This is a genomic window from Nocardia sp. NPDC057227, assembly GCF_042669725.1.
In the GTDB taxonomy this organism is placed as follows: Bacteria; Actinomycetota; Actinomycetes; order Mycobacteriales; family Mycobacteriaceae; genus Nocardia; species Nocardia asteroides_A.
The window spans coordinates 168,560-263,390 of the sequence record NZ_JBHUXA010000009.1 but is presented as its reverse complement, the minus strand read 5'-3'; the positions used below and the strand labels follow the sequence as shown (position 1 = coordinate 263,390).

The following is a 94,831-nucleotide window of genomic DNA, read 5'->3' as shown; positions in this document are numbered from 1 at the left end:
CGGGGGTGCAAGAATCGAGAACCAAAAAATTTGGCACTGACATTCATCGACACACTATTGAGTTCTCAAAGAACACACGCACACACATCCGAACCGGATATTCTCCGGAATTTCCGTGCGGCTGTTGGACCAGCTTAGCTCATCAAGAGCAGGTATCCAAATCCGTCAGGCGCTCAACCGTCCAACCTCGTGTCCCGGTCTCCCGGGTCGGTGTCCGTGTCGCTCTGACATGGAATAAGTTACGCGGCGGAAAACGCAACGTCAAATCGCCTGGTCAGTGGCGCGAAACCGCAGGTCAGCGCGGCCGCATCCCGGCAGCGGCCCGGAATCACACCGTTGTGATCCGGGCCACTTTCAAGATCATTCTCGGGCGGCCCGGCGCACGCCGGCGAAGTTGCGCTTGCCCCGGCGCAGCACCAGCCACTGTCCGTGCAGGTAGTCGCCGTCGCCGGGGGTCCAGTCGAGATCGGTGACGCGCTCGTTGTTCACCGCGGCGCCCCCCTCGTTGACGGCGCGGCGGGCCGCTCCCCTGCTCTCCGACAGCCCGGACGCCACCAGCAGGTCGACGATGGTGTTCGCGCCGCTCGGGTCGATCTCGGCGACCGTCCCGTCCACCGCGGCCTCCCGGAGCGCCGCGGCGAGCGTCGGCTCGCCGAGCTCGCGCAGGTCGGCGCGGCCGAAGAGGGCCTGGCTCGCCAGCTGCACCCCGCGGGTCTCGGCCTCGCCGTGCACCAGGGTGGTCATCTCGGCGGCGAGCCTGCGCTGCGCCTCCCTGGCGTGCGGGCGCTCGGCGGTGGCGGTCTCCAGCTCGTCCAGCTCCTCGCGGCTCAGGAAGGTGAACCAGCGCAGGTATCGGACGACGTCGGCGTCGGCGGTGTTCACGAAGTACTGGTACCAGGCGTAGGGGCTGGTCAGCTCGGGGTCGAGCCAGAGGCTGCCGCCGCCGGTCGACTTGCCGAACTTCTTGCCGTCCGCCGAGGTGACCAGCGGGACGGTGAGCGCGTGCACCGGCTCGCCGTCCACCCGGCGGTTCAGCTCGACGCCCGCGATGATGTTGCCCCACTGGTCCGAGCCGCCGACCTGCAGCCGGCAGCCGTGGCTGCGGCGCAGCTGCAGGTAGTCGTTGGCCTGCAGCAGCATGTAGCTGAACTCGGCGTAGGAGATGCCGTCGGTGTCCAGCCGCCGCTTGACGGTGTCCCTGGCCAGCATGACGTTCACCGAGAAGTGCTTGCCGATGTCGCGCAGGAAGTCGACGACCGACAGCGAGCCGGTCCAGTCCAGGTTGTTCACGACGGTGGCGCCGGTGGGCGAATCGTCGAGGTCGACGAAGCGCTCCAGCTGGGCGCGGATGCGCCCGGACCACTCGGCGACGGTGTCGGCCGCGTTCATGGTGCGCTCGCCGACGTCGCGCGGGTCGCCGATCAGCCCGGTCGCACCGCCCGCGAGGACGACGGGCCGGTGCCCGGCGCGCTGGAAGCGGCGCAGGGTGAGCAGCGGGACGAGGTGGCCCGCGTGCAGGCTGGCGGCGGTCGGGTCGAAGCCGGCATAGAGCGAGAGCGGCGCGTCGGCCAGGGCCGCGCGCATGGCATCCGGATCGGTGGACTGCGCGATCAGGCCGCGCCAGGTCAGTTCGTCGATGATGTCGCTGCTCACGTGGACCGATTGTGCCGCACCGGACGGGGGCGGGTTCCCCGAGGCCGTGCTGAGCTACGCGCGCGGACTGCGGCGATAGGCGGAGACGGCGGCGGAATCGGGGAGCCAGAAGCGCCACGGGACGTCGGCGGCCAGGCTCACCCCGACCCGCGGCCCCGCCGCGACGGCCGCGTCCGGGAGCGGGGGGCCGAGTTCCAGGGTGATCGCGGCGCCCGGGTCGGTGAGGTCGGTGCCGTAGTCGGCCAGGCTCAGCCCGAGCGCGCTGCCCAGATTGCCCGGCCCGCGGGCCAGCGCGGCGTCGGTGCGGGCGGCAGGGCGGCGGGAGCGGGCGATGTCGAGCCCGGCGATCACCTCGCCGGAGCGGAGCAGGGCGGCGCTTGCGGTGCCGTCGGGGCCGGTGGTGACGTTCGCACAGAAGTGCATTCCGTAGCTGAGGTAGACGTACAGCGCGCCGGCCGGGCCGAACATGACGGCGTTGCGCGCGGTCCGGCCGCGCGCGGAGTGCGAGGCCGGGTCCGGCCACGGGCCCGCCGGATCGCCGCCGTACGCCTCCACCTCCACGATCCGCAGCCCCACCGGGCCGGACCGAAGCGTCGCGCCGAGCAGGCGGCGGGCGGCGGTGGGCGGGTCGGTGACGAGTTCCTGCACCGGGTCGATTGTGCCGAACGGTTGTGCCGCACCCTGATCCGGGCATAAATTCATCACGCAGTGAATTCAACACTCGATGAATAGAGGCGAGATGCCCAATTCCTCCGAACCCGCCGTCCGGATCGACGGCCTGGATGTGCGGCGCGGCGGCAAACCGGTGCTGCACGACATCGCGCTGACGATTCCGCGCGGCTCGATCACCGGGCTGCTCGGGCCGTCCGGCTGCGGGAAGACCACGCTCATGCGCGCGATCGTCGGCACCCAGCTGGTGCAGGGCGGCAGCGTCACCGTGCTCGGGCGGCCCGCGGGGTCGGCGGCGCTGCGGGCCGCGGTGGGGTACGTGACCCAGGCGCCGAGCATCTACAGCGACATCAGCGTCCGGGAGAACGTCGCCTACTACGCCGCGGTCTACGGGCGCGATGCCGCCGCGGTGGACGAGGCGATCGCGGCGGTCGGGCTGGCGGAGCGCGCGGGCAACCGCGGCGACGCGCTCTCCGGCGGGCAGAAGACCAGGGTCTCGCTGGCCTGCGCGCTGGTCGCGCAGCCGGAGCTGCTGGTGCTGGACGAGCCGACCGTCGGGCTTGATCCGGTGCTGCGGGTCGAGCTGTGGCGGCAGTTCGCGGCGCTGGCCGCGGCGGGGACGACGCTGCTGGTCTCCAGCCACGTCATGGACGAGGCCGAGCACTGCGACCGGCTGCTGCTGATGCGCGAGGGCAGGTTGCTGGCCGAGCTCTCCCCCGCCGAGCTGCGCGCCCGCACCGGCGAGCAGAACCTGGAATCCGCCTTCCTGGCGCTGATCACAACCGGGGTGACCGCATGAGCACACTGCGTCCCTACACGGCCACCACCGGCCGCATCCTGCGCCAGTTGCGCAACGACCGCAGGACCGTCGCCATGATCCTGGTGGTGCCCGCGGTGCTGATGGCGCTGCTGTACTTCGTCTACCAGGACGTTCCCACCCCGCCGCAGGCGCAGTCGTCGCTCTTCGACCGGGTCGGGATCAGCATGCTCGGCATCCTGCCGTTCATCGTCATGTTCCTGATCACCGCCATCGCCATGCAGCGCGAACGCAGCTCGGGCACGCTGGAGCGGCTGCTCACCACGCCGCTGCGCAAACTCGACCTGCTCGGCGGCTACGGCACCGCCTTCTCGCTCGCCGCGGCGGCGCAGGCGGGGGTGGCCTGCCTGGTGGCGTTCGTGCTGCTCGGGCTGAACGCGGCGGGCAACCCGGGCTGGGTGATGCTGATCGCGGTGCTGGACGCGGTGCTCGGGGTCGCGCTCGGGCTGCTGGCGAGCGCCTTCGCGCGCACCGAGTTCCAGGCGGTGCAGTTCATGCCGGTGGTGGTGGCGCCGCAGATCTTCCTGTGCGGGCTGCTGGTTCCGCGCGGGCAGCTGCCCGGCTGGCTGGAGGCGGTGAGCAATGTCATGCCGCTCAGCTACGCGGTGGACGCGCTGCAGGAGGTGGCGATCCATCCGGAGCCGACCGGGAAGATGTGGCGGGATCTGGCGGTCGTCGCCGCCTTCGCGGTGGTCGCGCTCGGGCTGGGTGCGGCGACGCTCCGCCGCCGCACGGCGTGAGCGGCGAGGCGCAGGGCCGCTCCGGGCGGCGTCCGGGCAACTCGGGGGCGCGCGCGGCGATCCTGGACGCGGCCGGGAAGCGATTCAGTGCGAACGGGTTCGACGGGACCTCGATCCGGGCCGTCGCCGGGGACGCCGGGGTGGACCCGGCGCTGGTGCACCACTACTTCGGCAGCAAGCGGCAGCTCTTCGCCGCGGTGGTGGAGCTGCCGATCGACCCCGAGGTGGTCATGCGGGTGTTCGGCGCGGCGCCGCTGGACGAACTCGGGGCGACCATGGTGCGCACGCTGGTGACGCTGTGGGATTCCGAGCTGGGCAGCGCGGCGGTCGCGGTGCTGCGCACGATGGTGGCCGGTACCGATCCGGGGCTGGCGCGCAGCTTCTTCATCGAGGTGGCGCTGGAGCGGGTGCGGGCCAGGATCGCCACCGACACCGACGACGGCAGCGGGCGGGTCGCGCTGGTCGCCTCGCAGATGCTCGGCATGCTGATCGCCAGGAAGGTGATCGAGCTGGAGCCGCTGGCCTCCATGCCGGTGGACGCGGTGGTGGCGGCGATCGGGCCGACCGTGCAGCGCTACCTCACCGGTGAGCTGGGCTGAGCTCAGGCATCGGTGAAGGCGGCCGCCTCGGCGGCGCTCACCGGCAGCGCCTCGTCGACGAGCAGCACCGGGATGCCGCCGTCGATCGGGTAGGCGCGGGCCAGCCGCTCGTTGTAGAGCACGGTGCCGCCGTCGGCGGTGCGCACCAGCCGGAGCGGGCCCTTGTCCTCCGGGCAGGCCAGCAGGCTCAGCAGGGTCGGGTCGAGGGTGTACTGCTCCGGCATGGGGTCAACCTACCTCGGTCCGGCGGAACGAGATGTGCCGGTGCCCGAAGAAGCTCGCCACGGCCACCAGCGCCATGACCACGACGGTGGACGGGATCTCCGGCAGCGCAAGCACGTCGACGGCGAGCGAGAGCAGGACGACGTTCAGCAGCAGGCCGCCGGAGTTCACCGCGACGAAGCCGAGGAAGTCGCGCAGCATGCGGCCGCGCACCCGGAAGACCAGGGTGCGGTGCAGCGCGAACGCCGTGGTGGTGCCGACGGCGTAGGCGAAGACCACCGAGATCGCGGCGGGCCAGGAGTCCGGCAGGAACCAGAGCCAGAACAGGGTGAGCGCCATGCCGAAGACGGTGTTGAAGCCGCCGATCAGCGCGAAGCCGACCTCCTGGCGGCGCACCAGGCGCAGCAGGAGTCCGGGCTCGGGGTGCTCCGCGGCGGCGACCTCGACGGCGGCCGGACCGCCGAGCGGGGCGACCGGGTGCTGCGGGCCGGGCGGGGTCGTGTCGCCCGCCGCACCCCGCGAGTCCCCGGCCGCCGCACCGCCGGGCTCCGCTCCGGTGCCGGGTGCTGCGCCGCTCGGGCCGGCGAGCGCGGCACGGTCGGGCGGCGGGGGCGTGCTCACGGCGCGACGTCCGCCAGCGGGCGGTCGGCGTTGGTGTCGGCCGGGGCGTCCGGCTCGTCGCGGCGACGGGAGCGGAGGTAGCCCCACTGCAGGACGCCGAGCCCGGCCAGGCCGACGACGGCGGTGCCGATGCCGATCTTCCAGCCCGGCGGGCGCCAGGTCAGCTCCAGCTCGGCGTTCTCGGTGCCAGCGGGGACGTCGATCGCGATGAACGACTTCGCGACCGTCGTGATCGGGATGTCCCTGCCGTTCAAGGTCGCGCGATACCCGGGCCAGCCGAGCCGGGCGAAGGTCACCTTGCCGCCGTAGGCCGAGCTGACCCGGACCCGGCTGGTGGTGTCGGTCTCGCCGAGCGAGGTCGCGGTGACCCCCGCGCTGTTCGAGATCCGGCCGTTCACGGTGGAGATCAGGCCGTTCTCCCGCTCCAGCACCCAGATGTAGCGGGCATTGCCCGGGTAGTCGACCCACTTCCAGCCCTCGGGCGCCGGGTTCAGCCCGGCGTCGGGGAAGAGCGCCTTCTGCAGGGTGACCCGGTCGACGTTCATCAGGTCGACCAGGGGGCGGCCGGTGCTCGGCTCGGGCGCGAACATGCGGCTGTAGGCGTCCGGGCAGACGCTGCCGTCCCAGCGCATGCAGAGCAGCTCGCCGAAGTAGAAGTGGCCGCTCGGGGTGTAGCCGTTGACGTAGTCGAGCTCGACGGCGCGGGCGTAATTGCCGAACACCAGCGAGCCGTAGGCGCCGTCGACGCTCTTGTCCTGCGGTTGCAGCAGGCCGCGGTCACCGAGCTGCAGGGTGGTGCCGGGGAAGTCGGGGAAGGATTTCTGCGCGTCCGAGCGGTGCGCCGGCAGGTTCCACGCCATCGGCGTCGGCTGCGCCGCGTCCACCTGGAAGTAGGCGATGGGGAACATGGCGAGCAGGGTCAGCGCACCGGCGAAGGCGGTACCGCGGGTGCGGCCCAGGTACACCACGCCCGCGCCGAGCGCGAGCAGCGCGGCGGCGGCGAGCAGGTGCCAGACCACCCGCGCCGGGTCGGCGGAGAACGAGCGCACCAGCAGCGCGAGGACCAGCACGGCGGCGGCGATCGCGCGCGGCCGCCACTCGCGGACCGTGCCGAAGCGGCCGATCAGCACGCAGACCAGCACGAGCAGCCCGATGGCGAGCATCGGCAGCACCCGGACCGGCCAGCGCAGCGGCCCCACCGAGCCGGGGCCGGCGGTCCACATGAGCATCATGATCGCGAAGAGCGCCACCGCGGTGAGCTCGCGCCAGGCGCCGCGCGCCCTGGTCCAGTCGATGAAGGCCAGTGCGGGGATCAGGAACCAGGCGATGTAGGTGACCGGCATCGGGTGCACGTAGCTCCACCAGGAGGTGAAGGCGGGCAGCGCGCTCGGCAGGCTGGCGTTCAGCGACTCCGACCAGGGCACGGTGAGGAACTGGTCGTTGATGATCTGCGCGGTGCCGCGCCAGGTGACCTTGGCCGAGAGCATGCTCGGCAGGAAGGCGATCAGCCCGGCCAGCCCGGCGCAGGCGGCGACCGCGGTGAGCCGGGCGATCGGCTGCCAGCGCCGCTGGTAGACCAGCTCGCCGACGGCGACCGCGGCCAGCATGAGCACCGCCTCGACCGCGGGGAAGATGTACTGCGTGGTGATCGTCAGGTAGAGGAAGACGAAGACCGGGATCGGGCCGCCGAGGCCGCGGGTGTAGCGCACCGACGAGGCCCAGGCGTGCACCAGCCAGGCGGTGCCGGTGAGCGCCGTCATCCAGCTGGCCTGGTCGAAGAAGAGGAAGAAGCCGGAGAGCGGGAAGGCGACGCCCGCCACCGCGGACCACACCGGCCGCGCGCCGTAGACCAGCGCGATCCGGTAGACGCCGAGCGCGGCGATGATGGCGAAGACCAGCTTCACCACGGTGGCGTACACCGCGACGTTGTCGATCGAGGGCGCGACCAGGTCGATCAGCAGCTGCGGCGGGTTGAAGAGCCCCGCGTCGTCCATGGTGTTGTTCCCGGCCATCCACTGCTCGGGCACCATCACCGGGAAGACGCCGTCCCGCAGCGAACGGCCGAGCCCGACCCAGAGCGCGGTGTACTGCGATTCGGTGTCGTCGGTGTAGTAATGCCTGGCATTGGCCAGCAGGACGGCGGCATAGCCCGCGATCACACCGAGGATGGTGACGAGGCCCCACCGGTACACATTCCGGCGCGACTCCGGTACTGCACTGTCGGTCACGAGTTCCAGACCCTACCGTGCGCCGGTGGCGCGGCAACCGCCCGAAGGGGGCCCGCACGGGCGCGGGGACCGTTACCGCACCGTGTTAGAGTTCCGGACGTCTCGGGTCCGCCTCCCCCACCGGGGAGTTGCCGGCACGCACCGTTGTCGAAAGTCGATCCAGCTGATGCCGATTCCCTCCGCTCGTTCCCCCCGTCCGGTCGACGCCGTGCCGCACGGCGAGCTCGCCCGGCCCGGCGTCGACCGGCCGCACTCGATCTCCGTGGTCGTCCCGGTCTACCGGGGTGAGGACACCATCGAGGCGCTGGTCGCGGAGCTGGACCGGCTCGCCGCGGCGGACACCACCCCCGGCGGCGCGCTCTTCGTCGTCGACGAGATCCTGCTGGTGCACGACCACGGCCCGGACCGCTCCGACGTGGTGCTGCAGGAGCTGGAGCGGCGCTACCCGCAGGTCCGCCCGATCTGGCTGAGCCGCAACTACGGGCAGGACGCCGCCACCATCGCAGGCATGGCCGCGGCGCGCGGCGACTGGATCGTCACCATGGACGAGGACGGCCAGCACGATCCGGCCTTCGTCCCCGCCTTCCTGGACGCGGCGCTCGGCGAGCGCGCCGACCTGGTCTATTCCAAGCCGAGCAACACCCGTCCGCACGGCTTCCTGCGCAACCTGACCTCGCGCGGCGCCAAGCTGGTGCTCGCCACGCTCTTCGCCTTCCCCGACTCCACCCGGTTCGAGAGCTTCCGGCTGATCCGCGGCGACATCGGCCGCAGCCTCGCCGACGTCGCCTCCAACGGCGCCTACCTGGACGTCGCGCTCTCCTGGGTGGTCGGCGCGGTGGCGCAGGTGCCGGTGACGCTGCGCGCCGAGGGCCGCGAGGACTCCGGCTACAACTACCGCAGGCTCTTCTCGCTGTTCTGGAAGATGGTGCTGTGCAGCGGAACCCGCGGGCTGCGGCTGGTCAGCCTGCTCGGGGTGACGCTGGCGCTGGCCGGTGTGGTCGTCGCGGGCGTCGTGGTCTGGGAGGCGATGACCACCGAGGACTGGGCGCCGGAGGGCTGGGCGTCGATGATCGTTGTGGTGCTGCTGTGCTCAGGGGCGACGCTCTTCTCGCTCGGGCTGATCGCCGAGTACCTCGGGGTCGCGCTGCACATCCTGGTCGGCAAACCGCTGTACCTGACCGTGCGCTCGCCCATCCCCCGGCTCGACCGTGCCGGGGAGACCATCACGACCAGGGAGGTCGAGCAGGTTGAGCACTGAGCGCATCCTTTTCAGCCGCCCGCACCGCGCGCAGCGCGAACTCGCCAACCTGGAGGCGGTGCTCGGCTCCGACCACAGCCACGGCGACGGGCCCTTCACCGCGGCGGCCACCGCCAAGCTGAAGGCGATCACCGAGGCGCCGCACGCGCTGCTCACCACCTCCTGCACCTCGGCGCTGGAGATGGCCGGGCTCCTGCTCGAGCTGGGCCCGGACGACGAGGTGATCGTCCCCAGCTTCGCCTTCACCTCCACCGCGACCTCGATGGCGCTGCGCGGGGCCACCTGCGTCTTCGCCGACATCGATCCGGCGACCGGCAACCTCGACCCGGCCGCGGTCGCGCGGGTGGTCACCCCGCGTACCAAGGCCGTCGTCGTCATCCACTACGGCGGCGTCGCGGCGGACATGGCGGGGCTGCTCGAGCTCGCGGCCGCGCACGGCTTCGCGGTGGTCGAGGACAACGCGCACGGACTCGGCGGGCGCTGGCGCGGCAGGCCGCTCGGCACCCTCGGCACGCTCGGCACGCTGAGCTTCCACGACACCAAGAACGTGCACTGCGGCGAGGGCGGCGCGCTGCTGCTCCGGGACGAGATCCTGATGGCGCGCGCCGAGATCATCCGGGAGAAGGGCACCGACCGGGCCCGGTTCCTGCGCGGCGCGGTGGACAAGTACTCCTGGCAGGACATCGGCTCCAGCTACCTGCCGAGCGAGCTGAACGCCGCCGTGCTCGACGCCCAGCTCGACGAGTTCGACCTGATCCAGACCGGCAGGCACCGGGTGTGGCACGCCTACGCCACCGCGCTGCCGGAGTGGGCGCGGCGCAACGACATCCGGCTCATGACGGTGCCGGAGGACCGGGCGCACACCGCGCACCTCTACTACCTGCGGGCCCCCTCCGAGCAGCTGCGCGACGACCTGATCCGGCACCTCGCCGGGCTCGGCGTCTCCGCGCCGTTCCACTACGTGCCGCTGGACTCCAGCCCGGCCGGGCTCAAGCTCGGCCGCACGCCGGTGCCGTGCGCGCACAGCGCCGAGTTCTCCGCGACGGTGCTGCGGCTGCCGCTCTGGCCGGATCTCACCGACGAGCAGGTCGAGCGGGTGATCGACGCGGTCACCGCGTTCACCGTCTGACGGGGTTGCGCCCGCCCGGCCGGACGAGCCGGGCTCCGGTGCGGCTCGCCGCCGCGGCTTCGGCCGCCGCGCGCTACGGCTCGAGGACGTACAGCTTCTCGCGGCCGCCCGCGATCAGCGTCGCCTTGGTGACGCGGTCGGCGTACCGGCCGAGGAGCGCGTCGAAGGTCTCCTCGGTGTAGCGGTTCGCCTGGGCGCCGTCACCCGCATCGGTATAGCGCTTGCCGAGCGCGGCCAGCAGCCTGTTGTCGCTGCTCGCCATGTTGCGCACCGGCTCGGCGAGCACCACCCGGTCGCGGGCGGCGGCGAGCATGCGGTCGACCACCGGCGACGCGTCGGGCAGGAAGTGGTAGAGGCTGGCGTGCATGAGCACCACGTCGGCGGCGGGCAGCGGTGCGCCGTCGCCCAGATTCCAGACGTCGGCCCGGCCGCCTGCCTTCCGGACGTCGGCGACGAAGCGCTCGTTCAGGTCGAGCCCGTGGTAATCCACCTCCCGGTCGCGCAGGTACCGGGTGTAGAGCGTGGACGGGCCACAGCACAGGTCGAGCACCGAGGCGCCGTGCGGGATCTCCGCCGCGACGGCACGGAACCGGTCCGGGTAGTGCCGCCCGTACAGGGCGCGCATCAGAACGCCGTAGACCATGCCGTTGCGGTAGATGAGGCTGGTGCTCACGGGCCCCGACTATGCCATCCCCGGATCCGCTCGCGCACGCCGGGTTTCGCCATCAGCCGGGCAGCCGCCCCGCCTCCGCCTCGGTGAGCACCTCGTAGGTCTCCGACTCCCGGTCGTAGTACCAGGTGTCCGGCCCCGGCCCGGGCGGCATGGTCTCCCGGACCGCCCGCGTGGACGGCCGGAAGGTGGCGCTGCGCGGGATCTCCGGAACCACGTGCACGATGTCGGGGCGCTGGTCCGGGTCGAGCGCGCGCAGCGCCTCGCTGACGTCCTTCGGCTCCAGCCGGTGCCCGTCGCGCACGCTCACCGCCGCCACCGCCAGGCAGTGCCCGCCGTCCGGCAGGCCGTAGGCGACCTCCATGTCCACCGCGCCGATGTCGTTCAGCACGTCGACGATGGGCTGCGAGTAGACCGGGCCGCGCTTGCCGTTGATCACCGTGTCGCGGCGGTCCATGAGCCAGTAGTCGCCGTCGGAATCGCGGCGGAACAGGTTCTCGGTCGGCATCCAGGAGTCGCCGCGCGCGAAGACCCCGCGCAGCCCGCCGGTGGAGAGGTCGACGCTGTCCGCTGCCTTGCCGATGAGCAGCCCGACCTCGTTGTCCGCGCAGCGCCGTGCGTAGCCGGAGTCGTCGACCAGCACCTCCTCGGCGATCGGGTCGTAGGCGACCAGCTCGACCCTGGCCGTGCCCGGCACCGGCCTGCCCTTGCAGCCGTGCTTGACGCCGCTGACGTTGGCGAGCACCACCTCGCCCTCGATCGAGGCGTAGAACTCCAGCACCCGGGCCGGCTCGAACTGCTCGACCGTGCGCCGCCACAGCCCGGCGGGCATGCCGGAGCCGATGAAGAGCCGGATCGGGTGCCGATGCCCCTTCGGGAACACCTCGGCGTCCAGGATGTCGCGCATCATGGTCCAGGTGTAGGTGACCACCGTGACGCCGTAGCGGTGCACCTCCTCGCCGAACCGGTGCGGGTCCAGCGAGCGGGCCAGCGCGATCCGGCTGCCGCCCGCGATGGCGCCGCCGAGGCTGACCAGCAGCCCGGACGAGTGGTGCAGCGGCGCCAGGCAGTACACCGTGTCCCCGCGGTCCAGGTCGGCCGAGGTCGCGGTGCCGAAGGCGGAGAGCGCCCAGCGGTGGTTGGTGATGTACTTCGTCTCCAGCCGGTCGCCGGTGCCGATCACCAGCACGAAGGCCACCTCGCGGGCCAACCCCGGGTCCGGCGTGTACCAGCCGGGCAGCGGGACGGCGGCCGGGTCGATCTGCTCCAGGTCGGTGACGTCGCCGCCGGCCGGGATGTCCAGCTCGCGGTCGGCGCCGCCGCCGAGGACGAGCACGCGGGCCCCGGTGGCGGCGGCCTGGCGCAGGTTCTCCGGATCGCTCACCAGGGTGCGCACGCCGGTGACCTCGAGCGCCCGCTTCAGCTCGCTGCCCGGCGCGAGCAGCACCGCCACCGCGCCGAGCCGGGAGATCGCGGCGACGGTGGCCAGCGCGCTCGGCCTGGTCTCCATGATCACGCCGACCCGGTTCGCCGGGCGCACGCCCGCCGAGATCAGCCCGCGGACCACATTGTCGATCCTGGCGTTCACCGCCTCGTTGGTGTGCACCCGGTCGTCGAAGAGGAAGAGGTCGCGGTTCGGCGCCCGGTTCGCCTGCTCGGCGAGCAGCCTGCCCAGCGAGATCCTGGTGTGCGGCTGGATGGTGCCGAGCCGGGTGAGCCGGGGCAGCGCCCGCGCGGCCTCGCCGACCAGCTCCACCGAGCCCTTCATCGCCCCCGACGCCAGGTTCTCCAGCGCCTTGCCGAGCCCGGTGCCCGCCTCCACCAGCGAACCGGCGGTGTGGATGGCGCGGGCCGCGGCCGAGCGCGGGGTGTTCGGCGCGACGTACTCCGACATCGGCGTGATCTCCGGCGGCAGCGTGCGGTCGCGGTCGAGCCAGTCGATCCACTGCCGCACCAGCGGCCAGGTGCGGTTGCTCGCCGTCGAGCCTGCGACCAGGCCGAAGTGCCCGGCCAGCAGCGTCGCCTCGTAGACGTCGGCGTGCGGGGCCGCGCGCACGATGCCGCGCACCGCGCCGGGCTGGCCGATGTCGTCCACCTCGCCGACGAAGGCGAGGATCGGGCAGCGGAGCTCGGCCAGCGAGACCGGGTGGTCGCGGATCACGAAGCCGCCGGACATCATCCGGTTATGCGCCACGAACTGCTTGAGCAGGTCGGCCGCGGCGGGCCCGGCGTAGCCGACCCAGCCCTCGCTGTTCAGGAAGCGGCGCTGCCGCTCCTTCGGCAGCAGCGCCTCGCGGTCGTGCAGCTGGCGCAGGAAGTCGATCCGCGACTTGGCGGTCTTCACCGGGTCGAGCAGCTGGAAGCCGATCCGCACCATGGAGTCGGTGATCGGCAGCCGGTTCAGCACGTGGTCGGCGACGAAGTCGGCGGCCTCGGAGACCATGCCGTAGGGCAGCCCGAACGGCATGCCGTTGACGATGTCGACCGGGCTGCCGAAGGTCACGATGCTCTCGACGCCCTTGCCGTAGCGGTAGGCGGTGGTCTGATAGGCGAACATGCCGCCCTGCGAGTACCCCATCAGGTGCACGTCGCTGCCGGTGGCCTCGGTGACGGTGTCGATGGCGCTGCTGATCGCCAGGATGTGGTCGGCCAGGTCGCGCTGCCAGCCGCCCTCCTCGGTGGCCGGCGAGCCGAAGTCGACCACCCAGCAGTCGACGCCGCCGCGGTTCAGGATGCCGACCGCGCCGTCCTCGGCGCCCACGTCCCAGATGTCGGCGTTGACCATGAGCGGCGGCACCAGCAGCGCCACCGGGCGGCCGTCCGCGACCTCGTCCGGGAAGTAGTGCCTGAGCCGGTACATGCGTCTGCGCTCGACCACCTCGAAGGGCGACGACTCCACATCGTGCGTCAGCCCGCCGAAGCGGATCACCTCGAGCCCGTTCTGTGCCGTCGCCATCAGACGCTGCACCGAACCGGCGATTCCCTGCACACCGAAATTCACGATCGCTCCTGGCCGTACCTCACCGTGACCGCTCTCACACGCATCCGACGTGCCTCGTCGAGCTTCGCACATCGCGTACCCATTATGTCCCGGCACTACGACGGCATCGCCCAGGTGCGGCCGGGCTGTGATCCGCGTTCGCCGATAGGCTGGAGAAATGACCGACATCGCACAGCAGCCGGCCACCGACCGCGAGGCCCTGCCCGTCGAGCTCGTGGACGAGACCGGCCACGCGGTCGGCGCCTGCCCCGTGCTGGAGGCGCACAGGCAGCCGGGGCGGCTGCACCGCGCCTTCTCGGTGGTGCTCTTCGACTCCGACGGCCGGGTGCTGCTGCAGCGCCGGGCCGCGGTCAAGACCAGGTTCCCGCTGCTCTGGGCCAATGCCTGCTGCGGCCACCCGGCGCCGGGCGAGCCGGTGGTCGCCGCCGCGACGGTCCGGCTGATCGAGGAGCTCGGGCTGACCACCGGGCTCACCGAGCGCGGCGTCTACAGCTACCGCGCCGACGACGAGCGCACCGGCCGGGTCGAGCACGAGTGGGACCACGTGCTCACCGGAACGCTGGCACACGAGGTGCCGCGCCCCGACCCCGCCGAGGTCGCCGAGGTGCGCTGGGTCGCCCCCGGCGAGCTCCGCGCCGAGCTGCGCACCCGTCCCGGCGACTTCACCCCCTGGCTCACCGGCGTCCTCGACGTCGCCCTCGGCTGACCTCCCTGCGGCCTTCCCCGGCGCGGGTTCGGCTCGATCGACATCGTCGGATGCGCATATCACGGTATCGACGATCGAAAGACTTGGGGATTTCACAGGCTGACCTCAGCCCGAGGCCAGCAGCCCCGGCCAGAGTGGTACTCGACCGGCGATCACCCCTGATCGCGCGGGACGCAACCGGGAGGTCTACCGATGGTCGAGCTGGAGCTGGACGATTCGACGGTGACGCTGAACGTGCTCGGCGGACACCGCATCCTGGCGCTGCGCGGGCAGCTCACCCTCGACGTCGCGGATATCGAGGCCATCACCCCCGCCGAGGTGGATCTGCGCCCGCCGTGGGTGCGCGCGCCGGGCACCTTCTTCCCCGGCGTGATCGCCGCGGGCACCTACCGGGGCAGGGGCCGCAAGGAGTTCTGGGACACCACCTTCACCGGCCGCGCCATCCGGATCGACCTGGCCGGTGGCGAGTACACGCGGCTCGTGGTCGACGTGGCCGACCCCGAGGCCGAGCTGGACAAGCTGACCGCCGCCGTGGCGGCCTGATAACTCGCCCGTCGGGCAGACGGGCCCGCGGGATACCGGCCGGGTAGCGCTGAGCGCACCCGGCCGGCGTCGTCTCCGGCTACCGGCTGTAGCGCAGCATGGTGCGCACCATCCGGCAGGTGGCGTCCGACGGCGGCCGGATGCCGACCTGCTCGGCGGTGCGCCGGATCTTCTCGTTGCCCGCCTGGGTCGGCAGGTAGGTTCCGGAGTCGAGCAGCGCGATGGCCAGGCGCATCGCCTTGAGCCTGCGGTTGTGCGTGATGTACCAGTGCCGCGGCTTACCCGCGGGCAGCGGGCGCCTGGACAGCGGCGTGTACGGCGTGAGCGGCTCCGACGCGGGCCGCCGGTAGCGGTGGCCCGCGCTGCGGAGTTCGGTGACGCTTCCGATGCGGGCGGTGGCGGATTCGGTCACGGGGCCCTCCCATCCCTGATGGTGTCGAACGCACGGACTCGCGCTCGAACACACTGTCGATTCTACCGGGAGGGTCCGACAAGAAACAGGTCCTGACAGCGGCTTTCGCGGGCGCGCCGCGACCTATCCGCGCAGCCGCGCGACCTCCGCCTTCACCTCGGCGAGCTGGTCCGCCACCCGCACACCCGCGGTACCGCCCCGCGCGTCTCGGGACGCGATGGACCCCGCCACCGTGAGCACCTCGCGCACCGCGGGGGTGAGCGCCGGATCCACCGCGGCGAACTCCGCGTCGGTGAGCTCGTCCAGCCCGACCCCGCGCGCCTCGGCCACCCGCACGCACGCACCGGCCGCCTCGTGCGCGACCCGGAACGGAACACCCTGCCGCACCAGCCATTCCGCGATATCGGTGGCCAGCGTGAACCCGGCCGGGGCCAGCGCCGCCAGCCGCTCCGGGTGGAAGGTGAGCGTGCCGACCAGCCCCGCGATGGCGGGAAGCAGCAGCTCCAGCTGGGCCACCGAGTCGAAGAGCGGCTCCTTGTCCTCCTGCAGGTCCCGGTTGTAGGCGAGCGGCTGCGCCTTGAGCGTGGCGAGCAGCCCGGTGAGGTTGCCGATCAGCCGTCCCGCCTTGCCGCGGGTGAGCTCGGAGACGTCCGGGTTCTTCTTCTGCGGCATGATCGACGACCCGGTGGACCAGGCGTCGGCCAGCGTGATGTAGCCGAACTCCGGCGTGCTCCAGACGACGATCTCCTCCGCCATCCGGCTCAGGTCGACGCCGATCATGGCGAGCACGAAGGCCGCCTCCGCCGCGAAGTCGCGGGCCGAGGTGGCGTCGATCGAGTTCGCCGCCGCCGCGTGGAAGTCCAGGTCGGCCGCGATGGCCTCCGGGTCGAGCCCGAGCGAGGAGCCCGCCAGCGCGCCCGACCCGTACGGCGAGATCGCCGCCCGCCGGTCGAAGTCGCGCAGCCGGCCGATGTCGCGGAGCAGCGGGTGCGCGTGCGCGAGCAGGTGGTGCGCGAGCAGCACCGGCTGCGCCGCCTGCAGGTGCGTCTTGCCCGGCATCACCACGTCCGGGTGCGCCTCGGCCTGCGCGACCAGCGCGTCGACCACGTCGAGCAGCCCGGCCTCGACCCGGCGGGCGGCGTCCCGCAGCCACATCCGGAAGAGCGTCGCGACCTGGTCGTTCCGTGAGCGCCCCGCGCGGAGCCTGCCGCCCAGCTCCGCCCCGACCCGCTCGATCAGCCCGCGCTCCAGCGCGCCGTGCACGTCCTCGTCCGACTCCGCCCAGCCGAAGGCACCGGACGCCACGTCGGCGTCCAGCCCGTCCAGCCCCGCGAGCATGGCCGCCAGATCGGGCGCGGAGAGCAGCCCGGCCTTGTGCAGCACCCTGGCGTGCGCCTTCGACGCCCGGACGTCGTACGGGGCCAGCACCCAGTCGAAGTGCGTGGACTTGCTCAGCGCGGCCATGGCCGCGGCCGGGCCGTCGGCGAACCGGCCGCCCCAGAGCGCGCCGGTATTGGTGCCGCCGCTCACTTCTGGTTCAGGTCGCGCCGCGCGGCGACCTTCGAGGAGAGGCCGTGGATCTGCACGAAGCCCTTGGCCAGCGACTGGTCGAAGGTGTCGCCCTCGTCGTAGGTGGCCAGGTTGAAGTCGTACAGCGACTGCTCGCTGCGCCTGCCGTTGACCACGACGTTGCCGCCGTGCAGCACCATCCGGATGTCACCGGAGACGTGCTCCTGGGTCTCCGCGACGAAGGCGTCCAGCGCGCGCTTGAGCGGCGAGTACCACAGGCCGTCGTAGACCAGCTCGCTCCAGCGCTGCTCCACCTGCCGCTTGTACCGCCCCAGCTCCCGCTCGACCGTCACGGCCTCGAGTTCCTGGTGCGCCGTGATCAGCGCGATGGCGCCCGGCGCTTCGTAGATCTCCCGGCTCTTGATGCCGACCAGCCGGTCCTCGACCATGTCCAGCCGGCCCACGCCCTGCCGCCCCGCCCGCTTGTTCAGCTCGACGATGGCTTCGAGCACCGAGACCGGGCGCCCGTCGATCGCCACCGGAACACCCTTGTCGAAGCTGACGATGAGCTCGTCCGGCGCCTCGAAGTTCACCGTCGGGTCGGCGGTGTAGTCGTAGACGTCCTTGGTCGGCGCGTTCCACAGGTCCTCCAGGAACCCGGTCTCGACCGCGCGGCCCCACACATTCTGGTCGATCGAGAACGGCGACTTCTTGGTGACGCTGATCGGCAGCTTGTTCTCCTCGGCGAAGGCGATCGCCTTCTCCCTGGTCCAGGCGTAGTCGCGGACCGGCGCGATGACGTTCAGATCCGGCGCCAGCGCCCCGATCCCCACCTCGAACCGCACCTGGTCGTTCCCCTTGCCGGTGCACCCGTGCGCCACCGTCGACGCCCCGTGGAACTTGGCCGCCTCCACCAGGTGCTTCACGATCAGCGGCCGGCTGATCGCCGACACCAGCGGGTACTTACCCTGGTACAGCGCGTTCGCCTGCACCGTCGGCAGGCAGTAGTCGTTCGCGAACTCGTCCCGCGCGTCCACCACGATCGCCTCGACCGCGCCGCAATCCAGCGCACGCTGGCGCACCACGTTCATGTCCTCGCCGCCCTGGCCCAGGTCGATGGCGACGGCAACGACCTCGGCGCCGGTCTCCTTGCCGATCCAGCTGATGGCGACGGAGGTGTCCAAGCCACCGGAGTAGGCGAGTACGACGCGATCGGACATGGTGTGTGTGCTCCTAGGTTTCTGTGTGGTGGGGTGGCCTCTACAAATGATTATGCATGAGTCTGCAATCTCATTCATCGGCGGGGGTGGGGTGTTCGGGGAAGAGTACTGCGCCAGCCGTGCGCCGACCGCGATCGGAGACCGGGGTGCCACGATCCGGTACCGGCGTACCATCGCAAGACCATTCCCGCGCAGAGCAATTGGCGAGCAAGTATGGTCTCCGCTGTGACGTCTCCGATCCTGCAGCGTGGACAGAACCTCGTCATCCCCGCGGGCGCGCAGCGCGTCGTCGCGGTCATCGGGTGGGGTGCCGCCGGTGTCGAGGTGGATGCCTCCGCGCTCCTGCTCGGAGGTGATCAGAAAGTCAGGTCCGATGCCGACTTCGTCTTCTACAACCAGCCGCACTCGGCCGACGGCTCGGTGCGGTTCCGGGCGGGTGCGGGCGGGCCGGCGGATCAGGCGCTGATCGACATCGGGCTCGCGGACGTTCCCGCCGACGTCCGGACCATCGCGCTGGTCGGCAGCGTCGACACCGGCACCTTCGGCGCGCTCGGCCAGCTCTCGCTGACGATTCTCGGCGAGCGCGGCGAGCCGCTGGCCACCTTCGCCACCGCCGACGCGACCACGGAGTCCGCATTCCTGTTCGGGGAGATCTACCGCAGGGACGACACCTGGAAGGTGCGGGCGGTGGGGCAGGGCTGGGATTCCGGGCTGGCCGGGCTGGCCACCGATTTCGGCGTCTCGGTGGCCGACGACGACATCGCGCCGGAGGTCTCCTCCCCCGATGTGGCACTTCCGGACACCGCGCGCACAGTCGACCCGGTCTACTGGCTCTGGGGGCAGAACCGGAGCTGGCAGAGCTACCACCTGGCGATCGAGAAGGAATTCCTGCCCGCGATCCGCAGCCTGTACCCGTCGGAGCGCTCCGGGCGGTACGGCGACCTCTCCCCCGTGGTCCGGCTGGTCCCCGAACCCGACGGCCCGCGCGGCCCGTTCGGTGTGTCGGTGCGCGCCGAAGGGCGGACGATCGGATATCTGAAGCCGGGCGACGCGCAGACCTGGGCGTCGCCGCTCCGGCGCATCGTGGCGTCGGGGCTGTTCCCCACCACATCGAGCACCATCCGGCTGCACGAGTACGACGACTGGGAGGGCGGGACCCAGGTCGACGCGGATGTGCGTATCGGCTTGGAGGAGCCGGTGCTCGCGATTCCCGTCAACGAACCGCCGGACGCCCCCTACACCCTACTGCCGCGCTCGCGGATCGTGCAGGTGACCAAGGAGCACGAGCACTTCGGCGCGCTGGCCCGGTTCGTCCCGGTCGGTGGCATCGGGCTGCTGTTCGTCACCCTGCACGAGAACGCGGCGCCCGGCAGCCGGGCGAAGCCGCATGTCGAGGTGCGCGTCGACGGCCTGCGGGTCGGTCAGCTGACTCCGCAGACGAGCCAGCGGTTCCTCCCGATGATCCAGCACCTGGAGGCGCGCGGGCTGCTCACCGCCTGCTGGGGCGAGATCACCGGCTCCTCGGTCGCGGCCAAGGTACGGATCGATGCGGTGAAGGCGAACGAGGCGAGCCCCGCAGTATTGGACGGGCCACCCATCACGGTGCCGCCGCTGCGGCCGCCACTGCGCGATCCCCTCGACTACGACCTGACCGCCATGCGTCCCCACCTCGCACCACTGCCTCCGGCACGGCAGGCACCCTAGGATGCTCTGAACGAACAGCGACCGCATGCCGAGAACGGCCGGGACGCGGGGGTGACCGAGCGAGGGAGTGGCGCGCATGGCGCTGGTGGTGCTGGCGACCAATAACAAGTCGATGCCGAAGCTCGACGGCTCGATCAAGAACAAGGTCTACGACTTCTTCGAGAAGGTGCGTGCCGACGACACATTGCCCGGGCTGCACATCGAGCCGATCAGGGGCGCGGTGGACGCGCGGGTCCGCACCGGGCGAGTCGATCTGAACTATCGGGCGATCATGTTCCGGATCGACGGCAAGTCGGTCGAGACCACGTACATCTACCTCGGCACCTGGAAGCACGATGAGGCGAATCAGCTCGCGGAGAAATCGATCCTGCGGGTGAACCCGGTGAACGGGGTGCTCGAGGGCATCGTCGGTGAGCTGGACGGCCGCGGTGATCGCAAGAAGCGCACGGTGGTTCCCGATCCGACCGGGGCGCTGGCCCGGCTGGCGACGCGGCCCACGGTCGGCTACCTGAGCCACATCGGCTTCACCGCAGCCGATCTGACGGATCGACTCGGTCTCGACCCGGAACTCGCCGAGCGTGCGCTGGCAGCGCCGGACCAGGATGCCGTCCTGTCGGCGGCCCAGACAACCGAGGTCGCCTGGCAGCAGAACGCGCTGCTCGAACTGGCGGTGGGCCGCGCGATCGAGGACATCCGCGACGCGCTCGGCTTCACCGAGCAGCCGGTCGACCCGGGCCTCGACGAGAACGAGCAGATCATAGCCGCGCTCGAACATCCGGCGACCAAGATGCAGTTCACCCTCGTCGACGACAATGCCGAACTGCGCCGGGTGATCGAGGACGGCGACTTCAAGGCGTGGCGCACCTTCCTGCATCCGAATCAGCGGCGGTACGTGGAGAAGAGCAATCGCGGTGCGTTCCGCCTCTCCGGCGGCGCCGGCACCGGGAAGACGGTCGTGGCGCTGCACCGGGCCCGCTACCTGGCCGATCGTGACCCCGGCGCGCGAATCGTCCTGACCACGTTCAATCGGACACTCGCCATGACCATGGAAGCCGACCTGCGCGCGCTCGACCCGACACTCCCGATCGCCGACCGGCCGGGTGCGCCCGGCGTGCACGTGGCCGGGCTGGACAGCCTCGCCCACGCCGTTCTGACCAGGGCAGCCGACCATCATTACCAGAGCGCGGCGGAGCAGGTACTCGGCGCCGGAGCGGGTGCCAGGCGCCGCAACCGCACCGGTGACGACCGAGGCTGGGCCGCAGCCGTCCGGGCAGCGGGCGTCGATCTCGATCCGCGGCTGCGGAACAGCTCGTTCCTCGCGCCGGAGTACCTCGCAGTGGTGCTCGGCAACGAGATCACCACGCTGGAGGGGTACGCACGGGTGCCGAGGGCGGGCCGCGGCATCCGGTTGTCGCGCGCCCAGCGCACCGCTGTCTGGCGGGTCTTCGAGGAGTACCGGAAGCTGAATCGCGTCGGTGGCAGCCTGAGCTACCCCGAGGCGCTGGCCGTCGCGGCCGCCGTGCTGCGGGTGCAGGCCGAGGCCGAGAACCGGTACCAGGCCGATCACGTGATCGTGGACGAAGCGCAGGATCTGCACGCCACACACTGGCGGCTGCTGCGCGCGCTCGCCCCCGAGGGGCCGGACGACCTGTTCATCGCCGAGGACTCCCACCAGCGGATCTACGGTCAGCCGGTGGTACTCAACCGCCTCGGCATCAATATCCGCGGCCGGTCCAGCCGGCTGACCCTGAACTACCGGACCACCGCGCAGAACCTGCAGTTCGCGGTGAACATCCTGGCGGGCGCGAACTACACGGACCTGGAGGAAGCCGCCGAGACGACGGCGGGGTACACCTCGGCTCGGCTCGGCCCCGAGCCCCGGATGATCGAATGTGCCTCTCCGGGTGAGCAGTACGACGCGGTGACCGCGAGCGTGCAGCGATGGCTCGGCGAGCGCGAGGTGCGGCCCGGCGATGTCGCGATCCTCACCCGCGGTGCGAACGACCGCGACGAGTTCGTCGCCGAGCTCCGGCGGCGCGGCATCCCCGCGATGGCGCTGGACAAGGAGCCCGCCACGGACGACGCGATTCAGGTGCTGACGATGCACCGGGGCAAGGGCATGGAGTTTCGCTGTGTCGTCCTTGCCGGGATCGACAGCGAGCACGTGCCCGCCAAGGTCGCCGGGCAGGTGCCCGAGGAGGAGCAGGCCGACGCCAGGCAGCGGGAACGTTCGCTGCTCTATGTGGCGGCGAGCCGCGCCAGGGACGAGCTGGTCGTCACCTGGTACGGCGTGCGCTCGGAGCTGCTGCGCTGACTCACTTCGCGGCCAGCAGCTCCCCCAGCTCCGCGGCGGTGGCGGCGGTCATCGGCACGACGTGGAAGCCGTCGGCGGCCAGCCCGGTGTCCCGGTCGTCGTCCGCGTCGCCGACGACGACCACCTTCGCATCCGGCCAAGCGATGTCGACGGGCCAGTAGTACCGGCCGATCTCGGTGTCCACCTCCGGTTCCGGCACCCCGCGGCGCTGGAGCTCGGCCAGCAGCTCGCGCACTGCGTCCGAGGCGTGCACGGCGTGCTCCGACCAGGTCGGCTCCGGCGGCTCGGCGGCGACGAGCTCCAGCTGCGCGAAGACCTTCAGCGCGCCGTCCCTGGTGAGCTGGGCATGGAAGCGCTCGTTGCGGTAGGAGCGCAGGCAGCCGTAGCAGGATGTCTCGCTGCCGCATTCGCAGCGGGCCACTCGGTCGGCGGCGTAGCGCAGTACCGTGTCGAGCTTGGCAGCGATCTGCTTGGCGGCGCCCGCACCGGCGGGCACGGTGTCGAACAGCACGATGCTGCGGGCGCCGTCGCCGGTCCAGGCCAGTGTGCCATCGATGTCGTCACGGCTGATCTCCAGCGCCTCGGATGCCCCTTCGAGCAGCGCGTAGAGCACCGAAAGCCACTCGGCCTCGAATTCTCGGTCATAGGTGAAGTCGGAGAAGGTGAATTCGGCGACGTCGGTCTCGTACTGGTGGGCCAGGGACACCACGCCGAGCTGGCCGCCGCACGACGCCCCGGTGACCGGGTGCTCGTGCTTGACAGCGACTTTCGCGCCGCCCTGCGGAGCGGCCCATCCGCACCGCTGGCACAGCAGGAAACCGGCCCCCGTTCCTTCGCTGACCACCATCATCCGCGCCCGGGTGCCCGCTCGGGCCCACACCTCCCTCCCCTCGGCGGTGCGCCACGACAGTGGGTCCGAACTGTCCCCGATCGACTGGACGTAAGTCGCGCCGTACCAGTTGCGCTGCGGCACTTCGGAGCGCACGTCCTGGGGAAGCCGGTCGGCTACGAACCCGAACTCCGGCAGCACGCACCGCCGGGACGGCCCGAACTGTTCGTGACAGTTCGGGCAGGGTGTCGTGGGATCGAGATCGTGCCCGCATTCGAGATGCTTGCATTCCCGGCAGACCCGGTAGCGCATCTCCACGAGTTCCCGTTTCGGCAGTTTGTGCAGACCGCGCGAGGTCCAGATCTTGCCGCCGGCGACCACCTGGTTGCCGGGAGCGTAGTCGAAGATCGCTTGGCCGAGGTCACGGGAGAGTTCGAGTTTCGCCCCGAGGTCGGTCTGGCAGTGGGCGGTGCGCAGTTCGACGGTATCGACCGGGAAGCCGTACTTGGGCAGCACGTTCTTGTTGGCGAGGTAGCCGAGCAGCTGGCGATCCCGGATCGTCCGCAGCGTCTTCTGCAGCCGTCCGCAGAGTTCGTATCGGCGCTCTTTCTCGGCGGCCGCGATCAGGGCCTCGAAGACCGCGATGTCGTTGACGATGTCCTGCTCCGCCAACGCCAGCGCCTTGCACAGCGCGTCTACCCAGCGATCGTCGTCGACGCCGATCTCGGCGGCGGTGGCCGGTGGCAGCACCGCCTGCAGGGAGTGCCGGACTCGATCGGGTACCGGCGTGAGGAAGTGCCTGACCGCCGCCGCGGCGGACTCGCCGTTGTCGCCGGATTCGAAGAACGCGCCCGCGTGCCGCCACTCCACCCCGTCGCTGTCGTAGCGATCACGGAAGTAGGCGGCCAGCGCGATCGAGTAGGCGTGCCTGCGGCCGATGCGCGGGTTGTCGATCGGAATCCACGGTATGCGCATGATTCCGGCGATCATCCCCGCCGGGTGCTGGAACTTGGACAGATCGTGCGAGCTGCGCTTGGCGTAGGTGACGACGAGCGCCGCCGAGGCGGCCCGGCGTCCGGCCCGGCCTGCCCGCTGCACGTAGTTCGCCGTCTTCGGCGGCATGTTGCGCAGCATCACCGCCTGCAGCTCGCCGACATCGACCCCGAGCTCGAAGGTGGTCGAACAGGAGAGCACGTTGACCTCGCCGGTGACGAACCGCCGCTGGATGGCGGCGGCCTCCAGCGCCGCCCACTGCGCGGTGTGCTCCTGCGCGGTCAGCGGCACCTTGGTCAGGGTGCGGTACAGCATGCGGTAGTGGTTGGCGTCCGCAGCGGCGGCGGGCACCGGGTAGGGCGCCAGGCTACCGGGGCACGCACCGAGCGGGCAGACACCGCGAATGTTGTGCGCGGTGAGCCGGCGGCATACCCCACAGCGGAACCAGGTGCACTCGCTACCCGCGCGCAGCCGCAGCTTCTCGTGCGAGACCTGGTAGAGCACGCCGGCGGTCTTGTCCTGCTCGGCGGTGAAGTACCCGGCCTTCTCCAAGAAGTCCCAGCACGCGTCGAGCACCTTGCCGGCCGGGACGTCCGACCCGACAGCGGCGAGCGCCTTACGTACGAGCACGATCCGGTTGTTGGTAGTTCCGGGCTTGCCGCCCGGCCGCCAGCAGATGATCCGCTTGCGGCGGTCGGAATCAGCCGATCGCATGCGGATTCGCATATTGCGCGGTTCGAAGAGCGGGTCGGCGATATCGACGTCGGGCAGCAGGGTCAGCGCGCCCTGCAGGCGAACGGTCCGGACCAGTTCGGCGAGGAGGCCCCATACCTCGTCGTCGGTGAACCCGAGCCGGGCGAAACCGGACGGCAGCGGCGTCCGGCGCGACCGCGCCAGCGAGACCGCGAGCAGACCGAGCCCCTCGAGCGACTGCCGTTGGTCCATCGTCATCAGCTCGGCCATCACCCACGGATGCACCGTGCGCAGCTTGCTGGACCGCGTCGCGTCCTCGTCGAAGTGCTGGGCCCGGTCGGCGACCGCGCGGACCTTGTCGGCCACGTCCTCGACCGAGAGCAGTTCCCCCGCGTTCCGCGGGTCGTGCAGCGCCTCGGTGATGTATCGCCGGGTCAGCACACTGCCGTAGGTGCTGGAGAGGTATGGCGCCGCGAAGGCGGCCGCCTGTCGGGAGTCGGAGAACATCAACAGCTTCCGGCCGCCGCCCACCTGGTCGCCCGCCTCGCCATCGGCAGCGGGCAGGTGCTGGTAGAGCGCGGTCGCGATAACAGCGGGGGCGGCGTTGACATCGGTGCGCAGCCGTCGCACCACCTGCCTGGCTAGCGCGCCGCACTCGGTGCAGGAGCTCATCACCCGGCGCGCCGACCGGTGCTCCCGCACCGTCAATACCGGCCCGCCCGGGCAGCGCAGGGTGCAGGCGGCGCCGAGGACTCCGCAACCGGTGCAGAGCGTCCGCTGCCCAGTCTCGCCGGGATCGCCGCCGTCCTCGGCGAGGGTCGCCTCGTCCTCGTCCACGACGGAGTCGGCGGCGGTGTCGGTCAGCACCAGCCAGCGCACCGCGGTGTCCTTCTTGGCCGGCCGGAAGTACGCTACCCCCTCCTCGATGACCCGCTCCCCCGCCAGGTGCACCGCCCCGCAGCGCTGGCAGGTGCCGAACTCGAAAACGGCTCGGCCGCTGGCCGGATCGATCTCGTGCCTGCTCAGGAATACGGTAGGGCCGGCGTCGCCGAAGCTGACGAACGCGCCCTCGGTCGCGCGCACGAACATGTGGTAGCGCGCCGAGAGCACCGGATTACCGCCGCTGTCGATGACTTTCGAGCCGAGCGCGACGAGCGCCTCCAGCTTGGCCTGTCCCTCCTGGTCGTCCGGCCACAGCTTGTCCGCCAGGGCCCGCACGTCCACCGGGCCAGCGTGCGCGAAAGCCTTCAGGTTCGCGATCCTGCGCTCGGCGTGCAGCGATTCGGCGATATCGCCGGAGGCCACGTGCTCCCCGATGTCGGACAGGTCGGCGTCGGGCTCGGCGAGGCGGAGCAGGTCGGCGTCGGCGATCGTCCAGGTCGGCTCGCTCCGGCGCCGCATCCGGGTGGCGGTCACCAGGTCCTGCCTGGCCTCGTCATCGGCGGCGAACTCGAAGTCGGCGTCGAAGAGCTTGCGGGCGAAGGCGGTCGCCTCGGTGCCCTGGCTCGCCTCGGTGCTGCCGGACAGCGACGCCGAGGTGGCGATGCAGCGCAGCGGGCGGTGGCCGGCGACCCGGTCCCGGAGCCGGCGCAGCAGTAGCGCGACCTCGCCACCCTGGGCGCCGTCGTAGACGTGCGCCTCGTCGAGGACCAGGAACTTCCAGGTGTCGGGGTACTTGCCGTCGAAGAGTTCGAGGTCGCGGGGGCGCAGCAGCAGGTACTCGAGCATCGCGTAGTTGGTCAGCAGGAGGTGTGGCGGGTTCGCCCACATCTCCTCCCGGCTGAGCAACTCGTTGGGCAGCCGATCGACGCCGGGATGCATCTGCGCGAACGTCGATTCGGCGTCGGCGCGCTTCTCCTTGGTCTCCCCGGTGTAGCGGCCGAAGGTGATCTCCGGGGTGTCGGCCAGCAGCTCGCGCAGCCGCTTCAGCTGGTCGTTGGCCAGAGCGTTCATCGGGTACAGCAGCAGGGCCCGCACCCCGGGGCCGAGCGTGCCCGCCGCCTGCTCGGCCACCAGCTCGTTGAGGATCGGGTACAGGAAGCTCTCGGTCTTGCCGGACCCGGTTCCGGTGCTCACCACCAGGTTACGACCGGCCGTGACCTTGCGGATCGCGGTCTCCTGGTGCGCATACAGCGTCCGGTCCAGATCCATCGCCGAGTCGAACGCGGCGAAACCGGGGTTCAGCACCCCCTCGGCCATGAGGTCGCGGAGCGACCGGCCCGGCTCGTACGGCGGGGTGAGTTCCAGCAGCGGCCCCCTGGTGAGCAGCGGGGTGTCGTGCACCTCGCGGGCGAAGGCCTCGGCGAGCGCGGGATCGCGCGGCGCGATCAGGGTCTCGAGGTAGCGCTTGTAGCTCGCCTCGATGGCGGCTCCCGCCGCGAGCGGGTCCAGCCGGTCGGTCACGTCGGTTCTCCGATCGAATCGGGGTGGCGTTCGTGGGCGATCAATGCGTCGGCGATCAGCAGGTCGGTGCTCACCAGCGCGGGACACCGGCGAGCCAATCGTGCCCAGTCACCGCGCATCGCGGGCGTGATCGGCGCGACCCGCACACCGCGGGCGGTAAGCCGGGCGACGACCGCCAGCAGCAGCGACTGCATCGACATCAGCATCCAGGGCAGCTCACCGGTGTCGACACCGGCCAGGACCTCGTTGCGGGCGGCGATCTGATCGTAGGCGCCGCGTGAGGCCCGGCGCACCGCGGCGAGCAGCGGCGGCGAGCCCGCTCCGAGCCGCCCGGAGCCCGGGTCGTCCAGCCAGGTCAGCCGTTGCTCGAAGGCCTCGAACATGGCCGAGGTGCGGGTGTCGGTGTCGAGCAGGGCGGCGGGGACGATCTCGCACGCCGATTTCAGCTCCCGGACCCGGACCGGGTCCATCCGGTGCATAGCGACCGCCGAGGAGTCGAAGACACCCTCGCGCGGATCGCCCACCTTGCCCGCCAGCAGCTGGGGCAGCCGTTCACCACCCGCTTCGGCCAGCCTGCCGATCAGGTCGCGGTAGGCGACCGAGCCGCGGTCGCGGGCGAGCGCGGGCAGGTCCGCGATGTCGAGCAGGCAGGCGATCCACGGATCGGCGGGTACCACCGCGCGCACCACCGAGGCGAAATCGCACTCCGCGAGCCCGGCGGCGATGAGCAGTGCCGGATGCCCGGACGGCGGGATCGCGGTGTAGGTGAGGGCTTCGAGCGCGGAGCGCGGGTCGCGGCGCAGCAGGTCGTGCATGGCCGCGCGCATCGGGCGGGTGGCCCCGCCACCGGCGAGCGCGGCCCACACCTCGGGCAGGACCGAGCCGCCGGCCGGGGCGTCCCCGTGCCCGGCGAGGAAGCGGGAGAGCGCGGACCGGGTGGGATCCGGATCCGCGAACCACCCGGGCTGCTCGATCCGCAGGGCGTCGTCGCCCGGTCGTTCCGGCACAACGGGCACCGACCACGGGTCGTCGACGTACACCTGCACGGTGAGCGGGCCGGCGCCGATCAGCTCGGGCGGCAGTGTCGCGCGGACGCCGTCGAGCGCGAGTTGCGCCGGCTCCAGCCAGGGCGCGGTGTTCGCCCAGACAAACGCCGCGAGGTCGCTGCCGGAGACGCCGGCAAATAGCAGCGCGTCCCCGGCTACCTCGGCGCCCGTGCACAGCGCAGGTGGCCTGATCCGGGCCAGCCGCACCGTGCGGGTGCGGCCATCCCCGGTGTCGATCCTGGCCAGCAGCGCCGACACGCCGAGGCTTCGCGCGGTGTCCAGAAACGCCCGGGTCGGCACCCGGAAGACATTGTCGGCGGCGACCTTCGGGATCTCGACCTGCCGGATCGCGCCCGCGCGATCGGTGAGGGCGATGTCCACCTCCACCTCGCCGGGTACCCGAACGGCGAGCGTCGCGTGCTCGGCGAGCTGGTCGGTGGTCAGCGCGGCGGCCGCGGTGCGCCACTGCGCGACCCCGCCCACCCCGTCGACCCGGAGTTCGACGTGCGGCGGGCGGACGAGCAGCCGCTCGGTGTGGCCGCCGGACCCGGTGCGGATCTCGAGATCGCGAACCGCACGGCCGAATTCGAGCCGTTTCTCGTCGACGGCGAGCGGCGGGCGGGCGGCGAGCGCGCAGGAGGCGGGGGCGAGACCGTCGCCGTCGGGCACCCGGAACTCGGCGCTGTACCGCACGTCCAGCCCTTCGGCGAGGAAGACCGAATGCCGCAGGTCGGAGCCGAGCGGACCGCTGACCACCACGTCGAACAAGCCGAGCAGCCCCGGCGCGACCCCGTCGAACGGGTCGAGCTCGGTCTCTTCGGAGCCGGCCTCCCACTCCTGGTCGGTCAGCCAGTCGACGGTTCCCGCCCGCCGCGTGCGCACCCGCCATGTAGTGGGCACGCCAGTCGGCGGCAACTCGACGCCCGGCCGCGCGGCGTACACGGAGAGGCCGTTCCGGGTGGTCACCCCCGGCAGCGGCGCGCCGAACCCGAGCCGGGCGGCGGCACTGGCCCGCACCTGCCGCAGCGGCCCCGTGTGCGGCCCGCGCCGCCACCGGATCGCGGCGGGCCCGGAGAGGTCGTAACTCCGCGCGCGCCAGTCCTGCCAGCCGATCGGGATCAGCTCGTCGAGCGGCTCCAGCGGCACTCCCGCATCGGCGTCGATCACCGCCGCGTCGTGCGGGCACACCGCGATCACCGTGCCGCGCGGGAGTGCGGCGTGCCGCGACAGCGCCCGACCGGACTCGTCGAAGAGCAGCAGCGGATCGTTCTTGTCGACCAGTGGGATGCGGATCATGCCAGGCACCGACTCGTGGCCGAGCACGATCTGACGAACCGGCCGCGGTACCGGCACCGGGGTGGCGGGTTGCGCGGTATCGTCGGCACTCCCCCAGGCCCGTTCGGCGTAGACCGTCTGCGGCGCCCCGTCGAACAGGACCCGCCACGGCGACTCCGGCGTGGACTCCGGATACGGCACCTCGACGACGATCCTGTGGTCGAGCGGCGAGTACGCGACGGCCGGCTGCCTGGTCCGCGCGACCGCGCTGGGCTCCCGCGGACCGGAGCCGAGCGGGCGCTCCGCCAGCCGGTCGATCAGCGCGTCCAGCAGGAGGTTCGGCAGCCCGGTGGTGGCGGTGTCGAGATCGAGATCGTTGGCCGCTTCCGGATGCTCACCGAAGTACTCGGCGAACTCGATGATCCGGTCCACGATGTCGACGGCGACCTCGCCGCCGAGCCGCAGGAAATTCCGGACCGGCACGTCGAGCCGGTCCAGCCGGTAGGCCATGCCCGGCGCGGTGAGCCACTCGAAGACCGCAGCGCCGGTGGCCGTCCGCCCGGCACTGACGTGCTGATCGATGACGTCGACCAGATCGTCGAGGCAGTGCACGGGGATACCGGCGTGCACCGCCATGACCTGGACGTATTGATGTTCCAGCTCGGGAAATTCGCGCATCCGGAAGGTGCGGAGCAGATCACGGAGCGTTTCGCGCAGGAGCGATTCGAACTCGAGGTCACGCGGGAGACCGACTTCGTCCCAGAAGCTGTCCCAGTACCGGTTGCGGTCGTAGTGCATGCCCGCGTGCCCGATGAGCGTCGTCAGGGTCAGAGCGGGGAATCGCGCGATGATCCACTCCGCCCCCATGGCGCGGTGGTACCGGCGAATCATCTGGGCGAACAGCTCCGTGCTGCGGGCGATGTCGTCGGCATCCAGGTTCAGCTCGGCGAACAGCGCGATCCGGCGCAGCTCACCGGCGCGCGCGCGTTCCAGCTCACCCGCCTGCTGTACCGAGAACGACTCCGTCATCGCACGCCCCCTGATCGTGTCGCGCCTGCCGCCCCTCTTGTCGTCCGGAGCAGCCCACACGCTACGTCCCGGCTACGAATCGGACATAATTTCCCTCGGGCCGCCGATCGCAATCGGCGGTGGGTGGGTGGCGCGGTGATCGGGAGGTACGGAGTGCGGGCATCTTTGGAGTCACGGATCCGCGCCCTGCTGCGGACCGAGGGGTCCATGTCGGCGCGCGCGCTGACCGAGGCGATCGATGACCCGGCTTGCACAAGGACCATGATCAACAGCCTGCTCCACGCTCGCCAGGACATCTTCAGCAAATCCGACGACACCCCGCCGATCTGGTCGATCCGCCGGGTTGCCAACGCCGTCGATGCGACAGCCGAGCCGGACGCAGGTACCTCGGCGGGCGGGCGAACCGGGAACGGGAAATCGGCCGACGCCAGCCGGACGACGCAGTCCCGGCTCCGGCTGCACACCTGGCAGAAGCAGACGCTGGCAGGTTGGCGGAACCGCGGCCACCGGGGCATCGTCGAGGCGGTCGACGGCGCGGGCAAGACCGTGCTCGGCATCGCCGCCGCAGCGGAGGCTGTCGAGGCGGGACATCAGGTGGCGATCCTCGTCCCGGACGCCGACCAGCAGCGCCGGTGGCTAGATGCGCTCCGGAATATGCTGCACAACAACAGCATCGACGGCTCCGGCGGCGCCGCGGGCCGGCTGCCCGCGCACGGCGACATCACCGTCGTCACCGCCTACGCCGCGATCCGGGACCGGCTGATCGACAGGTACACCCAACACCGGCCGACGGCTTTGATCGTCGACGACGTGCACGGCTACAGCGCGGGTGCGTACGCCAAAGCGCTGCTCCCGCTCTTCCAGTGGCGCCTCGCGCTCACCTGCGGCGCCGAACGCGGCGACGACCTGATCCGGACCGTCGTCCGGCCGTATTTCGGCGAGATCATCCCCGGCTGCGACTACCCGCACGCCGTGCACAACGGCCTGCTCCCCCGGATCGCCCTCGTCCAGGTGCCGGTGCGGTTCACCGCGAGCGAGGATCGGGCCTTCCGAGCCGCCGACGACCGCGCCGAGCGCGCACTCGACACTCTCGTCGGCACTTACGGCGCGCCGGATGTCCCCGCCGCTGCCGAGGAATTCGCGAGAGCGCAGGTCGACGGCAGAGGACCGGCCGCGGTACCCGCGAAGCGCTACCTGGAGGCGATCGGCAAGCGTGCCGAGGTGCTCGGCGGCTCTCAAGAGAAGCTGGCCGCGCTACGCGCCCTACCCGTCCCGGTGCTGGCCGGCACGCAGACGATCTTCTTCACCGACCGGACGGCCACCGCGACCCGGCTGGTGCAGGCCCTCGGCCGTGCCGACTTCCAGATCGCCAGGGTCGGAGCGGATGTCAGCGCTGTGGCCCGCGACGAGATCGCGCGGCGCCTGCGGGAGCGCGGGCTGCACGCGGTCGTCGAACACCGCGGTCTCGACCCGGTGCTGACCGTCCCGCACGTCGGCATGGGCGTATTCGTCACACCGGATCTCACCGAGCGGCAACTGGCGCACCGGTTGGGCCGAGTGATCCGCCCAGGTGCGGCGCGGGCGCCGGTGATCCTGCTGGTCTATGTCGAGAACTCCGCAGAGGATCCGCGCCGTGCCGGTGCGCACATCCGTAAACTCCGGCAGATCGCCGCGGAGGAGGTCACCGTCGGCGCGGGCGAGCTTCCCGGCCTGCTGACCCGCCTGTTCCCCGCCCCGGACCCCGCCGAGCCGCACCCCGTTACACCATCCCCGGCACCGCCACCCGCTGCACCATCGCCCGCACCGCGACCCGTTGCACCATCCCCGAGAACGGAACCCGGGCGTCCCACGCCGCGCAGCATGCCCGGGATACGCCGCACCGACCGCCCGAAACCGGAGCCGACGGCCCCGGCGCCGGAACCCGTACCCGCACCCACCGAACCGGAGGCCGCCCCCGTGACGACCGAACTCACCGATCAGCTGCACGCCCAGGGCGGGATCGCGACCGCAGACGAGATCGGCGACCTCATCGGCCTCACCGACCCGCGAGCGATGACGACGGCGGTCACCGCGGCCGCGGCCGCGGGAATCCTCGACTTCCGTCCGATCTCCGACGATGCCGAGGAGCTGGTACTGCTGGCGGCCGCGGCCGGCGGCACCGCCGCGCAGCGCGGGGCCGCGCTCGACCTCGTCACGGAATGGGCGGTCCGCGCAGCCGATCCGATCGAGGATTTCCCGCGGGTGGTCCGCGCCCTGGCACCGCTGCGGGTGCCGCACCATCGGCTCATCGGCGTCGCGGCCTTCCTGCGCGGCACCACGCCCGCCGGGCTGCTCTGACGGGATCGCGTCAAGACACCGTCGTGACCTCGGCGCGCGCCAGCGGCCACGCCAGGGCCAGCGCGGCGACGGCCCGGTCGGTGAACTCGGACTGCCCCATGCTCCGCAGCGCGCGGCGCATCACCTCCCTGCGGTCGGCCGAGCCCGGTTCGCCGATGGCAACGGCGATGGCCCCCGCCAGTTCCCGCAGCGGTACCTGGTCGACCGAGCGGGGGCCGAGCGTACGCAGGTCGGTCAGCGGCTGCTCCGGCGTGCGGTAGGCGCGCAGCGCGGGATCGTCGGCGGCGGCGAGTGGGTCGTCGGCGAGCAGATCGCCACCCGCGACCGCCGCGCTCAGCAGCCGCTCGATCGTGGCAGGGGTGTCGTCGCTTCCGGTCGAGCCGGTGGACCGCCGGTAGGCGGCAAGCAGCCGGGCGCCGGTGACCGGGCCCTCGACCTCGACGATCCGCACCAGGTCCTGGGTCACCGCGTTCGGCGCCGCGACGCCCGGCGCGGCGAGCGGCTCGGTGAAGGCGCGGTAGTCGCGCACCACGGGCTCGGGCGCGACGGGCGGCTCCGCAGTCTGCGGCGGTTCCGAAATCCGCGGCGACTCCGATCTCTGCGGCGGCGTCGGCGTCCACTCCGACACCGGTGGCTGCTCCGCCGCCGGAGTCCAGCTGGAAGCCAGCGAAGCCGAGGGCGCGACCTCCCGCACCCCGGCCTCGGCAGCGCTGGCTCCGTCGGGCGGGTCGGCAGACACAGCAACGACCTCCTCCGGCGCGAGCGGAAGCAACCCGAGTTCCTCGAAGGTCGCCCACAGCGGCGCCATCGCCGCCTCCGGGTCGCGCAGGAACTGCGACTGCCGGATCCGCACGAACGGCCACCCGCACCGCTGCAGCTCGCGCTGGTTCGACAAATCGTTGTCGAACTCCACGGGCCCATCCCAGCGATCCCCGTCGCACTGCACGGCGACCCGTGCATGGGAGCCGGTGACCACCATGTCGATGTCGTACCCCGTGGCGTCGTAGTGTGCCCCGACGCGGTACTCCCGTTCCGCGATCCGATTGAAAACCTGCTGCTCGAACAGCGAGTCGAAGGGCGCGACCACCCGATCCTCCGGGACCGGCAGCATCCGCCCCGCAGCCTGCTCGACGTCGTGCTGCCATGCCTCCAGGCAGTAGTCGAGCAGCCGGTACCGCATGTCGGAGGGGTTGCGCAGGTCGTCGAGGGTGACCGAGTGGAACAGCCAGAGCTGGTCGCGCGCACGGGAAACCGCGACGTTGTAGCGCTGGATAGCCTCGTCCCGGCTCTGCGCCACCAGCCGCGCCTCCGGCCCGCGCGCCTTCACCATGGACAGGAAGACGACGTCGCGCTCGGCGCCCTGAAAATCCGCCGCGTCGCCGCACCGCAACTGCCTGCGGGTCAGCTCCTCGGGCTGGAACCGCGCGAGCAGCTTGTCCCAGATCAGCTTGGCCTGCTGCGTGCCGAGCAGCGAGATCACCCCGAAGGTCTTGCCGTCGTAGGCGGGGTCGGCGGCGCAGCGCTCGATCTGCTCGACGATGCGGTCCGCCTCGGCGATATTGACGTTGGTCTTGCCCGGGTTGACGCCGTCGGAGACGTGCACGGTGCGGATCGGCGGCAGCCGGTCGGCGCCGAACATCCGAACCGGGATCAGCCGCACGTTGTACGGCTCGTAGGCGATCTTGTTGGAGAAGCCGATGATCTCGGGTACGCAGCGCCGATGCTCGACGAGCGTCAGCCGCGCCGGGAACCGCATCGTCGCCTCGTCGAACAGGCTCCGCTTCGGCTCCTGCCAGGTCGCCCGATACTTGTCGTCGAACAGGTACTGCCCCGCGAGCTTCTCGAGTTCCTTCTGGTCCACCCCGACCGCCGACGGCGAGACCTGCTTGTCGTCGCCGATCACCACGATGCGCGGGGCGAGGTACTGCAGGAACACCGATTCCAGCCCGGCCTGGGACGCCTCGTCCACCACCACCACGTCGAACATGTCCTGCTCGATGTCGAGTTGCTCGACCACCCGGTAGATCGGCATGATCCAGACCGGCACCGCGGAGCGGCAGCGCGCCAGGGTCTGCTTGATCTCTGCCCGGCGTCGGCCGGCATACATGCCGGTGCCCTTGCCGAGCTTGCGGACCAGCTGCACGTACTGCCGCAGGTCGGCGCGCGAGCTGTTGCTCAGCCGGCCCGGTCCGACCGCCCTGGCCCAGGCCCTGGTCACCGCGAGCACGGTGGCCTCGGCGCGCAGCTGTTCCTCGATCGAATCGAGTGCGCGCAGCAGGTCGTTCACCTGCTCGTCGGCCAGCTGATCCAGCCAGGTACCCGCAGCGGCCCAGGCCCAGGCCGCGGGCAGTTCGCGCAACCGGGTGTCCCAGCCGGGATCACCGAGGGTCGCCACGATGTTCGCGTGCAGTGCGGGGGCCGCCGCGAGCCGTGCCTCCAGTTCCTGCCGCTGCGCGCGCAGCTCCCGCAGCCTCCGCAGCTCTGTGAGGCGAGCCAGCGCACGGTGGTAGGCGGGGCCGTCGCTGTGCTCGATCGCGGCGCGCAGGTCGTGCAGGTTGGCGGTGGCGCGCGGGTCGTTGCCGAGCGAGACCAGCCGCTGCAGCAGCTCGTTGATCGGAGCCTGCGCTGCGCGCAGCGCATCGAGTGCGGTCACGGCGTGGAAGGCCTCGACCATACGCTGCACCGAGCCGGGGTCGGCCCAATCCGGTTCCGGCAGGCCGTACATGCGCAGCTTCGCTCCGGCGCCCTGCAACTGCGTGCCGAACCGGAGCACACCCTCGAGCCGCGCGAGCCGTTCCCGGTGCCAGGCCAGCCGCCAGCTCGGCGCGCCCGCCTGTGGCTGGGCGACGCCCTGCCACGCGGCGTCGAGCTGGTTGAGCAACCGGCTCGCGTGCTCGTACTGGCGAAACTTCTCCAGTTGCTCGGCGGTGGTGGGGATCCGTCCGTCCACCCGGACGTTGTCGAAGAGCGGCTTGGCGTCCTTGATCACCTTGGCCGTGGTGAGCCCGGCCTTCGGCGACCCGTCGCTCTGGATTTTGAGCTCGCCCTTCCGTTCGATGTGCGCCAGCACGGCCTCGGTGAGCGCCACCAGCGGGGCGAGATCGGTGCTGTGCACGGTGATCTCGCTGATGCCGACCGCCGCCACCGCGGCCTCGACCGGGACGAGCAGCTCGCCGATGCGGTGTGCCCTGGTCTGCCACTCGACCGGCCGCCCCGCCCGCACGTCGAGCAACGCGTCCCGGATCCAGGTCTCGCGCTGGTCGGACAGCTCAGCGGCGGCCCGGTCCTGCCCCTGCACGAGTTCCTGTAGCTCGGCCCTGGTGTGCGGCGCCAGGGTCGACGCCCGGCGGACCCATTCGGTCTGCCCCACCTCCCGGTAGTCGCGGCAGCGCTGCTCCGCCTCGGCGCGCCGGGCGAACCACTGGTCCACCTGCGCGGCCGGCGGCAGCTCCGAGTTGGTGACGAGTTCGGGCGCCTGCGCCTCCGGGTCGCGCAGTGTCTCGTCCAGCACGAGTTCCCGCCAGCGGCCGTACTCCTGCGCCGAAACGGGCGGGGCCTCGATGGTTCCCGGCGCGACGAGCCCGTCGATCCAGCCGAACCGATCCCGGTCCGCGCGGTGTGCCGCCACGAGCTCGGTCAGCGTGCCGCGGTATCCGGCGATGTCGTAGGTACGCACCTCGGCTTCCCTGGCCGCACGCAGCCGTCCCATGAACCCTGCTCTGCGCTCGCGCAGCTCGCCGATCCGGCGCTGCGCACCGGCGATCTGCCGGTCGGAGCGGGCTTGGTCGTGTTCGGCGGCGGCTTCGGAGATCCGCTCGACAGCTACCTCCAGGTCGGCGAACGAGTCCCTGGATGCCCCCACCACGGCGACCGAGAGCGGCTTGATCGCGTCCGGGAGCTTGCCGCGCACCTCCTCGAGCGCGCGGTCGGTGTGCGCGGTGACCAGCACCCGCTTGCCTTGGGCGAGCAGGTGCGCGATCAGCGCGGCTGCGGTGTGCGTCTTCCCGGTGCCCGGCGGCCCCTGCACGATGGTGTGCGCGCTGGAGTCGACGTGGTCGAGGATGCGCAGCTGTACGTCGTTGAGCGGCATCGGCAGGAAGCTGTCGGCGCCGTCGCGGACGATGGCGCCCTCATCGCTCGGCTGATCGCGGCGCGGCACGTAGTCGGGGTCGACCAGATTGCGTATGCCCTCGGGGACTGCCCGCTGCTCGCGGATGCGCTGGGCGATGGAGTCGAGCACCCGCACCAGCCCGCGCTTGCCGCGGGAGCGCAGGATCACCGCGGGGGCGTAGGCACCGGTCGCTTCCCGCCCCGGCACGGCGGGGGTCATCTGCTCGAGGTAGTCGGCGCCGTAGTTGATGCAGTTGATGACCCTGCGGACCAGCCCGCCGACCGCGGGTTCGTCGAACGGGTCGATCGCCTCGCTGCGCGCGAACTCCTCGGCTTGGTGCAGGTGGGTGGCGCTGCTGAGGTGACCGTGCTCCAGGAAGTCCATGAGCTCGACCAACATCCCGCCGCCGGTCTCCACCGTGACCGCGAGCGCGCCCGAGTTCGTGTCGAACTCGATCTTCACCGGAACCGTGAGGACGTGCCTACGCACGGTCGCGCCGGTCGGCGGCTTCCAACTCAGGCAGCCGAGGCCGAGCACTGCCTCGGTCGTCTCCGACGCCGCGCTCAACCGGGTGTAGATGTCGTAGAGCTCGCGGTATAGCCGGTGCACGAGCTGATCGCGGCGCGCCTTGTACGCCCACGGGCGCCACCGGGTCATCCACTTCTCGAAGCCGCGCCGAATCTCCGGGTAATCGCTCAGCAGTTCCTCACCGTCGGCACCCCTCCTTCTGCTGCGCAGCTCCGGCTCGGCATCGGGATCGTCGATCCGCCCGGGCGCCAGCCAGGCGAGCACGTCGGCGTCGTGCAGCTCGACCACCGGCTCGACCCGCACCTTGGCAACCCGGAGAAACGGCTCACCGGGTGACTCGGCCTGGTACTGCACGGCCGAATGCACCGGGAGATCCGCCAGCCAGAGCACCGTTCCGAGGTCGGCGACCTCGGAGATCTTGGTCATCCCGATGTCCTGCACCCGGGCCAGATACTGGAACAGCCGTGCGCCGCGATCCGCCGGCGTGGCGCCCCCGCCCGCCATTACCGTCACCGCGTCCTCCTCGTTTCTCGATCCCGCCGGACGATCCCCGTTGGTCTCGAACGCTATCGCCAACCTCGGCGGGGTTGCTACACGATCGCCGCTATGGCTCCCGCCCGGCCTCGCGGGCGAGCGCCCTGATCTCCGACACCCGCCGATCAGCCGCTCCGTACTTGGCTTCGAGCTGGGTATGCAGTCGCCGGAATCGCTCGTGTGCCTCCCCGTTGTCGCCCAGGTGCAGCAGGCACTCGGCGAGTCTGCGCTGGCAGTACACGACCTGGTCGTCGTAGGGCCCGCGCTCGGCGGTGAGATCGTCGATGAGCGCGCGGTAGAGCGGGGCCGCCTCGGCATACTCGCCGGATTCGAAGCGGAGCCCGGCGAGCTGGACCCTGGCGTCGACCACGTCGGCATCGCGGGCGCCGAGCAGCGGGACGGCCGCGCGCACGGCGGTCTGCAGGTGCCGGACGGCGGGGTGGTACCGAGATTCGTCGGCCAGGTGCCTGGCCTTTTCGACGGCGCGGTGCAGGTCGCCGCGGCTCAACTCGCCGGTCGGCACCCGCTTCCCGGTGTCGGCGGGTACAGGACTGTCGACTACCCGCGCTGCGGGGTCGAGAGCCGCGGCCAGCCGGGCCGGGGCGTTCACCGCGGCGGCGTACAGCCGGGCGGGGCTGTCGGCATCGTCGACGAGTTCGGCGAGCCCCGCGGCGTGACGCAGGAGTACGGCGTGCACGACGGCGGCGCCGGCCGGCCTGGCCTCCGGCTTCTTCTCCAGCATGCACATGAGCACACCCGCGAGATCGGCGGGGATGCCGGGGCACGCGATGCGGATGTCGGGTGGCGCGGCGGAGACCTGCTCGGTCCACACGCTGAATGCGTTGGCGCCCGCGAACACCCGCTCCCCGGTGAGCAGTTCGTGCAGGATGAGGCCGAGCGCGTACAGGTCGGTCTGCGGCGTGATCTCCCGCGATTCGATCTGCTCCGGGGCCATGAAGGCGGGCGTCCCGATGGTCTGCCCGGTCGAGGTGTAGCGGCTGCGGTCGGCGTCCGGGACGACCGCGAGCCCGAAATCGAGGACCTTGACGGTGCCGTTGTCGCAGAGCATGAGGTTCGACGGTTTGAGGTCGCGGTGGTAGATCCGGTGCCGGTGGGTGGCCGCTAGCACTGCCGCCACCTGCGCGCCGAGCGCCGCGACGACACCGAGGGGCAGCCGCCGATGCCGGGCGAGCACGTCCTCCAGCGTCACCCCGTCGACGAACTCCATCACCAGGAACGGCCGGTGCGGTTCGGTGTCGGTGATGCCGGCGTCGTGGATGGCGGGCGCGCCGGGGTGGCTGACGGTGGCCATCAGCTCGGCCTCGCGCAGGAAGCGCCTGGTCCACTCGCTGTCGGATTCGAGGTCGAGATGGGTCAGTTTGACGGCGACCCGCCGCTTGAGGTTCCGGTCGAAACCTTCGAAGACCTGCCCCATGCCGCCGGCCCCGACCTGGCGGATGAGGTCGTAGCGTCCCCCGACGACCGTCATGGTCACCTCAGTGCCTCGGCCGGGCGCAGCCGACCGGCCGCGAGCCCGCGAAAACCGGCCCGGACCAGCTGCTCCAGTTCGTCCCGGTGCCGCAGCCACTCCTCCTCGAGCGCGCGCAGCCGGACGAAGGCCGCGGCGTACCGGCGCTGCTCGGCCGGGGCGAGCCGCGGCACCGGCACGGCGTAGAGGTTCACGCCACCGGTGCCGTCGACCGCCGCCCGCAGCACGCCCGCGAGGAATTCGGGGTCGAGCACGGCCGGGTCGGCCCTGAGGAGTTCGATCCCGGGGCCGAGCAGCACGTCCTCCCCGCACACCCGGGCGATCCCCTCGGGCACCAGCACGGCGACGTCACCGGCCCGCGCGGTGACCGCTCCCCGCGCCGCCGCGTCGCCCTGCCGCGACGGCGCCCGGCCGAGCCGCACGTCCTTGGCCGTCCACATCGACGCGCCGGTGCCCGTCGCGACGGCCGGCGGCGATTGGCGCACGGAGACCATCTCGGCTTCGACCAGTTCACCCAGCGTGACCGCGCCGAGCGGCTCGGCGGGTGCCAGCTCCGGCGGGGTCGGGTCCGGCCGGTCCAGCAGGCGTGCCCGGAGCGCGGGGTAGTGGTCGGGATCGACAGGGTCCGGCGGGGTCAGATCGATCCGATCGTCGAGCCGGTCGATGCTGTCGACCACGTGCGGCGCCAGTCGCGGATCCGCCGGGTCGGCGCAGAATGCCCGCCAGACCTCCCCGACCCGGGCGACGCCGCCCGCGGCGTCGAGGAGCAGCACGCGGCCCGCACGCTCGCCCGCGGCCTCGGAGAGCACCCAGAGGTCGCGGTCGGCGTCGAGCCCGGTCACAAGCGCGCGCAGCGCGCCGCCGCGCAGCAGCTCCCCGCGCAGCGCCCGCGCCTGTTCCCCCGCCGCGGCGGAGACCGGCAGCGGAACCGCCACCAGCCCGGCGGCCGACACCTGGGTCAGGCACTGGCGAATCCAGGCGGCCGCCCCCTCCGCCGACCGCCAGCGGCTGTCCACGTCGTGCCCGTACAGGCCGGGGTCGTAGCAACCGGCGTCGAAGATCTGCCCGGCGACGTCATCCCACATGCCGAAACCCTCCCACCCGATTCACCGCCACCCCTCGGCTCCGAACGGATCGCCGTCGACCTGCTCCGGCGCACCGGCCGGTGCGAGCACACCGGCGGTCAGCCCGGAAACCATTGTGTCATTGAGTTCTTCGATCGCGGCGGCGGCGCGGCTGGCAGCCGTACGCAACCGGAACATGGTCCGCAGCAGCGTGCCATATCGCCGCTGCTCCGGCAGCGCGAGAACCGGAACGCGCAGCTTGCCCGGGTCGAAGCGGACGGTCGCCGTTCTGGCGGCGGAGCCGTTGCCCGCGAGCAGGAAGCCCGCCAGGAACCAGGGGTCGAGGCGGTCGGGATCGACGCGGAGCGTGTGCAGGTTCGGTCCGCGCACGGCCGCGGTGTCCTCCGGCTCCGCGACCCGCACCGCGTGCCCGTTCAGCCGCTCGGCGCGGCCGAGCGGGACCAGGACGTCGCCCGTCTCGATGCCAGGGTCGTCGGTCGCGGAGTCCTCGCGCTGGGAACGGATCCACCGCAGCCAGCCGTGGTCCGCGAGCTCGCCGATACTCACCTGCCGCCAGCTGCGGCCCGGCCCCTCCAGCCAGTCGCCGAGCGCCGCCTGTAGCGCTCCGAGTTCCGCGGCGGCGGCGGTGGACCGGCGAGTCGCGCTCTCCAGCCGGCTCGTGAGCGCACCGGTGTCGAGCGCGGGGTGGACGTGGCGCGCGGGCGTGAGATCGACGGCCTCGTCCAGCAGATCGATCGCGGCGACCATCGCGGCCGCAGATTCGCCGCCGTCCGTCCGCCACACACCGATCACCCGTTCGGTAATGGCTGCCCAGTCGATGTCCTGACCGGCGGACATCTGCGTCGTGTCCACGAAGAGCACGGATTCGGCGGGACGCGGCTCGGGCAGCGGCCGACGCAATACCCAGATCTGCAGCCCGACCTGCCACGGTGCCGACGCGCCCTGCGGCAGCCCGATCACCGCCCGCAGCACCCCCGCCCGCACCAGCCCGGCCCGGATCTTGCGCCCGGACGTCCGCACCGCGACGGCAGGCGGCAGCAGCACGGCGGCGCTTCCCCCTGGCCGCAGGTGCGCGACCGCGTGCTGCACCCAGGCGAGCTCGGACTCCATCTTGGACGGCAACCCGTACTGCCACCTGGTGTCGAAGGCGAGTTCGGCGGCGCCCCAATCCCGCTGTCCGTAGGGCGGATCGGTGAGCACCGCGTCGGCGAGCAGCTCGGGGAAGGCGTTGGCCCGCAGGCTGTCACCCAACCGGATGTCGATGTCCAGACCGGTCTCTGCGGTCACCGTGAGCCGCGCGCGCTCCACCTGCACGGGCACGCTGTCCTGCCCGCGGAGCTCGGTGGCGCCCTTGTTCGCGGCCGCGAGCAGGAGCGCGCCGCTCCCGCAGGCGGGATCGAATACGGTGCGCGGCGGATCGCCCGGGTCGGTGACCAGCTCCGCCATCAGCGCCGCGAGCGGGTCGGCGGTGCGGTGCAGGCTCGGCGCGAGCTCGTCCTCGAGCGCGCGGTCGGCGAGCGCGTCGACGGCGGCCCGGACACCGTCCGCCCGTCGCACCCGCTCCAACAGGGTGACCGCTCGATCCGCGAGCGCGGGGGCCGCGGCGGCGTCGATTGTCCAGGCACCGTCTGCGGCCCGCAGCCCCCGCATGAGCTGCGTGACCGCCTCCGGCGGCAGGTCCCCGCGCAGCAGCGCCCGCAGCTCGGCGAGCGGCGTCTCGCCGGCATCGATCCGATGCTCGGCCAGCCAGATCCGCACCGCGTCGAGGTCGAAGACGGGCCGCGCTTCGCTGCCGCCGACGGGTTTGGGGAAGTCGGCGTGTCTGCGCCGCCAGTTGCTCACGGTGGCCCGGGTGACTCCCGCGAGCCGGGAGAGGTCGGCAGCGCTGATCGTGGACACGGCTCCCACACTCCGGCATCCGTGAGCGGAAATCAACCACCAAATATTGATTGACAATGTTTTCACGGACTCCCTACAGTCTTATTTGCATTCGCAGTCACTCCGACCACTCCTCCCGGGGGAACCCCATGGCTATCGCCACTCGCACGCTGTCGTCCCTGTTCGCCCTCGGCGCCGCCGCCGCGGTCCTCGCCGCTCCCGCCGCCACCGCCGCACCGCCGTCCGGCTCGGCGGGCGGCTCCTCCGCCAGCGGCTGCGGCCCACGCTCCGCGGCCGACCACCGCTTCCTCGAGGACGCCCACTACGACGACTCCTCCTGCGCCCTGCAGGATTCCGTCATCCAGCTCGCGCACACCAGCTGCAGCTGGCTCGACGCGCGCGGCAACTCGGCGCGCAACCGCATCACCCTGGCCGAGGAGCTCTCGGACGCCGTCGACTACCCGTACACCTTCGTCAAGGCCGCGATCAACGCCTACTGCCCGCGGCACCGGTACTGAGCCGAATCAGGAGAATTCTCATGTCCGACAACCACATCGGCCTGCGCTAGCACGACGGCCTGGATCAGGCGCACGCCGCGGCCGCCGCCGACGCAGCTGCCGCGGGCGCGAGGGTGTTTCCCTGCACCGTGTTCCAGCAGGGCAGGCGCACCATGATCTCGACCTCGTTCCCCTACGCCTTCCTGGCCCGCCAGGTGGTCGCGGAATCGGTGGAGAAGGGCGGCGACCCGGCCAACACCACGAACCGCCCGCTCATGACCGACCACGTCAAGAACATCAACAGCTACGTCCGGCAGAACCGCGCGGACTACATCCTGCCGCCGGTGACGCTCAATGCCAGGCAGCTGCCCGCGCTGCACCTGCCGCGCGGCAACTTCAAGAACCGGCTCGGCTTCATGGTCGTCGGCGACGACGTCCGCTTCTACGTCACCGACGGCCAGCACCGCATCACCGCGATCCGCGGCCACGGCTCCGGCCGCTCGGCCATCCCCGGCCTGGTCGACCTCGAGCAGGGCTTCGAGGACGACAGCCTCGCGGTGCTCATCGTGGTGGAGGAGGATCTCAAGCGGATCCACCAGGATTTCGCCGACGCCGCGCAGACCAAGCAGATCCCGGCCAGCCTGCTCGCCGTCTACAACACCCGCGAGCCGGTGAACGGCGTGCTTGCCGACCTGGTCGACCGCACCCGCTTCTTCCGCGGTCGGGTGGACGCCACCTCGAAGACGCTGCCGAAGGCGTCGCAGGCGGTGTTCCTGCTCAACCAGGTCCGGCAGTTTGTCAAGGAGCTGCTCTTCGCCGACTACGCGCTCTCCGAGGACTCGGTGGCCAGGCAGAGCTCCCGGCTGCTTGCGGACCCGCGGGCCAGGGACGAGCTGGTGGCCGATGCCGTCGCCCTGGTCGAGGCGCTCTCCGAGCACATGGACCCGTGGCGGGAGATCTGCGCGCTGCCCACCAGCGGCGGGCCGGCCAACCAGGTCGCGGACTTCCGCCAGCAGTACGTCAACATGACCGCCACGGGCCTGGTGATCATCGGCCGCGTCGCCTACGAAATCCGCAAGAGCGCGGACCTGGACTGGCGAAAGGACACCTACCGGCGGCTGGCGACCGAGATCGACTGGCGCCGTTCGGGTTCGCTCTGGGCCGGAACCATCCTGTCGCCCGACGGCAAGATCAGCACCCAGCGCGGCCCGGTGCGCGAGGCGGCCGACCGGGTGAAGCACCAGCTCGGCCTGCTCGCCGCCGCCTGACATCCCGCCGAGAGGAACAACGATGACGCTGCCCCCGCGGTGGACGACGATCACCGAGTCCGCCTTCCCGCACGAGCGCTCCGCGCTCGACCGCATCCGCGCCACCATGCCGGACACCGGCCCGTGGCGGGCCTGGTCGAACTTCACCTTCGCGACGGCCGCGGGCAAGCTCTTCGAGATCGACCTGCTGATCGCGGCCCCGGCCGGGCTGCACATGGTCGAGCTCAAGACCTGGAACGGCGAGGTCACCGCCACCCGCGACGGCTGGGTGCAGACCAACGAGTCCGGCGAGCGGATCGCGCACGGCAACCCGCTCGAGCTGACCTGGCACAAGAGCGGGTTGCTCGCCCGCCTCCTGGAGGCGGCGGGCGAACCGGTCTACATCCGAACCCTGGTCGTCTTCGCCGGCCACCAGCCCGTCCTGCACCTGCCGGATCGGGAGTTGCGCTACATCGTCCCGGTCGACGCGCTGATCGACCGACTGGCCCGCCCCGCGCACAATGTCCGCCACCGCATGCCCGACGAGCGCGCCGCCCGGATCGCCGCAGCACTGGAGAACGCCGGAATCATGGCCCCCGACGCCTGGGACCAGCACAATGGGTCGCTGGGGGATCTGACCGGCGGGAAACGCGCCGCTACCTCCGAACGGTACTAAGTTGGACTGCTCGACCGCCCAGAGACCAGGAGCCGCCTCGATGACCTCCGCGCACCCGCGTGCCGACCTGCAAGTGGCCCCCGGCTCGATCGTGGTGGTCCGCGACGAGGAATGGCTGGTGACCTCGGCGGAGCAGGGCTCGGAGGGCTGGTTGCTGCGGGTGCGCGGCCTCTCCGAGCTGGTCGCCGACACCACAGCCACCTTCTATTCCAGCCTGGACGACATCCAGGTCCAGGACCCGGCCGCCGCCGAAATCGTCCCGGACGGCTCCTCCGGCTACCGCGACGCCCGGCTCTGGCTGGAAGCGCTGCTGCGCAAAACACCGTTCCCCTACGGCGACCAGACGCTCACCGTCGCCACCCGTATGCTCGCCGACTCCCTCGGCTACCAGCGCGCGGCCGTGGCGAAAGCGCTCGACCCGCAGCTGATCCGCCCGCGCATCCTGCTCGCGGACGCCGTCGGCCTCGGCAAGACCCTTGAAATCGGCATGATCCTCGCCGAACTGGTGCGCCGCGGCCGCGGCGAGCGCATCCTCATCGTCACGCCCCGGCACGTGCTGGAGCAGATGCAGCACGAGCTGTGGTGCCGGTTCGCGCTGCCCTTCGTGCGGCTGGATTCGGCGGGCATCCAGAAAGTGCGCCAGAAGCTGCCCGCCACCCGCAACCCGTTCACCTTCTACAAACGCGCCATCATCTCCATCGACACCCTGAAGAGCCCCCGCTACAAGGCCCACCTCGAACGCCACCACTGGGACGCCGTCGTCATCGACGAATCCCACAACCTGACCAATACCGGCACCCAGAACAACGAACTCGCCCGAATTCTCGCCCCGAACACCGAGGCCCTGATCCTGGCCTCCGCGACCCCGCACAACGGCCGCGAAGAGTCCTTCGCCGAACTACTGCGCCTGCTCGACCCGACCGCCGTCGCCCCCGACGGCTCGTTCCAGCGCGCCGACGTGCAGACGCTGCTGATCCGTCGCCACCGGCACCACGCCGAGGTGGCCGCCGAGGTCGGCAGCGACTGGGCGGAGCGCGCCGAGCCGGTGCACCGCCTGGTCCGCCCGTCCGGCGCCGAAGACGCGGTGGCGCGGGAACTCTCGCAGGTCTGGCTGCACCCCGAGTCCCGCTCCTCGCCCTACTCCGGCGAAACCAAGGCCCTGTTCCCGTGGACGCTGGCCAAGGCGTTCCTCTCCTCCCCCGCCGCCCTGCGCGAGTCCATCGCCCTGCGCCGCGCCAAACTCGACCCGCGCATCCCCGAGCAGCGCACCGAACTCGACGCTCTCACCAACCTCGCCGACCTGAACGACAAGGCGTTCACCGAGGCCGCGGGCAAGCAGGCCGCGCTGGTCGACCGTCTGAAAGAAATCGGCGTCGGCCCCCGCAGCGACACCCGAGCGGTCGTCTTCGCCGAGCGCATCGCCACCCTGAAGTGGCTCACCGAACAACTGCCGCTCGCGCTGGGCACCAAGCAGGAGAGCGTCGTCATGCTGCACGGCGGCCTCTCCGACGTGGAGCAGCAGAAGATCGTCGACGGCTTCAAACTGGAGACCTCCCCCATCCGCGTCCTGGTCACCGGCGACGTCGCCTCCGAGGGCGTGAACCTACACGCCCAGTGCCACCACCTCATCCACTACGACATCCCCTGGTCGCTCATCCGGATCGAACAGCGCAACGGCCGCATCGACCGCTACGGCCAGCGCCGCCCCCCGGTCATCTCCTCACTCATCCTGGAACCCTCCGACCCCGACTTCTCCGGCGACCTGCGAGTGCTCTCCCGCCTCCTGGAGAAGGAGAACGAGGCACACACCGCCCTCGGCGACGTCGCCTCGCTCATGGGCAAACACAGTGTGAGCGAGGAGGAGTCGGCCATCCGCGACGTCCTCGCCCGCCGCACCGACCTGGACGACCAGGTTCGCACCCTGGACGAAGTCCTGGCCGGCGACGACATCGACGCCCTCTTCGCCGAACTCGACCAGCTCGAGGAGGCCACCCCCGCCCTGCCCGAACTCCCCCGCCAGAGCCTCTACCCCGACGACCTCACCTTCCTCGACGAGGCCCTCCGCGCCGCCTTCAAGGATGTCCCGCACGCCGCCCCCGCCGCGGGCGGCGTCGGCTGGACCGTGCACGAGAACCACGGCATCGCCGAACTCGTCCCACCCCGCGACCTGCGCCAGCGCCTGGCCCAGCTCCCGCAGAACTACCTGCAGCACGGCGGCGTCCTGGAACGCCTCAAACTGGCCACGACCCCGCAGATCGGCAACACCCAGCTGCGCGCCGCCAAGCAGGGCAAAGGCGTGAACAACACCACCTGGCCGGAGGCCCACTTCCTCGGCCCACTGCACCCCGTACTCGACTGGGCGGGCGACCGCGCCCTCAGCGCCCTCGGCCGCAACCAGGTCTTCGCCATCCGCGGAGCCATCGACCACCCCACGGTCCTGCTCATGGGCACCCTCATGAACCGCCGCGGCCAGCTGGTCTCCCGGGTCTTCGCCACCGCCGAATTCCCCATACCCGGCAATCCCGCGTTCGCCCTCGTTCAGATCCACCAGAATCTCGACTTCCTGCTCACCGACACCGGCCTGAAACCCGAGACCGCCAACCCCGGCCCCCTCGACGACGCCGCCGCCCTGCGCCCCCTCATCCCCCGCGCCGTCGAAGAGGCCGCGCAAGCGCTGAAAATAGTCCTGGACCAGCAGGAGAAGACCGCCACCGAACGCCTCGAACACTGGCGGGCCAGAGCGAACCGCTGGTACAGCGCCGCCGAACAACTCGAACTCTTCGGCACCCAGAGATCGAAGGTCGACCGCCTCACCCGGCGCATCGCCGAGGAGCAGCGCCTCGCCGAATCCCTCGCCCCCACCCAGCAGCTGGTGCGCCCCCTGCTGGTGATCGTCCCGGAAAAGGATCAGTGACCGTGCCTTCTTTCGACTCCATCGTCGTCGGCGAGGACTGGATCAGCGAGCACTACTTCACCACCGACTCGGTGAAGGAGTCGTTCCACGGCCGGGTCATGGAGCTGCGCAAAGCCTGGGACGCCGAGGCCAAGGAGGGCCGCGCCACCGTCCGCAGCACCTTCCTCTTCGCGGCCCGCGACCTGCAGACCGGCCTGGCTTCCCTAGCTGAGAACCCTGAAGCCGCTGCCAAGGTGCACGCCGGCGTCCGCGCCGCTTTCGGCCACGACGGCGACCTCGCCGACTTCATCGCCGAACGCGCCGGCGCCGAACTCCGCATCCCCGACGCCCAGCTCCACGGCACCCCGAACGTGCTCTTCCTCCAAGCTGGCGCGGTGGACACCCTGGAAGCGCTCCTAGATCCGGAGACCGGCCGCCTCATCACCCCCGCCACCGAGGATGGCAAGCCGCTGGAGTCCGTCTCCAAGGCGGTCTCCGCCGCATTCCGCTCCGACACCCCGCCAGCCTTCGTTGTGGTCCAGGCCGGCCAGTGGCACCTGCTCGCCGAGGCCCAACGCTGGGCCGAAGGCCGCTATCTCGCCGTCGACCTGCTCGTCGTCACCGAACGCCGCCACGAAGCCCGCGGCGGCGAAATAGACCGCTGTGCTGCCATTTTCGGCCACCAGGCATTGAAGCCGGACGCCGACGGCAGTATCTGGTGGACCGGTGTGCTGGAAGATTCGGTCAAGCACACCATTGGCGTCTCGAAGACCCTGCGCGAAGGCATTCGCCTCTCGATCGAAATCATCGCCAATGAGGTTGTCAACCGCCGCCGTGAACGCGGCCTCATCATGGATGGCATCGACGGCAACGAGCTTGCCAAGCACTCCCTGCGCTTCCTCTACCGTATCCTTTTCCTGTTGTATGCCGAGGCGTCGCCAGAGATGCAGGTGCTCCCTACCGGCGCCGCAGAATACGAAGAGGGCTACGGCCTCAACCGTCTCCGCGAACTTACGCTTACCGAGCTCACCTCCCACCGTGCCCGCACCGGGACGCACCTATACGAGTCGCTCAAAAAGCTCTTCGACTTGGTCGATCGAGGGCACATCCCCACCACACGGGACAACGACGGCTTCACTTCACTCCAGTTCAATCCGCTGCGCGCCGACCTGTTCCTGCCCAAGTCCACGGCTCTCATCGATGAAGTCGGGCTCGGGAACGAAGCCACCCAAGCCGTGCTTGAGCACCTGCTGCTCAGTAAGGAAAGCAAAAGGAGCAAGGGCGCCGACCGCGGCTTCATCAGCTACGCCGAACTCGGCATCAACCAGCTCGGCGCGGTATACGAGGGGTTGATGGCGTACACCGGCTTCTTCGCCGGAGAGGATTTGTACGAGGTCGCCAAGGACGGTAACCCGGAAAAAGGATCCTGGGTCGTGCCGGCCGGCAGGCACGAACACCTCGATCCCGCCGATTTCGTTCGCAAGGAAGATCCAGATACTCACGAACCGAAGCCCGTTGTCCACAAGAAAGGCACCTTCGTCTTCCGCCTCGCCGGACGTGAGCGACAGCAGTCAGCGTCATACTACACACCCGAAATACTCACGAAGTTCGTTGTCTCCCAAGCACTCGACGAACTGCTCGACCAGGACGGCCACCGCACCACCCCAGAGGAAATCCTTCAGCTCACCATCTGCGAGCCCGCCCTCGGCTCAGGCGCTTTTGCCATCGAGGCCGTGCGACAGCTGGCGGGCGAGTACCTGAAGCGCAAGCAGGAAGACCTCGGCCAACTCATCGAGGCCGACACCTACCCGGTCGAACTCCAGAAGGTTAAGGCACACATCGCCCTGCACCAGGTGTACGGCGTCGACCTGAACGCCACCGCCGTCGAACTCGCCGAAATCTCCCTGTGGCTGGACACGATGGTCGCAGGCCTGCAGGCGCCGTGGTTCGGACTACACCTGCGCCGCGGAAACTCCCTCATCGGGACTCGGCGGGCGGTATACCAGCCGGGGCAGCTCGCGAAGAGAGCCTGGCTCAAAGCGTTACCGAAGGACATCCCCCTTGGCGAGGAAATCGGAGCAGGAATCCACCACTTCCTCCTGCCTGCCGAAGGATGGGGAGCGGTCATCGACACCGCCGAGGCGAAGACCTACGCGCCGGAAAAGCGCGAAGAACTGCGGTTATGGCGCAACGAGATCCGAAAGTCGCCATCCAAAGACATCGTCAAACGGCTCGCCAGATTAGCGCAGCGGGTCGAAATATTGTGGAAACTCAGCTTGCGACGACTTATTATCGCCGAATCTGCGATACGGCGTGATCTGCACCTGTGGGGGCGCGAGACAGTCAAGGCTGGGCCTGCTGTCCCTCGCGAACAGATTGAGGCGATGCTGCGCAACGAAAACGGCGCATATGGGCGGATACGTCGAGTGATGGATGCATGGTGTGCGCTATGGTCCTGGCCGGTCATCACTGAGGTGCCCGCACCAGGTTGGGATCAATGGGTCGGCGGACTGGAAGCGATACTCGGCGTTCCACCGAAGGTCGACAAGCTGGAAAGGCACGGCCAAATAAGCATCGGCGCGGATTTGAGTTGGTACGATCTCGATTTTGCCGAGCATACCGACCAGACTTTTGCGCGCGCGATGTCTATGTCTACCGCGCTAGAAACTTTTCCCTGGCTGAAGATCGCCGCACGCATTGCGGTCGATCAGGGCTTCCACCACTGGGAGCTTGATTTTGCTCCGGTGTTGAATTCCGGCGGCTTTGACCTGCAGGTCGGCAATCCGCCTTGGGTTCGCCCGGACTGGAGCGAGGCAGCGGTATTGGCAGAGTTCGATCCTTGGTGGGGGCTTTTCGATAATCAGAAAGTAGAAGAAAAGAACAAGAGGAGAGCGCTGTCTCTGGATTTGGATCTAAATCGCGATCAGATTCTGTACGAACGCTCGGCGCACGCCGGCATGTCCACCTTCCTGGGATCCGCAACAGAATGGCCATTGCTATCGGGCGTCCGCACGGATCTATACCGGTGTTTCATGGAGAAGACGTGGCGTTCTATGTCAAATCTCGGGGCAGTTGGTCTCGTACACCCTGATGGGCACTTTACCGACCCAAAGGCATCAATCCTCCGTAAGGCCTCTTATCGCAAGCTAAGGAGGCACTGGCACTTTAAAAACGAGTTGAAACTTTTCGAAATTGGTAACAAAGAAGAGTTTGCGGTACACGTGTATCGCAAAGCTCCTGGTATAGACTTTCTGCATGCGGCCTCACTGTATCAACCCGACACCGTCACGCGCTCTTTAGACCACGATGGATCTGGCGACACTCCCGGCGTCAAGGATCCTGCAGGACAATGGGACATCCGTCCTCATCGTAACCGAATAATACGCGTCACGGTCGACACTCTCCAAAGTTGGGCTACGATGTTGGATGAATCTGACGCCGAGGCGGCGCGCATGGTTTACCTCATAGACCGAGCAAGCATTGATGTGCTCATCAAGCTATCTACAGCACCCCGACTTTCACAGCGAATCCTCGATTCCACGCCAGGATGGAATGAAACCAATGGCCGCGAAGCCGGCCGGTTCCATCGAGAATCACGTGTACCGCAATCATGGCAGGAAACCATCCTCCAAGGATTTCAAATTTCGACTGCCAACCCCTTATATAAACAACCCAACACAACGATGGCGAGCAATCGGGACACGACGGAAATCCCACTAGATCGCATGTCAGATAGCTTTATTCCACGAACTTCCTATCAATTATCGATACCTTATGAGCAGTATATAAGAAGTTATTCACACTGGAATGGTGTGCCCACCTCTGAATACTTCAGACTATCTTGGAGAGAGATGTCGAAGACGGGTAACGCCAGAACACTGCAGGCCGCAATATTGTGCCCCGGACCACAGCATTTGTTGACCATAAACTCTGCGAAATTGGACTGGCACGATCTCGCGATAGCTGCAGGATTCGCATCGTCGTTGATAGCGGACTATCTCATGAAGGTGTCCACCAAGGGGCACATAAATACAACTGCTCTAGGGCGGATACCTCACGTTCGCGACCACAAACTAGAGTCAAAGATCATACTACGCGCCCTGCGGCTAAATTGTCTCATCCGAGAGTATGCACCTCTCTGGGAGAGTGAATATAACCCATCGTGGATGAAAGACTCCTGGACATCGCCGGAAGACGGCAGATTTTCCCGTCGCGAGCCCATCGGAGAAGTCACTCGATCTTGGAGCCCGTCCATCCCACTACGTCGAGCAGGGGACCGCCGACAGGCTATCATCGAGATTGACGCTATTGTCGCTGTCATGCTCGGCATATCGGCCGACGAGCTTGTGGGCATCTATACGTCACAGTTTCCGGTGCTCCGAAAGTACGACCGAGAAACTCTGTACGATAATCAAGGACTTCAACTTCCGGCAAAAATCGCCTCGACGCTTAGAAGAACCCCGAGCCCGCACCATACCGATTTCACAGAGAACGGCATCGTCTACGCCGCACCATTTTCTGCTCTCAGTCGCGAATATGACATGAGAATAGCACACGGACATTTCACAAAAATCACAGCAGACGGGGTTTGAGGGCTCGTAATTTATCTTAACAGTAATACTGAACGGGCCCGGCCGGACTCTAGAATTCATATATACATGAACACCGGACGTTCGCCCTGATTAATACGAACCACATTGCTTCCACGTCGAGCAGCGCCAACGTCGGCGCGCTCCGTTGCGACACGAATCAGCCGGTCGGGTCGGGCAACGCATCCCTTCATGCTGCCCGCCCGCCGACACCGAAACTGTCAGGAGCGGTCGAACTCTCCGTGCCGCGCACCGGAGAGGAAGGCGGTCCACGCCGATGAGGTGAACACCAGGGCACCGCGACCGGGATTCTTCGAGTCGCGGACGCCGACCAGCCCAGTGTCGAGGTGAGCGACCTCGACGCAGTCTTTGCCGGCCGAACTGCGGGCGCTCTTGAACCACCGCGCACCGGACAAGTCAACGGACACAGTCGTACTCCTTCGCTACCTGCCGCAGCAGACGTTTGGTACTTGGAACGTCCAACGCTACCTGCTGCATCACCGTCATCGCAGCTCGATAGCGGCACACGGATGCGTCGCGCTCAAGATAGATGTCGCCCGCGTAGCTCTCGGCGTAGACCACCGGAGGCTCCAACGTCCGGCCGTCTCGATCACTGGCGAAGTCGAGGATCGTGAAGGGACCTGAAGAGGTTCCCAGCGGAAATCCTGCGCCGAATGGGAGCAAGTTCACCCGGACATTCGGCGGCAGGCCTGCCAGGTGCCGCAACTGCGCTGCCATGACGCGTGGGCTGCCCACCACTCTCCGGATGACCGCTTCGTCCAACATGAGCACGGCGGTCATCGGCGCGAGGTCGCGAGTGATCAATCTCTGTCTCTTGCGTCGGATATGCACCCGTCTCTCGATCTCCTCCGGGGTGTCAGTCGGGAAGTAGGTCCGGTCCAGCGCCCGCGCATACTCTGGAATCTGAAAGAGTCCGGACAACATGTCCGGTCGATAGCCGGTGAGTGACGAGGCGGCAGCCTCCATCTGCAGATACGCATTGAACGTCGGATGCACCTGGTCGGAGTACTCGTCCAACCACAACGGTGTCTTCCCCTGCGCCGCCAGCGACTTCAACACCGGCAACATATCCGCCCGCTGATACAACTGACATAACCGCCGCAGATCCGCATCCCGCACGACGACATTCGGCGCCCCGGTCTCCAACCGGTGCAACGTCCCCGCCCCGCGTCCGATCGCCCGCGCCGCCACCTCGATCGACAACCCCGCCTCCTGCCGCATCCCGCGCAGACACCGCCCCAAGCTGCGATGTGGAACGCCCCCGGTCCCCCGAATCCCCGCGCTGAGCTGGCGATCATCAGCACCGGCAACCCGCTCCCCCATCCTGTTTGCTCCCCTCTGTGGAATATCCGTCCACACGATATGGAATATCGCCGAAAACATTGTGGAAGAACAATTTTCGGCCGTCTGGAAACTATTCTGCCGGGTCGCTGGAAGATGTCCAGGGCATTCGCGAGTTTCTTCCGGGAATTTCCATCGGAGCATTCCCCGCGGCCCGTCTCCGGTGCTCTGCTGACCCGGCCGGGCTGCCCCGCCCGCCCCCATTCGATCCGCGGAGGGCACATGACCAACGCACTACCGCGCCGGATTCCGTTCCCCCGGTCGCGCGCACCGTACCGGGCCGTCCCGGCCCCCGTACTCGCTCGCTACGCCCGCGCGCTGCGGCAGTGGGCCGCCGCACCCGAACGTCCCGGAGGCGGGGTGCCCACTCCCCCGCCTCCGGTGACTCTCACCGAGGCGCTCTCGTGGATCGACTGACCCGCTACCGGGTCGATGTCCACTGCTGCGGCCCGCGCTGGCTCATCCACGTGCCGTCCGTCGCGCGGTGGACCATCACCGGGGAGAAGGCCGCGATCCGGGCCACCGCCCAGCGCATGATCGTCGCCATCACCGGGCGGCGCGCGGAATCGGTTGAGCTGGATCTGGTCGCGGGGCGGGCGTTGCGCAGCGTCGAGGAATTCACGGCGGTGCACTCGGTGCGGACGCGGTGGAATCGGATCGGGTAGTGGGCGCGCGACGGTGCCCGGCTCACCGATCAGACGGAGGTCACCGCCTCGCGTCGAGATCGCGCAGAGCCATGGTCGAGTTCGATGTCACCGACCGGACGAGCCCAGATCGTCAGCGGACTGCTGATCGGCTGCCTGTAGCCTGCCGATCGCCGCGAGGAAGGTGTCGTGTTGATCGCGGGCGATGGCGATGTGTTGCCCGAGGCGCTTCACCGCCGAATCATGGGTGTCGTCCGGGCCGCCGGCGACGGCCTTGGCCTCTAGCTTCTGGCGGATCGTTTGAGCGGACGGGAGAGTCCCCCAGCCGGTGAGGTGATCGAGATACGCGGCTTCACGCTTCTGCTGTTCGAGAGCGGTGATGTATTGGTCGACTACGTCTGCGAGCGCTTGCCCGACTCCCTGGTCGAGCCTCAACTCCCCGTTGATCGCCTGCTGTTTCAGATTGCGCCAGTGTGCTGCTTGACTGTCGGTCATGGTGAACGCCTCGGTCGATCAGCGGGGTAGGTGGGGCTCCAGGGCAGCCGCGTAGCGGCCCGCCATGTCGCAGAGGTCACCGACGCGCGGACCTTCGGTACTCAACCAGGCCGCATTCACCTCGAACATGCCCTGCCCAGCCTCGAACGAGACATAGCAGCTGTCCGGGTCGTTCCTCTCGGTCGAGACCAACCCTCGATGGGAGTTGACTGTGGTCTCCCGGAGCACGGTCACCGATTCCTTCTTGTACACCTCATCCAGCAGATGGCTGGTCGAGAACACTGCGACTCGGCGTTTGCCGGAGCCGTATCGGTCGTCCAGCGGCGCCCAGTTGCAGACCCGCCAAGTCGACACCCCGGTCGGGGGATCGGTGGTGATGCTTTTGGTGGCCGGATCGAGCCCGGCCTCTCGCAGCGATTCATCCGACAGCGCACCGCGGCACGGATTGAACACCTCGATCTTGTCCGGATCCCGCACGGTCGTCGTCGGCCCCGCCGACCCCTCACCCCCGGTACAGCCGGTGAGCGCGGCTATGCCGGCGAGCCCGCACAGCACAGCTCGATAGACGACGGTCTTCAGCACAACCACACCCCTGTCGTTCGCTAACGAGACCCACGCCCGTCAGATTGATTGGACGCGAGGTAACCGCTCTCGGTTCCACCGACCATCGAATCACGGCTATCCGGACGCCACCTGTGTGTGGCGACGCCGCGAGGCGAGCACGACGGGCAACCGGGGTCGCACACCGCTCCGATGTCGGGATTCGTGGACCTTCTTGAGCACAGTCAGCGGGCACGAAGGCGGGGGCCACCGCTACGGCATCGAGGCAGACAGGCGATGATGAGAGCGCGAGCACGGCAACGTTTTCGGCGTCAATCGGGTGTAGGAACCGTGATCATCACCGACAGCGGCCGCGCCCGTCCGCATCGGCACGCCGAACCCGCAGGTCAAACCCTCACATCACGACTTTGCCGGAGCCCTGCAGCGGTCGCCAAGCTGCGGTCGGACTCCAGCAGGTCATCTCGATACGCGCAGATGCCGACACGCTCAGTTCCGTACCGCCCAGTCCGGCCGCACGGTGCCACGCCCCTTGGCCGTGCACCTGCCCAGGTCCGCCCTTGGACCGTTTTCAGACAACTTCTTGACAGTAATGAAAGCTTGCGACAAGCTTGCAAGAGGTGTTGCCGTTTAGGAGGATGTCTGTGACTGCAATCGAAGAGGTCGGAAGCGTTCAACTTGGTCGACGGCTAACGCAGCTCCGCGAACAGGCCGGATGGAAGCAGGCGGACCTGGCAAAGCAGGTGACCTGGAGCGCGACCATGCTGTCGAGGATTGAGTCAGGCGACCGCACAGTCTCGGAAGACGAGTTGAACGCACTGCTCGCGGCAATCGGGACGGACGACGCGAATCTGCTGGCCGAAGCGCTTGGCCGTACTTGGTCGATCCTTCCCCGTCCAGCGCTCAACCATTCTGATCAGAACTTACTATGGGAAGCAGACCAAGTTGCGTCCTCGCTCAGCGAGTTGACGATACAGCCGAATATTCGGCCCGCTTTCGAGCGGCGACTTCGCGAGTACGTTGAAGAGATTAGGAACACGGCAGCACTACTACTGCGCCGACAACACGATATCGCCTTCATCGGGAGCATCGGTATCGGCAAATCAACCGCCCTCTGCAAAGCGACTGCTCTCGAAGTGTTCACTCCATTGGGGATCGCACAACCCGTGCTTGAGACCGGCGCTGGCGGCATCACGTTGTGCGAAGTTCATCTCCGCATCGGTCCCGGCTTCGGTGTTGTAGTGGAACCGCGCACACACGATGACATCCGGGTTGACGTCGAAGACTTTGCCGATCAACTGATTTCAACACGCGGCAAGGGGACGGAGGGAAACGAGAAGGTTGAATTCCGCCAAGCCGTACCGCGTGAGATCGAACGTGCGATACGGAACATGACAGCCCTACAGACCACTCGCACAAAGGGGGCCGACGGAAAGACACACCGCTCCGATCCTGCCAAGGCCCTAGCCGAGTCAGCCCCTTCGAAGCGAGAGCTTGTGGTCGAGGTGTTGACGCGAATGGCACTGCACACCAGGGATCGACGTGATGTCTGGTTCGATACCAATGATGCATCCGAACCGCTCGAATGGTTGAAGCAGACCTTCGAGCAGATCAACAACGGCCGTCATCCAGAATTCTCGCTCCCACGACGGATCGATCTCGTGGTTCCTCAACTTTTCGATGAAACAACAGGTCTGACGGTCAACGCGATCGACACCCGAGGAATCGATCAGCCAACCGCTCGAGGTGACCTTGAGGCACATCTGGAGGATCCACATACAGTGACCGTCTTGTGCTCCGGGTTCAACGATGCGCCCGAGCAATCAATACACCATCTGATCGAGAGAGCGAGCGAGATAGGCAACCCTCAGATCAGCACGCACTGTTCGATACTTGTACTCGCACGATCAGGCGAAGCGCTCGCAGTAAAAGACGAAGCGGGAATCCCTGTCGATACTGCAGACGAAGGGTACGACCTTAAAGGTGAACAGATCGAAAACGCGCTGAGTCGGTACGACCTCTCAGAGCTGCCCACCTTCTTCTATAACGCAAAGGAAGAAGACCCTGCTCGCCTTCGGAAATTCCTACTGGGTCGAGTTGCCGACACTAGAGATGAATTCCGGCGCAAGCTTACAGCGCTACTTGAAAACGCCCGGAATCTGATCGACAACGCCGAGCAGGAGCAAGTCCGTGAAGTTCAGCGGGCAGCTAGCCACCATGTGCGGATTTGGATCGAGGAAAATCAACAGACCACGCGGAGGTCCGGACACATCGAAGACTCTTTGCTGAAGGAAGTTGCAGCGGCACACGCGAGTTCGGTTCACGCAGCCGCCAGGCGTTTTGGCGAGTGGCGATCGTTGAGTTACGGGCATCAACTCGGTTACGGCGCTCGACGCTTGGCAGTACTCACACTGCGTGACTCAGTCAAGGGATTCGACACGATATGTGGGACACTCTCGAAGTCGATGCCGGAGGCCGAAGAGCTCCTCACACATGCAGCACGACTGATGGCTCATACCTATGAGGATCTACTTAAAAAGATGCAAGTCTCAGGCACGGCACTCTACCGCGGACAGTTACAGAACGACGTCGAACTCTGGAACACGTGTATAGATGCCTGGGGTCAGGGCTCTGGTTACCGCGACACCGTGACACAGCTGAGCAAAGCCTGGTTCCAAGATCCAAACCGACGCGCGCTCGAGGCCGAACTTTGGGCCACGATAGATCGCGAGTGGGCAACTCTTCTCCAGCGCGTAGAAGCGATCTTCGAGACTGACTGACGCAGGGTTATTTTAGAGGTAGCCCCGCTGCCGGACCGCCACCTCGGCCGCAGCTTGAATAATCGCGACCTACTCCTTCTCGGTCTGCCCCTTCGGAGAGATGACGTCAAGCTCCGCGAGCAGGTCGCTCAACTACGTGAAGTTGACGATCTTGCCTGCGAATACGTTCGCTGGAAGAGGGCCGACTGGCTGCTCGGCTCACCATTTGGCACTGTCCACAGAATGACCGACATTGCCGATTGCACTATTCGCCTAAGATCGCGATCGCTGCCACAACGTGTACCGAAATTGAAGGGACCTACACCGTTGACGAGTCGTAGATCTTTTTTCAAGGCTGCTGTTGCGTCAGGGATCAGCGCAGCGGCTGCGGCTCCCGGAGCAGCCGGATGCGGTCCCGCCGCCGCGGCGGGCGGATCGGCAATCGTACGCACCGTCGCTAACACCGCAGCTACCGCATATGCCCTCGAGTTGGCGACTAAAGCGGCCGACGGCACGCCATCTTTTGTTAAATCGCTCGTCGATGAGATGAAATCTTTGACCAATAGCGCCTCCGTCATTGGCGCCTACATCGACATCGCGATTCCCGACACTCAGCTCAAAGTACTTGTTTCTGCGATGCACAACAATGAGGACGGAGAAGGAATCTTCTCGACTACGCTGCATCACTTGAAGCGGGGCTCCTCAATTCGAGTACCCAGCATCCTGCAACTTGGCATCAACCTGATGTGCTTGAATCTAGCTGGAGCGGAAGTCAATGAAGTGGCACTAAGCACGCCCGCGTCACTGAATTTGAATCAAGGCGAGCTCGAATACCTCAGAGACCGGAATTCCATCTACTCGTACGATCCGCTGTCCAGCACCGACGAACTAGACAAGCAGGGAATCTACCAGGCCAGCACCGTGTATGAGCGACAAATTCGCGTCTCGTGGTTTCCGTCCGACAAGCCGTCACAGAAGTGCAATCTCCTCATTCAGAAAGGCGAGGACGTCGCGGGTCGTGAGCCCTCCTGGGATTACGAGGCGGCTTTTGCGATTCCCTATCGGTACATTTTTGAAAAGATCGACACCACGAATGAAGAACTGTAGTCGCAGTTGAAGTCCATGAGCCGTTTCAACCTTAAAGGGTACTTGTCGCGTCATATCTTGCAATCAGCCCAGCGGATCGTCCTTCCAGGGATCGCCGTAGATCTCGTAGGGATCGCCGAGTTCACGTAACCGCGCCAGCCCCGCCTCGGTGATCTCAGCTCGCAAGATCTCGCTGCGATACACCTCGCTCTCAGGCAAATCCAGATAGCCGATATGCCCATCGAAACCGTGCGCGATACGTGAGATCGACTCCTCGATCGAGAGGTTCCAAGGAGTCCAAGGTCTGATCGGAGCAGTGAACGAGCCGAAACGGATAAGACCCCTTTCGCCCAAGCTGCGTATAGTATCCAGGACCAAGTCACGGCTGAAGTTCTCCGGCTCTAGCTTGGCCAGAACTACGTGAAAATCGTTGAGCGGCGTCCAGTCATCGGAGATCGTGCAGAGAAGAAAGTTCTCAGACTTCTTGTTCATCACGGAACATGAACCTTTCGCACACGGGAAGAGTTCGGGTACTTGATCTCAATTGTCGCCCCGCCGCTGGTACTCGACTCGCGGAGATTGATCTCGGTGCCATCCGGCAGTTCAGTTGTCTGACCAGGAAAATTGGTTCCAGTAATGGGCTGGCTATTGCGGGTAAGTTCATCGAAAAGGGAACGTATCTCCTCCTCGGTCTCCATCTGTCGATTGGGGGCGTTCGCCCCCTGTCAGTGCGACTCAAAAGGATTTCTTGCACTTCCTCGCTGTTCGTCGGACCGGAAGCAGGAACCGGCGTACCACTGCCACCTTCGACGGCGTCGGAATCATCATCGAGGAATACGCGCATGCCTATGATGGCGGCCAGCCCTGTTCCAACCTCGGTGAGCCTGGGAATGCCATCGAACGCAGAAACAGTAACGTAGGCGGTAGCAGTGGCTGCACTGAGCCCGACCAGCTCGAGCTACCTGGTGGACACATAGGTGGTACGAATCGCGTTGACCGCGTTCGCTATCAACGCCACCGTCCCACCCGAGGCCGCCACCGCACTGGCCCCGAAGGTGAAGAACGCCGTCGCGACACCGATGACCACCGTGGCAGCGATCGCCGCGGCGGCCGTCGTCACATCGGTCGAGATCTGATCACGGATCTTCTCGGTCCCGTTGTGGTAGGCCGTGACTCGCTTCGACAGCTCCATCGACGTCGACGTGAGCTGGGTGGCGGCACTGTGCAGGAGTCGAAGTGCCGGAGGATCGGATCGAGGTTGGGGTCCTGCATACTGTCGAACATCGTTTTGATCGCGGCGATCCCGGCGGGGGCGCCGGTGATCGTCGTATTCGCCGCGAAGTTCGCCCAGCCGTCTTTCGCTTTCGAGAGGTCGGAGACATTGCCGTTGGGGAGCTTGCCGAACGCTTCGATGATCTTGTCGGCGAAGAGGTCGAAGAGGCCCTCGCTGTCGGCGTCGTCGCGGCTGGTGCCGAGGCCGTTGTCGCCCACCGCGCTGGGCAGCGCCACCCGGTGCTGCTCGAGTTCTCCCACAGCCGGGCGGGCCGGTGCGGGATTGCTGCGGTTGTTGATGCCGTGGTTGTAGCCGAAGGCGGCGATGACGTAGCCGAGGTTCGACAGGGCATCGGCCATATTGGTGCAGGTCTGCAGGGTGCTGGTAGAGATGGCGTCGTAATCGCTTCCCCACTCGCGGCAACCGGGTGCGTCACCGGCCATACCGCCGCAGTCGTTCTTCAGGACCGCGTGCAGCGGAGCGTCGGCCCGCCGGATCTCACCGGCCAGATCGTGGCACTTCTGGGCCGCCTCGTAGTACACCTGCCAGTCGATGAGCTGGCTCATTCGCCGGTGACCATCCGCCGATTCAGGTCGTTGGCGCGGGTGTAGCGGCCGTGCATGGTGCGGGCGGCGTCGCTCATGTCCCGCAGACCGGTGACGAACTCGCGGGCGCCCGCGGTCCACTGGGTGTGGGCGTCGGCGTAGGCCGCTGCGGCGCGCCCCTCCCAGCCGGTGCCGGTGAGGGTGGCGATCTTGTCGTCGATGTCGTCGAGATTGTCGGCGATGAAGCCGGCGAGGCCGGAGAGGCGCGCGACGATACTGTCGAGTTCTTCCAGATTCACCGAAAACTGTGAACTCAAGCCGCACCCCGCAAGTTTGTGGCACACAAGCTGCGGAACAGCGTCCCCCCGGTATCGCTCATGGAACGACGGTACCAGCCATGTTCGGCAGCGATACCGGCCGGAAACACTCACCCGTCCGCGCACGATGCCCTCCGGACAACCACAGACTCGATGCGACTGCGATAGCGTCGACACGCGGGGACCGGGTGATCGAAGACATCGACCGAGGAGCGAAGTACATGGGGGCACTCCTGCCTACGCTGCAGGCCAACCACCTGCGCGAAGGCTTGACCGACTACCTCGCGACCACCTTCGCCCTCACCGATCCGGATGCCCAGGCCGCGCTCATCGACTTCGTCGGCCACCCCCGCGAGGGCATGTTCAAGGGCCCCTACGTCCGGCTCCGTCTCCCCTTTGCCCCGGCCCGTGGCAATTGGGGCATGCACCTGGACTGGCTGCCGGAGAACTTCGTCCCCTACGGCCATCAGGCGAAGGCGTTCGAGCGGCTCTCCACCAAGTTCCAGCCGCGACCGCAACCGACGCTGGTGACCACCGGTACCGGTTCGGGGAAGACCGAATCGTTCCTCATCCCGATCCTCGACCACGTGCTGCGTGCGAAGAAGCGGGGCGTCGCCGGGGTGAAGGCGCTGATCATCTACCCGATGAATGCGCTGGCGAACGATCAGGAGCAGCGGCTGGCCCGGCTGATCACCGCGCATCCGGAGCTGGCGGGGATTTCGGCGGGGCTCTACACCGGGGAGCAGTCGTCGGGGGGCCGGACGATGGTGTCGACGGACGGGCTGATCACCGACCGGCGGCTCATGCACGATTCGCCGCCGGACATCCTGCTCACCAACTACAAGATGCTCGATCATCTGCTGCTGCGCCCGGACCGGGCGGCGATGTGGCGGCAGTCCGCGGAGTCGCTGCAGTACGTGGTGCTCGACGAGTTCCACACCTACGACGGGGCGCAGGGCACCGATGTGGCCATGCTGCTGCGGCGGCTGGGGCTGGCGGTGAAGTCGTACTGGACCGAGGCCGACGAGGCGGATCGGGCGCGGCCGCTGGGGCGGATCACGCCGGTGGCGACCTCGGCGACGCTGGGCGGCCAGGGTGAGCCGACGGCGATGCTCGAGTTCGCGCACACCGTGTTCGGCGAGGTGTTCCCGAAGGAAGCGCTGGTCGGGGAGACGCGGCTCGAGCTGGACGAGTGGCTGGCGGCTCGGGAGACCGAGCTGGACCGGCTGTATCTGCCGATCGCGCCCGCGGTCGAGGGTGCGGTCACCTTCCTTGACGCGCTCAAGCGGACCTCGCCGGGCAATGCGCAGCTCACGGCGGCGGTGCTCGCGACGCTGTTCGAGCGCGCGGGCGACCGGCACCCGAGCCCCGACGAGCTGGCGGTGGAGCTGCGGCGGCTCGACGAGGGCGAGCAGCTCGGCCTGTTGAAACAGCATCAGCTGTTCGTGCGGCTGGTGGAGCGGTCAGCGGCGGCGGTGTCGCTGGCCGAGCTGGCCGCGGCGGTGCTGCCCGCGCCGTCGGGCGAGCGGGACAGCCCGAAATCGCAGGCCACCCGGCAGCGGTACCTCGACTTCGTGTTCGCCGCGCTGTCGCACCTGCGGGCGGAGGTCGGACGTTCGGCACTGAATGTCGATGTGCACCTGTGGGTTCGGGAGCTCTCCCGGATCGACCGGGCGCTCGCGGTGTCGGCGGGGTTCCGCTGGGCCGATGACGGTGTCGCCGAAGGGGTGGATGTCGAGTACCAGCCCGCGCTGTTCTGCCGGCACTGCGGGCGTTCCGGCTGGGGTGTGCGGATGGCGCCCACCGGCAATTGGCTCGACCCCGATCAGGAATCGGTGCGCAGCCAGCACTTCGCCGGTGACGCCCGGGTCCGGGCCCTGATCTCCGCGCCGCTGGAGGCCAGGCAGGAGGTGGCGGTCGAGGGGCTGCGCTGGCTGCGGCTCGGCGACCGGGAGCTCAGCGACGAGACACCCGACCCGGAGAGCCCCGATGTGCTGGAGGGGCAGGCGCTGCCGGTGCTGGTGCTCACCGGGCCGGGCGCCGACGAGGAATCGCAGAAGGACGTGTGCCCGGCCTGCAATACCGCCGACGGCATCCGGTTCCTGGGCAGCGCGGTGGCGACGCAGCTCTCGGTGGCGCTGTCGAATATGTTCGGTGACGCCGATCTCGACGCCGACGAGAAGAAGGCGCTCATGTTCACCGACAGCGTGCAGGACGCCGCGCACCGGGCCGGTTTCGTGCAGGCCAGGTCACACACGCTGAGTCTGCGCTCCACGCTGCGGAACGCGCTGGGCGCCAAGGTTTCCGGCGGGTCGATGGTGACGCTGGCCGAGCTGTGTGACGCGGTGCTGGAGCGCGCGGGGACCGACCCGGCCCGGCGCTACCACCTGCTCGCCCCGGACGTCGTCGAGCGGGACGAGTTCCTCGCCTACTGGCAGCCGGGCAGCTCCGCCGACGAGCGGCGCAAAGCGCTGGGCCGGGTCCGCAAGCGGGTCCAGTTCGATATCGACCTCGAGTTCGGGTTGCAGTCCCGCCTCGGCCGCACCCTCGAACTCACCGGGAGCGTCGTCGCGGAGGTCGCCCTCCGGGATGTCACCGCCCTGGGACGGCAGGCGCTCGACGGCGCGGAGCACCAGCTCGCCTTCTCCGCGCCCGAGGCCGCCGCGGTCGGCTGCTGGGTGCGCGGCACCGTGGAGCGCATGCGCACGCAGGGCGCCATCGGGCACAGCTGGCTGCACAAATTCGTCCGGCACGACGCCAACCGTCGCTGGGTGTGGGGCGGGCGGCCGCGCGGCGAGGGCATGCCCGCCTTCCCGAAAGGCCGCCCGGCACCGGCCTTCCCGGCGCTCGGGGCGCGCACCATCCCGGATGGCTTCGACCCGATCACCGCCCCCTCCTCGTGGTATGCCCGGTGGGCCGCCCGGTGCCTCGGGGTGTCGCCGTTCGAGGGCGGGTTCCTGGCGCGGTCGCTCTTCGCCGTGCTCGCCGAGGAGCGGGTGCTGACCACCGTCACCACCGAGAAGGGGCTCACCGCCTATCAACTGAGCGACAAGGGTGTCCTGGTCGGCGCCCCGGCGCTGAGCGATCTGGAGGCGGGTAGGCACCTGCTGGTGTGCGGGGTCTGCCAGACCCAGAATCCGGGCAGCGCGACCGTGGTCGACCAGCTCGACGGGGCGCCGTGCCTGCTCACCCGCTGCCCGGGCACCCTGCATCGCGCGCACCGCGGCGAGAACTTCTACCGCAGGCTCTACGACCGCTCGGAGATGAAGCGGGTGGTCGCCCGCGAGCACACCTCGCTGCTGCCCACCGCGATGCGGCTGGAGTACGAGACCAAGTTCAAGCAGGCCAGCGCCGACCCGACCGCACCGAATGTGCTGGTCGCGACGCCCACCCTGGAGATGGGCATCGATATCGGCGACCTCTCCGCGGTCATGCTCGGCTCCATGCCCCGCACCGTCGCCTCCTACCTGCAGCGGGTCGGCCGCGCCGGGCGGCTGACCGGGAACTCGCTGGTGCTGGCGTTCGTGCGCGGGCGCGGCGAGCACCTGCCCAAACTCTACGAGCCGCTCTCGGTGATATCCGGCGACGTGCGGCCGCCCGCCACCTTCCTCACCGCGGAGGAGATCCTGCAGCGTCAGTACGTCGCGCACATCGTCGACCGGCTGGCCAGGCAGCCCGGCGCGCTGGACCCGGTCGACGCCCGCGCTGTGCTCGGCAGCTTCGACGAGAACAGCTGGATGGCCGGGCTCATCGGGACCGCGGAGGCGAAGGCCGACGAGTTGCTCGACGGGTTCCTGGCCCAGTTCGGCGCGCTGCTCGACGACCCGGCCCGCACCGGCCTGCGAGGGTGGGCTGCGCCGGGCGAGGACGGCGGCAGCGGGCTGCGGCGGCACCTGACCGAAGCGGTGCACCGGTGGCGGCGGGACGTCGACGAGCTCGTCGAACGCCGCACCGCCATCGACGCCGCGATGCCCGAGTTCGAGCAGCGGGCCAACTCCCCCGCCGCCACCGACGACGACCGGCGCGCACTGCGCTCGGCGAAGGGCACCTTCCGGCTGATCGGCAGGCACCTCAACGACCTCACCACCGAGCACTGGGTCGGCGTGCTGGAGCGCTACGGCGTGCTGCCGAACTACACCCTGCTCGACGACTCGGTGACGCTCGACGTCGGGATCACCTGGATCGACCCGGAGAGCAACGAGTACCAGGGCGACACCGAGACCTACCAGCGCGGCGCCAGGACCGCGCTCACCGAGCTGGCCCCCGGCGCCACCTTCTACGCGCAGGGCCTCGCCGTGCGGATCGACGCCGTCGACCTCGGCGCCGGCGAAGCCGGTATCCACACCTGGCGCATGTGCCCGGCCTGCGGCTGGGCCGACATCAGCGCCGGCGGGGAGGCGCCGCGGCATCGAGGCAGTTGCCCGCGCTGCGGTGAGGGCGCCATCGCCGACGTCAGCCAGCAGCTGCGCGTGGTGGAGATGGCGAAGGTGTCGGCGGAGGTGCGCCGGGACGAAGCCGCGATCACCGACGCGCGCGACGAACGCCACCGCGAGGTGTACTCGGTGCTCACCGCCGCCGACGTGAACCCGGACAACATCGCCCGCCGCTGGTTCGCCGCCGACCACCACTTCGGCGCGGAGTACCTGCGCCACATCGATATTCGCTGGCTCAACATGGGCAGGCGGACCTCGCAGGGCAGCAGGCGCACCATCGCGGGCACCGAGGTGACCACCGGCCTCTTCCGGGTGTGCTCGGGCTGCGGCCAGCTCGACCGGGTCGCCGGGCGCAACGAGGCCTACGAGCACCGCACCTGGTGCCGGTTCCGCAAGGCCACCGACGAGGCGCACGTCCGCGATATCGCGCTGGCCCGCACGCTGCGCACCCAGGCGGTGCTGCTGCACGTGCCGCCCGAGCTGCGCTACGACACCTTCGCCTACCCGAGCCTGAGCGCGGCCGTCCTGCTCGGGCTGCGGCAGGTGATCGGCGGCGCCCCTGAGCACCTCGACGTCGTCGCCATCCCCGACGCGCTCTACGACCGGAACCAGCAGGCGCTGCTCATCCACGACACCGTACCCGGCGGCACCGGCTACCTGGCCGAGTTCGCGGACCCCGGCAAGGTGTGGTCGGTGCTGGCCGCGGCCAGGGAGCTGCTGCACGCGTGCTCGTGCGCCGAGGAATCGCGGCTCGCCTGCCACAACTGCCTGCTGCCGTTCACCCCGCCCAACGAGCTCGACCAGGTCTCGCGCAAGACCGCGGCGAAGATCCTCGACGGCATTCTGGATGCCGGGGGTTCGGAGCCCTCCTGGTCGGCGTGGTCCGCCTCGATCGTCGAGGAGAGCCCGGCGAAGACGCTCGGCAGCAGGGAGTCTCCGCTGGAGCGCCGCTTCTACCAGGCGTTCCTGGACCGGCTGCGGCGACTCGGCGCCACCATCAAGGAGACACCGGGCACCTACGCCAACAAAGCCACCATCACCGTGCCCGGCCTACACACCCGGACATGGACCCTGACACCGCAGGTGCAGATGGGCAACAGCGTGCCCGACTTCGCGCTGGAGACCCTCGACCCGGACATCCCGGTGATCGCGATCTTCGCCGACGGCAAGCGCTACCACGCCGACCCCGCCGCCAACCGGGTCGCCGACGACGCCCGCAAGCGCGAGATCCTGCGCTCGGGCGGGGTCATGGTGTGGTCGTTCGGCAGCCAGGATCTGGACCGGTTCGAAGCCGGGACGCATACCCTGCCGTCCTGGTATTCGGAGAAGGGCAGCCAGCTGATCGTCAAGCAGGGCACCCTGCGGCGCGCCGTCGTCGACCTGCTCACCCACGACCCGGTCACCCAGCTGTTCGAGTTCGTGGCCGAGCCCGATATCGGCGAGTGGGCGAAGGTCGGGCACTGGCTGCCGGTGATGTTCCTGCTCGGCAACCGGGTGCGGGGCGACGGTAGCGCGCTCGGTGAATGGGCTTTGGCCCTGCTCGACCGGCCGGACGCCGGAATCCCCGCCGGTGACCACGCGTGCACCTCGTACGTCGACGGGCCGCTGACCCTCACCGCGGCCCTGCGCGGCGACACGAAGGCGGTGACCGCGGTGCTCCTGCTCGACGACCGCGACGACGCCATCGGCGATCGGGACGGCGACGGCTGGCGCGACTGGCTGCGGCTCTCGAACTGGCTCGGGTTGAACGACACCCACCTGGTCACCACCCGCAGCCTGCTCACGGGCGACGCCACCGCACCGGAGCCGCGCGCCGAGGCAGCCGCCGAGGATCTGAGCCCGGAGTGGCAGCGGCTCGTCGAGGAGAGCATCTCCGACGCCGAGCGTGCTCTCGTGGTGGCCTTGGCGGATGCCGGAACACCGCTGCCGACACAGGGTTTCGAGACCGACGACGGCGAGGTCATCGATCTGGCCTGGCCCGGCGCCCTGGTCGGCGTGCTGTTCGACGGCGACGAGAGCGCCACCACTACGCTGGCCGCCCTGGGGTGGACGGTGTGCCCGCCGGAGATGACGCCGATCATCGCGGCCCTGACTGCGAATGGAGCGCTGTGATGGCCAATATCGTCATGACCAACGAGAGCAAGGCACCGGCCAAGCTCGACGGTTCCCTGCTGCAGCGGGTGTTCGCGTTCCTGGCGAAGCTGCAGGCCGACGACACCTCCCCCGGCCTGCACATCGAGCCGATGAAGGGTGCGGTCGACCGGCGGGTGCGCACCGGCCGGGTGGATCTCAACCACCGCGCGGTGCTGTTCCGGGTCGACCCGAAGGAGGGCGGCACCACCTACGTCTACCTGGGGACGTGGAAGCACGACGTCGCCAACGGCATCGCCGAGCGGGCCTTCCTGCAGGTCAATCCGGTCAACGGAATCCTCGAGGGTGTGATCGCCGAAGCCGTGGAGGTGCCCGCCGCCCCGGAACGTCCCGTCGCCGAGCCGAAAAAGGCGCAGGGCTTCCTGGCCACGGCCGGCTTCGGTCTCGGCGACCTCACCGACCGGCTCGGGCTCGACGCCTCGCTGGCCAGGCGCGCGCTCGCCGCCGCCGACGACTTCGAGCTCACCGACATCGCCGCCGACGCCGTCGAGTGGCAGGCCGACGCGCTGATCGAGCTCGGCAGCGGCACCAGTATCGACGACATCCGCGAGAAGTACCGTTTCCCCGAGGCGCCGGTGGACACCACGGTCGACGAGGACGACCGGATCATCGAGGCGCTGACCAGGCCCGCCTCCCGGATGCAGTTCACCTACATCGAGGGCAGCGAGGAGCTGCGCCGGGTGATCGAGGGCGGTGACTTCGCGGCCTGGCGGGTTTTCCTCCACCCCGAGCAGCGCGAATACGCCGAGAAGGACTACAGCGGCCCCTTCCGGCTCTCCGGTGGCGCCGGCACCGGGAAGACGGTCGTGGCGATCCACCGCGCGCGCAACCTGCTCGCCCGCAACCCCGCGGCCCGGATCGTGCTGACCACCTTCAACAAGACGCTCGCCAAGAACCTCGAGACCGACCTGCGCGCGCTCGATCCCGGTATCGAGATCGCGAAGCGCCCCGGCGAGCGCGGCATCTACGTCGCGGGGCTGGACAAGCTGGCCAACGATATCGTCCGACAGGCCGACGACATCGGGCCCGCGGTGGAGGCGGTGCTCGGGGTGCGCACCGAGATCCCGGTCGCCAGGACGCGGCAGGACCAGGTGTGGCGGGATCTGGTGCAGACCATCGATAGCGGTCTGGAGCAGCGGCTGGCGTCGGCCTGGTTCCTGGATACCGAGTACACCTCGGTGGTGCTGGCGAACAAGATCACGTCGGTGGAGCAATACGCGCGGGTGGCGCGGGCCGGGCGCGGGGTGCGGCTGTCCCGGCAGCAACGGCTCGCGATCTGGAAGCTCGTTGCCGCGTACCGGCGGCGCAGCCGGATGGACGAGACGCTCGGGTTCGCGGAGATTCTCGCGATCGCGTCGGAGTATCTGCAGCAGCGGGCGAGTGCCGGTGCCGCCCGGCTGGCCGATCACGTCATCGTGGACGAGGCGCAGGATCTGCACGCGACTCATTGGCTGATGCTGCGTGCGCTGGTCGCTGAGGGGCCGAATGATCTTTTCATCGCCGAGGATTCGCATCAGCGGATCTACGGGCAGCCGGTCGTGCTCGCGCGGCTCGGGATCAAGATCGTGGGGCGGTCGCGGCGGCTGACGTTGAACTACCGAACCACCGCGCAGAATCTGGCGTTCGCTGTCGGGGTGCTCAGCGGAGCCGACTATCACGATCTCGAGGAAGGCAAGGAGACCGCGCACGACTACCGCTCGGCGCGCACCGGACCGAAACCCGAGCTCCTGCCCTGCGATTCGGCGGCTCACGAGCTGGAAGCGGTCGCAGGCCGGATCAACGCCTGGCTGGATGAGCCCGCCGTCGAGCCGTCCACCATCGCGGTGCTCACCCGCGGCCTCGGCGACCGCGGGCAACTGGTCCGGGCACTCGCCGAACGCGGGATCAGCGCGCGGGTGCTCGACGACAGCCCGGCGCTGCCCGGTCATGTCCAGGTGCTGACCATGCACCGTGCGAAGGGGATGGAGTTCTCGCGGGTGATCCTCGCGGGGATCGATGAGGCGCATGTACCGGCGAAGGCCGGGCTCACCGGGGTGCCGGAGGAAGAGGTGAACGAGGCGCGGCTGCGCGAGCGGTCACTGCTGTATGTGGCGGCGAGCCGGGCTCGGGATCAGGTGGTGGTCACGTGGAGCGGGCGGCGGTCGGAGTTGCTCGGGTAGGTGCCGACGCCGGGCAGCTCGAAGTCGGCCCGCGGAGATCAGGCCTTGAAGTAGTACCAGGAGCCACCGAGGCGGACGTACTCGTGATCGAGGTCGCTGACGGGGGCCGCACCGTTCGGCAGGTACAGGAACCCGCTCCGCACTCCCGGGTAATGCGTCGACAGGAAGAATTCGCATTCTCCGCCGGGCCCGCTCTCGACGTGGTGGAAGTCGTAGACACCGACGGTTCGACTTCTGTACGAACCATCCGATCGCTCGCTCTGCAGCGTGTCGCACTCCGCGGCGGCCCGTTCCATCTCGCTTCGAGTCAGCAGCCAGCCGATCCGGCCCGGGACCGAGAATCCGGCCAGCACCACGGTCGCCACCACGCACAGGGGGACCAGCAGGCCCAAGCGCCACCGGCCCGCGTACCGCACGCGGCCGACGGCGATCAGAACGAACCACACCACCACCGGTACGGCGATCAGCAGGCCGAGGGGCAGCCAGGATTCCTGGTCCGCGAACATCGTCACATCCGACCAGAGCTTCAGGGCGCAGCACAGCGCGGTCGCGACGGCTGCCGCCACCATCGTCACGTTCCAGGCCGCCGACGTCGGCGGCCTGGAACGCTCGGGCCATTCCTTCATCGACATCCCCTGCTGCACCGGGCCGGAACTGCTTGTCAGCTACCGGACAGCCGCCTGGCCAGGTCGACGAGGAATCGGGCGGCCTCCCGCTTGTTTTCGTCGGTCAGGCGCAATGGTCCGCTCGCCGTGATCGTCTCGTTCTCGATGTACAGACGGACATTCCATTCGTCGACACGGGTCGCGAAGCGCACCTGGGTGGATGAGTTGTCCGGGTCGGCGGTGCGGTCCCGGATCCAGACGGGTACACCGTCGACGGTGCTGCGCTCGAATCCCGGGACACCTTCGGTGGGGTCGTCGGCCTGGGGGGCGTGACGGGACTCCACGTGCCCGGCCGGTTTACTTCCCTGCACGATTCGGCACAACCCGCTGATGGACACGTCCACAGACTCGTCCTTGGACGCCGGGATGGTTTGGAGTGTCCGGGCGTAGAGTTTTTCGGCGAACAACTCTTCCAGCGAAGAACACAGCTCCCCTTGCGTCATAGCGGCCGGTTTCGCTACCGGAGGTGGCGCCGAGGGCGGCGGCGGGGAAGAGCACCCGAAGAGCGGGAGAAGGAGAAGCACTGCCGCGAAGGCCACGGATACAGAGGCTCGTGTCATGGTGCGGCCACCGTTGTACTGCCGATTTCCCAGTCGGATTTGTCCCCGTCCAGCGTGGTTCCGTCAGCGATGGCGCCACGCAGATCGTCGAGCGCGGAAGATCCCGCCGGGGCGTAGACCTCCTTCTGGACAGCGGGCGGCCACTGGTTGTTCGGCAGCCCGACCTGGATCGACGTGTTCTGCGCGATCCGGTTTCCCTCGATCATGTTGTCGACTGCGCTGTCCCCCATCGACTTGACGACATCGGTGACGAAGGTATTGATCGCGGCTGCCGCAGTGGCGAGATCAGCGAGTGAAGATACGGGCCCCCAGGGGAAGTTGAATACAGCCTTCGTGAAGTCCGTGACTATCCCGGTGATCTTTTCGACGAGCTCCTGTGATTTTGTCGCCAGCTCTCCGTAGAGTGCCATTTCGGCCCGAGCGACATTTTCGAGACTGACCGCGATCTCCTCGCAGACCGACGGCAGGTTCGCGAACGCCTTGGCCTGGTGCGCGCGCATTCCGACATATCGGGTGGCGGCCTTACCCTGCCACTCCGCACCGAGTGCCGTGTAATCGAAATCCGCTTCGGCCGCCTGGATGTATCCCTTGAAGTTGCGCCATTCATTCGCGACCATGATCAAGTTGATCGGAACCTCGAGGTCGGGATCGATCTTCTTCAGGGTCGCCGACGTCGCGCGGACGGCGGCATTGACCTTGTCCCGCTCCTCCCACACTTTGTCGACCAGCTCTTCGGCCGCGAAACCGACCAGGCCGACCGAGACGACATTGAGCGCGAGGAATCCGACGTTCGCCTGAGTCCGGATGGCCTTGACGATGTGCCCGGCGTAGGTATCGACCTTCGCGGGCAGGTCATCGATCTCGCTCATCTTGGCGCGGATGAACGTGATGTGCTGCTCCAGCGCGCCTTTGGTGTCGAGCACGTCCGTGGGGGTCATGCGCCCCCCTGCTGCCGCTGGAACGTGGCCTGGCTGGCGAGTTCTTCGGCTTCGTACTGATCGCACGCATACGCGAGCACGGTGGCGATATCCCGCAGCACGGTGACCCCCTCCTGCAAACGGTCCCGGAAATACCCGGGCGTGGGCTGGTACTGTGCCAGGGCCGCCGCGAAGGTCCCCGCGCCGCCCTCGGTTATCTCGAGCTTCGACGCCATGTCCACACCCGATTGGAGATCCGCGGCCGCTTCGTTCCACTCCGTGACAGCGGATCGCATCTTGTTCAGTGAGATCCCGACCTCATCGGTCATTGTTGTTCACCAATCCCCCCAGGAGTTGTCGGCGGTGACTGCGCAGATGATCGTCGAGGTCGGCGTCGGTGAGGCGGGAGTAGTCGCCGCGCACCGTGTATCGGGGCCGCTGCGACCGGATATCGCCGGCACAGAAGAGGAGTTCGTCGACGATCCGATCGGGATGCGCGCTTGCTCCCCAGGCGGGCTGCACCTCGATCGTTTCCAAGTACCAGCCGTGCGCGGACATCGTGACCGCGTACCGCCCACCGGCCACGGCGCGTCCGTGTGCCTCGTATCGGTTGGTGGCGACCATCGTGCTGGTGAGCGCGCTGTACTGGTCCCACGTCTCGGTCTCGAGCAACAGCATCACACGCACGCGGTGGTCGGGCACCGCCGAGGCCGAGATCTCCTGCGGCGCGGGCATGCGACGGGCGGCATGCAGCTTGTCGAGGCGCTCCGACACCGCGCCTCGATAGGCCGCGACGAGTTCCGCTCCGACCTCCAGGTGGGCGGCAGAACGGGTCCACTCGGGCGCGAGCCGAATGTGGACCGGCAGGAAATCGTTGTCGAGTTCCATTGCGACCGATGATGATCCGATTCGAGACGAAGTATCCGCGTAATCGTCGATTCGCGCCGGCGGCTCGGCTTCTCCCGGGATCGGCCGATCGACCGCGGCCTGCGCGCTCGGCAGATCGGCCGGTGGCGGGAGCGGGCGTTCAGCCGACTGCCGGACGATCGGTTCCTCGTCCCAGAATTCGTCGGGATCGTCGTAATGGTTGAAAAATCCCTGGGTCGCCATCATCGGTGCTCCACGACGATGGGACGGTGCCGAACAGCATGTGAATCCATCCCGATGAAACCTTCCCCTCCCGAACTTCCACCGCTGCATCAGCGGTGACAGCGCCTCTCACCCTTTCGTGCACGATCTTGTCTTGTCAACACGATCAGCCGGTCGTGGTCAGGCCAGCTCCTCGATCTTCGCCGTCAGCTCCGCCCCGGTCAGCGGCTCCCCGGCGATGACCGCGATCGTGTCGTCGCCGGCGATCGTGCCGACGATCCACGGAGCGTCGCCCGATTCGATGTGCCATGGCGAAGTTCGGCACCGGCGCGCCAACAGCAGCCGATCCTTCATCGCGCACGGCAACCCGTGGTGTTCGACAGTGCCACCGTGAGCTGACCGCGGAGCATCGCCCGGCGACAAGACGAGCCGCGAACCCCGGCACGATGTCGGTGCCCGGCTCTATCGTGGTCGACATGCGCAACGGGGGTGGTTCGCAATCGCAGACGGAACCGGGCGGGGTGGCGAACCTCGACCTGTTCCGCTATCTGGCAGCGGAGGAGCGCGGCGATTACCTCGCGATCATGTCGCTGTTCACGGCGTCGCTGCTCGCCGACATGTCGGCGGCGGCGGTAGCCGAGCAGCTGGCAGCTGCGGGAACCACGCTGCCTGCCGAACTCGTGGAGGCCCGGTGCAAACAGCTCGTCCGCTGGGGGAATTTGATCCCTTCGCTGCGGGACGCCCGGGTCGGCACGGTGGCCGAGTACCTGCGGGCGCGCTCGCGCTACCAGGTGTCCACCCTCGGTGGCCGGGTGCACCGGAGCGCGCTGGAGATCATGGCCACCGCCGATGGCGCGCGCGAGGTCGCTCGCGAGCTGCTGGGCCGGATCGCGGATGCGCTGGCGGAGATTCCCGGATTGCTGGACACCGCCGCAAGCGTGGAGCGGGACGAGCGCCTGGCCGGCATCGTGACGACGATCTTCAACAACCAGCGGCTGTTCACCGCGAGCGTCACCGACTTCTACGCCTACCTGTCCGGCGTGCTCTCCCGGTTCGATCTGGGCGGCGATGAGTACACCCGGTTCAAGGAACTGCTTCTGGACTACGTCGACCTGATCAACGCCGACGTCAACCGGCATGCTCCGCTGATCGCCCGTGCGCTCGACCGGGTGTTGCCCCGGATCGATGAGCTGCTGTCCGTCCTCGACGCACTGCCGGGGCTGAGCCTCGGCGACGAGGTCGCGGTCGAGCGTTCGGCCGGCCGGTCGCGCACGGACTGGACGCAGCTGCACCAGTGGTATTCGGGGACGGATTCGGGCCCTGGACAGCTGCGCAACGCCGCCGGGCAGGCGCTCGGACAGTTGATCGCCAATGCAAAGCGCATTCTCGATTCGTCCCGCACCGGGTACTCGCGCCGCGCCGACCTGCTGCGCCTGGCGAACTGGCTCGAGCACTCCGCCGACGACGAGGCGAGCCGGTTGTTCGCGGCGGCGTTCGGCGCCTGGCCGACCAGACATCTCGGTCTCGGTCCCGACGAACCCGACCCGCGGGTGTCGCCAACGACATCGTGGGCCGCCGCTGACCCCATCGATGTCCCGGTCTCGCTGCGCGAACGCGGAAACCGGGTGTCACGCGGCCGGGTGTCACGGGTCCCCGATTCCAGCGCCGATCGCAGGATCATCGAGGCCGCGGCCCGCGACGAGGCACAGCGGCACCGCGAAGCCGCCGCGGAGTTGCTCGCCTGCGGGAATCTCGACGGCGCGAAGCTCTCGGCGGCGGCCCGCACAGTCCTCCTCGACCTGCTGGCCAGGCTGCTGGCGCTCAACACGGATTTCGCGGACGACACCGTCCTCGTCGACCACGACCTGGGGCTGGTGGTCACGGCCGTGGCGGGCGGGCGCACCCGGGTGGAATCCCCGGACGGCACACTGACCGTCGACGGATACACGCTGTCCGTCCGCCCGGTGGCGGAGGCGGGCGGCGCCACGACTCTGCGGGTGGCCCGTTGAACAACGACACCGGCCGGGTCCGGTCGCTCGGCACCCGGTCGTCCGACGCGGCCGCGGTGCGCGAGGCCGCCCGCGTCCTGCTGGAGACGCCGATCGTGACGGCAGCGCGCGCCCCGGATTCGCTCGCGCTGATCCGGCGGCACGCGGCCGCGCTGCGCGCGATGTTCGGCACCCAGCTCGGCTACCAGCTCGTCGTCGAGCCGGGCTTCGCGCGGCTGGCCAAGTCACCGCCGGAAGCCGATGCCCCGCTGCGCAATCTCGCGCGCCGCAGCGGGACGCCACTGGACGCCGCGACCTACACGCTCGTCGCGCTGACCTGCGCGGCATTGCTCGCCCCCGGTGTCGGGGAGCAGATCCTGATCTCGCAACTGGTCGCCCAGATCCGCGCCGATGCCGCCGAACAGCGGATCGTGCTCTCCGACGGGCTGCCGGGGCGCCGGCGGCTGGTGGCCGCGCTCGGGGTGCTGATCGAGTGGGGCGTGCTGACCGAAACCGACGGCACCGTCGCGCAGTGGGGTGACAGCCAGGACAGTGAGGGGCTGTTGACGGTGTGCAGACCGTTGTTGCCGCACATCCTGATCCGTTCGATCGGCCCGGCGGTGTGCCAGGCCGATGTGCTCGCACCGGATGCCGGGGCGCCCCGCCAGCGGCTGCGGCGCAGGCTCACGGAGAACCCGGCGGTGCTGCGTGAGCATCTGAGCCAGGAGGAGCTCGGCGTGCTCTCCAGGGAACGGAACGAGCTCGCCCGGCTGCTCAACGACAACTTCGGCCTGACCCTCGAGGTGAGGGCCGAGGGCGCGCTCGCCTACGACCCGGCCGACGCACTCGGCGATATCGCTTTTCCCGGCCCCGGCACCGTCAAGCAGGCCGCGCTGCTGCTCATCGGCGAGCTCGCTGATCGTGGCGACGGCGAGTATTTCCGGTTCGATCTCGTCGACACCGTGCTCGGCACGCTGATCGAGCGGCACCGGCGGATCTGGAAGGCCGAGTACGGCGAGGCTCCGGACCGGCTCCGCGAGGACATCGTCGAGCTGCTGCGGTCGCTGTGCCTCGCCGAACGGCACGACGGCGGGCTGCGACTACTGCCGCCCGCCCACCGGTATCGGCCGCGGATCACCGTGACCACGCAGCTCACCCTCGAGGTGCAGGGGGAGGAAACGCCGTGAATGCCACTCCGGTCAAACACTTCGAGGAGCGCTGGCGGCTCGTCCGCGCGGGCGTCGTCAATGTCTGGCACTACCTGGACACCGAGTTCGCCATCACCGGTGGCAGGCTCATCCTGCGCGGCGCGAACGGTTCCGGGAAGTCGCGGGCGCTGGAGATGCTGCTGCCGTTCCTGTTCGACGCGGACCGGCGGCGGATGGACGCGACCGGGTCGCAGAAGGTCAGCCTCGACGAACTGATGCGCACCGGCGCCCGCGGCCAGACCAACCGGATCGGCTACCTGTGGCTCGAACTCGCGCGCCCCGGCGGCTATCTCACGCTCGGCGCGCACATCAGGTACAGCGCATCGGCACACCGCTCGGACGTGCAGTTCTTCGTCACCGGCAGCCGGGTCGGCACGGAGCTGCCGCTGCTCGACGACGACCGGCAGGCGCTCTCCAGGGAACGGCTGCGCGACCTGATCGGCGCCGACGCGCTGACCGACGCCGAGCAGCATCGGGAGCAGGTCCGCGCCCGGGTGTTCGGGTTGCGTGGCGAAGGTGACCGGGACCGGTTCACCGGGCTGATCCAACTGCTGCACACGCTGCGCTCCCCCGATGTCGGCAACCGGATCGACGAGGGCAAGCTCCCGCAGATCCTCTCCGACGCGCTGCCACCGCTGAACGAGCGGACCCTGGAAGCGGCGGGCGAAAGGCTGGACGGGCTCACCGCGACCCGGCTGGCGCAGGAGCAGCTGGCCGGAACCCTGGCGCAGGTCACGCGCTTTCACGCGGTCTACCGCGGGTATGCCGCGGGCGTGCTCACCGAGAGCGCCGCAGCGCTGCGGGCGGCGGCCACCGGCCTCCTCGAAGCCCGGCGGACCCGCGATGAATTCGCCGGTGCGCGCGATGGATTCGAGGCGGCCGAGAGCGCCGCCGAGGTCGAGGTGACCGAGCTGACCGCGACCAAGGCCGAGTTGAAGGACGCCATCACCGCGCTGCGCGAACGTCCGCTCTTCGACGACCTGAAAGACCTGGAGCAATACAGGTCGACGGTGGCCGCGCTACACGGCGGTGCGGAGCAGGGGCTCGGCACCGCGCGGCGTTCGCGGGAAGCGGAGGCGGCCGCAGCGCAGCGGTACGCCGACGCCGCCGCTGGGCTACGTGAGGCCGCAGCCGAGGCGGGCGCGGCACTGCGCGAGGCGGTGGCCGCGCTCACCGCCGTCGATCTCCCGCACGGCAGGCTGCCCGGCTCGATCGGGGTGGAATCCACGGACGAGGAGCAGACCATCGACGCCGTCATGGACTCCCTCGACCAGGCGCCGATCCCGATCACCCGCCCGCGGGCGGCGGTACTGACGCTCGTGCCCGGCGATCTCGCCGAGACGCGGGCAGGCGCGGAGGCGTCGCGCCGGGCGGCCGCCGACCGGCGGGACAAGACCGACCGGCGGGTGCAGGAGGCACGGCGGCTCGACGGCGAGCACCGCCGGATCCGGGGTCTGGAGGATGTCGCCGCGGACCGGGAGGACAGCGCCGCCGGCGCGGCCGCGCGGGCCGAGGCCGACGCCGCGGCCAGGGATCAGCTCGCCGTCGAAATCAACCGCGGCTGGCGCGATTGGCTCGCCGCGCCAGGCACCACCCGGTTGCTGCCGGAGGTGGACCGCGCGCACCCCGTCCTCGCCGCGCTGCTCGCCGATCCCGAGGCGCTCTGCGGCGACGCCGACGACACGCAGCTCACCGGCCTGGACGCGCTGGCCGCCGAGCTCGCGCAGCCGGTCAGGGACGAGCTCGTCGGGCGCTCGGCCGCGATCACGCTCCAGGTCGAGCAGCACCGCGCCGGCATGCGTGCGCTGCGGAAGCGGCGGGTGCGGCTGCTGGCCGCCGAGGACCCCGAACCACCGGCGGCGCCGTGGCAGTCCACCGGCCGCGGCATTCCGCTCTGGCGGGCTGTCGATTTCCGCGACGACACGGCCGAATCCGAGCACGCGGGAATCGAGGGCGCGCTGCTCGCCGCCGGGCTGCTGCCTACTGCACCACCGAGGGCGAACTGCACGCCGAAGACGGCGAGGTCCTGCTGCGGGCGGGGCAGCCGGCCGCCGCCGCCCCGCTCTCCCTGGTGCTGCGGCCCGACCCCGCCGCACCGGAGGCGACCACCGCGGTCGAGCACATCCTGGCCGCGGTCGGGTGGCACGATCCGCAGGCGGTGACCGCCATCGCCGGGGACGGCAGCTGGCGCAATGGCATACTCAGCGGCAGGCACCACCCGCCTGCCGCTCGCCACATCGGCGCCACCGCCAGAGCCGCGGCGCGCCGCGCCGAACTGCTCGAGATCGAGCGCGAACTGGACGAGATCGCCGCCGCGATCGAGGAACTCGAGACCGAAGAGCTGGAGCTGCGCGGCCGCCGCGATGAACTGGACGACCTGGTACGCAACGCACCGCGCTCGCAGAAACTGGTGGCCGCCCGGCAACACGCGCGGACGCAGGAAGGCCACGCGACCCGGCTGCGCGCCGAAGCGGTCATCGCCCGGGCGGACGCCACCGCGCAACGTGCGGCGTGGAGCGCGGCCGAGCGCGAGCACCGCGCACTGTGCGAAGGATTCGGTCTCCCCGCCGAAATCGACGAGCTCGTCCGGTCGCGCGATGGGTGCGAGACCGCTCGCGCCGCCTGCGCCGCACTGGAACGAAGCTGCCGGGACACCGAACGGCAACGTACCGCGGCGGACAGCGCCTACCAGCGGATTCTCGACAGCCGCACCCAGCGGAGGCAGGACGAGGCGACGGCGGGCCACGGGCGCGACCTGTGGCAACGCGAAGCCGTCAAGCTGGAGACACGCCGGGAAGCGCTCGAGCTCCCGCTACAGCAGCTGAACGCGGAAATAGCGCGCAGCGAAGGGGAGCTCGGGCGCACCCGAGTCAAGCTCGGTGCGGCGACCACGCGCCGCGACGAGGCCCGCGCGAAGAAGATCCAGGCGACGTCCGACCACCGTTTCGCGGAGGTGGCCGTGCGCGACGGCGCCGCAGCGCTGCGCCGGGCGGCCGAACTCCTCGACGCGCGGCTCCGGCTCCCCGGACTCACCGCCGCCGCGACCGATACGGCGCTCGCCCCGGTCCCCGACCCGCAGGACGCGGCGGCCTGCGTCGGCACCGCGGACGCGATCATCGCCCGCCTGCGCGGCCACAGGGTGACGACCGACGCGCAACTGGGGAACGCACTCGCCCGCTTCGGCGCCGACACCTCCGGTCAGCTCGATATCTCGCAGACCGACGGGCCCGGCGTGATCCTGGTACACATCGAGGGCGCCGAGCACCACCACGACCTCCCCGCGGTGCTGGCGCACCTCACCGACAAGGTCGAACGCGGCCGGGTAGCGCTGACCGACCGGGAACGCGAGGTCTTCACCGAATTCATCCTCGGCAATGTCACCGACGAACTGCGCCGCCGCGTGCTGCAGGCCGGGCAGCTGGTCGACGCGATGAACGCCAGCCTGGCCCACACCAGGACCAGTCACAACATCGGCGTGCGGCTCCGATGGGAACTGAACGGCGCCGACCCCGAGCTGCACAGGCTCATGGAGCTGGTCAGGCAAGCCGACGAGCTCCGTCCGGACGACGACAGCGAGGAGCTGGTCGCGCTGGTCCGGGCGCGGGTGGAGCGGCTGCAGGCCGCCGACGCCGCCGCCGGGTACGCCGCTCACCTGCGGGAGGCACTCGACTACCGCTCCTGGCACGCGGTCGAGGTCACCATCCTCGGCCCGGAGCGTGGGCAGACCAGGAAGATCTCGCGGCGCGCCAAGATTTCCCAGGGCGAGACCCGCTTCGTTTCGTACGTGACGCTCTTCGCGGCCGCGGACGGTTACCTCTCCGGGCTCCCCGATGCCGCCGGCGCACTGCGCCTCGTCCTGCTCGACGATGCCTTCGCCAAGGTCGACGAGCGGGCGATCGGCGAGCTCATGGGGCTGCTGGTCCGGTTGGACATCGACTTCGTGATGACCGGCCACGCGCTGTGGGGCACCGTCCCCGAGGTACCCGCGCTGGACATCTACGAGATCCGCCGGATGGGCGACAGCTGCGTCGTCCCCACCCACATCCACTGGGACGGACGCAACAAACACTTCCTCACCACGGTAGGCCGCTGATGACCCTCCCCCCGCGTACTCGCGAGTTCCTCGCCGCACCGAGCCTGGACGAGTTCTGGGCGAAACTGCGCGAACGGCTGGAACGCACCGGCCACGCCATCACCGGCACGGTCGGGGCGGATCTCGATCCCGATGCGGCGGAGCGGATTTCCGGTCTGCTCGCCCGCCGGGTAGCCCCCGGCCGGCGCACCGTCTCGATCTCCGAACTCGAAGCGGCGCTGCGGCACAGCGCCGCCGGGACCGGGCTGATCACCGTGCTCACCGAGCTCACTGGCGGCCCGCTGCGGGATCGCCCCTCGGAGCGGCTGGCCCGCCGGGACGCCGTGAGCGCGCTGTGGGCCGAGGTCGAGCGGGTGCTCGAGGACACCGGGCTGGCGGCGGCGCCCTGGGTCGAGGCGTGGAAGCAGTGGCTGCGCAGCACCGGGCTGCTGCTGCGCGCCGCCGCTCCCGAGCACGCCGAATTCGCGACCGCCGCGAAGGCTGTGGCGATAGCGCTGGACCAGCGGCAGCCACCTCGGATGCTCGGCGAGCTGGCCACCGACGTGGCCGGTGACGCGCACGCGCTGGACAGCGACCGGCTCGCCGGCCGCCTGGCGATCCGCGCGCTGAGCCTGGCCTTCGAGCGGCCCGACCCGCTCACCCCCCGCGATCGCGGCACGCTGTGGCAGCTCGCGGGCATTACCGTCGACGCGGTCTCCGGCACCGTCCTCACCTGGGGGCTGCGCCCGCCCGGCCGCGATCAGTGGTCGGCGATGCTCCGCACCCGCACCGAGCTGGGGCTGGTCACCCATCTCACGCTCGCCGAACTCACCGCCTTCCCCATCCCGTTGGCCGCTCCGGAGGTCACCGTCGCGGCCTGCGAAAATCCCCAGGTGCTACAGCGCGCGGCGGAAAGCGGAGCTCCCGCACCGCTCGTCTGCTTCAGCGGCAATCCGTCCGCCGCCGGCATCGCGCTCGCCGAACGTGTCCGCATCCGCTACCACGGCGACTTCGACTGGCCCGGTATCGGCATCGCCGCCCGGCTCCATACCCTCGGCGCCGAGCCGTGGCGAATGTCGGCCAGCGACTACCTCGCCGCCATCGAATCCGGCGTGCATCGGCTCCCGCTCACCGGTCAGCAGACACCAACTCCCTGGGATCCCGAACTCGCACCGACCATGCACCGCACCGGGCTCGTTGTCCACGAGGAGTCCCTCATGGATGTCCTGCTCGCCGACCTCCGATGATCCTCGACTCGCAAATTCTCGTTCACAGACGTCAGAGATCATCGGGCAGCAGGCGGAACGCGGAATGGCATCTCGCCCGGCCAGAGAGACGTTGACCGCGTCGGCGAGGTCCAGATTCAAAGCCAGGCAGCGTTTCTGCACCCTGCGCGCGATCCGCAACAGCTCCGCCGTCGCAACAGGCACTTCCTACCCGTCCGGCAGGCTCTTGCACCAGGAGCCGCCCATTGACGGCGTAGGCGGCCCGGCGGTTGATGGCGCGGGTGGTGATGTGTTCGCTCTCGAGCATCACGAGCGGCCAGACGACCGTCAGCGCGGCTTGCCGTAGCGCCGCGCGCGTCGGAATGATCCGGATCGGCGGCGTTGAAAGCGGCGACCAGCCGGCGCTGTCGATTCCCTCCGTGGTCACCGCGTGCCCATAGTCGAGAACCGGAATGTCCCAGTCGGCATCCCACCTGCGAGCGCGCACCGCGACCAGGTGGAAAGGCTCGCGGGCTGCGGCGAGCTTCACCAGGGCGTGATCCGCCTGGTTGTGGTGCCTGCGCCATGATGCGAGTTCAGGCGAGTTCCTCGATCTTCGCCGCCAGCTCGGCTCCGGTCAGCGGTTCCCTGGCGATCACCGCGATCGTGTCGTCGCCGGCGATCGTCCCGACAATCCACGGCAGCGCCGCCCGATCCAGCGCGCTCGCCAGGTAGTGCGCGGCCCCCGGCGGGGTGCGCAGAACAGCCATATTCCCGCTGGCGTCGGTCGAGACGAGCAGGTCACCGAGAAGTTTGGAGAGGCGGTCGGTGCCGCCGGTGACACCGCGGACGGGGCTGCCGTCCTCGGGGACGATGTAGACGCCCGCTCCCCCGTCGGCGGCGCGGAGCTTCACGGCCCCGAGTTCGTCGAGGTCGCGGGAGAGCGTGGCCTGGGTGGTCTCGATGCCTTCCGCGGAGAGCAGGGCGGCGAGTTCGCCCTGGCTGCGGACGGGGTTGGTGGCGAGGAGTTCGATGATGCGGGATTGGCGTCCGGCGCGGGTCCGCGCGATGGCGGGGCCCCGGCCGGACTGGCTTCGGGGCACGCTCATCGTCGGCGCCTCGGAGGTCGGGGGGCGGGTGCGGTGCCGATCCGGCAGGTCACTGCGGTGCCTCCGCGCGTTTCTCCAGCAGCCAGACCAGGAGCGCCTTCTGGGCGTGCAGGCGGTTCTCGGCTTCGTCCCAGACGGCGCTGTGCGGGCCGTCGAGCACCTCGTCGGTGATCTCCTCGCCGCGGTGCGCGGGGAGGCAGTGCAGCACAACGGCATCCGGGTCGGCGTGCGCCAGCAGCGAAGCGTTGATCTGGAAGGGGCGGAAGGGGCCGACGCGGTCGAGGCCGTCGTTCTCCTGGCCCATGCTGGTCCAGGTGTCGGTGACGAGGACGTCGGCGCCGGTGGCGGCGGCGATCGGGTCGTCGGTGACGAGCACGGTCGCACCGGTCTCGGCAGCGCGCTTCGTGGCTGCGGCGACGACCGCGGGGGCGGGGACGAAGCCGGTGGGGGCGGCGATCACCACGTTCAGCCCGGCGGTGACGCCGCCGAGGAGCAGGGAGTGCGCCATGTTGTTGGCGCCGTCGCCGAAATAGGCCAGGGTGCGGCCGGACAGCGAGCCCAGCCGTTCGCGGAGGGTCAATAGATCGGCGAGGACCTGGCAGGGGTGGAATTCGTCGGAGAGGGCGTTGACGATCGGGACGGTGGCGGCCTCGGCCATCTGCTCCAGCCGGGCCTGGGCGAAGGTGCGCCAGACGACGGCGTCGACGTAGCGGGAGAGGACGCGGCCGGTGTCGGCGAGGGTCTCCTCGCGGCCGAGCTGGGTGTCGCGGCCGTCGACGACCACCGCGTGGCCGCCGAGCTGGGCGATGCCGACCTCGAAGGAGAACCTCGTGCGGGTGGAGTTCTTCTCGAAGATCACGCCGACGCCGCGCGGGCCGTCGAGCGGCCTGCGGGAGAACGGCGCAGCCTTGAGTTCGGCTGCCAGCGTGAGGATCTCGGCCTGCTCGGCCGGGGTGAGGTCATCGTCGCGGAGAAAGTGCCGGAGGCCGGGGGCTGGCCTGGCGCTAGCCTCGGCCGCGAGGCCCGCGGCAGGCACGGCATCCGTCTCGGTCGCGGGACCGGCGGCGTGCGCGCCCCCCACCTCGGAGGTGGTGCCGGTGCCTGCAGCCGAGGCGGCGGCGCCGATCGGCGTCACCGAGCCGCCTTCGATGGATTCCGGCATCACGCATTCTCCTCGGCGTCGGCGGCGGCGGCATCCAGAATCGCGGGCAGGTCCGCGAGGAAGCTGTCCGCCTGGGTTTCGGTGAGCACGAGCGGCGGGGCGAGCCGGATGGTGTCCGGCTTGGGGGCGTTCACCAGGTAGCCGGCCTCGCGGGCACGCGCCTCGACGAAGCCGGAGATACCGCGGCGAAGCCCGATCCCGAGCAGCAGCCCGGCACCGCGCACGTGATCCACCTCGGGGTGCTCGATGCCGTCGACGAGCCGCTTGCCCACCGACTCGACGTGCGCGAGCAGCCCCTCCTCGTCGATGGTGCGCAGCACGGCGAGCGCGGCGGCCGCGCAGACGGGGTTGCCGCCGAAGGTGGTGCCGTGTGCGCCGGGCTGGAGCAGCTCGGCGGCGGTGCCGCGGGCCAGCACGGCGCCGATCGGGAGGCCGCCGCCGAGACCCTTGGCCAGGGTGATCACATCCGGCACGATGCCCGCGGCGTGGTGCGCGTAGAAGGCGCCGGTGCGGCCGATGCCGGTCTGCACCTCGTCCAGGATCAGCAGGGCGCCGTGCCGCGAGGTGATCTCGCGGGCCTTGGCGAGGTAGTCGATGGGCGGGACGATCACGCCGCTCTCGCCGAGGATGGGCTCCAGCACCACGGCGGCGGTGTGCTCGTCTACGGCGGCCTCCAGCGCGGCGGCGTCGCCGTACGGGATGTGCCGTACGCCGGGCGGCATGGGCGCGAACGGTTCTCGCTTGGCGGGCTGGCCGGTGAGCGCCAGCGCGCCCATGGTCCGGCCGTGAAACGCCTCCTCACAGGCCACGATGTTCGGCCGCCCGGTCAAACGCGCGATCTTGAACGCGGCCTCGTTGGCCTCGGCTCCGGAGTTGCAGAAAAAGGCACGCCCCTCGCCGAACTGCGCGAGCAGCCGCTCGGCCAGCTCGATCACCGGCTCGCTGACGTACAGGTTGGAGACGTGTCCGAGCGTCCCGAGCTGCTCGGTGACCGCGGCCAGGATCGCGGGGTGCGCGTGGCCGAGGCTGTTGACCGCGATGCCGCCGAGAAAATCGAGGTAGCGCTTGCCGTCGGCGTCGTAGACGACGGCGCCCGCGCCGCGCACGAGCGCGATCTTGGGGGTGCCGTAGTTGTTCATCAGGGCGGCGTTCCACCGGCCCTGCAGGTCGGCCGAGCTCATATCGTCTCCTCGGGGGTCACCATGGTGCCGATTCCTTCTCCGGTGAACAGTTCCAGCAGCACCGAGTGCGGGATCCGGCCGTCGATCACGTGTGCGGTCGGAACGCCGCCCCGCACCGCGCGCAGGCAGGCCTCCATCTTGGGGACCATGCCCGCGTCCAGCCGGGGCAGCAGCGCGGCCAGGGCGGCGGCGCCGATCTCGGTGGTGAGCGAGGAGCGGTCGGGCCAGTCGGTGTAGAGCCCCTCGACGTCGGTGAGGACCACGAGTTTCTCGGCGCCGATGCCCTCGGCGAGCGCGGCGGCGGCGGTGTCGGCGTTGATGTTGTGCACGACGCCGTCGATGTCGGGGGCGATGGTGGAGACCACCGGGATGCGGCCCGCGTCGATGAGGTCGAGGACGGCGTCGGGGTTGACCTCGGTGACGTCGCCGACCAGGCCGATGTCGGTGGCCTCGCCGTCCACCAGCACGGTGCGGCGGGTGGCGGTGAAGAGCCCGGCGTCCTCGCCGGAGATCCCGACGGCGTACGGGCCGTGCGCGTTGATCAGCCCGACCAGCTCCCGGCCGACCTGCCCGAACAGCACCATCCGCACCACGTCCATGACCTCGGGCGTCGTCACCCGGAAGCCGCCGCGGAACTCGCCCTGCAGCCCGAGCTTGCCGAGCATGGCGGTGATCTGCGGGCCGCCGCCGTGCACCACGACGGGGTGCACGCCGACGGTGCGCAGGAAGGCCATGTCGGCGGCGAAGGCGCGCTTCAGCCCGTCGTCGACCATGGCATTGCCGCCGTACTTGACCACGACGACCTTGTCCCGGAACTTCTGCAGCCAGGGCAGCGCCCCGGCCAGCACGTGCGCCTTGTCCAGCGCGCTGAGGTCGTGCGCCAGGCCGGTCACGAGCTGTAGGCCGAGTTCTCTTCGACGTAGCCGTGCGAGAGGTCGGTGGTGCGGATGGTGGCGGTGCCGTCGCCGATCTGCAGGTCCACGACGACCTCGATGTCGGCGCCGGAGAGGTCGACCTCGCGGGCGCCGGGCGCGCCGACGCCGTCGACGCAGACCGGGTTTCCGTTGAAGGACACCGAGATCCGGTCGGGGTCGAGCGTCACCGGGGCCATGCCGACGGCGGCGAGCACGCGGCCCCAGTTCGGATCGGAGCCGAAGAGCGCGGTCTTGACCAGGCTGTCCCTGGCGACGGTGCGCGCGGCGGCCAGCGCCTCGTCCTCGTCCCGCGCGCCGGTGACGGTGACCAGCACCCGCTTGGTGATGCCCTCGGCGTCGGCCATGAGCTGGGCGGCGAGGTCGTCGCAGACGGCGAGCACGGCGGCGTCCAGCTCGTCCTGCGACGGGGTGACCTCGCTGGCGCCGTTGCCGAGCAGCAGCACGGTGTCGTTGGTGGAGCAGGAGCCGTCCACGTCGAGCCGGTCGAAGGTGCGCGCGGTGGCCTTGCGCAGCGCCTCGTCGAGTTGCTCGGCGGTGACGGCGGCGTCGGTGGTGAGCACGACGAGCATGGTGGCGAGCGAGGGGGCGAGCATGCCCGCGCCCTTGGCCATGCCGCCCACGTTCCACTTCGAACGGTGGTGGTAGGCGGCCTCTTTCGGCACCGTGTCGGTGGTCATGATGGCGTGCGCGGCGTCGGTGCCGCCGGAGAGCCCGCCGCCCATCTCGTGCACGATCTCGGTGATGGCCGGGACGATCCTGTCCATCGGCAGCCGGTCGCCGATCAAACCGGTCGAGCAGACGGCGATCTCGCCCGCGCCGGTCTCGGTGCCCCAGCTGCTCAGCGCGGCGGCCAGCTCCTCGGCGGTGCGGTGGGTGTCCTGGAACCCGGCCGGGCCGGTACAGGCGTTGGCGCCACCGGAATTCAGGATCACCGCGCGCAGCCTGCCGGTGCCGAGCACCTGCTGCGACCACAGCACCGGGGCGGCCTTGACCTGGTTCCTGGTGAAGACCCCGGCGGCGGCGTACTCCGGCCCCTCGTTGACGACAAGCGCCAGGTCCGGCCTGCCGCTGACCTTGATCCCGGCCGCGATCCCGGCGGCGCGGAAGCCGAGCGGCGCGGTCACCCCCTGGGTGCGGACCAGCCTGCCTGCTTCGGTCGTCGTCACGGTGCCACTCCTACGGTGGGAAGCCCGGCGGTCTCGTCGAAACCGACGGCGAGGTTCATGGATTGCACCGCGGCGCCCGCGGTGCCCTTGGTCAGGTTGTCGATCGCGCCGATCACCACCAGCAGCCCGGCATCGGCGTCCACCGCCACCTGCAGGGTGACGGCGTTGGAGCCGAGCACGGCCCCGGTCGACGGCAGCGCGCCCTCGGGCAGCAGGTGCACGAAAGGTTCGGCGGCGTATGCCTTCTCGTAGGCGGCGCGCACCTCGGCGAGGTCGGCGGTGGTCGGGGCGGTGCAGGTGGCGAGGATGCCGCGCGGCATCGGGGCCAGCACCGGGGTGAAGGAGACCGCGACGGGGGTGCCCGCGGCGGCGCTCAGGTTCTGCGCGATCTCGGGGGTGTGCCGGTGCGCGCCCGCGATGCCGTAGGCGCGGGCCGAGCCCATGACCTCGGAGCCGAGCAGCCCGACGTCCAGTTTCCTTCCGGCGCCGGAGGTTCCGCTCACGGCGACCACAGTGACGGTCGGCTCGGCGAGCCCGGCGGTGAAGGCGGGGGCGAGCGCGAGGCTGGCGACGGTCGGGTAGCAGCCGGGCACCGCGATCCGGCGGGCGCCGCGCAGCTGCTCCCGGTTGTCGCCGAGCTCGGGCAGGCCGTAGGGCCAGGTGCCCGCGTGCTCGCCGCCGTACCAGCGCTGCCAGGCGGCGGCGTCGTGCAGCCGGAAGTCGGCGCCGCAGTCGATGATCACGGTGGACTCGGGCAGGGTGTTCGCCAGCGCGGCGGACTGGCCGTGCGGCAGGCCGAGGAAGACCACGTCGTGCCCGGCCAGCTCGTCGACGGTGGTGGCGGTGAGCACCCGGTCGGCCAGCGGATGCAGGTGCGGCTGCAGCGAGCCGAGCGGCGCCCCGGCATTCGAACCCGCGGTCAGCGCCCCGATCTCGAGGCGGCCGCGTCGGTACTCGGGGTGTTCCAGCAGCAACCGCAGGACCTCACCGCCCGCGTACCCGCTCGCTCCGGCCACCGCGACCCGCAGGGCCCCGTTCGAGGAATCAACCATGTGATGATTATGCACGACTGTGCAAGCTCATTCACGCCAGGGGCGCACCTCCAGGGTACGCAGGAGTGGTACGAGTTCTCAGTTCTTCCGCTCGACCCGCTCCCCCACGCCCGGCGTCCACACCGCGATCTCCATGTGGCCGTCGACCAGCTCCACCGTGGAGCCGCCGGTCAGCCGGTCGGCGACGAAGAAGTGGTCGAACTCCTTGCCCCTGATATCGAAGCCGGTCTCGTCGAACAGATGCTGCGCGAAGCGGGTGTGCAGCTCCCGGTCCGGCAGGTCGCTGACGCTGCCGAAGAGCTTGGCGTCACCGTCGCCGACCATGGGGTCGGTGGTGGCGGTGTGCAGGCAGAACCGGGGGTCGCGGATCAGGTCGGCGAACTTGCGGGTGTTCGGCATACCGGCGATCACCAGCATGCCCTCGAAGACGCGCGGCTCGATCGGGCTGATCCGCGGCGATCCGTCGGCGCGCAGCGTGCCGAGCAGGCAGAGGTTGCCGGTGGCGCGGTGCCTGCGGGTGAAGATGGCGGAGACGCGCGGGGCTTCGTCGAGGAATCGGGTCCAGGTGGTCATGCGGGGACGGTACGACCGCATGGTGACACCTGCTGTCAGGGTTGTCCGGATAGTGTCGGTCGATGCGCGCGAGCCGACTCCTCCGCCTGCTGCTGCTCCTGCAGACCAGGGGCCGGTGCACGGCGTCCCAGCTGGCCACGGAGCTGGAGGTGTCGGTGCGGACGGTGTACCGCGACGTGGACGCGCTCTCCGCCTCCGGCGTCCCGGTCTACACCGAGCCGGGCCGCGCGGGCGGCATCCGGTTGCTGGACGGCTACCGCACCCGGATCACCGGGCTGAACCCGGACGAGGCCGACGCGGTGTTGCTGGCCGGGCAGCCCGGCGCCGCCGCGGACCTCGGGCTCGGCACCGTGCTGGCGACCGCGCAGCTCAAGGTGCTCGCCGCGCTGCCGCCGGAGCTGCGCGGGCGGGCCACCCGGATCGCGGAGCGGGTGCACGTGGACGCCGCGGGCTGGTTCCACCGGCCGGACCGCACCCCGGCGCTGGCGGTCGTCACCGAGGCACTGTGGGCGGACCGGCTGCTGGAGATCGGGTACGAGCGCGGGGACACGGTGGTGCGGCGGCGGGTCGGGCCGCTGGGGTTGGTGCTGAAGGCGGGGACCTGGTACCTGGTGGCGCTGGCCGGTGGTTCGGTGCGGTCGTACCGGGTCGGGCGGATCGCCGCGGCGACGGATACCGGCGAGACCTTCACCCGGCCCGCCGATTTCGACCTCGCCGCGCACTGGGAGCGGGCGGCGGACGAGTTCGCCAGGACCATGCTCCGGGTGACCGCGCGCTGCCGGATCGACGCCGCGCGGCTGTCGCTGCTTCGGCTCGGTTTCGAACCCGCCGCCGTGGCCGACGCCGTCGCCTCGGCGGACGAGCCCGATGCCGAGGGGTGGGTGCGGGTCACGGTGGCGGCGGAGTCCTACGAGATGATGGCGCACGGCCTGCTGCCGCTCGGCGCGCACGCGGAGGTGCTCGAGCCCGCCGAGCTGCGCGCGGTCATGGCCGAGACGGCGGCGGCGATGGCTCGCCGGTACGCGGATCGACCCCGCGCAGCTTCTCCGGATTGACCTGGAAGCGCAGGTTCACGATGAGCCCGTCGCGCAGGTCGTAGGTGAGCACGCCGACCGGGAAGGGACCCAGCCTGCCGATCACGCTCAGCTCCCCGTTCACCACCGCCGTGCCGAACTCGATCCCGGTCAGCATCGGCTTGGCCAGCACGCCGAGCAGCCAGCGCGCCACGTGGTCGGGGCCGTGCAGCGGGCGGCGCGCGGCGGTGATCCGGCCGCCGCCGTCGTTCCACAGCGTGACGTCGGGGGCGAGCACCGCCATCAGCGCGCCGAGGTCACCGCCGCGGCAGGCGCCGAGGAACCGATCGGTGACCTCGGCCCGCACCGCGGTGTCGGTCTCGAACCGGGGCCGCCGCGCCCGCACGTGTGCGCGCGCCCGGTGTGCCAGCTGCCGCACCGCGGGCTCCGGGCGCTCCAGGAATCCGGCGATCTCGGCGTGCGAGTAGCCGAACACCTCGCGCAGCACGAACACCACCCGTTCGACCGGGCCGAGCGATTCCAGCACCACCAGCATGGCGGTGGAGACGCTGTCCGCCGTCTCGCCCGCCGCCGCGACCGGGTCCCCGTCCACCAGCGGCTCCGGCAGCCACGGGCCCACGTACTGCTCGCGGGTGGCGCGGGCGCCGGTGAGCCGGTTCAGGGCCAGGTTGGTGACGGTGCGCACGAGGTAGGCCTTCGGGTGGTCGACCGTCGCGTGCTCGGTCGCGTGCCATTTCAGCCACGCGTCCTGCAGGATGTCCTCGGCGTCGGCCACGCTGCCGAGCATGCGGTAGGCGGTGGCGAAGAGCAGCGGGCGGTGCTCGGCGAAGGGGTCGGTCATCGGGGGACGCCGATCTCCGGTGCCGCGGGGTGCCGGGTGGCGCGGCCGCCCGAGCTCAGCCGCACGGTGACCGGCAGCCTGCGGCTGAGCCGGAACGCGAATGGCGGCGAGCTGCTCACCGCCTCCTTGTAGGCGACCGCGGCGCGGCCCGTCAGGTACCAGCGGCGCGGGGTGTCGTCGGCCCGGGTGAACTGGATGACGGCGTCGCGGCGGCCGAGGCTGACCGCCTGATGGAAGTAGCCGATCCGGAACGGCTCGACCTTTCCGCCGCGCAGCAACCGGGCGACGGTGTCGGCGGTGTAGGCGGCGGCGGGCAGCCCGGTCTGGCAGGTGCCGTGCACATCGCCCCAGGCCATCCGCACGGCGGCGGCGTCGCCGATGGCGTGGATGTCGGGGTGCGAGATCGAGCGCAGCGTGGCGTCGGTGCGGACCAGCCCCGCGGCGTCGGTGGCGATGCCGGAGCGGGCGGCGAGCGGGGAGACCTGGACGCCGGTGGTCCAGATGGTCAGCTCGGAGGCGAGCGACTCGCCGGTTCCGAGCCGCACCGCGTCGGGCAGGACCTCCGCGACGGTGGCGATCCGGCGCCGCACGCCGAGCCGGTCGAGCGCCCGGTTCAGGTGGGCGCGGGCGCCCGCGCTCATCATGGCGCCCGGCTCGCCGCGGCCGAGCAGCGTGACGGTGAGGTCCGGGTGGCTCTCGGCGATCTCGGCGGCGGTCTCGACGCCGGTGAGGCCGCCGCCGCAGACGGTGACGGTGCGTGCCGTCGCGAGCCGTTCGGCGATCCGGTCCGGGTGGTCGAGGGTCGCGGCGTACTCCCCGGCGCCGGGCACGCCGCCGATGCCCGCGCTGCTGCCGATGGCGTAGATCAGGGTGTCGTAGCCGAGGGTGGTGCCGTCGTCGACGGTGACCGTCCGGGCGTCGGGATCGATGGCGGTCGCGGCGCCGCGGCGGAACTCGACCCCGGTGCGGTCGAGCAGCGCCGGAATCGAGTGCGGGCGCAGCTCCCGACCGGCGGCGACCTGGTGCGTCCGCAGCCGCTCGGTGAACCGGTCCGAGGGGTTGACCAGGGTGATCCGCGCCCGTCGGCCGTTGCTGGTACGCCGTGCCAGGCGGATGGTGGCGAGCATCCCCGCGTAGCCTGCGCCGAGGACGACGATGTGCGGAGTGCGGGTGGTGGTCATGGCGGGCTCCCTGCGGGCGAATCCGGTGTGGTCCCAGAGGAGACAGTGCGGGGGCGTCTCGCGTGACACCCCCATGCAGTGACTTGGGTCACACTACAGCCGCTGTCGCCTCCTCCGGAGACCACTCCAGCATCGAGGCCATGGCATTCAGCTGCGCCCGCGCCGGGGTATGCCGCAGGACCGCGTCCCGCAGCGCGACCAGTGGGCCCGCCGACAGCTGCCCGGCCCGGCCCATGTGCCGCGCCCGCGCGGCGATCCGCTGCGTGCGGGGGCGGCGCAGGGCGTCGTAGCGGTGCAGGTCGCCGTCGGCGGCGAGGAGCGCGCCGAGCGTGACCGCGTCCTCCAGCGCCTGGCAGGCGCCCTGGCCGAGGTCGGGGGTCATGGCGTGCGCGGCGTCGCCGACCAGGGCGATGCGGCCCGCGGTGAAGCGCGGGAGTGCGGGGAGGTCGTAGATGTCGTGGCGGAGCACCGCGGCCGGGTCGGCGGCGGCGAGGAGTGCCGGGATGGGGTCGTGCCAGTCGGCGAAGCGGCGCTCGAGTTCGGCGAGTTCGCCGTCCACCGGCAGCGTGGAGGCGTCACCGCGGGACTCGGGAGTGCCCGGCGCAGCGCCGAGCGCAGGGGTGGGCACATTCGTAGCGCCGACCACATTCGCGGCGCCAGGTGCGTTGGCGGCGCCAGGTGCGTTGGCGGCGCCGGGCGCGTTCGCGGCGGCCGGGGCGTTCGCGGTGGCGAAGCAGTAGACGCGGCCGCCCGCCAGCGGCGCGAAACCGAAGCGCTGCCCGTGCCCCCAGCTCTCGCCGAACTCGGCGACCGGCACGGCAGGCGTCACCACCGTGCGCCAGGCGGTGTAGCCCGCGTACCGCGGCTCGACCTCCCCCGCCACGGCCCGCCGCACCACACTGCGAATCCCGTCCGCGCCGACGACCAGCTCGGCCGCGCGCTCCCCCTCGGTGGTGACCACCCGCCCGGACTCGTCCGCCGCCGTCACCCCGACCCCGGTGCGCACGACCCCGGCGGGCAGCGCGTCCCGCAGGATCGCCATGAGCTCGGCCCGGTGCACCACGATCGGCTCCCCGAACCGCGCCCGCAGAACCGCGGCGTCCACCCGCAGCAGCGGCCGCCCGGCGGCATCCCGGATCCCGCCGGACGCATCGGAAACGGCCCGCGCCCGCACCGCCGCCCCGACCCCGAGCGCGTCGAGCGCCCGAATCGCGTTGGGCCACAGCGAAAGCCCCGACCCCACTACGGCCTGCTCCGCCGCCCGCTCCAGCACCAGCGGCCGCTTCCCGGCCCGCAGCACGGCCAGCGCCGTCGCCAGCCCGCCGATTCCGCCCCCGGCGATCAGCACCTCGTCCATCCGGCTCACTCCTTCTACTCACTACCGATGTAGTGCAATCTACTACAGAAGTAGTGCCAGACACTACCCCTGTAGTATTCCGGCGTGACCGGCAAACGCACCCTCGTGCTCGACACCGCCCTGCGCCTGCTCGGCGAACGCGGCCCGCGCGCGCTCACCCACCGCGCGGTCGACGAGGCGGCCGGGCTACCCGCCGGCTCGGCCTCGAACTACTTCCGCACCCGCGCGGCGCTGCTCATCGGCATCACCGGGCTCCTGGAGGAGCGCGATCACGCGGCCTGGGAGCGCGCCCCCGCTCCGCGCGACACCGCCGAACTGGTGGCGGTGCTCAGCGCCGTACTCCGGCACGCCGTCACCGCGGACGAACCGGCCACCCTGGCCCGCTACGCCCTCATGCTGGAGGCGCGCGAACTCCCCGAGGTGCGGGAGGCCCTGCGCACCGGGCACATCCGGCTCACCGCCTGGCTCACCGGACACCTGCGCGCCGCCACCGGCGATCCCGCGATCCCGGAGTCCGCGGTCCGCCCGCTGATCGACTACCTCGACGGCTTCGCCCTGCACCACGCACTGATCGGCGGCTTCGACACCACGACGGTGACATCGACGCTGGGCACCCTGGTCACCGCCGCGGGTGAAGCACGCCAGGAACTGGGGGCATGACCGCGACGACGGCCCCTTGTTACCGTCGGCGCTCATCGCATCCACGTGGAGGAACTCTTGTACCGTCCCATGCTGAATGTCATCGCCGGTGGAACGCTCGCCGTCGCCCTCGCCCTGCAGCCCGCGCTCGCCACGGCCGCGCCGAACGAAGTCCCGGTGGCGCCATCGTCCACCGCCTCGACTCCGATCTACGCGCCGTTCGACCCCATCTGCCCCCTCTGCTTCGTCCGTGAATTCTTCGAAAGCCTCTCCGCGCGCTGATAATTCGACCGGCCGGGGCGACGCCCCGGCCGGGTCTCCACCAGGGACCGGACACCGGGAGACACGGTGCAGAACATGGGAAACGGTGACGACCGGGACGCGCCGCCCGTGAACAGATGGCAGCTGGGGCTGACCTGCGCCGCGATCGTCGCGACCGGCTACCTCGTCGCCTGGCTGGTACACGAGCCGGAACCGGCCGCTCCGGCCGGACGCTCCTATATCACTCCGCCGGTCGAGTATCCGGTGCAGATCCCGGGTTGCGATGCGGTGGAACCTCCGCGGCAGCCGCGATTGCTCGGGGCGTCGTACTTCGACGAGTACGAATACGACAATCCTTCCTACCCGTGGTTCTCCGGCCCCAAGGCCGGCGCGATGACGCAGGCGCTGCGGGCCGCGCTGCCCGGCGATGTCGACATCGCCTTCGCCCCGGTAACGAGCTCGCTGGTATTCCAGCCGATCCTGGGAGAACCCCCGGAGGACGAGGGATTCGGCGATTCGACCGCGGCACGCGCCACTCTGCTGCGCAGTGACCGAGCGGGCAGGCTGATGGTGACCGTTCGCCGGTCCGGCACACCGATTCCCCGGTGCGTCGCCGGCGCGCTCGACGAGCGGCGACACCTCCCCGACGGCACGATCATCGATATCCACGACACCTGGTACGAGATCAAGGGGTATCGCACCCTGTC

71 protein-coding genes (1 of these 71 only partly in view) are annotated in these 94,831 nt (G+C 69.8%); 30 read left to right on the top strand and 41 right to left on the bottom strand.

Translation table 11 applies throughout. From position 1 onward, the window contains the following. Positions 1-360: 360 nt before the first annotated feature. Both tyrS and ACFUJ1_RS15795 read right to left on the bottom strand, forming a co-directional pair. Positions 361-1,653: a tyrosine--tRNA ligase gene (tyrS, locus tag ACFUJ1_RS15800; protein WP_378646083.1), complete on the bottom strand. Its 1,293-nt coding sequence runs from the start codon at positions 1,651-1,653 to the stop codon at positions 361-363. 54 nt (positions 1,654-1,707) lie between these two features. Then, the gene (locus tag ACFUJ1_RS15795; RefSeq protein WP_378646119.1) at positions 1,708-2,355 is read right to left on the bottom strand and encodes a DNA-3-methyladenine glycosylase; all 648 of its coding nucleotides are present in this window, start codon (positions 2,353-2,355) and stop codon (positions 1,708-1,710) included. A 37-nt stretch (positions 2,356-2,392) separates the two neighbouring features. Between ACFUJ1_RS15795 and ACFUJ1_RS15790 the strand changes: the two genes are divergently transcribed. The 3 genes from ACFUJ1_RS15790 to ACFUJ1_RS15780 are packed head-to-tail and all read left to right on the top strand — an operon-like array spanning position 2,393 to position 4,478. After that, on the top strand, positions 2,393-3,121 hold the full coding sequence (locus ACFUJ1_RS15790) for an ABC transporter ATP-binding protein (protein ID WP_378646081.1): 729 nt from the start codon (positions 2,393-2,395) through the stop codon (positions 3,119-3,121). Next, positions 3,118-3,879 carry an ABC transporter permease gene (locus ACFUJ1_RS15785; RefSeq protein WP_378646079.1) on the top strand — a complete coding sequence of 254 codons (762 nt, stop codon included), beginning with the start codon at positions 3,118-3,120 and terminating at the stop codon, positions 3,877-3,879. Before ACFUJ1_RS15790 ends, ACFUJ1_RS15785 begins: the two co-directional genes overlap by 4 nt. Beyond that, positions 3,876-4,478, top strand: coding sequence for a TetR family transcriptional regulator (locus tag ACFUJ1_RS15780; protein ID WP_378646077.1), 603 nt, complete (start codon positions 3,876-3,878; stop codon positions 4,476-4,478). Before ACFUJ1_RS15785 ends, ACFUJ1_RS15780 begins: the two co-directional genes overlap by 4 nt. A 2-nt stretch (positions 4,479-4,480) precedes the next feature. Here the strand turns inward: ACFUJ1_RS15780 and ACFUJ1_RS15775 are convergent, their stop codons facing one another. From ACFUJ1_RS15775 to ACFUJ1_RS15765, 3 genes are read right to left on the bottom strand one after another with little or no spacing between them, the layout of a single operon-like run. Continuing rightward, positions 4,481-4,702 (bottom strand): Trm112 family protein, encoded by a 222-nt coding sequence (locus ACFUJ1_RS15775; RefSeq protein ID WP_378646075.1) that lies wholly within the window; start codon positions 4,700-4,702, stop codon positions 4,481-4,483. 4 nt (positions 4,703-4,706) lie between these two features. Further along, complete coding sequence (locus ACFUJ1_RS15770) at positions 4,707-5,321, bottom strand: GtrA family protein (protein WP_378646073.1); 615 nt, start codon at positions 5,319-5,321, stop codon at positions 4,707-4,709. Continuing rightward, positions 5,318-7,513, bottom strand: coding sequence for a hypothetical protein (locus ACFUJ1_RS15765; protein WP_378646117.1), 2,196 nt, complete (start codon positions 7,511-7,513; stop codon positions 5,318-5,320). Before ACFUJ1_RS15765 ends, ACFUJ1_RS15770 begins: the two co-directional genes overlap by 4 nt. Positions 7,514-7,715: 202 nt before the next feature. Here ACFUJ1_RS15765 and ACFUJ1_RS15760 point away from each other — a divergent pair, with 202 nt between their 5' ends. Together ACFUJ1_RS15760 and rffA are read left to right on the top strand one after the other, a co-directional pair. Continuing rightward, positions 7,716-8,807: a glycosyltransferase gene (locus ACFUJ1_RS15760; RefSeq protein ID WP_378646071.1), complete on the top strand. Its 1,092-nt coding sequence runs from the start codon at positions 7,716-7,718 to the stop codon at positions 8,805-8,807. Beyond that, a complete protein-coding gene (gene rffA / locus ACFUJ1_RS15755) occupies positions 8,797-9,936 on the top strand; it encodes a dTDP-4-amino-4,6-dideoxygalactose transaminase (protein WP_378646069.1) in 1,140 nt (379 codons plus the stop codon). The genes ACFUJ1_RS15760 and rffA overlap by 11 nt, the downstream gene beginning before the upstream one ends. Positions 9,937-10,009: 73 nt before the next feature. On the opposite strand, the gene ACFUJ1_RS15750 is transcribed toward rffA, so the two are convergent. Beyond that, positions 10,010-10,609 carry a class I SAM-dependent methyltransferase gene (locus tag ACFUJ1_RS15750; RefSeq protein WP_378646067.1) on the bottom strand — a complete coding sequence of 200 codons (600 nt, stop codon included), beginning with the start codon at positions 10,607-10,609 and terminating at the stop codon, positions 10,010-10,012. A gap of 52 nt (positions 10,610-10,661) precedes the next feature. Further along, positions 10,662-13,562, bottom strand: coding sequence for an AMP-binding protein (locus ACFUJ1_RS15745; protein ID WP_378646115.1), 2,901 nt, complete (start codon positions 13,560-13,562; stop codon positions 10,662-10,664). 202 nt (positions 13,563-13,764) lie between these two features. Between ACFUJ1_RS15745 and idi the strand changes: the two genes are divergently transcribed. After that, positions 13,765-14,313 (top strand): isopentenyl-diphosphate Delta-isomerase, encoded by a 549-nt coding sequence (gene idi, locus ACFUJ1_RS15740; protein WP_378646065.1) that lies wholly within the window; start codon positions 13,765-13,767, stop codon positions 14,311-14,313. Positions 14,314-14,505: 192 nt separating this feature from the next. Then, positions 14,506-14,856, top strand: a complete 351-nt coding sequence (locus ACFUJ1_RS15735) for a hypothetical protein (RefSeq protein WP_378646064.1) — start codon at positions 14,506-14,508, stop codon at positions 14,854-14,856. A gap of 79 nt (positions 14,857-14,935) precedes the next feature. On the opposite strand, the gene ACFUJ1_RS15730 is transcribed toward ACFUJ1_RS15735, so the two are convergent. From ACFUJ1_RS15730 to ACFUJ1_RS15720, 3 genes are all read right to left on the bottom strand, one after another. Beyond that, the gene (locus tag ACFUJ1_RS15730; RefSeq protein WP_378646062.1) at positions 14,936-15,268 is read right to left on the bottom strand and encodes a hypothetical protein; all 333 of its coding nucleotides are present in this window, start codon (positions 15,266-15,268) and stop codon (positions 14,936-14,938) included. A gap of 123 nt (positions 15,269-15,391) precedes the next feature. After that, the gene (argH, locus tag ACFUJ1_RS15725; protein ID WP_378646060.1) at positions 15,392-16,798 is read right to left on the bottom strand and encodes an argininosuccinate lyase; all 1,407 of its coding nucleotides are present in this window, start codon (positions 16,796-16,798) and stop codon (positions 15,392-15,394) included. Next, complete coding sequence (locus ACFUJ1_RS15720) at positions 16,795-17,997, bottom strand: argininosuccinate synthase (RefSeq protein ID WP_378646058.1); 1,203 nt, start codon at positions 17,995-17,997, stop codon at positions 16,795-16,797. The genes argH and ACFUJ1_RS15720 overlap by 4 nt, the downstream gene beginning before the upstream one ends. 225 nt (positions 17,998-18,222) lie before the next feature. Between ACFUJ1_RS15720 and ACFUJ1_RS15715 the strand changes: the two genes are divergently transcribed. Further along, positions 18,223-19,701, top strand: coding sequence for a TerD family protein (locus ACFUJ1_RS15715; RefSeq protein WP_378646056.1), 1,479 nt, complete (start codon positions 18,223-18,225; stop codon positions 19,699-19,701). Between the two features lie 76 nt (positions 19,702-19,777). Then, positions 19,778-22,015: a 3'-5' exonuclease gene (locus tag ACFUJ1_RS15710; RefSeq protein WP_378646054.1), complete on the top strand. Its 2,238-nt coding sequence runs from the start codon at positions 19,778-19,780 to the stop codon at positions 22,013-22,015. 1 nt (position 22,016) lies between these two features. Here the strand turns inward: ACFUJ1_RS15710 and ACFUJ1_RS15705 are convergent, their stop codons facing one another. Beyond that, on the bottom strand, positions 22,017-26,933 hold the full coding sequence (locus ACFUJ1_RS15705) for a DEAD/DEAH box helicase (RefSeq protein WP_378646052.1): 4,917 nt from the start codon (positions 26,931-26,933) through the stop codon (positions 22,017-22,019). Continuing rightward, positions 26,930-30,283 carry a hypothetical protein gene (locus tag ACFUJ1_RS15700; protein WP_378646050.1) on the bottom strand — a complete coding sequence of 1,118 codons (3,354 nt, stop codon included), beginning with the start codon at positions 30,281-30,283 and terminating at the stop codon, positions 26,930-26,932. The genes ACFUJ1_RS15705 and ACFUJ1_RS15700 overlap by 4 nt, the downstream gene beginning before the upstream one ends. 165 nt (positions 30,284-30,448) lie before the next feature. On the opposite strand from ACFUJ1_RS15700, the gene ACFUJ1_RS15695 reads away from it, so the two are divergent. Further along, positions 30,449-32,620: a DEAD/DEAH box helicase gene (locus tag ACFUJ1_RS15695; RefSeq protein WP_378646048.1), complete on the top strand. Its 2,172-nt coding sequence runs from the start codon at positions 30,449-30,451 to the stop codon at positions 32,618-32,620. Positions 32,621-32,630: 10 nt separating this feature from the next. Here ACFUJ1_RS15695 and ACFUJ1_RS15690 read toward each other — a convergent pair whose 3' ends face one another. The 4 genes from ACFUJ1_RS15690 to ACFUJ1_RS15675 form a co-directional block, all read right to left on the bottom strand. Continuing rightward, complete coding sequence (locus tag ACFUJ1_RS15690) at positions 32,631-37,763, bottom strand: AAA domain-containing protein (protein WP_378646113.1); 5,133 nt, start codon at positions 37,761-37,763, stop codon at positions 32,631-32,633. Positions 37,764-37,863: 100 nt separating this feature from the next. Then, entirely contained in the window at positions 37,864-39,282 is a 1,419-nt protein-coding gene (locus tag ACFUJ1_RS15685; RefSeq protein ID WP_378646046.1) for a protein kinase, read from the bottom strand. Positions 39,283-39,284: 2 nt separating this feature from the next. Then, positions 39,285-40,367 carry a hypothetical protein gene (locus ACFUJ1_RS15680; protein WP_378646044.1) on the bottom strand — a complete coding sequence of 361 codons (1,083 nt, stop codon included), beginning with the start codon at positions 40,365-40,367 and terminating at the stop codon, positions 39,285-39,287. A gap of 21 nt (positions 40,368-40,388) precedes the next feature. After that, a complete protein-coding gene (locus ACFUJ1_RS15675) occupies positions 40,389-42,266 on the bottom strand; it encodes an N-6 DNA methylase (RefSeq protein ID WP_378646042.1) in 1,878 nt (625 codons plus the stop codon). 128 nt (positions 42,267-42,394) lie between these two features. On the opposite strand from ACFUJ1_RS15675, the gene ACFUJ1_RS15670 reads away from it, so the two are divergent. From ACFUJ1_RS15670 to ACFUJ1_RS15650, 5 genes are all read left to right on the top strand, one after another. Then, the gene (locus ACFUJ1_RS15670) at positions 42,395-42,763 is read left to right on the top strand and encodes a DUF732 domain-containing protein (RefSeq protein WP_378646040.1); all 369 of its coding nucleotides are present in this window, start codon (positions 42,395-42,397) and stop codon (positions 42,761-42,763) included. 113 nt (positions 42,764-42,876) lie between these two features. Continuing rightward, positions 42,877-44,010, top strand: a complete 1,134-nt coding sequence (locus ACFUJ1_RS15665; RefSeq protein ID WP_378646038.1) for a DNA sulfur modification protein DndB — start codon at positions 42,877-42,879, stop codon at positions 44,008-44,010. Positions 44,011-44,032: 22 nt separating this feature from the next. Further along, positions 44,033-44,665 (top strand): NERD domain-containing protein, encoded by a 633-nt coding sequence (locus ACFUJ1_RS15660; protein WP_378646036.1) that lies wholly within the window; start codon positions 44,033-44,035, stop codon positions 44,663-44,665. Positions 44,666-44,705: 40 nt separating this feature from the next. Then, positions 44,706-47,579 (top strand): helicase-related protein, encoded by a 2,874-nt coding sequence (locus tag ACFUJ1_RS15655; protein WP_378646034.1) that lies wholly within the window; start codon positions 44,706-44,708, stop codon positions 47,577-47,579. Between the two features lie 2 nt (positions 47,580-47,581). Next, on the top strand, positions 47,582-52,150 hold the full coding sequence (locus ACFUJ1_RS15650; RefSeq protein WP_378646032.1) for an Eco57I restriction-modification methylase domain-containing protein: 4,569 nt from the start codon (positions 47,582-47,584) through the stop codon (positions 52,148-52,150). Positions 52,151-52,368: 218 nt separating this feature from the next. Here ACFUJ1_RS15650 and ACFUJ1_RS15645 read toward each other — a convergent pair whose 3' ends face one another. Beyond that, entirely contained in the window at positions 52,369-52,575 is a 207-nt protein-coding gene (locus tag ACFUJ1_RS15645; protein WP_378646030.1) for a DUF397 domain-containing protein, read from the bottom strand. Continuing rightward, positions 52,565-53,491 (bottom strand): helix-turn-helix domain-containing protein, encoded by a 927-nt coding sequence (locus ACFUJ1_RS15640; RefSeq protein ID WP_378646111.1) that lies wholly within the window; start codon positions 53,489-53,491, stop codon positions 52,565-52,567. The genes ACFUJ1_RS15645 and ACFUJ1_RS15640 overlap by 11 nt, the downstream gene beginning before the upstream one ends. 422 nt (positions 53,492-53,913) lie before the next feature. Between ACFUJ1_RS15640 and ACFUJ1_RS15635 the strand changes: the two genes are divergently transcribed. Beyond that, positions 53,914-54,174, top strand: coding sequence for a hypothetical protein (locus ACFUJ1_RS15635; RefSeq protein ID WP_378646028.1), 261 nt, complete (start codon positions 53,914-53,916; stop codon positions 54,172-54,174). Positions 54,175-54,261: 87 nt separating this feature from the next. On the opposite strand, the gene ACFUJ1_RS15630 is transcribed toward ACFUJ1_RS15635, so the two are convergent. Together ACFUJ1_RS15630 and ACFUJ1_RS15625 are read right to left on the bottom strand one after the other, a co-directional pair. Next, a complete protein-coding gene (locus ACFUJ1_RS15630) occupies positions 54,262-54,648 on the bottom strand; it encodes a hypothetical protein (RefSeq protein WP_378646026.1) in 387 nt (128 codons plus the stop codon). An 18-nt stretch (positions 54,649-54,666) separates the two neighbouring features. Further along, positions 54,667-55,230: a DUF3558 domain-containing protein gene (locus tag ACFUJ1_RS15625; protein WP_378646024.1), complete on the bottom strand. Its 564-nt coding sequence runs from the start codon at positions 55,228-55,230 to the stop codon at positions 54,667-54,669. A gap of 620 nt (positions 55,231-55,850) precedes the next feature. Here ACFUJ1_RS15625 and ACFUJ1_RS15620 point away from each other — a divergent pair. Both ACFUJ1_RS15620 and ACFUJ1_RS15615 read left to right on the top strand, forming a co-directional pair. After that, complete coding sequence (locus ACFUJ1_RS15620; RefSeq protein WP_378646022.1) at positions 55,851-57,986, top strand: helix-turn-helix domain-containing protein; 2,136 nt, start codon at positions 55,851-55,853, stop codon at positions 57,984-57,986. A gap of 222 nt (positions 57,987-58,208) precedes the next feature. After that, positions 58,209-59,072, top strand: a complete 864-nt coding sequence (locus ACFUJ1_RS15615) for a hypothetical protein (protein WP_378646020.1) — start codon at positions 58,209-58,211, stop codon at positions 59,070-59,072. Positions 59,073-59,135: 63 nt separating this feature from the next. Here ACFUJ1_RS15615 and ACFUJ1_RS15610 read toward each other — a convergent pair whose 3' ends face one another. Continuing rightward, the gene (locus ACFUJ1_RS15610) at positions 59,136-59,546 is read right to left on the bottom strand and encodes a hypothetical protein (protein WP_378646018.1); all 411 of its coding nucleotides are present in this window, start codon (positions 59,544-59,546) and stop codon (positions 59,136-59,138) included. Continuing rightward, the gene (locus ACFUJ1_RS15605; protein WP_378646016.1) at positions 59,543-59,749 is read right to left on the bottom strand and encodes a hypothetical protein; all 207 of its coding nucleotides are present in this window, start codon (positions 59,747-59,749) and stop codon (positions 59,543-59,545) included. Before ACFUJ1_RS15605 ends, ACFUJ1_RS15610 begins: the two co-directional genes overlap by 4 nt. A 294-nt stretch (positions 59,750-60,043) precedes the next feature. On the opposite strand from ACFUJ1_RS15605, the gene ACFUJ1_RS15600 reads away from it, so the two are divergent. Beyond that, a complete protein-coding gene (locus tag ACFUJ1_RS15600; RefSeq protein WP_378646015.1) occupies positions 60,044-60,187 on the top strand; it encodes a hypothetical protein in 144 nt (47 codons plus the stop codon). Here ACFUJ1_RS15600 and ACFUJ1_RS15595 read toward each other — a convergent pair. Next, positions 60,168-60,890, bottom strand: a complete 723-nt coding sequence (locus tag ACFUJ1_RS15595) for a hypothetical protein (RefSeq protein ID WP_378646013.1) — start codon at positions 60,888-60,890, stop codon at positions 60,168-60,170. The genes ACFUJ1_RS15600 and ACFUJ1_RS15595 overlap by 20 nt on opposite strands. After that, entirely contained in the window at positions 60,887-61,168 is a 282-nt protein-coding gene (locus ACFUJ1_RS15590; RefSeq protein ID WP_378646012.1) for a WXG100 family type VII secretion target, read from the bottom strand. Before ACFUJ1_RS15590 ends, ACFUJ1_RS15595 begins: the two co-directional genes overlap by 4 nt. A gap of 239 nt (positions 61,169-61,407) precedes the next feature. Between ACFUJ1_RS15590 and ACFUJ1_RS15585 the strand changes: the two genes are divergently transcribed. Both ACFUJ1_RS15585 and ACFUJ1_RS15580 read left to right on the top strand, forming a co-directional pair. Continuing rightward, a complete protein-coding gene (locus ACFUJ1_RS15585) occupies positions 61,408-67,731 on the top strand; it encodes a DEAD/DEAH box helicase (protein WP_378646010.1) in 6,324 nt (2,107 codons plus the stop codon). Continuing rightward, positions 67,731-69,929, top strand: a complete 2,199-nt coding sequence (locus ACFUJ1_RS15580; RefSeq protein WP_378646008.1) for a 3'-5' exonuclease — start codon at positions 67,731-67,733, stop codon at positions 69,927-69,929. Before ACFUJ1_RS15585 ends, ACFUJ1_RS15580 begins: the two co-directional genes overlap by 1 nt. Positions 69,930-69,967: 38 nt before the next feature. On the opposite strand, the gene ACFUJ1_RS15575 is transcribed toward ACFUJ1_RS15580, so the two are convergent. From ACFUJ1_RS15575 to ACFUJ1_RS15550, 6 genes are all read right to left on the bottom strand, one after another. Further along, entirely contained in the window at positions 69,968-70,555 is a 588-nt protein-coding gene (locus ACFUJ1_RS15575; RefSeq protein ID WP_378646006.1) for a hypothetical protein, read from the bottom strand. A 35-nt stretch (positions 70,556-70,590) separates the two neighbouring features. After that, entirely contained in the window at positions 70,591-71,037 is a 447-nt protein-coding gene (locus ACFUJ1_RS15570) for a hypothetical protein (RefSeq protein ID WP_378646004.1), read from the bottom strand. Positions 71,038-71,150: 113 nt separating this feature from the next. Next, complete coding sequence (locus ACFUJ1_RS15565; RefSeq protein WP_378646002.1) at positions 71,151-72,092, bottom strand: hypothetical protein; 942 nt, start codon at positions 72,090-72,092, stop codon at positions 71,151-71,153. Further along, a complete protein-coding gene (locus ACFUJ1_RS15560; protein ID WP_378646000.1) occupies positions 72,089-72,400 on the bottom strand; it encodes a hypothetical protein in 312 nt (103 codons plus the stop codon). Before ACFUJ1_RS15560 ends, ACFUJ1_RS15565 begins: the two co-directional genes overlap by 4 nt. Continuing rightward, positions 72,390-73,184: a hypothetical protein gene (locus ACFUJ1_RS15555; protein WP_378645998.1), complete on the bottom strand. Its 795-nt coding sequence runs from the start codon at positions 73,182-73,184 to the stop codon at positions 72,390-72,392. The genes ACFUJ1_RS15560 and ACFUJ1_RS15555 overlap by 11 nt, the downstream gene beginning before the upstream one ends. A 156-nt stretch (positions 73,185-73,340) precedes the next feature. Then, entirely contained in the window at positions 73,341-73,514 is a 174-nt protein-coding gene (locus ACFUJ1_RS15550) for a hypothetical protein (RefSeq protein WP_378645996.1), read from the bottom strand. Between ACFUJ1_RS15550 and ACFUJ1_RS15545 the strand changes: the two genes are divergently transcribed. Genes ACFUJ1_RS15545 through ACFUJ1_RS15525 form a run of 5 tightly spaced genes read left to right on the top strand, consistent with a single transcriptional unit; the run spans position 73,469 to position 81,675 of the window. Then, positions 73,469-75,169 (top strand): TIGR02677 family protein, encoded by a 1,701-nt coding sequence (locus ACFUJ1_RS15545; protein ID WP_378645994.1) that lies wholly within the window; start codon positions 73,469-73,471, stop codon positions 75,167-75,169. The genes ACFUJ1_RS15550 and ACFUJ1_RS15545 overlap by 46 nt on opposite strands. After that, a complete protein-coding gene (locus ACFUJ1_RS15540) occupies positions 75,166-76,335 on the top strand; it encodes a TIGR02678 family protein (RefSeq protein ID WP_378645992.1) in 1,170 nt (389 codons plus the stop codon). The genes ACFUJ1_RS15545 and ACFUJ1_RS15540 overlap by 4 nt, the downstream gene beginning before the upstream one ends. Further along, the gene (locus tag ACFUJ1_RS15535; protein ID WP_378645990.1) at positions 76,332-78,518 is read left to right on the top strand and encodes a hypothetical protein; all 2,187 of its coding nucleotides are present in this window, start codon (positions 76,332-76,334) and stop codon (positions 78,516-78,518) included. Before ACFUJ1_RS15540 ends, ACFUJ1_RS15535 begins: the two co-directional genes overlap by 4 nt. Continuing rightward, positions 78,428-80,449 carry an SbcC/MukB-like Walker B domain-containing protein gene (locus tag ACFUJ1_RS15530; protein ID WP_378645988.1) on the top strand — a complete coding sequence of 674 codons (2,022 nt, stop codon included), beginning with the start codon at positions 78,428-78,430 and terminating at the stop codon, positions 80,447-80,449. Before ACFUJ1_RS15535 ends, ACFUJ1_RS15530 begins: the two co-directional genes overlap by 91 nt. Further along, positions 80,449-81,675, top strand: coding sequence for a TIGR02679 family protein (locus ACFUJ1_RS15525; protein ID WP_378645986.1), 1,227 nt, complete (start codon positions 80,449-80,451; stop codon positions 81,673-81,675). Before ACFUJ1_RS15530 ends, ACFUJ1_RS15525 begins: the two co-directional genes overlap by 1 nt. 31 nt (positions 81,676-81,706) lie before the next feature. Here the strand turns inward: ACFUJ1_RS15525 and ACFUJ1_RS15520 are convergent, their stop codons facing one another. From ACFUJ1_RS15520 to ACFUJ1_RS15485, 8 genes are all read right to left on the bottom strand, one after another. Next, positions 81,707-82,183 carry a hypothetical protein gene (locus ACFUJ1_RS15520; protein ID WP_378645984.1) on the bottom strand — a complete coding sequence of 159 codons (477 nt, stop codon included), beginning with the start codon at positions 82,181-82,183 and terminating at the stop codon, positions 81,707-81,709. Between the two features lie 46 nt (positions 82,184-82,229). Next, positions 82,230-82,742, bottom strand: coding sequence for an arginine repressor (locus tag ACFUJ1_RS15515; protein ID WP_378645982.1), 513 nt, complete (start codon positions 82,740-82,742; stop codon positions 82,230-82,232). A 49-nt stretch (positions 82,743-82,791) separates the two neighbouring features. Then, positions 82,792-83,904, bottom strand: a complete 1,113-nt coding sequence (gene argF, locus ACFUJ1_RS15510) for an ornithine carbamoyltransferase (protein WP_378645980.1) — start codon at positions 83,902-83,904, stop codon at positions 82,792-82,794. Next, the gene (locus ACFUJ1_RS15505) at positions 83,904-85,085 is read right to left on the bottom strand and encodes an acetylornithine transaminase (RefSeq protein ID WP_378645978.1); all 1,182 of its coding nucleotides are present in this window, start codon (positions 85,083-85,085) and stop codon (positions 83,904-83,906) included. Before ACFUJ1_RS15505 ends, argF begins: the two co-directional genes overlap by 1 nt. Then, positions 85,082-85,978: an acetylglutamate kinase gene (gene argB / locus ACFUJ1_RS15500; protein WP_378645976.1), complete on the bottom strand. Its 897-nt coding sequence runs from the start codon at positions 85,976-85,978 to the stop codon at positions 85,082-85,084. The genes ACFUJ1_RS15505 and argB overlap by 4 nt, the downstream gene beginning before the upstream one ends. After that, complete coding sequence (argJ, locus tag ACFUJ1_RS15495) at positions 85,975-87,186, bottom strand: bifunctional glutamate N-acetyltransferase/amino-acid acetyltransferase ArgJ (RefSeq protein WP_378645975.1); 1,212 nt, start codon at positions 87,184-87,186, stop codon at positions 85,975-85,977. Before argJ ends, argB begins: the two co-directional genes overlap by 4 nt. Next, positions 87,183-88,238, bottom strand: coding sequence for an N-acetyl-gamma-glutamyl-phosphate reductase (argC, locus tag ACFUJ1_RS15490; protein WP_378645974.1), 1,056 nt, complete (start codon positions 88,236-88,238; stop codon positions 87,183-87,185). The genes argJ and argC overlap by 4 nt, the downstream gene beginning before the upstream one ends. A 78-nt stretch (positions 88,239-88,316) precedes the next feature. Beyond that, a complete protein-coding gene (locus ACFUJ1_RS15485) occupies positions 88,317-88,811 on the bottom strand; it encodes a pyridoxamine 5'-phosphate oxidase family protein (protein WP_378645972.1) in 495 nt (164 codons plus the stop codon). Between the two features lie 62 nt (positions 88,812-88,873). On the opposite strand from ACFUJ1_RS15485, the gene ACFUJ1_RS15480 reads away from it, so the two are divergent. Continuing rightward, a complete protein-coding gene (locus ACFUJ1_RS15480) occupies positions 88,874-89,866 on the top strand; it encodes a helix-turn-helix transcriptional regulator (protein ID WP_378645970.1) in 993 nt (330 codons plus the stop codon). Here ACFUJ1_RS15480 and sigJ read toward each other — a convergent pair. The 3 genes from sigJ to ACFUJ1_RS15465 form a co-directional block, all read right to left on the bottom strand. Next, complete coding sequence (gene sigJ / locus ACFUJ1_RS15475; protein WP_378645968.1) at positions 89,796-90,686, bottom strand: RNA polymerase sigma factor SigJ; 891 nt, start codon at positions 90,684-90,686, stop codon at positions 89,796-89,798. The two genes, ACFUJ1_RS15480 and sigJ, sit on opposite strands and share 71 nt — an antisense overlap. Next, positions 90,683-91,867, bottom strand: coding sequence for an NAD(P)/FAD-dependent oxidoreductase (locus ACFUJ1_RS15470; RefSeq protein WP_378645966.1), 1,185 nt, complete (start codon positions 91,865-91,867; stop codon positions 90,683-90,685). Before ACFUJ1_RS15470 ends, sigJ begins: the two co-directional genes overlap by 4 nt. Positions 91,868-91,955: 88 nt before the next feature. After that, positions 91,956-93,224, bottom strand: coding sequence for an FAD-dependent monooxygenase (locus ACFUJ1_RS15465; protein ID WP_378645964.1), 1,269 nt, complete (start codon positions 93,222-93,224; stop codon positions 91,956-91,958). Between the two features lie 84 nt (positions 93,225-93,308). On the opposite strand from ACFUJ1_RS15465, the gene ACFUJ1_RS15460 reads away from it, so the two are divergent. From ACFUJ1_RS15460 to ACFUJ1_RS15450, 3 genes are all read left to right on the top strand, one after another. After that, a complete protein-coding gene (locus tag ACFUJ1_RS15460) occupies positions 93,309-93,884 on the top strand; it encodes a TetR/AcrR family transcriptional regulator (protein WP_378645962.1) in 576 nt (191 codons plus the stop codon). Between the two features lie 69 nt (positions 93,885-93,953). Beyond that, complete coding sequence (locus ACFUJ1_RS15455; RefSeq protein WP_378645960.1) at positions 93,954-94,145, top strand: hypothetical protein; 192 nt, start codon at positions 93,954-93,956, stop codon at positions 94,143-94,145. A 75-nt stretch (positions 94,146-94,220) separates the two neighbouring features. Then, positions 94,221-94,831, top strand: the 5' end (the start) of a protein-coding gene (locus tag ACFUJ1_RS15450; RefSeq protein WP_378646109.1) for a hypothetical protein. Its footprint extends 631 nt past the window's final position; 611 of the gene's 1,242 nt are visible here — the first part of the coding sequence; its start codon is at positions 94,221-94,223; the stop codon falls past the right edge of the window.

Excerpts from the sequence above, each read along its gene's own strand:
- ACFUJ1_RS15575 (WP_378646006.1), bottom strand. The coding sequence starts at position 70,555 with ATGAAGGAATGGCCCGAGCGTTCCAGGCCGCCGACGTCGGCGGCCTGG.
- ACFUJ1_RS15545 (WP_378645994.1), top strand. The coding sequence starts at position 73,469 with ATGGCGAAGTTCGGCACCGGCGCGCCAACAGCAGCCGATCCTTCATCG.
- ACFUJ1_RS15630 (WP_378646026.1), bottom strand. The coding sequence starts at position 54,648 with ATGACCGACAGTCAAGCAGCACACTGGCGCAATCTGAAACAGCAGGCG.
- ACFUJ1_RS15785 (WP_378646079.1), top strand. The coding sequence starts at position 3,118 with ATGAGCACACTGCGTCCCTACACGGCCACCACCGGCCGCATCCTGCGC.
- ACFUJ1_RS15560 (WP_378646000.1), bottom strand. The coding sequence starts at position 72,400 with ATGACCGATGAGGTCGGGATCTCACTGAACAAGATGCGATCCGCTGTC.
- ACFUJ1_RS15760 (WP_378646071.1), top strand. The coding sequence starts at position 7,716 with ATGCCGATTCCCTCCGCTCGTTCCCCCCGTCCGGTCGACGCCGTGCCG.
- ACFUJ1_RS15720 (WP_378646058.1), bottom strand. The coding sequence starts at position 17,997 with ATGTCCGATCGCGTCGTACTCGCCTACTCCGGTGGCTTGGACACCTCC.
- ACFUJ1_RS15640 (WP_378646111.1), bottom strand. The coding sequence starts at position 53,491 with ATGGGGGAGCGGGTTGCCGGTGCTGATGATCGCCAGCTCAGCGCGGGG.
- ACFUJ1_RS15470 (WP_378645966.1), bottom strand. The coding sequence starts at position 91,867 with ATGACCACCACCCGCACTCCGCACATCGTCGTCCTCGGCGCAGGCTAC.
- ACFUJ1_RS15710 (WP_378646054.1), top strand. The coding sequence starts at position 19,778 with ATGGCGCTGGTGGTGCTGGCGACCAATAACAAGTCGATGCCGAAGCTC.
- ACFUJ1_RS15515 (WP_378645982.1), bottom strand. The coding sequence starts at position 82,742 with ATGAGCGTGCCCCGAAGCCAGTCCGGCCGGGGCCCCGCCATCGCGCGG.
- ACFUJ1_RS15480 (WP_378645970.1), top strand. The coding sequence starts at position 88,874 with ATGCGCGCGAGCCGACTCCTCCGCCTGCTGCTGCTCCTGCAGACCAGG.
- ACFUJ1_RS15745 (WP_378646115.1), bottom strand. The coding sequence starts at position 13,562 with ATGGCGACGGCACAGAACGGGCTCGAGGTGATCCGCTTCGGCGGGCTG.
- ACFUJ1_RS15700 (WP_378646050.1), bottom strand. The coding sequence starts at position 30,283 with ATGACGGAGTCGTTCTCGGTACAGCAGGCGGGTGAGCTGGAACGCGCG.
- ACFUJ1_RS15660 (WP_378646036.1), top strand. The coding sequence starts at position 44,033 with ATGACGCTGCCCCCGCGGTGGACGACGATCACCGAGTCCGCCTTCCCG.
- ACFUJ1_RS15775 (WP_378646075.1), bottom strand. The coding sequence starts at position 4,702 with ATGCCGGAGCAGTACACCCTCGACCCGACCCTGCTGAGCCTGCTGGCC.
- ACFUJ1_RS15795 (WP_378646119.1), bottom strand. The coding sequence starts at position 2,355 with ATGAATTTATGCCCGGATCAGGGTGCGGCACAACCGTTCGGCACAATC.
- ACFUJ1_RS15615 (WP_378646020.1), top strand. The coding sequence starts at position 58,209 with ATGACCGACATTGCCGATTGCACTATTCGCCTAAGATCGCGATCGCTG.
- ACFUJ1_RS15605 (WP_378646016.1), bottom strand. The coding sequence starts at position 59,749 with ATGGAGACCGAGGAGGAGATACGTTCCCTTTTCGATGAACTTACCCGC.
- ACFUJ1_RS15505 (WP_378645978.1), bottom strand. The coding sequence starts at position 85,085 with ATGAGCTCGGCCGACCTGCAGGGCCGGTGGAACGCCGCCCTGATGAAC.
- sigJ (WP_378645968.1), bottom strand. The coding sequence starts at position 90,686 with ATGACCGACCCCTTCGCCGAGCACCGCCCGCTGCTCTTCGCCACCGCC.
- ACFUJ1_RS15685 (WP_378646046.1), bottom strand. The coding sequence starts at position 39,282 with ATGACGGTCGTCGGGGGACGCTACGACCTCATCCGCCAGGTCGGGGCC.
- ACFUJ1_RS15570 (WP_378646004.1), bottom strand. The coding sequence starts at position 71,037 with ATGACGCAAGGGGAGCTGTGTTCTTCGCTGGAAGAGTTGTTCGCCGAA.
- ACFUJ1_RS15735 (WP_378646064.1), top strand. The coding sequence starts at position 14,506 with ATGGTCGAGCTGGAGCTGGACGATTCGACGGTGACGCTGAACGTGCTC.
- ACFUJ1_RS15485 (WP_378645972.1), bottom strand. The coding sequence starts at position 88,811 with ATGACCACCTGGACCCGATTCCTCGACGAAGCCCCGCGCGTCTCCGCC.
- ACFUJ1_RS15550 (WP_378645996.1), bottom strand. The coding sequence starts at position 73,514 with ATGAAGGATCGGCTGCTGTTGGCGCGCCGGTGCCGAACTTCGCCATGG.
- ACFUJ1_RS15595 (WP_378646013.1), bottom strand. The coding sequence starts at position 60,890 with ATGAGCCAGCTCATCGACTGGCAGGTGTACTACGAGGCGGCCCAGAAG.
- argC (WP_378645974.1), bottom strand. The coding sequence starts at position 88,238 with ATGGTTGATTCCTCGAACGGGGCCCTGCGGGTCGCGGTGGCCGGAGCG.
- ACFUJ1_RS15465 (WP_378645964.1), bottom strand. The coding sequence starts at position 93,224 with ATGGACGAGGTGCTGATCGCCGGGGGCGGAATCGGCGGGCTGGCGACG.
- ACFUJ1_RS15525 (WP_378645986.1), top strand. The coding sequence starts at position 80,449 with ATGACCCTCCCCCCGCGTACTCGCGAGTTCCTCGCCGCACCGAGCCTG.
- ACFUJ1_RS15690 (WP_378646113.1), bottom strand. The coding sequence starts at position 37,763 with ATGGCGGGCGGGGGCGCCACGCCGGCGGATCGCGGCGCACGGCTGTTC.
- idi (WP_378646065.1), top strand. The coding sequence starts at position 13,765 with ATGACCGACATCGCACAGCAGCCGGCCACCGACCGCGAGGCCCTGCCC.
- ACFUJ1_RS15455 (WP_378645960.1), top strand. The coding sequence starts at position 93,954 with ATGCTGAATGTCATCGCCGGTGGAACGCTCGCCGTCGCCCTCGCCCTG.
- argF (WP_378645980.1), bottom strand. The coding sequence starts at position 83,904 with ATGCCGGAATCCATCGAAGGCGGCTCGGTGACGCCGATCGGCGCCGCC.
- ACFUJ1_RS15585 (WP_378646010.1), top strand. The coding sequence starts at position 61,408 with ATGGGGGCACTCCTGCCTACGCTGCAGGCCAACCACCTGCGCGAAGGC.
- ACFUJ1_RS15680 (WP_378646044.1), bottom strand. The coding sequence starts at position 40,367 with ATGTGGGATGACGTCGCCGGGCAGATCTTCGACGCCGGTTGCTACGAC.
- ACFUJ1_RS15790 (WP_378646081.1), top strand. The coding sequence starts at position 2,393 with ATGCCCAATTCCTCCGAACCCGCCGTCCGGATCGACGGCCTGGATGTG.
- ACFUJ1_RS15580 (WP_378646008.1), top strand. The coding sequence starts at position 67,731 with ATGGCCAATATCGTCATGACCAACGAGAGCAAGGCACCGGCCAAGCTC.
- ACFUJ1_RS15555 (WP_378645998.1), bottom strand. The coding sequence starts at position 73,184 with ATGATGGCGACCCAGGGATTTTTCAACCATTACGACGATCCCGACGAA.
- ACFUJ1_RS15655 (WP_378646034.1), top strand. The coding sequence starts at position 44,706 with ATGACCTCCGCGCACCCGCGTGCCGACCTGCAAGTGGCCCCCGGCTCG.
- ACFUJ1_RS15670 (WP_378646040.1), top strand. The coding sequence starts at position 42,395 with ATGGCTATCGCCACTCGCACGCTGTCGTCCCTGTTCGCCCTCGGCGCC.
- ACFUJ1_RS15565 (WP_378646002.1), bottom strand. The coding sequence starts at position 72,092 with ATGACCCCCACGGACGTGCTCGACACCAAAGGCGCGCTGGAGCAGCAC.